This window comes from Streptosporangium sp. NPDC049248 (assembly GCF_040678965.1).
GTDB classification, from domain to species: Bacteria; Actinomycetota; Actinomycetes; order Streptosporangiales; family Streptosporangiaceae; genus Streptosporangium; species Streptosporangium fukuiense.
Genome location: NZ_JBFAQY010000019.1, coordinates 12,560 through 127,902, shown reverse-complemented (window position 1 = coordinate 127,902; position 115,343 = coordinate 12,560). Strand labels below are relative to the sequence as shown.

General features: G+C 70.9%; 102 protein-coding genes, 1 tRNA gene and 3 pseudogenes (1 of these 106 cut by a window edge). 49 read left to right on the top strand and 57 right to left on the bottom strand.

The features are described 5' to 3' along the window. Positions 1-119: the 5' end (the start) of a hypothetical protein gene (locus AB0K21_RS29550; protein WP_364154970.1), read on the bottom strand. It extends 664 nt beyond the left edge of the window; only the first 119 of its 783 coding nucleotides appear in the window; its start codon is at positions 117-119; its stop codon lies off the left edge, out of view. 320 nt (positions 120-439) lie between these two features. Here AB0K21_RS29550 and AB0K21_RS29545 point away from each other — a divergent pair, with 320 nt between their 5' ends. The 3 genes from AB0K21_RS29545 to AB0K21_RS29535 all read left to right on the top strand — a co-directional run bounded on the left by AB0K21_RS29545 (position 440) and on the right by AB0K21_RS29535 (position 2,173). Next, complete coding sequence (locus AB0K21_RS29545) at positions 440-778, top strand: hypothetical protein (protein ID WP_364154968.1); 339 nt, start codon at positions 440-442, stop codon at positions 776-778. Between the two features lie 541 nt (positions 779-1,319). Further along, positions 1,320-1,646 (top strand): helix-turn-helix transcriptional regulator, encoded by a 327-nt coding sequence (locus tag AB0K21_RS29540; RefSeq protein ID WP_364154966.1) that lies wholly within the window; start codon positions 1,320-1,322, stop codon positions 1,644-1,646. Then, entirely contained in the window at positions 1,646-2,173 is a 528-nt protein-coding gene (locus AB0K21_RS29535) for a hypothetical protein (RefSeq protein ID WP_364154964.1), read from the top strand. Before AB0K21_RS29540 ends, AB0K21_RS29535 begins: the two co-directional genes overlap by 1 nt. 495 nt (positions 2,174-2,668) lie before the next feature. On the opposite strand, the gene AB0K21_RS29530 is transcribed toward AB0K21_RS29535, so the two are convergent. Continuing rightward, positions 2,669-3,511, bottom strand: coding sequence for a GntR family transcriptional regulator (locus tag AB0K21_RS29530; RefSeq protein ID WP_364154962.1), 843 nt, complete (start codon positions 3,509-3,511; stop codon positions 2,669-2,671). Positions 3,512-3,636: 125 nt separating this feature from the next. Between AB0K21_RS29530 and AB0K21_RS29525 the strand changes: the two genes are divergently transcribed. From AB0K21_RS29525 to AB0K21_RS29515, 3 genes are read left to right on the top strand one after another with little or no spacing between them, the layout of a single operon-like run. After that, a complete protein-coding gene (locus AB0K21_RS29525; protein ID WP_364154960.1) occupies positions 3,637-5,136 on the top strand; it encodes a replication initiator in 1,500 nt (499 codons plus the stop codon). Then, positions 5,133-5,339: a helix-turn-helix domain-containing protein gene (locus tag AB0K21_RS29520; RefSeq protein WP_364154958.1), complete on the top strand. Its 207-nt coding sequence runs from the start codon at positions 5,133-5,135 to the stop codon at positions 5,337-5,339. Before AB0K21_RS29525 ends, AB0K21_RS29520 begins: the two co-directional genes overlap by 4 nt. Continuing rightward, complete coding sequence (locus tag AB0K21_RS29515) at positions 5,336-6,499, top strand: site-specific integrase (RefSeq protein WP_364154956.1); 1,164 nt, start codon at positions 5,336-5,338, stop codon at positions 6,497-6,499. Before AB0K21_RS29520 ends, AB0K21_RS29515 begins: the two co-directional genes overlap by 4 nt. Positions 6,500-6,555: 56 nt before the next feature. On the opposite strand, the gene AB0K21_RS29510 is transcribed toward AB0K21_RS29515, so the two are convergent. From AB0K21_RS29510 to AB0K21_RS29485, 6 genes are all read right to left on the bottom strand, one after another. Beyond that, a tRNA-Val gene (locus tag AB0K21_RS29510) sits at positions 6,556-6,630 on the bottom strand. Positions 6,631-6,663: 33 nt separating this feature from the next. After that, a complete protein-coding gene (locus AB0K21_RS29505) occupies positions 6,664-7,620 on the bottom strand; it encodes an ROK family protein (RefSeq protein ID WP_364154954.1) in 957 nt (318 codons plus the stop codon). A gap of 206 nt (positions 7,621-7,826) precedes the next feature. Further along, on the bottom strand, positions 7,827-8,138 hold the full coding sequence (locus tag AB0K21_RS29500; protein WP_343967726.1) for a hypothetical protein: 312 nt from the start codon (positions 8,136-8,138) through the stop codon (positions 7,827-7,829). 62 nt (positions 8,139-8,200) lie between these two features. Continuing rightward, positions 8,201-8,659 (bottom strand): peroxiredoxin, encoded by a 459-nt coding sequence (locus tag AB0K21_RS29495; RefSeq protein WP_343967724.1) that lies wholly within the window; start codon positions 8,657-8,659, stop codon positions 8,201-8,203. An 82-nt stretch (positions 8,660-8,741) separates the two neighbouring features. Next, the gene (locus tag AB0K21_RS29490; RefSeq protein WP_030920118.1) at positions 8,742-9,170 is read right to left on the bottom strand and encodes a DUF3052 domain-containing protein; all 429 of its coding nucleotides are present in this window, start codon (positions 9,168-9,170) and stop codon (positions 8,742-8,744) included. Positions 9,171-9,293: 123 nt separating this feature from the next. Beyond that, positions 9,294-9,701: a secondary thiamine-phosphate synthase enzyme YjbQ gene (locus AB0K21_RS29485; protein ID WP_343967721.1), complete on the bottom strand. Its 408-nt coding sequence runs from the start codon at positions 9,699-9,701 to the stop codon at positions 9,294-9,296. Between the two features lie 479 nt (positions 9,702-10,180). Between AB0K21_RS29485 and aceE the strand changes: the two genes are divergently transcribed. Beyond that, positions 10,181-12,928 carry a pyruvate dehydrogenase (acetyl-transferring), homodimeric type gene (aceE, locus tag AB0K21_RS29480; RefSeq protein WP_364154951.1) on the top strand — a complete coding sequence of 916 codons (2,748 nt, stop codon included), beginning with the start codon at positions 10,181-10,183 and terminating at the stop codon, positions 12,926-12,928. Between the two features lie 94 nt (positions 12,929-13,022). Then, the gene (locus AB0K21_RS29475; protein WP_364154949.1) at positions 13,023-14,579 is read left to right on the top strand and encodes an alpha/beta hydrolase; all 1,557 of its coding nucleotides are present in this window, start codon (positions 13,023-13,025) and stop codon (positions 14,577-14,579) included. A 94-nt stretch (positions 14,580-14,673) separates the two neighbouring features. Here the strand turns inward: AB0K21_RS29475 and AB0K21_RS29470 are convergent, their stop codons facing one another. Beyond that, entirely contained in the window at positions 14,674-15,375 is a 702-nt protein-coding gene (locus AB0K21_RS29470) for a transporter substrate-binding domain-containing protein (protein WP_364154947.1), read from the bottom strand. A 323-nt stretch (positions 15,376-15,698) separates the two neighbouring features. Next, positions 15,699-16,514 (bottom strand): annotated as a pseudogene (locus AB0K21_RS29465) (serine/threonine-protein kinase); the annotation flags it as partial. A gap of 158 nt (positions 16,515-16,672) precedes the next feature. On the opposite strand from AB0K21_RS29465, the gene AB0K21_RS29460 reads away from it, so the two are divergent. The 9 genes from AB0K21_RS29460 (at position 16,673) to AB0K21_RS29420 (ending at position 25,153) form a co-directional block, all read left to right on the top strand. Next, a complete protein-coding gene (locus tag AB0K21_RS29460) occupies positions 16,673-17,110 on the top strand; it encodes a hypothetical protein (RefSeq protein WP_343967713.1) in 438 nt (145 codons plus the stop codon). Between the two features lie 10 nt (positions 17,111-17,120). Then, the gene (locus tag AB0K21_RS29455) at positions 17,121-18,281 is read left to right on the top strand and encodes a glutathionylspermidine synthase family protein (protein WP_343967711.1); all 1,161 of its coding nucleotides are present in this window, start codon (positions 17,121-17,123) and stop codon (positions 18,279-18,281) included. A gap of 22 nt (positions 18,282-18,303) precedes the next feature. Next, on the top strand, positions 18,304-18,795 hold the full coding sequence (locus tag AB0K21_RS29450; RefSeq protein ID WP_343967709.1) for a DUF350 domain-containing protein: 492 nt from the start codon (positions 18,304-18,306) through the stop codon (positions 18,793-18,795). A 232-nt stretch (positions 18,796-19,027) separates the two neighbouring features. Then, positions 19,028-20,137, top strand: a complete 1,110-nt coding sequence (locus AB0K21_RS29445) for a helix-turn-helix domain-containing protein (RefSeq protein ID WP_051753216.1) — start codon at positions 19,028-19,030, stop codon at positions 20,135-20,137. 117 nt (positions 20,138-20,254) lie between these two features. Beyond that, positions 20,255-21,166 (top strand): ACP S-malonyltransferase, encoded by a 912-nt coding sequence (locus tag AB0K21_RS29440; protein WP_364154944.1) that lies wholly within the window; start codon positions 20,255-20,257, stop codon positions 21,164-21,166. A gap of 7 nt (positions 21,167-21,173) precedes the next feature. Continuing rightward, positions 21,174-22,130 (top strand): beta-ketoacyl-ACP synthase III, encoded by a 957-nt coding sequence (locus tag AB0K21_RS29435; RefSeq protein WP_343967705.1) that lies wholly within the window; start codon positions 21,174-21,176, stop codon positions 22,128-22,130. Positions 22,131-22,195: 65 nt separating this feature from the next. Then, on the top strand, positions 22,196-22,435 hold the full coding sequence (locus AB0K21_RS29430; RefSeq protein ID WP_030920149.1) for an acyl carrier protein: 240 nt from the start codon (positions 22,196-22,198) through the stop codon (positions 22,433-22,435). A gap of 51 nt (positions 22,436-22,486) precedes the next feature. After that, a complete protein-coding gene (gene fabF, locus AB0K21_RS29425) occupies positions 22,487-23,719 on the top strand; it encodes a beta-ketoacyl-ACP synthase II (RefSeq protein WP_343967701.1) in 1,233 nt (410 codons plus the stop codon). A gap of 12 nt (positions 23,720-23,731) precedes the next feature. Further along, entirely contained in the window at positions 23,732-25,153 is a 1,422-nt protein-coding gene (locus AB0K21_RS29420; protein ID WP_364154941.1) for a carboxyl transferase domain-containing protein, read from the top strand. A 245-nt stretch (positions 25,154-25,398) separates the two neighbouring features. On the opposite strand, the gene AB0K21_RS29415 is transcribed toward AB0K21_RS29420, so the two are convergent. Continuing rightward, the gene (locus tag AB0K21_RS29415) at positions 25,399-25,893 is read right to left on the bottom strand and encodes a DUF3145 domain-containing protein (RefSeq protein ID WP_030920167.1); all 495 of its coding nucleotides are present in this window, start codon (positions 25,891-25,893) and stop codon (positions 25,399-25,401) included. Between the two features lie 206 nt (positions 25,894-26,099). Here AB0K21_RS29415 and AB0K21_RS29410 point away from each other — a divergent pair, with 206 nt between their 5' ends. Genes AB0K21_RS29410 through AB0K21_RS29395 form a run of 4 tightly spaced genes read left to right on the top strand, consistent with a single transcriptional unit; the run spans position 26,100 to position 30,745 of the window. Continuing rightward, on the top strand, positions 26,100-27,167 hold the full coding sequence (locus AB0K21_RS29410; protein WP_343967696.1) for a S8/S53 family peptidase: 1,068 nt from the start codon (positions 26,100-26,102) through the stop codon (positions 27,165-27,167). A 60-nt stretch (positions 27,168-27,227) separates the two neighbouring features. Beyond that, positions 27,228-27,806 carry a sigma-70 family RNA polymerase sigma factor gene (locus AB0K21_RS29405; protein WP_343967694.1) on the top strand — a complete coding sequence of 193 codons (579 nt, stop codon included), beginning with the start codon at positions 27,228-27,230 and terminating at the stop codon, positions 27,804-27,806. Continuing rightward, a complete protein-coding gene (locus tag AB0K21_RS29400) occupies positions 27,803-28,267 on the top strand; it encodes a hypothetical protein (protein ID WP_364154938.1) in 465 nt (154 codons plus the stop codon). Before AB0K21_RS29405 ends, AB0K21_RS29400 begins: the two co-directional genes overlap by 4 nt. After that, positions 28,268-30,745, top strand: coding sequence for a CHAT domain-containing tetratricopeptide repeat protein (locus AB0K21_RS29395; RefSeq protein ID WP_364154936.1), 2,478 nt, complete (start codon positions 28,268-28,270; stop codon positions 30,743-30,745). A 21-nt stretch (positions 30,746-30,766) separates the two neighbouring features. On the opposite strand, the gene AB0K21_RS29390 is transcribed toward AB0K21_RS29395, so the two are convergent. Together AB0K21_RS29390 and AB0K21_RS29385 are read right to left on the bottom strand one after the other, a co-directional pair. Then, complete coding sequence (locus tag AB0K21_RS29390; RefSeq protein WP_364154934.1) at positions 30,767-31,882, bottom strand: nucleotide pyrophosphatase/phosphodiesterase family protein; 1,116 nt, start codon at positions 31,880-31,882, stop codon at positions 30,767-30,769. Then, a complete protein-coding gene (locus AB0K21_RS29385) occupies positions 31,879-32,472 on the bottom strand; it encodes a DUF5998 family protein (RefSeq protein WP_030920184.1) in 594 nt (197 codons plus the stop codon). Before AB0K21_RS29385 ends, AB0K21_RS29390 begins: the two co-directional genes overlap by 4 nt. A gap of 323 nt (positions 32,473-32,795) precedes the next feature. Between AB0K21_RS29385 and AB0K21_RS29380 the strand changes: the two genes are divergently transcribed. After that, positions 32,796-33,314 (top strand): hypothetical protein, encoded by a 519-nt coding sequence (locus AB0K21_RS29380; protein ID WP_343982797.1) that lies wholly within the window; start codon positions 32,796-32,798, stop codon positions 33,312-33,314. A gap of 51 nt (positions 33,315-33,365) precedes the next feature. Here AB0K21_RS29380 and AB0K21_RS29375 read toward each other — a convergent pair whose 3' ends face one another. Further along, entirely contained in the window at positions 33,366-35,984 is a 2,619-nt protein-coding gene (locus AB0K21_RS29375; RefSeq protein WP_364154931.1) for a bifunctional GNAT family N-acetyltransferase/acetate--CoA ligase family protein, read from the bottom strand. Between the two features lie 187 nt (positions 35,985-36,171). On the opposite strand from AB0K21_RS29375, the gene AB0K21_RS29370 reads away from it, so the two are divergent. Further along, positions 36,172-37,065 (top strand): sugar kinase, encoded by an 894-nt coding sequence (locus tag AB0K21_RS29370; protein ID WP_343982790.1) that lies wholly within the window; start codon positions 36,172-36,174, stop codon positions 37,063-37,065. A gap of 423 nt (positions 37,066-37,488) precedes the next feature. Next, positions 37,489-40,848, top strand: a complete 3,360-nt coding sequence (locus AB0K21_RS29365) for a BTAD domain-containing putative transcriptional regulator (protein ID WP_364154929.1) — start codon at positions 37,489-37,491, stop codon at positions 40,846-40,848. A gap of 99 nt (positions 40,849-40,947) precedes the next feature. Here the strand turns inward: AB0K21_RS29365 and AB0K21_RS29360 are convergent, their stop codons facing one another. The 6 genes from AB0K21_RS29360 to lanL all read right to left on the bottom strand — a co-directional run bounded on the left by AB0K21_RS29360 (position 40,948) and on the right by lanL (position 50,484). Next, the gene (locus tag AB0K21_RS29360) at positions 40,948-41,994 is read right to left on the bottom strand and encodes a radical SAM protein (RefSeq protein ID WP_343967049.1); all 1,047 of its coding nucleotides are present in this window, start codon (positions 41,992-41,994) and stop codon (positions 40,948-40,950) included. Continuing rightward, positions 41,991-43,895, bottom strand: a complete 1,905-nt coding sequence (locus AB0K21_RS29355; RefSeq protein WP_343967047.1) for an ABC transporter ATP-binding protein — start codon at positions 43,893-43,895, stop codon at positions 41,991-41,993. Before AB0K21_RS29355 ends, AB0K21_RS29360 begins: the two co-directional genes overlap by 4 nt. After that, complete coding sequence (locus AB0K21_RS29350) at positions 43,877-45,613, bottom strand: ABC transporter ATP-binding protein (protein WP_364154926.1); 1,737 nt, start codon at positions 45,611-45,613, stop codon at positions 43,877-43,879. Before AB0K21_RS29350 ends, AB0K21_RS29355 begins: the two co-directional genes overlap by 19 nt. Positions 45,614-45,648: 35 nt before the next feature. Next, entirely contained in the window at positions 45,649-45,765 is a 117-nt protein-coding gene (locus AB0K21_RS29345) for an ALQxL family class IV lanthipeptide (RefSeq protein WP_343967042.1), read from the bottom strand. 115 nt (positions 45,766-45,880) lie between these two features. Continuing rightward, positions 45,881-47,701 (bottom strand): prolyl oligopeptidase family serine peptidase, encoded by a 1,821-nt coding sequence (locus AB0K21_RS29340; protein WP_364154924.1) that lies wholly within the window; start codon positions 47,699-47,701, stop codon positions 45,881-45,883. Next, entirely contained in the window at positions 47,701-50,484 is a 2,784-nt protein-coding gene (gene lanL / locus AB0K21_RS29335) for a class IV lanthionine synthetase LanL (protein ID WP_343967038.1), read from the bottom strand. The genes AB0K21_RS29340 and lanL overlap by 1 nt, the downstream gene beginning before the upstream one ends. 254 nt (positions 50,485-50,738) lie before the next feature. Between lanL and AB0K21_RS29330 the strand changes: the two genes are divergently transcribed. The 7 genes from AB0K21_RS29330 to AB0K21_RS29300 all read left to right on the top strand — a co-directional run bounded on the left by AB0K21_RS29330 (position 50,739) and on the right by AB0K21_RS29300 (position 55,330). After that, positions 50,739-51,467, top strand: coding sequence for an iron-containing redox enzyme family protein (locus AB0K21_RS29330; protein ID WP_364154921.1), 729 nt, complete (start codon positions 50,739-50,741; stop codon positions 51,465-51,467). Beyond that, positions 51,464-52,201 carry a GNAT family N-acetyltransferase gene (locus tag AB0K21_RS29325; protein WP_343967034.1) on the top strand — a complete coding sequence of 246 codons (738 nt, stop codon included), beginning with the start codon at positions 51,464-51,466 and terminating at the stop codon, positions 52,199-52,201. Before AB0K21_RS29330 ends, AB0K21_RS29325 begins: the two co-directional genes overlap by 4 nt. Positions 52,202-52,527: 326 nt before the next feature. Continuing rightward, the gene (locus tag AB0K21_RS29320; protein ID WP_343967032.1) at positions 52,528-53,475 is read left to right on the top strand and encodes a cytochrome P450; all 948 of its coding nucleotides are present in this window, start codon (positions 52,528-52,530) and stop codon (positions 53,473-53,475) included. 90 nt (positions 53,476-53,565) lie between these two features. Further along, positions 53,566-53,697: an ALQxL family class IV lanthipeptide gene (locus AB0K21_RS29315; RefSeq protein WP_343967030.1), complete on the top strand. Its 132-nt coding sequence runs from the start codon at positions 53,566-53,568 to the stop codon at positions 53,695-53,697. A gap of 67 nt (positions 53,698-53,764) precedes the next feature. Further along, entirely contained in the window at positions 53,765-53,893 is a 129-nt protein-coding gene (locus AB0K21_RS29310) for an ALQxL family class IV lanthipeptide (protein ID WP_343967028.1), read from the top strand. A 64-nt stretch (positions 53,894-53,957) separates the two neighbouring features. Continuing rightward, positions 53,958-54,086, top strand: a complete 129-nt coding sequence (locus tag AB0K21_RS29305; protein WP_343967026.1) for a hypothetical protein — start codon at positions 53,958-53,960, stop codon at positions 54,084-54,086. A gap of 224 nt (positions 54,087-54,310) precedes the next feature. After that, the gene (locus tag AB0K21_RS29300) at positions 54,311-55,330 is read left to right on the top strand and encodes a phenylacetaldoxime dehydratase family protein (protein ID WP_343967024.1); all 1,020 of its coding nucleotides are present in this window, start codon (positions 54,311-54,313) and stop codon (positions 55,328-55,330) included. 152 nt (positions 55,331-55,482) lie between these two features. On the opposite strand, the gene AB0K21_RS29295 is transcribed toward AB0K21_RS29300, so the two are convergent. The 12 genes from AB0K21_RS29295 to AB0K21_RS29240 form a co-directional block, all read right to left on the bottom strand. Then, complete coding sequence (locus tag AB0K21_RS29295) at positions 55,483-55,698, bottom strand: hypothetical protein (protein ID WP_343967022.1); 216 nt, start codon at positions 55,696-55,698, stop codon at positions 55,483-55,485. Then, entirely contained in the window at positions 55,695-56,639 is a 945-nt protein-coding gene (locus tag AB0K21_RS29290) for a hypothetical protein (protein WP_343967020.1), read from the bottom strand. The genes AB0K21_RS29295 and AB0K21_RS29290 overlap by 4 nt, the downstream gene beginning before the upstream one ends. Continuing rightward, positions 56,636-57,244: a flavoprotein gene (locus AB0K21_RS29285; protein ID WP_343967017.1), complete on the bottom strand. Its 609-nt coding sequence runs from the start codon at positions 57,242-57,244 to the stop codon at positions 56,636-56,638. The genes AB0K21_RS29290 and AB0K21_RS29285 overlap by 4 nt, the downstream gene beginning before the upstream one ends. Further along, on the bottom strand, positions 57,237-58,202 hold the full coding sequence (locus AB0K21_RS29280) for an LLM class flavin-dependent oxidoreductase (protein ID WP_364154916.1): 966 nt from the start codon (positions 58,200-58,202) through the stop codon (positions 57,237-57,239). The genes AB0K21_RS29285 and AB0K21_RS29280 overlap by 8 nt, the downstream gene beginning before the upstream one ends. 83 nt (positions 58,203-58,285) lie before the next feature. Next, positions 58,286-58,444, bottom strand: a complete 159-nt coding sequence (locus AB0K21_RS29275; RefSeq protein ID WP_343979118.1) for a hypothetical protein — start codon at positions 58,442-58,444, stop codon at positions 58,286-58,288. A 5-nt stretch (positions 58,445-58,449) separates the two neighbouring features. Continuing rightward, entirely contained in the window at positions 58,450-59,421 is a 972-nt protein-coding gene (locus AB0K21_RS29270) for a T3SS effector HopA1 family protein (RefSeq protein ID WP_343979121.1), read from the bottom strand. Next, the gene (gene lxmK / locus AB0K21_RS29265) at positions 59,418-60,500 is read right to left on the bottom strand and encodes a class V lanthionine synthetase subunit LxmK (RefSeq protein WP_343979124.1); all 1,083 of its coding nucleotides are present in this window, start codon (positions 60,498-60,500) and stop codon (positions 59,418-59,420) included. The genes AB0K21_RS29270 and lxmK overlap by 4 nt, the downstream gene beginning before the upstream one ends. 313 nt (positions 60,501-60,813) lie before the next feature. Beyond that, the gene (locus tag AB0K21_RS29260; RefSeq protein WP_343979127.1) at positions 60,814-60,939 is read right to left on the bottom strand and encodes an ALQxL family class IV lanthipeptide; all 126 of its coding nucleotides are present in this window, start codon (positions 60,937-60,939) and stop codon (positions 60,814-60,816) included. A 128-nt stretch (positions 60,940-61,067) separates the two neighbouring features. After that, positions 61,068-61,208 (bottom strand): hypothetical protein, encoded by a 141-nt coding sequence (locus tag AB0K21_RS29255; RefSeq protein WP_343979130.1) that lies wholly within the window; start codon positions 61,206-61,208, stop codon positions 61,068-61,070. After that, positions 61,209-61,334: an ALQxL family class IV lanthipeptide gene (locus tag AB0K21_RS29250; RefSeq protein WP_343979132.1), complete on the bottom strand. Its 126-nt coding sequence runs from the start codon at positions 61,332-61,334 to the stop codon at positions 61,209-61,211. Positions 61,335-61,384: 50 nt separating this feature from the next. Next, a complete protein-coding gene (locus AB0K21_RS29245; protein ID WP_343979135.1) occupies positions 61,385-61,510 on the bottom strand; it encodes an ALQxL family class IV lanthipeptide in 126 nt (41 codons plus the stop codon). Between the two features lie 801 nt (positions 61,511-62,311). Next, positions 62,312-64,381, bottom strand: a complete 2,070-nt coding sequence (locus AB0K21_RS29240; RefSeq protein WP_343979247.1) for a RecQ family ATP-dependent DNA helicase — start codon at positions 64,379-64,381, stop codon at positions 62,312-62,314. 108 nt (positions 64,382-64,489) lie between these two features. On the opposite strand from AB0K21_RS29240, the pseudogene AB0K21_RS29235 reads away from it, so the two are divergent. Continuing rightward, positions 64,490-64,822: pseudogene (locus AB0K21_RS29235) on the top strand (SulP family inorganic anion transporter); the annotation flags it as partial. Positions 64,823-64,836: 14 nt separating this feature from the next. Next, positions 64,837-65,040 carry a hypothetical protein gene (locus AB0K21_RS29230; RefSeq protein ID WP_364154912.1) on the top strand — a complete coding sequence of 68 codons (204 nt, stop codon included), beginning with the start codon at positions 64,837-64,839 and terminating at the stop codon, positions 65,038-65,040. A gap of 91 nt (positions 65,041-65,131) precedes the next feature. On the opposite strand, the gene AB0K21_RS29225 is transcribed toward AB0K21_RS29230, so the two are convergent. Beyond that, the gene (locus AB0K21_RS29225; protein ID WP_343979141.1) at positions 65,132-65,953 is read right to left on the bottom strand and encodes a TauD/TfdA family dioxygenase; all 822 of its coding nucleotides are present in this window, start codon (positions 65,951-65,953) and stop codon (positions 65,132-65,134) included. 246 nt (positions 65,954-66,199) lie between these two features. On the opposite strand from AB0K21_RS29225, the gene AB0K21_RS29220 reads away from it, so the two are divergent. Both AB0K21_RS29220 and AB0K21_RS29215 read left to right on the top strand, forming a co-directional pair. Beyond that, the gene (locus AB0K21_RS29220; RefSeq protein WP_343979143.1) at positions 66,200-66,784 is read left to right on the top strand and encodes a GNAT family N-acetyltransferase; all 585 of its coding nucleotides are present in this window, start codon (positions 66,200-66,202) and stop codon (positions 66,782-66,784) included. A gap of 227 nt (positions 66,785-67,011) precedes the next feature. Beyond that, positions 67,012-69,504 carry a DNA topoisomerase IV subunit A gene (locus AB0K21_RS29215; protein ID WP_343979147.1) on the top strand — a complete coding sequence of 831 codons (2,493 nt, stop codon included), beginning with the start codon at positions 67,012-67,014 and terminating at the stop codon, positions 69,502-69,504. A 183-nt stretch (positions 69,505-69,687) separates the two neighbouring features. On the opposite strand, the gene AB0K21_RS29210 is transcribed toward AB0K21_RS29215, so the two are convergent. Next, the gene (locus AB0K21_RS29210; protein WP_343979150.1) at positions 69,688-70,005 is read right to left on the bottom strand and encodes a hypothetical protein; all 318 of its coding nucleotides are present in this window, start codon (positions 70,003-70,005) and stop codon (positions 69,688-69,690) included. 165 nt (positions 70,006-70,170) lie between these two features. Between AB0K21_RS29210 and AB0K21_RS29205 the strand changes: the two genes are divergently transcribed. Further along, a complete protein-coding gene (locus tag AB0K21_RS29205; protein WP_343979153.1) occupies positions 70,171-70,665 on the top strand; it encodes a carbonic anhydrase in 495 nt (164 codons plus the stop codon). 58 nt (positions 70,666-70,723) lie between these two features. Here the strand turns inward: AB0K21_RS29205 and AB0K21_RS29200 are convergent, their stop codons facing one another. Further along, positions 70,724-72,796 (bottom strand): DNA topoisomerase IV subunit B, encoded by a 2,073-nt coding sequence (locus AB0K21_RS29200; RefSeq protein WP_343979156.1) that lies wholly within the window; start codon positions 72,794-72,796, stop codon positions 70,724-70,726. Positions 72,797-73,037: 241 nt separating this feature from the next. On the opposite strand from AB0K21_RS29200, the gene AB0K21_RS29195 reads away from it, so the two are divergent. Then, positions 73,038-73,268: a hypothetical protein gene (locus tag AB0K21_RS29195; protein ID WP_030920243.1), complete on the top strand. Its 231-nt coding sequence runs from the start codon at positions 73,038-73,040 to the stop codon at positions 73,266-73,268. Between the two features lie 17 nt (positions 73,269-73,285). Here AB0K21_RS29195 and AB0K21_RS29190 read toward each other — a convergent pair whose 3' ends face one another. Continuing rightward, positions 73,286-74,014, bottom strand: a complete 729-nt coding sequence (locus AB0K21_RS29190; RefSeq protein ID WP_343979160.1) for a GNAT family N-acetyltransferase — start codon at positions 74,012-74,014, stop codon at positions 73,286-73,288. A 46-nt stretch (positions 74,015-74,060) separates the two neighbouring features. Here AB0K21_RS29190 and AB0K21_RS29185 point away from each other — a divergent pair, with 46 nt between their 5' ends. Beyond that, a complete protein-coding gene (locus AB0K21_RS29185) occupies positions 74,061-74,801 on the top strand; it encodes a peroxide stress protein YaaA (protein ID WP_343979251.1) in 741 nt (246 codons plus the stop codon). Between the two features lie 68 nt (positions 74,802-74,869). Here the strand turns inward: AB0K21_RS29185 and AB0K21_RS29180 are convergent, their stop codons facing one another. From AB0K21_RS29180 to AB0K21_RS29170, 3 genes are all read right to left on the bottom strand, one after another. Continuing rightward, positions 74,870-75,790 (bottom strand): hypothetical protein, encoded by a 921-nt coding sequence (locus AB0K21_RS29180; protein WP_343979163.1) that lies wholly within the window; start codon positions 75,788-75,790, stop codon positions 74,870-74,872. A 154-nt stretch (positions 75,791-75,944) separates the two neighbouring features. Then, a complete protein-coding gene (locus AB0K21_RS29175) occupies positions 75,945-77,588 on the bottom strand; it encodes an RNA polymerase sigma factor (RefSeq protein WP_343979255.1) in 1,644 nt (547 codons plus the stop codon). A 244-nt stretch (positions 77,589-77,832) separates the two neighbouring features. After that, complete coding sequence (locus tag AB0K21_RS29170) at positions 77,833-79,926, bottom strand: SpoIIE family protein phosphatase (RefSeq protein ID WP_343979166.1); 2,094 nt, start codon at positions 79,924-79,926, stop codon at positions 77,833-77,835. A 545-nt stretch (positions 79,927-80,471) separates the two neighbouring features. Between AB0K21_RS29170 and AB0K21_RS29165 the strand changes: the two genes are divergently transcribed. The 5 genes from AB0K21_RS29165 to AB0K21_RS29145 all read left to right on the top strand — a co-directional run bounded on the left by AB0K21_RS29165 (position 80,472) and on the right by AB0K21_RS29145 (position 84,714). Further along, the gene (locus AB0K21_RS29165; protein ID WP_343979168.1) at positions 80,472-80,714 is read left to right on the top strand and encodes a hypothetical protein; all 243 of its coding nucleotides are present in this window, start codon (positions 80,472-80,474) and stop codon (positions 80,712-80,714) included. A gap of 207 nt (positions 80,715-80,921) precedes the next feature. After that, complete coding sequence (locus AB0K21_RS29160; protein WP_343979258.1) at positions 80,922-82,433, top strand: hypothetical protein; 1,512 nt, start codon at positions 80,922-80,924, stop codon at positions 82,431-82,433. A 7-nt stretch (positions 82,434-82,440) separates the two neighbouring features. Then, on the top strand, positions 82,441-83,193 hold the full coding sequence (locus AB0K21_RS29155) for a 5-oxoprolinase subunit PxpA (protein ID WP_343979171.1): 753 nt from the start codon (positions 82,441-82,443) through the stop codon (positions 83,191-83,193). Positions 83,194-83,203: 10 nt separating this feature from the next. Further along, positions 83,204-83,827 carry an allophanate hydrolase subunit 1 gene (locus AB0K21_RS29150; protein WP_343979174.1) on the top strand — a complete coding sequence of 208 codons (624 nt, stop codon included), beginning with the start codon at positions 83,204-83,206 and terminating at the stop codon, positions 83,825-83,827. Continuing rightward, positions 83,824-84,714 carry a biotin-dependent carboxyltransferase family protein gene (locus AB0K21_RS29145; RefSeq protein ID WP_343979177.1) on the top strand — a complete coding sequence of 297 codons (891 nt, stop codon included), beginning with the start codon at positions 83,824-83,826 and terminating at the stop codon, positions 84,712-84,714. Before AB0K21_RS29150 ends, AB0K21_RS29145 begins: the two co-directional genes overlap by 4 nt. A gap of 61 nt (positions 84,715-84,775) precedes the next feature. Here the strand turns inward: AB0K21_RS29145 and AB0K21_RS29140 are convergent, their stop codons facing one another. The 7 genes from AB0K21_RS29140 to AB0K21_RS29110 form a co-directional block, all read right to left on the bottom strand. Next, positions 84,776-85,864 carry a winged helix DNA-binding domain-containing protein gene (locus AB0K21_RS29140; RefSeq protein WP_343979182.1) on the bottom strand — a complete coding sequence of 363 codons (1,089 nt, stop codon included), beginning with the start codon at positions 85,862-85,864 and terminating at the stop codon, positions 84,776-84,778. 134 nt (positions 85,865-85,998) lie between these two features. Next, positions 85,999-87,705, bottom strand: coding sequence for an ABC transporter family substrate-binding protein (locus AB0K21_RS29135; RefSeq protein ID WP_343979185.1), 1,707 nt, complete (start codon positions 87,703-87,705; stop codon positions 85,999-86,001). Positions 87,706-87,757: 52 nt separating this feature from the next. Next, positions 87,758-89,944 carry an ABC transporter ATP-binding protein gene (locus AB0K21_RS29130; protein WP_343979188.1) on the bottom strand — a complete coding sequence of 729 codons (2,187 nt, stop codon included), beginning with the start codon at positions 89,942-89,944 and terminating at the stop codon, positions 87,758-87,760. 4 nt (positions 89,945-89,948) lie between these two features. Next, positions 89,949-90,857, bottom strand: a complete 909-nt coding sequence (locus AB0K21_RS29125) for an ABC transporter permease (RefSeq protein ID WP_343979192.1) — start codon at positions 90,855-90,857, stop codon at positions 89,949-89,951. A gap of 7 nt (positions 90,858-90,864) precedes the next feature. Then, complete coding sequence (locus AB0K21_RS29120; RefSeq protein WP_343979195.1) at positions 90,865-91,848, bottom strand: ABC transporter permease; 984 nt, start codon at positions 91,846-91,848, stop codon at positions 90,865-90,867. Positions 91,849-91,971: 123 nt separating this feature from the next. After that, complete coding sequence (locus AB0K21_RS29115) at positions 91,972-94,335, bottom strand: AAA family ATPase (protein ID WP_343979200.1); 2,364 nt, start codon at positions 94,333-94,335, stop codon at positions 91,972-91,974. 348 nt (positions 94,336-94,683) lie between these two features. Further along, a complete protein-coding gene (locus tag AB0K21_RS29110) occupies positions 94,684-95,355 on the bottom strand; it encodes a hypothetical protein (protein WP_364154902.1) in 672 nt (223 codons plus the stop codon). A 113-nt stretch (positions 95,356-95,468) separates the two neighbouring features. Between AB0K21_RS29110 and AB0K21_RS29105 the strand changes: the two genes are divergently transcribed. Next, positions 95,469-96,095 carry a hypothetical protein gene (locus tag AB0K21_RS29105; protein WP_364154900.1) on the top strand — a complete coding sequence of 209 codons (627 nt, stop codon included), beginning with the start codon at positions 95,469-95,471 and terminating at the stop codon, positions 96,093-96,095. Positions 96,096-96,118: 23 nt separating this feature from the next. Here the strand turns inward: AB0K21_RS29105 and AB0K21_RS29100 are convergent. Continuing rightward, a pseudogene (locus AB0K21_RS29100) lies at positions 96,119-96,466 on the bottom strand (tetratricopeptide repeat protein); the annotation flags it as partial. A 343-nt stretch (positions 96,467-96,809) separates the two neighbouring features. Between AB0K21_RS29100 and AB0K21_RS29095 the strand changes: the two are divergent. Together AB0K21_RS29095 and AB0K21_RS29090 are read left to right on the top strand one after the other, a co-directional pair. Continuing rightward, on the top strand, positions 96,810-98,366 hold the full coding sequence (locus AB0K21_RS29095; RefSeq protein WP_343979206.1) for an MFS transporter: 1,557 nt from the start codon (positions 96,810-96,812) through the stop codon (positions 98,364-98,366). 79 nt (positions 98,367-98,445) lie between these two features. Beyond that, positions 98,446-99,168, top strand: coding sequence for a DoxX family protein (locus tag AB0K21_RS29090; RefSeq protein ID WP_343979209.1), 723 nt, complete (start codon positions 98,446-98,448; stop codon positions 99,166-99,168). 125 nt (positions 99,169-99,293) lie between these two features. Here the strand turns inward: AB0K21_RS29090 and AB0K21_RS29085 are convergent, their stop codons facing one another. The 5 genes from AB0K21_RS29085 to AB0K21_RS29065 all read right to left on the bottom strand — a co-directional run bounded on the left by AB0K21_RS29085 (position 99,294) and on the right by AB0K21_RS29065 (position 106,928). Continuing rightward, on the bottom strand, positions 99,294-100,004 hold the full coding sequence (locus AB0K21_RS29085) for a VOC family protein (protein WP_343979212.1): 711 nt from the start codon (positions 100,002-100,004) through the stop codon (positions 99,294-99,296). Between the two features lie 49 nt (positions 100,005-100,053). After that, positions 100,054-101,457 carry a Si-specific NAD(P)(+) transhydrogenase gene (sthA, locus tag AB0K21_RS29080; RefSeq protein ID WP_343979215.1) on the bottom strand — a complete coding sequence of 468 codons (1,404 nt, stop codon included), beginning with the start codon at positions 101,455-101,457 and terminating at the stop codon, positions 100,054-100,056. Between the two features lie 305 nt (positions 101,458-101,762). Continuing rightward, complete coding sequence (locus tag AB0K21_RS29075; protein WP_343979219.1) at positions 101,763-102,008, bottom strand: hypothetical protein; 246 nt, start codon at positions 102,006-102,008, stop codon at positions 101,763-101,765. A gap of 56 nt (positions 102,009-102,064) precedes the next feature. Next, positions 102,065-103,351, bottom strand: coding sequence for a serine/threonine-protein kinase (locus AB0K21_RS29070; protein WP_343979223.1), 1,287 nt, complete (start codon positions 103,349-103,351; stop codon positions 102,065-102,067). A gap of 37 nt (positions 103,352-103,388) precedes the next feature. After that, complete coding sequence (locus AB0K21_RS29065; RefSeq protein ID WP_364154895.1) at positions 103,389-106,928, bottom strand: WD40 repeat domain-containing serine/threonine protein kinase; 3,540 nt, start codon at positions 106,926-106,928, stop codon at positions 103,389-103,391. A gap of 92 nt (positions 106,929-107,020) precedes the next feature. Between AB0K21_RS29065 and AB0K21_RS29060 the strand changes: the two genes are divergently transcribed. Further along, positions 107,021-107,356 (top strand): hypothetical protein, encoded by a 336-nt coding sequence (locus AB0K21_RS29060; RefSeq protein ID WP_343979229.1) that lies wholly within the window; start codon positions 107,021-107,023, stop codon positions 107,354-107,356. 320 nt (positions 107,357-107,676) lie between these two features. After that, on the top strand, positions 107,677-107,832 hold the full coding sequence (locus AB0K21_RS29055) for a hypothetical protein (RefSeq protein ID WP_364154892.1): 156 nt from the start codon (positions 107,677-107,679) through the stop codon (positions 107,830-107,832). Between the two features lie 139 nt (positions 107,833-107,971). Here the strand turns inward: AB0K21_RS29055 and AB0K21_RS29050 are convergent, their stop codons facing one another. The 5 genes from AB0K21_RS29050 to AB0K21_RS29030 all read right to left on the bottom strand — a co-directional run bounded on the left by AB0K21_RS29050 (position 107,972) and on the right by AB0K21_RS29030 (position 113,854). Then, the gene (locus AB0K21_RS29050; RefSeq protein ID WP_343979235.1) at positions 107,972-108,745 is read right to left on the bottom strand and encodes an SDR family oxidoreductase; all 774 of its coding nucleotides are present in this window, start codon (positions 108,743-108,745) and stop codon (positions 107,972-107,974) included. 4 nt (positions 108,746-108,749) lie between these two features. After that, positions 108,750-109,610 carry an RNA polymerase sigma-70 factor gene (locus tag AB0K21_RS29045; RefSeq protein ID WP_343979238.1) on the bottom strand — a complete coding sequence of 287 codons (861 nt, stop codon included), beginning with the start codon at positions 109,608-109,610 and terminating at the stop codon, positions 108,750-108,752. Between the two features lie 200 nt (positions 109,611-109,810). Further along, positions 109,811-112,633 carry a vitamin B12-dependent ribonucleotide reductase gene (locus AB0K21_RS29040; RefSeq protein WP_343979241.1) on the bottom strand — a complete coding sequence of 941 codons (2,823 nt, stop codon included), beginning with the start codon at positions 112,631-112,633 and terminating at the stop codon, positions 109,811-109,813. Positions 112,634-112,715: 82 nt separating this feature from the next. Continuing rightward, complete coding sequence (gene nrdR / locus AB0K21_RS29035) at positions 112,716-113,177, bottom strand: transcriptional regulator NrdR (RefSeq protein WP_343979261.1); 462 nt, start codon at positions 113,175-113,177, stop codon at positions 112,716-112,718. A gap of 410 nt (positions 113,178-113,587) precedes the next feature. Next, positions 113,588-113,854, bottom strand: coding sequence for a LysM peptidoglycan-binding domain-containing protein (locus AB0K21_RS29030; protein ID WP_364154889.1), 267 nt, complete (start codon positions 113,852-113,854; stop codon positions 113,588-113,590). A 655-nt stretch (positions 113,855-114,509) separates the two neighbouring features. Here AB0K21_RS29030 and lexA point away from each other — a divergent pair. Further along, positions 114,510-115,220: a transcriptional repressor LexA gene (gene lexA / locus AB0K21_RS29025; protein ID WP_343972512.1), complete on the top strand. Its 711-nt coding sequence runs from the start codon at positions 114,510-114,512 to the stop codon at positions 115,218-115,220. Positions 115,221-115,343 lie beyond the last annotated feature (123 nt).

The following is a 115,343-nucleotide window of genomic DNA, read 5'->3' as shown; positions in this document are numbered from 1 at the left end:
CGTGCCTCATCCTGTAACCAGCGTTCCACCGTCTTAACGTCCACCTCGCAGCGATCCGCCAGGTTCTGGTTGCTCAGCTTCGCATCGAGCATGGCGCGGCGTAGGGGGACGTTGGCCACGGTGCACCTCGGGGAGTGAGGACGTCAAGGACGTTTTCGACTCTAACTTTGAAACGTCCTGGACGTCTCTGGAACGCGGTGGGTTCGTCACCCAAATGGAATGACGCTTACTCCATGTCAACACCCGTGATTCTGGAAGACCTCCAGGCAGCATTTCCCGGATGGTGTATTTGGCGTAGTTCTGCGGGTCGTTTGTGGGCAACCCGGAACGGCCGACACCTCACCAACGAAGAGATAAATAAGGGCCTCTATCGGACAATCGACGCCGACAACGTCACCGAACTCGCCCAGCAACTCCGCGACCAGGAGGAGCTGGAGGCATGAGCACTTTCAACCGGAAAAGGCCCGCTCAACGATGCCCGGCGGCCCTGGCTGCTGAGCGCCTGCGCATCGGCCTCGAACACTGCGGCGTCTCGGCCGACGTCCACGAGGGCCACGGCGTCGCCCTGGTCTCCGTCTGGACCGACCTCCTGGTCTGGACGGACGGACGTGCCTACCGCTGGTGGACGGGGAAGACCTCGGCGAAAACGGGCCGCCGTCTGTATCGGGTCTACAGCGCGGACAACCCGATCACCGTCGCCCACTGCGTCGCCCAGCGGTATAAAGAGCTCCTCAAAGCGTCCTACCGGTACGGAGGCGTTGCGGAGCGCACGTCGTGATCCTGCTCGATGAGTGCCTGAGCCCGCACGTCGTGATGCCGCAGCGAGACCACATCCGCCTGGATTGGCGAGAGCCGTACCCGACGCTTGAACGGACACGCTCGGTGGCCTGGACCTGTTGGTGCCGCGCCACGGTCTACGAACTATGCGAGGGCGGCGGTCGAGCGTTCGTCCGGCGAACCATTCAGCTCGACAGCGGCCATCAGGTCCAAGAGACGCTTCTCCGACCAATCAATGAGGCTCGGGTGATCTGGACGGCTCTGCTGTCCGGAAGAGCCCGGTAGAACGGGCGTGGCGGCGTGGGATCTTGAGGGACCAATGTCGCCACGCCTCCAGTAGACAGGAATACGACCGTCCGCGAACCTACTGCCCTGTTCAGCTCGACTGGCGTGAGGTCAAAGGGTGGTGTATGGCTGCCGCCGCGTGCCTGTGGTGGCCGATGTTGTCGTCACCGTTGTCGTCAACCGTCGCCGCCTACCGGTGCCCACCACCGAAGCAGGCCAATCTTGATCAATAGTACGTTTCACGATATATATCAGGCATGGCGCTACGCGAGCAGAGCTACCTGATCCTTCTGGCCCTGTCCCAAGACCCACTGCACGGATACGGCGTGATCAAAGCAGTACGCGAACTGTCCGAAGACCGCGTCCGGCTCGGCGCCGGCACCCTCTACGGTGCCCTGGACCGACTGGCCGGCGACGGACTGGTCAGCGTGGTCAAGGAGGAGGTCGTCGACGGCCGCCACCGCCGCTACTACGACCTCACCGGCCATGGCCGACAGATACTCACCGAGGAGACGACGCGGCTGAGCCGCCTGGCCGCGACGGCCTCACGACGGCTCAACCTTCAGCCAGGCATGGGAGCGTGATGGACCACCCCTACGAGCGCCGGTGCCGCCTCCTGATGCGCGCCTACCCCCCGCGCTTCCGCCAATCCCGTGGCGACGAACTCCTGTCCACCCTCCTTGACCTGCAAGAGCCCAGCCAGACAACACCGAGTCTGCGCGAATCCCTCGACGTCATCCGCGGCGGCCTCGCCGTACGCCTACAGGATCGGCCGCCCTTCTGGCGCTGGCTTCTCTACCGGACTCTCTTCCTTCGACTGCCGCTGAAGTACCGCATGTGGGCTCGCGACGACATTCAAGGACGCTTCTACATCTTTCGCCGCTACTACGGCCCCCTGGGGACAATCGCCTATGCCGCAGGGCTGTTCATCGTCGTCTTCTTCGACGAAGAACCCTTTCGAGCCTTGGGAATAACGCTGGGCCTCGGCCTCGGATACCTAATCCGGAGCCTTGGTGCCCAGAGAATCCGGAGGAGGGAACTCGCGAGATACGACCTCGACTCCAACGGTTCTCTCCTCAGTCCTCGATCAGGTGAGGACCGCTCTCGGTAATGGCGTTCGCAACCGACGTCAACCTTCTGTTGGCCAGGATCACCCAGCGCAATCCCCCAGTCAGGTTGCACGAACCTATGACACCTGCGTGCAAACGGGAGCCAGCTACGATGTAAAAGACTCCTTGTCCTGCTCAAGTAGTAGATGCAAAGTGGGGGCCTGTGATCACGTAAGGCGATGTTGCTGTATCCCGCTGCTGTACACAGCGACCCGACCGGCGCTCCGCCATCCGATGGCAAGCGGACCCGGAGCACAGGGCCACCAGGCCCGAGCACCGGAAGCCGCGCGGCAGCCGATCGCCCCGACCGCGTATGACGAGAACCGAAGTGAGCGATCGTCACGGTCTTAACTGATAACTTCTGTTGGCCTTCGGGCGCGCGGGCGGTGCGTGCCCGGACCGGCCGAAGAGCCGCAGCCGGGCACGCTTGCCGACCGGCGCGCCCGGCGGGCCGCGCAGCGGACCGCCTTTAAACCAGTAAAGAAAGTCTGAGCCCACTACACCCTGAGTGAGACCTGTCCGTCTGATCCGGCCTGGTCATGTTCGCTGGCTGCTGCGGCTTCGAAGCGATCGCCGGGGGCTTCGACCTCGGTGAACTCCAGCGGGCGGCCATCCTTGCTGAGCATCAGCCGACGGACCAGCAACAAGGGTGTGCCGATGGGCTCCATGTTGAGGTCCTCGTAGGTCTCGCCGTAGGGCATCTGAGTGTGAACCGAGGTGATCCAGCGCAGCGGCCCATGGGTGCGTTCCAGGTGGGCGTAGTAGTCCTGAGGCTCGATCTCAGAGTCGATCTCCATGCCTCTGCCTTCGCCGGTGATGGTGGCGACCTGATCGGCCAGGAGGTAGGAGCACAGGTGGATGCGGGCGCGAGTCTTGGTGTGCTGCCAGTAGGCGTAGCGATAGACGCCCATGCGGCCCCGGCGCACACCTAGGACGTCGGCTTTGCTGCCCTCGATGGTCATGAACAGTGCCGAGTTGGGAGTGACACCGCCTGCGGTGCGTTCGGCCTCGCTGGCGACGGTGACGTGTTCCCATCCCTGCTTGGCAGGGTCGTACGTGGGGCTGAGCAGGTCTTCGCGCTCTGAACCGCCCATGAGAATAAGGCGACGGTCAGGAGTAGGGCGAACGAACGTCCCTCGGCCGTGGGCGACGGTGAGCAGCCCTTCACCAACGAGCTGGGCGATGGCCTTGCGGATCGTCGGGCGCGAGGTGGCGTACTCGGAAGCGAGGAACGCTTCGCCGGGGAGTGCCTGTCCTGGCTGGTAGTGGTCTTGGACCACGTCGGAACGCAAGAGGTCGGCGATGATTCGCCACCGGGCGGCGCCCTTCTCGTCGGTCATGCCGAGTTCTCCTTCTTCCACGTTTGCTCTTTACAAGAGGTAGCACGTGTTGTTTACCATGTCCACATGGGCCAAGACGTAGCACGTGTTGGAGTACCTGTCGGGAGCGAGCGAAGGAGAACGTCATGAACAGCAAGGAGGAACCGCAGCACCGCACCGCCAACCAGCAGCCGGAATGGCTGATCGATCTCGCACGGGTGATCAACGATCCGGGCTACGACCGGTGGCGCTCGATGGTCGCCGCGACCGGAGGGTGTGCCCACCCGGTACACCTGGCGGGCGAGTCGTTGATCGTCAACGCGACCAGCGGTGAGGTGCTGCACAGCTACCGCACGACGGACGAGCCGTCCGGACATCTGCTGGTGGCCTGTGGCAACCGGCGGGCCTCGGTGTGTCCGTCCTGCTCGGAGGTCTACCGGGCCGATACCTTCCAACTCATCCGGGCGGGCCTGTCCGGCGGCAAGGGTGTCCCGCAGGAGGTGAGCGAGCATCCTCGGGCGTTCGTCACGCTCACCGCTCCCTCGTTCGGACCGGTGCACACTCGGCGAGAGAAGAGTGGGACGGTACGGGCCTGCCGTCCCCGTGAGCGCGACAAGGTCTGTGAGCACGGGCATCCGGTCGGCTGTCATGCTCACCATGAACCGGGAGATGAACGGCGCGGGCAACCCATATGCGACCGGTGTTACGACTACGTGGGCGCGGTGCTCTGGCAGGCTCACGCGGGCGCGCTGTGGCACCGCTTCACCCTGGAAGTACGGCGCACCCTCGCCAGCGAGGCGGGGTTGAGCCGCCGGGAGTTCGCCAAGCGGGTCCGGGTGTCGTTCGCCAAGGTCGCCGAGTACCAGCGGCGCGGCCTGGTGCACTTCCACGCCATCGTCAGGCTCGACGGTCCGGGCGGCGGGAGTGAGGTCCCTCCGGACTGGGCTGATCACGGCCTGCTCACGCGGGCGATCCCTCCGGCGGTCCAGCGGGTCACGGTCGCCTCTCCCCCGAGTGATCTCGGCCGGTGGGATCTGGTCTGGGGCGATCAGCTCGACATCCGGCCCATCCTGCTCGACCAGGCGGCGGATGGGCTGAGCGAGCGGGCGGTGGCGGGTTACATCGCTAAGTACGCCACCAAGGGTGCCGAAGCTTCCGGCACCGTCGATCACCGGCTGTCGTGTCCGGCCTGTGGCGGTCGGGGGCGGTTGAGCCTGATGGCGTCCTGTGGTCGCTGTCAGGGGACGGGCTTGAAGCCGGGGCTGCACCTGGACGCGCTTCCGGTCAGCGAGCATGCCCGGCGGATGATCCGCACCTGCTGGGAGCTGGGCGCACGTCCCGAGTACAAGGCGCTCCGGCTGCGACCTTGGGCGCACATGCTGGGATTTCGTGGCCACTTCTCATCCAAGTCGCGCCGCTACTCCACCACCCTCGGCGATCTTCGGCAGGTACGCACCGCACATCGGGCCACCGAAGCACGCGAGCGGCACGGACTCCCGGCCCTCGGTGACGAGACAACCCTCGTTCTCGGTCACTGGCGGTTCGCCGGATCGGGCTACTCCCCCGGTGAGGCGATCATGGCCGAGCACATCCGCCAGAAGGTCGCCACCGCTCGGAAGATCGCCACCGAGCGGGAGGACGGGTGACAGCACCCGGACCGCCCGGCGAACGGCGGCTCTACCGCATATGCGACGCCATGCACCTGCTCAGCATGAGTCGCAGCGTGATCTACGAGCAGATCAGGGCGGGCCGTCTGCGCTCCATCACCCAGGGCCGTACCCGGCTCATCCCGGCCTCGGCCATCTCCGACTACATCGCTCTACTCGAACGGGAAGCGAGGGCATCATGACCGCACGACGCAGCCGGGGAGACGGCGGCCTGCACTGGGACGAGCAGCGGGAACGCTGGATCGCCTCGGTGACGGTCGGCTACACCCCCGCCGGAAAGCGCATCGTCAAGAAGGCCAGCGGCAGGAGCAAGACAGAGGCGAAGGACAAGCTCAAAGAGATCATTCGCGACTATGACGACGGCCTGGCCATCGCACCGGCGAACTACACGGTGGCCGACGCCGTGAAGTACTGGTTGCAGCACGGCCTGGGCGGGCGCTCGGCGACCACGGTGAAGATGTACACCACCTACGCCGACAAGCACGTGATCCCCGCAGTGGGAGCGCGCAAGCTGCGTGACCTGTCGGTGGAGGACGTCGACCGGTGGCTTGCGAGCAAGACGGACAAGCTGAGCACCCGGTCGCTCAAGCTGATCCACGGCATCCTCAACCGGTCGGTGAAGAGCGCCATGCGCCGCGACAAGGTGAAGCGGAACGTGGTCGATCTCTGCGAGATCCCGGAGGGACGCGAGGGCCGTACCTCCAAGGCGCTCACGCTCGCGCAGGCCAGCTCCATCATCGCCCTGGCGGAGCAGGCCAACCCGCGCATGCGGGCGTACGTGGTGCTCTCGCTGCTGATCGGTGCCCGTACGGAGGAGTTGCGTGCGCTTCTCTGGTCGCACGTGGTCGCCTTCGACGAGAACCGCAACCTGTGGTCCCCGATCACCGAGACCGGCTGGGAGCACGAGCAGTTCGCGATCTACGTGTGGCGGTCCGTGCGACAGAAGGGAGACACCAAGACCGTCAAGTCGCGCCGTTCTCTCAAGCTCCCCCGGCGGTGTGTGGAGGCGCTGCGGACACTCCGGGAAGAGCAGGAGAAGGCGGGTACAGAAGCGGGCCTCGTCTTCTCTACCTCGAAAGGAACCGCCATGAGCGCGGGCAACGTACGTCGCGACGTACGGAAGATCATTGAGAAGACGGGACTCCGTGGCACCGACTGGACCCCTCGCGAGATGCGGCACAGCTTCGTCTCGCTGCTCTCGGACTCCGGCGTCCCGATCGAGGACATCTCACGCCTGGTCGGCCACCGGAACACAGTGGTCACCGAGACCGTCTACAGGAAGCAGATCCGGCCCGTGCTCATGCAGGGAGCGGAAGCCATGGATGACATCTTCGGGAGTTAGTCACCCAGTTAGTCACTCACGCCCCGTTCCGAAGATCGGATACGGGGCGTTTTGGCTGGTGGGCACTACTGGGTTCGAACCAGTGACATCTCGCTTGTAAGGCGAGCGCTCTACCGCTGAGCTAAGCGCCCGGGGTAATCCCGTTGGACAGACGGGACAACACCTTACGCCACCCGGGGGGTTTTCAGCACATCGGGAGACCAGGTGACCCCCGCGTCGGCGAAACCGGCGGCGCGCCAGCCGAGGAGGGCGGCGCCGAGCATGCCGGCCGACACGCCGAGAGCGGCCTGACGCAGAGGTGGTGCGTCGCGGAAGGCGAGGCGTTTCTGAAGGCGCTCGGCCAGCGGGACGGAGAGGAGGGAACCCGCCTCGGCGAGGCCGCCGCCGAGGACGATGGCCGAGGGGTCCAGCAAGAGCGTGTAGCTGGCCAGGGCCAGGGACAGCGCCTCGACCGCCTCGTCCCAGATCTCCATGGCGAGAGGATCTCCGGAGGCGGTCAGGGCTGCGACCTGCTCGGCGGTGACGGGAGAGGCGGACGAGGTGGCGCGGGTGGAGTAGCGACGGGCTACCGCGGAGGCGGAGGCGTAGGTCTCCAGGCAGCCGATCTGACCGCAGGCACACGGCTCGCCCTCCGGGAAGACCGGGATGTGGCCGATCTCGCCGCCCCAGCCGGCGGTCCCGCCGTACGGCTCGCCGTGCAGGATCACAGCGCCCGCGATGCCGGTGCCGATGGGCAGGAACAGGAAGTCGGAGAACTCGCGACCGGCACCGAGGACGCTCTCCGCGAGGCCTCCGGTGCGGACGTCGTGGCCGAGCATGACGGGGACGTCGAGCGGGACGAAATCCGTCGCGGGGACATCCCTCCAGCCGATGTTCGCGGAGTAGAGGGCCGCATCCGCGGTGACCAGGCCGGGTACCGCGAGTCCGACACCCGCGGGGGCGCCGCCGCCCGCGGTGGCGAGGTCGTCGATGAACGATCGGATCGTCGCGACGACGACGGCGGGGCCCCGATCCCGCGGGGTCGCGCGGCGGTCGGTGCGGATGATCTCGCCGGAACTGGTGACGAGGCCGCCCTTCATCGACGTTCCACCGACGTCAAGGGCAACAACGAAGGAGTTCATGCACCCATCCAGCGGCTCGAAGGAGCGGGACCGAGCCCGACCCTAGCGCACGGCGTACGCGCGCGGATGAGGGAGATCCACCACTGTGGCGAGGAGCCGACAGGAAACCCGGCCACGGCCTCGTACGCGACTCACGGGTACCTGAGGTGTTCATCGTTCCGGTCTCGAACACCACGTACGCGTAGTCCCCGGGCGAAAACGGCCCCTCAGGGGACCCGGCGCAGCACCCTGGCCAGGGCGGCCTCCACCTCGTCGGCCAGGCCCGGGGCGCAGGCGACGGCCGGCCGGCCGTCGGCACGGGCGAGCCGCACCGAGCCGCAGGACCGGCACTCCACCTCGCCGAGCCGGCAGATGAGCGCGACGGAGCCGCATGAGGAGCACGTGTCGAGCTCGACTTCATGGGTGCGCCGGCAGTCCGGGCAGATCAGCACCTGCGTCTCGTCGCACACCCCGCGCGTCCACGGGCTGGCACCACGGATCGGGTCGGTCTGCCTGGCCCCGCAGGAGAAGCAGGGCATGATCGCCTCCGAGAGGTCGGACCGGCGGGCGCCGCGCGAACGGGCGGTCGCCGGATCACCGCTTAGGGAAGTTCGGCGAGCACCTTGCGGTACTCGGCGATGTCGCGGGCCTGTGAAATCGGATTCACGACACGCCAGCGGACCACGCCCTCGCCGTCGATGACGAAGGTTCCGCGCTCAGCGATGCCCTTCTCCTCATCGAACACACCGTACGCCCGCGCGACCTGTCCGTGCGGCCAGAAGTCGGAGAGCAGCGGGAAGGTGTAGCCCTTCTGATCCGCCCACGCGCGGTGAGCGAAGATGGAGTCAACCGAGATGGTGAGAACTTCAACGTCCTCGGGCATGTCGGCCATGAACTCGTCGCGGAGGGCGTCGAGTTCGCCGCCGCAGACGCCGGTGAACGCGAGAGGATAGAAGATCAGCACGATCTTTTTGCCCCGGTGGTCGGAAAGCTTGACCGGGGTGCCGTGCTGGTCGCTCAGCTCGAAGCCCGGAGCCCGGGTACCCACCTCGATCGCCATGGCCGGGGTTCCTTTCGTCGCATGAGGCATGCGTCATCATCCTGCCGTACGGCTCACGCGAGCCGTACGGCAGGGCGGACCCTTAGCGGCGCGCCTTGGGCGTCGCCAGACGCGTCCCCGACCAGTCGGGGGCCGCACTGATGCTGCTGGTCTGCGAGAGACCCGCAGTGGTGGCGTCTTCCCCGATGTCGCTCGGCTCCACGTGCCCGTCCCGGCCGGCTTTGGGAGTGAGCAGCCAGATCTGGCCACCATCGGTGAGGTTGGTCACCACGCTGCTCAGGGCGTCGAACAGATCACCGTCACCGTCACGCCACCAGAGCAGCACGACGTCGACGACGTCCTCGAAGTCTTCATCGACCAGCTCGTTACCGGTCAGCTCCTCGACGGAGTCGCGCAGATCGTCGTCAGCGTCCTCGTCCCATCCGACTTCCTGCACCACCTGACCCTGCTTGAGGCCGAGTCGTTCGGCCAGGCCGCGTTCGCCCTGGGCCTGACCCGCGGTCGCGCTCACGTTTGTCCCTCCTGCTTGGATGGCCCCGCAATCACACGGTGCTCAAAGTGCTTCGGCACAGTCCACACGCTGTGACCCTTAGTCGTCAACGGTCGCCACGGCAACGACTGGGCTACGTATGAATTAGTCCGACAAAAATGACAAACGGACCTGGCGTTCCAGATTGTCGACGTTGAGATCCACCACGGCGATGGACTGCCAGGTTCCCAGCGCGAGCCGTCCCGACAGGACCGGGACGGTGGCGTACGGCGGAATGAGGGCGGGCATGACATGCGACCGTCCATGCCCTCTTGAGCCGTGCGCATGCCTCCATCTGTCATCGGCGGGAAGCAGGGCCTCCAGCGCCGCGAGCAGATCGTCGTCACTGCCTGAGCCCAGCTCCAGCAGCGCGACCCCGGCGGTCGCGTGGGGCACGAAGACGTTCAACAGACCGTCGCCCCCGCATGACCGGACGAAGCTCTCGCACTCGGAGGTGATGTCGTGCACCCGTTCCCGGGAACCCGTTACCACCTCGATCGTCTGAGATCTCACATACCGATCCTACGATCCATCGTGAGCTGCGATGACGACCGCACCCGGCGCGGAGCGCATCAGGTGCCCCATCCGTCACGCACCCGTGCCGGGTAGATCACCTTATACGGGACGCTCCAGCGCTCCATGGGCGTATGAAAGGGGCGCGGAGGGCACTATGAGGGAGGGCCACTCGTTACACATATGCAAGGTTTCAGTCGCTCCTCCCCGCCCTGGGAGCCCTCCTCTCGTGAGGGCTCCGGATCCGGCCAGACGACGGGATCCGGATTCACAGGGAGGGGACCTGTAAAAAAGAGGGAACCTCGATGTAACCTTTGACGGCAATTCGTCCTACCATCGGTGGTCTAGGCCACTTATGCACCCCTGCCAGCAGGGATCTCCTGGTTACCGGTAAGTAGAGATGCACTTTCCGGGGTAAGCGACCAGGATGGAAGACGACCTACACCAGACAAAAGTCCATCCTCGGAAGGCGAGACCCAGTGGCTTCCGGACGCCAGCGTTTCTCGATCATCAGCGACGGCCTACCCAGCCAGCTTCCTGATGTCGACCCCAGTGAGACCCAGGAGTGGCTCGAGTCGCTCGACAACGTCATCAAGACGGAAGGTCGCACTCGTGCTCGTTACCTGATGCTTCGGCTGTTGGAACGGGCCCGCGAGCACCAGGTCGGTGTGCCCGGCCTGCGTAGTACCGACTACATCAACACCATCCCGCCGGAGCGTGAGCCCTGGTTCCCGGGCGACGAGTACGTCGAGCGCCGGATTCGCGCCTACACGCGCTGGAACGCGGCGGTCATGGTGACCCGGGCCAACGCCCGCACCAACGTCGGCGGGCACATCGCCACCTACGCCTCGGCCGCGTCGCTCTACGAGGTGGGTTTCAACCACTTCTTCCGCGGCAAGGACCACGGCGAGTCCGGAGACCAGGTCTTCTTCCAGGGCCACGCCGCGCCCGGCATCTACGCCCGCGCCTTCCTTGAGGGCCGCCTCAACGAGGGCCAGCTCGACGCCTTCCGCCAGGAGCTCTCGCACGGTTTCAAGGGCCTGCCCTCCTATCCGCACCCCCGCCTGATGCCCGACTTCTGGGAGTTCCCCACTGTCTCCATGGGTCTCGGGCCGATCGGGGCGATCTACCAGGCCCGGTTCAACCGCTACCTGCTGAACCGGAAGATCAAGGACACCAGCCGGAGCCACGTCTGGTGCTACCTCGGTGACGGCGAGATGGACGAGCCCGAGTCGCTCGGCGCGATCGGCCTGGCGGCCCGTGAGGAGCTCGACAACCTCACCTTCGTCATCAACTGCAACCTGCAGCGTCTCGACGGCCCGGTACGCGGCAACGGAAAGATCATCCAGGAGCTGGAGTCCTACTTCCGCGGCGCCGGCTGGAACGTCATCAAGGTCGTCTGGGGCCGCGACTGGGATCCGCTGCTGGCGGCCGACGTCGACGGCGTGCTGGTCAACAAGATGAACACCGTCCCCGACGGCCAGTTCCAGACCTACTCCGTCGAGACCGGCGAGTACATCCGCGAGAACTTCTTCGGTGACGACCCGCGCCTGCGCAAGATGGTCGAGCACCTGTCGGACGAGGACATCCGCAAGCTGTCGCGCGGCGGCCACGACTACCGCAAGGTGTACGCGGCCTACAAGTCGGCCCGCGAGCACGTCGGCCAGCCGACCGTCATCCTCGCCCAGACCATCAAGGGCTGGACCCTCGGCAAGGACTTCGAGGCGCGCAACGCGACGCACCAGATGAAGAAGCTGTCCAAGGCCGACCTGAAGGAGTTCCGCGACCGGCTCTACCTGCCGATCCCCGACTCCGCTCTCGAGGCCGACCTCCCCCCGTACTTCCACCCGGGCGAGAACGACCCCGAGATCCAGTACATGAAGGAGCGGCGCGCGGCCCTGGGCGGTTTCCTGCCCAAGCGCGTGATGCGGGCCAAGCCGGTCAAGCTTCCCGGCGACGCCGCGTACGCGCAGCTGAAGAAGGGCTCCGGCAAGCAGAACGTCGCCACCACCATGGCGTTCGTCCGCCTGCTCAAGGACCTCATGCGCGACAAGGAGATCGGCCACCGGTTCGTACCGATCATCCCTGACGAGGCGCGCACCTTCGGCCTCGACGCGATCTTCCCGACGGCGAAGATCTACTCGCCGCACGGTCAGACCTACGAGGCGGTCGACCGCGAGCTGCTGCTGTCGTACAAGGAGTCGACCGAGGGCCAGATCCTGCACGAGGGCATCAGCGAGTCGGGCTCGATGGCCTCCACGATCGCGGTCGGCTCGTCGTACGCCACGCACGGCGAGCACATGATCCCGATCTACATCTTCTACTCGATGTTCGGCTGGCAGCGCACCGCCGACCAGATGTGGCAGTTCGCCGACCAGATGGGCCGTGGCTTCCTGCTCGGCGCCACCGCCGGCCGCACCACGCTGAACGGCGAGGGCCTGCAGCACGAGGACGGCCACACCCCGCTGATCGCCTCGACGAACCCGGCGGCGGTCTCGTACGACCCGTCGTGGGGGTTCGAGGTGGCCCACATCGTCAAGGACGGCCTGCGGAGGATGTACGGCGAGCAGCCGGAGAACATCTTCTACTACCTGACCGTCTACAACGAGCCCTACCTCCAGCCCGCCGAGCCCGCGGACCTGGACGTGGCGGGCCTGCTCAAGGGCCTGTACAGGTTCGCCCCTGCTCCGGCCGTCTCGGGCCCGAAGGCCAACATCCTGGCGTCCGGCGTGGCCGGGCCGTGGGCCGTGGAGGCCCAGCGGATGCTGGCCGAGGACTGGGGCGTGGCGGCCGAGGTCTGGTCGGCCACCTCCTGGACGGAGCTGCGCCGCGAGGCGCTCGCCGCCGAGGAGCACAACCTGCTCAACCCCGAGGCGGACAAGCGCGTGCCGTACGTCACGCAGGCGCTGTCGAAGGCCCAGGGGCCGTTCGTGGGCGTGAGCGACTACATGCGGGCGGTACAGGACCAGATCGCCCAGTGGGTTCCCGGTGACTGGAGCTCGCTCGGCACCGACGGCTTCGGCCTGTCGGACACCCGGTCGGCGCTGCGCCGCCACTTCCACGTGGACGCGGCCTCGATCACCCTGGCCGTGCTCACCCGGCTGGTCGAGCGCGGTGAGCTCGACCCCGAGGTACTGGGCGACGCCATCTCCATGTACCACCTGAAGAACGGCGTGACCGAGGCCGGGGGCGCCGAGAGCAACGACACCCAGTCCATGGGCGTGTGATCCTTTCCGGGCGGGTTCTCCTTTTCCATGGGGGCCCGCCCGGTTAGGGTGGAATCGCTTCCCCCGGCGAACGATTCCCAGGGGGAGCTTTTCCATGGCAAGAATCCTTAGGGCGGCCGCGACGGTCACCGCCCTGTCAACCGCGCTGGCCGCCTGCGGCAGCGGCGACGGCGGAAAGCATGTCGCCGCGGGCGCCTCCGCGACGGTCGCGCCCTCGGGGACGCCCTCGGCCGCGCCTTCAGGGACGATCGTCTGGGGTCCGTGCACCGACATCAAGCGACCCGGCGGCCAGCCCCCCGCGCAGTCCGAACGCGCGCAGCAGTGCGGGAAGCTCAAGGTCCCGCTCGACTACACCAGGCCGGACGGCGAGTCCATCGACATCGCCGTCATCCGCGTCAGGGCCTCGGGTCCCGGTAAGCGGATCGGCTCGCTGGTCTTCAACTTCGGCGGCCCCGGCGCCTCGGGGGTCGACACCCTCGCCCAGGCCGCCAAGGCCTTCACCAATCTGAACCGCCGCTACGACCTGGTCAGCTTCGACCCCCGCGGGGTCGGCCGCAGTTCGGGCGTCCGGTGCGGCGGCAACGCGATGATGGACAAGTTCACCTCGATGAACACCCTGCCCACCAACGACGCCGATCGCGCCGAGATCCGGCAGACCACCAGGGAGTTCACGACGGCCTGCGGGCAGACCTCGGGCAGGCTGCTGCCCTATGTCGGCACGGTGAACGCCGCCGCGGACATGGACCGCCTCCGCGCGGCCCTGGGCGAGAGGAAACTGAACTACTTCGGCATCTCGTACGGGACGCAACTCGGCGCGGTCTACGCGACCAGGTTCCCGAAGAACGTGGGCCGGTTCGTGCTGGACGCCCCGCTGGACCCGAGCGTGTCCCTGGCCGATCGCACGATAGTCCAGACGAAGGGCTTCCAGCAGGCCTACGACGCCTTCCTGAAGGACTGCGTGCAGGAACCCGGTCAGTGCGAGATCGGCACCGACGTGACCCTCGCGAACAAGAACGTCGAGAAACTCATGGACGACCTGAGGGACGAGCCGCTCAAGGTCGGTGGCCGCACCCTGACGCAGGGGCTGGCGGGCACCGGCATCGCCGCCGCGCTGTACTCGGAGATGACCTGGCCGCTGCTCGACCAGGCGCTGGGTCAGGCGATCAAGGGTGACGGACGGATCCTGCTGGCGATGGCCGACAGCTACAACGGCCGCCTGCCCGACGGCAGCTACACGACGCTCATGAGCAGTTTCCCGGCTATCAGTTGTGTCGACACCGCGGAACGGCCCACCCCCGAGCAGCTGGCCACGGTCGAGGCCGAGACGATGAAGGTCTCCCCGCTGTTCGGCGGCAGCGGAATGGGCCTGATCTGCTCGATGTGGCCGGTCCCCGGCAGTGACGAGGCCAGGCGGGTCAACGCCACGGGCTCGGCTCCGATCATGGTGATCGGCGGCACCGGTGACCCCGCCACCCCGTACGAGTGGGCTCCGAAACTGACCTCGGAACTCAGGACGGGCGTGCTGGTGACCTACAAGGGCGAGGGGCACGGCGCCTACCTGTCCGGTGACGCCTGCATCGGCAAGGTGACCGACGCCTACCTGATCGACGGGAAGGTTCCCGCGAAGGGGGTCACCTGCTCGAACTCCTGAGGTGACCCTCCCCTGAATCCTCTGCCCGCCGCGATCGCCCTGGTGACGCCTCCCCGCGCCGCCGGGGGTCACCCCACCGTTCGCGGGAGAGGGCCTAGCAGGTCTCCAGGCGGGGCAGCGCGGTTTCGAAGCGGAAGTCGACTCTGCCCAGGTGACTTTCGAGCAGGCTCGCCAGGGTTCCGTCCGCGTACATGGACGTGATCACTTCGTTGATCCTCCGGCAGGCCACCGGATCGCCGGTTCGAAGTGCCACACCGTACCGTTCCGTGGTGAGCCTGACTCCGACGATCTTGACCTTGATGCCGCGCAGGCGGGCGCCGAAGCCGGCGATCAGCAGGTCGTCGCCGACCATGGCGTCGGCGCGGCCGTCGGCCACCTGCACCGCGCACTGGGCGGGATCGTCGGCCCGCACCGCGACGAAGTCGACGCCCCTGTCCCGGATCATCGTGCCCGTGGTCTGGCCGTTCGACAGGCAGATCCTCCTGCCCCGCAGGTCCTCCAAGTCGTCGATCTTCGCACTGGCGCGGACCAGCACGTCACGGTGGGCGACGTAGTACGGCCCGGCGAAGGCGGCCCGGCCGCGGTCGGCGTCGTCGATCGAAAGGTTGGAGATCACCAGGTCGACCTTGCCCCTCTCGACCGCCTCCTCCCTGGCCGCGTAGCCCACGGGCACGAAGGTGAGACCGCCGGCGCGCACCGACAGGGCCTTAGCCAGGTGGGCGGCCACGTCGGCCTCGAATCCGCGGGGTGGGTCGTCGCCCAGCGAGATCCCCGGCAGCCCGCCGCGGTAACCCACCCGGAGCCTGCCGGTGGCCTTGATCCGATCGAGCAGCGGCGAGCCCGTGGAGACCTTCGTGACCTCGGCCGTGGCCGAGGGGGACGATGACGGCGGACGGGTGGGCTCGGCCCGCCGGGCGGGAAACCGAACTGGACGGCCAGGAAGGCGCCGACCCCGCCGAGGACGGCGAGCCCGCCGGCGATCGCGACCCGCCTCCGGCCGCGCCTGACCGGCTCCTGTGGCCGCGTCAGATCCACTGTGGCGGCCTGCACGCCCTCGGCCAGCACCTCCTCGGACGCCTCCGCCTCGTCCACCGGGTGGCCGAGCAGGCGTTTCAACAGCACGTCCGAGGTGGGCCTGAGCTTCTGCTCCTTGCTCAGGCAGGCGGCGACGAGCTCGCGCAGCCCGTCGGGCAGGGCGCTCAGGTCGGCCTCGTGGTTGATGACACGGTTGAGCGTCGCCACGATCGTGTCGCTCCCGAAAGGCGCCTTTCCGGTGGCGGTGAAGACGATGGTCGAGCCCCAGGCGAACACGTCGGCGGGAAACCCGACCCGCTCTCCGGCGATCTGCTCCGGCGCCATGTAGGCGGGGGTGCCGACCGCGCGAGTGGTGATCGTCCCGCTCTCATCGATGATCTTCGCGATGCCGAAGTCGACCACCCGGGGGCCGTCCGCGGCGAGCATGACGTTGTCGGGCTTGAAATCCCGGTGCGCGATGCCCGCGTGGTGGATCGCGGTCAGCGCGGTGGCGGTGCCGATGGCCAGGCGTTCCAGTGCCTCACCGGACAGCGGTCCGTCGCGTTCGACGACCCGGCGCAGCGACGGGCCCTCGATCAGTTCGCTCGCGATGTAGGGCGTCTCGCCGTCGAGGTCGGCGGCGAGCACCCGGGCGGTGCAGAAGGGGGCCACCCGGCGAGCCGCCGCCAGCTCGCGGGCGAAGCGGGCGCGCGCGTGGACCTCCTCGGTGAAGCGCACGTGTAGCAGCTTGATGGCGGCGCGCTCGCCGCCCTCGGACTCCCCGAGGTAGACGACTCCCTGACCACCCTCCCCCAGCCTGCCCCTGAGCGAGTACTCCCCCAGTCGCGGCGGATCCCCCGGCCGCAACGGTCTGATCTCCGGCACCGCGGACCCCTCGTTCCCTGTGCTTTGCCAGAACATTACACATCGGACGGGGGAACGATCACCCTTCCTCGCCGGGACGGTCGGACGAGATCTCCCATGGATGCGCAACGGTGATCCCCGCCCTGACTCCATCCGGCGGTTGAACCGACAAAACAGCATCGATAGCCTAGGCCGACGCATCTCATTGGAGTTCAATGGCCCAACCACCAAAACACCCGCTAGCCGCACCGCAGAACCTTCCCGGCAAACCGCCGGCCAAGCCCTCCGGGATCAAGGCTTCCACGGTGGTCACCATCACCGGGATCGGCGTCGTCTCTCTGCTTCTGGTCGGCTACTGCTCCGCGCAGCAGGACTACGAGGAGGTGGGCGCCGAGTGCGTCGACCTCAACAGCCGCCAGCCGGACGGCACCTACGAGGTGGTGGACGAGGACCTCTGCGACGACGACGGCGGTAGCGGTTACCACGGGTCACACGGTGCCTACGGCTGGTACTACGGCGGCGCCAGGAACGGCGTGTACATCCGGCAGGGGACCACCGTGCGCCCCTCGGACGTCAGAATCACCAGCGGCAAGGGCACCGTGATCCAGCGGGGCGGCTTCGGCGGGCGCAGCGGGTCGGGTAGCGGGAGCTGATCCGGCACAGATGAGACGCGAGACCTCACTCCCCCGCGACAACTGGGAGAGCATCATCGAGGGCCACGGCCTGGCCTACCATCGCTCGGCGCACCCCGAAGGCCTCACCCGCCCGTACTGGGACGAGAGCGCGCAGTACGTCTTCTCCATGGACGAGGTCCTGGATCTGGAGAACCAGGTCGAGGAACTGCACCGAATGTGCCTGCACGCCGTGGAACACGTCATCGCGAAGAACCGCTACGCCGACTTCGCGATCCCGGAGTGGGTGGCCCCGGAGATCGCCGCCTCCTGGAGGCGGAACGACCCGCACCTGTTCGGCCGGTTCGACCTGCGCTACGACGGGACCGGTCCGGCCAAGATGCTGGAGTACAACGCCGACACCCCCACCAGCCTGCTGGAGAGCTCGGTGGTGCAGTGGTTCTGGCTGCGCGACCGCTATCCCGACGACGACCAGTGGAACTCCATCCACGAACGACTGATCGCCAGGTGGCAGCAGATCTCGACCGGCCTGCCCACCGGACCCACGCACTTCGCCTGGACCAACATGGACACCTCAGGCGAGGAGGCGATGACCCTCGCCTACCTGCAGGAGACCGCCGACCAGGCCGGCCTCAAGACCGTCGCGCTGGCCATGGAGGACATCGGCTGGGACGACCTCAACCTGCGCTTCGTCGACATGGAGCGCCGGGTGATCCGCTCGCTCTGCAAGCTGTACCCGTGGGAGTGGGCGGTCGCCGATCCGTTCGGAACACGGGCGGTGCGCCAGCAGGTCTCGATGACCTGGATCGAGCCGCTGTGGAAGATGCTGCTGTCCAACAAGGCGCTGCTCGCGGTGCTCTGGGAGCTGTATCCGGGCCACCCGAACCTGCTGCCCGCCTATCTCGACGGCCCCCGCGACATGTCCTCGTACATCGCCAAGCCGTTGCTCGGCCGCGAGGGCGCGAACATGCGGATCGTCGCCCCCGGCGAGCGCGTCGAGACCTCGGGCGGCTACGGCGCCGAGGGGCACGTCTACCAGGAGTTCCAGGCACTGCCTGTCTTCGACGGCTGGCGTCCCGTGCTCGGCGCCTGGGTGGTCCACGACGAGGCGGCGGGTGTCGGCATCCGCGAGACCTCAGGGTTCATCACCGACGACACGTCGTCATTCGTTCCGCACCGCATCGAGCTCTGAGTCCTGGAAAGAGAATGAAGCCATGAGTCCCACCCCCATCCCGGCCGTGACGCTCCTGCCCTCCGCGCCCGGCGGCGAGACGCTGTCGATCGCCGAAATCCTCGGACGCGGCGCGCTCGCGATCGCCTCCTACGCCGCCCTCGGCGTGATCCTGCTGATCATCGGCTTCTATGTGATCGACATGGCCATCCCCGGCAAGCTCAGCCGGCTGATCAAGGAGGACCGCAACCCCAACGCCACACTGCTCGCCTGTTCGGGGCTGGCCGCCCTCGGATTGATCGTCGCGGCCTCCATCTGGTCCTCCGGCGGTGCCCTGCACGAGGGCCTGCTCGCGACACTGGTCTTCGGCCTGGTCGGCATCGCCGTACAGACCGTGGCGATGATCGCCTTCGACAAGGTGGCGGGGGTCTCGGTGCGCGAACTGGTCAAGGAGCCCGACCTCCAGCCGGGTGCCCGGCTGCTGGCGGTCACCCACCTGGCCATCGGACTGATCACCGCCGTCGCTGTCGTCTGAGCGCGGTCGCGTCCGCCGCGGGGGACCCGATCGTGCCGGATGTACAAGATCGAGGGTCTTGCGCTGTCGGGAACCATGGCTGGTGCATCTCCGACGACCTGGCACTCTTAGTGGCGTGAGGGAACGGAGCGAGCGAGCGGTCAGGCACAGCGACGTCGTGACCGGGTCGGATGAGAGGGATCTCGACTCCGACCGGGTCAGGGAGGACACCACGCGCCGGCTGGAACGGGCCATGGGCACGCTGAGCACGGCCGCCATGTCCCGGATGGACGACCGGCTGATGTGGTTTCGCGCGCTCTCCGCGGAGGACAGATCCTGGGTCGGGCTGGTCGCGCAGGCCGGGATCGCCGCCTTCGTGGAGTGGTTCCAGCACGCCGGCGAGGGCCGCCCGACGCCCAGCATCGAGTTCTTCGGCACCGCGCCCAGGGAGCTGAAGCGGTCCATCTCGCTGCAGCAGACGGTCGACATCGTGCGGGTCGTGGTCGAGGTGGTCGAGGCACAGACCGAGGAGCTGGCGGCGCCCGGCGGCGATGACCAGCTCCAGCAGGCGATGCTCCGCTACACCCGCGACGTCGCGTTCGCCGCCGCGCAGGTGTACGCGCGGGAGGCCGAGGCGCGCGGCGCCTGGGACGCGCGGCTGGAGGCGCTGATCGTGGACGCCCTGGTCAGGGGGGAGGTCGACGACGGCCTGCACTCCTGGGCCGCCGCGCTCGGCTGGACCTCCACGCCCGTCGTGGTGCTGGCGGGACAGACGCCCGACGACGACCCGCAGGCGGTGATAGACGCGCTGCGCGACCGGGGCCGCAGGTCCGGTCTGGACATGCTGGCCGGTGTGCAGGGCGACCGGCTGATCGTGATCGTGGGCGGTGCAGACAGCGTCGCCGCCGCGGCCAGGCACGTGGTGCCGCGTTTCGGAAACGGGCCGATCGTGATCGGGCCCGAGGTGGCGGACCTGCACTCGGCCGCCAGATCGGCGCGGGCGGCGATGGCCGGGCTGCGGGCGGCCGCGGGGTGGCCGGACGCGCCCAGGCCGGTCCACGCCGAGGACCTGCTGGCCGAACGGGCCCTGGACGGTGACGCCGACGCCAGGGCACAGCTGATCGAGAACGTCTACCAGCCGCTGATCGGCACGCCGCTGCTCGACACCCTGGCGACCTACCTGGAACAGGGCACCTCCCTGGAGGCGACGGCACGGCTGCTGTTCGTCCATCCGAACACGGTGCGCTACCGTCTGCGTAAGATCACCGAGTTGACCGGTTACCAGCCGACCGAGGGGCGATCCGCCTTCACTCTGCAGGTGGGACTGATCCTCGGACGCCTATCGGAAACGCCGGTGACGTAGCAGGCTTTACTTAACTTCCACGAAACCCCCACTGTAGGTTCCCTACAAAAAACTGGGGACAAACTTCGTCTGGATCTCTATCCGAGTATTGAACCTCTACAGGGCAGGCTGGATTTCGTGCTCGTCATCGTCGCTCCGGGCCAGGGTGCCCAGACTCCAGGCTTCCTCAGTCCATGGCTCGAACTACCGGGCCTGGCCGACCGGCTGACCGCTTGGTCGGAGCTGGCCGGACTCGATCTGATCGCCTACGGGACCACCGCCGACGCGGACGAGATCCGTGACACCGCCGTCGCGCAGCCCCTGCTCGTGGCCGCCGGACTGGCCGTCGCCGAGGTCCTGGGAGCCTCTCCCGACATCGTCGCCGGACACAGCGTGGGTGAGTTCACCGCCGCGGCCCTGGCCGGGGTGCTCACGCCCGAACAGGCCCTCGGCCTCGTCCGCGAGCGCGGCCAGGCCATGGCCAAGGCCGCGGCCATCGCCGAGACCGGCATGTCCGCCGTCCTCGGCGGGGTCGAGGAGGAGGTCCTCGCGGCCATCGCCGCCAACGGGCTCACTCCCGCCAACGTCAACGGCGCCGGGCAGATCGTCGTTGGCGGCACGCTGGAGCAACTGGCGGCCTTCAAGGCGGAGCCGCCCGCCCGCGCCCGGGTGATCCCGCTGTCGGTCGCCGGCGCGTTCCACACCGTGCACATGGCCTCCGCCGTCGACAGCCTGCGCGAGGCCACCTCGGACCTCACCCCGGCCGACCCCGCCGTCACCCTGCTGTCCAACAGCGACGGCGCGGCGGTCACGAGCGGTGCCGACTTCCTGGAGCGCCTGGTCACCCAGGTCGCCAACCCGGTGCGCTGGGACGCCTGCATGGCCACGATGGCCGAGCGCGGCGTCACCACCATGATCGAACTTGTCCCCGGCGGCACGCTCACCGGCCTGGCCAAGCGTGCTCTGCGCGGGGTGACGACCGTCGCCCTGAAGACCCCCGACGATCTGGGAGCCGCACGAGCCGCTCTCCAGTCGAATGAGGAGCGGTGACAGACGAATGAAGATCCCTCAGGGTTCTCCGGGCGCGAAGATCCTGGCCTTCGGCCACTACCAGCCTTCCCAGGTGGTCACCAACGACGACCTGTCCGCGACCATGGAGACCGACGACGCCTGGATCCAGAGCCGGGTCGGCATCAAGGAGCGCCGGATCGCCCCGGACAGCGAGTCGGAGATCGACCTGGCCGTGCAGGCGGGTGGCAAGGCGCTCGCCGCGAGCGGCCTGTCGGTCTCCGACATCGACCTGGTGATCGTCGCCACCTGCACGCTGGAGACCCAGATCCCCAACGCCGCGGGCCGGGTGGCCACCCGGCTGGGCATCGACGCTCCCGGCGCGTTCGACGTCAACACCGCCTGCTCCGGTTTCTGCTACGCGCTCGCGGTCGCCAACGACGCGATCCGCGCGGGCTCGGCCACCAACGTGCTCGTCGTCGGCACCGAGAAGCTCTCCCAGTGGATCGACTGGACCGACCGCGCCACCGCGGTGATCTTCGCCGACGGCGCGGGCGCGGCGGTCGTCGGCCCCTCCGACACCCCGGGGATCGGTCCCGTGGTCTGGGGCAGCGCCGGTGACAAGTTCGACGCGATCATCATCAAGGACCGCGACTCCTTCCTGCACCAGGAGGGCCAGACCGTGTTCCGCTGGGCGACCACCGCGCTGCATCCCGTCGCCAAGGAGATCTGCGAGCGCGCCGGGGTGGATCCCGCCGACCTCGCGGCCTTCGTGCCCCACCAGGCCAATCTCCGCATCATCGAGACGATCGCCCGCAAGCTCGGCGCCGAGAACGCCGTCATCGCCAAGGACATCGTCCTGGCGGGCAACACCTCGGCCGCCTCGATCCCCCTCGCCCTGTCCCGGATGATCGAACGCGGCGAGGTCCAGTCCGGCGGGCTCGCCCTGCTGCTGGGCTTCGGCGCGGGCCTGACCTACGCCGGTCAGGTCATCGAGATCCCCTAGAACTTCCGCGCGGCCCCGCCGCACGGAAAGCCAGAAGAAAACCCATTTCAAGGAGAACACGCGACATGGCTCTGACCGAGCAGGAGATCCTCGCCGGCATTGGCAAGATCGTCAACGAGATCACCGGAATCCCGGCCTCCGAGGTCACCCCGGAGAAGAGCTTCGTCGACGACCTCGACATCGACTCGCTGTCCATGGTCGAGATCGCCGTCGCCGCCCAGGACGAGTTCGGCGTGGAGATTCCGGACGACCAGCTCAAGCACCTCAAGAACGTCAAGGACGTCATCAACTTCATCCAGAACTGAGACGTCTCGATCCTTACCCCTAAGACCAGCGATTCATAAGGAGCGCAGAACGTGAGTACAGGCCAGGTACGTGTCGTCGTCACCGGGCTCGGCGCGACAACGCCTCTCGGTGGAGACGTCGCCTCGACCTGGTCGGCGCTCCTCGCCGGTCAGTCCGGGGTCCGCGACATCACCGAGGACTGGGTCGACTCCGTCCCGGTGAAGTTCGCCGCCTTCGCCGCGGTGGACCCGACCGAGGTCCTGCCCCGGCCGGAGGCCCGGCGGCTGGACCGGGCCGAGCAGTTCGCACTGGTCGCGGCCCGCGAGGCGTGGGCGCACGCCGCGATCGACAAGGTCGACCCCGAGCGGCTCGGTGTCGTCGTGGGCAGCGGTATCGGAGGCATCACCACGATCCTCGCCGCCTACGACACCTTCAAGGAGAAGGGCTGGCAACGGCTCTCACCGTTCACCGTGCCCATGCTGATGCCGAACGGCGCGGCGGGCTGGATCGGCATCGAGGTCGGCGCCCGCGCCGGCGTCCATGCCACCGTGAGCGCCTGCGCCACCGGCGCCGAGTCGATCGGGTACGCCATCGAGATGATCCGCTCCGGCCGGGCCGACGTGGTCGTGGCGGGCGGCACCGAGGCCGCCATCCACCCGCTGAACATCGGCTCCTTCGCCGCCATGCGCGCCATGTCGACCCGTAACGACGAACCCCAGCGCGCCTCCAGGCCCTGGGACAAGGGCCGGGACGGGTTCGTCCTCGGCGAGGGGGCCGGCATCCTGGTGCTGGAGTCGGAGGAGCACGCCCGTACCCGTGGCGCCACGATCTACGCGGTGGCCGCCGGAGTCGGGTACTCGGCCGACGCCCACCACATCGCCCAGCCCGAGCCGACCGGTGCCGGGGTCATGCTCGCCATGCGCCGCGCCCTGGAGAACTCCGGCCTCACCGGCGGCGACATCAAGCACGTGAACGCGCACTCCACCTCCACCCCCGCCGGCGACGTGGTGGAGACGGTCGCGATCAAGGAGGTCATCGGTGACCACCCGCTGGTCAGCGGCACCAAGTCGATGACCGGTCACCTGCTCGGCGGCGCCGGCGGCATCGAGTCCGTCTTCACGGTTCTCGCCCTTCACGAGCGCCGCGCACCTGGAACGATCAACCTGGACGACCTCGACGACGGCGTCGAGGTGGACATCGTGCGCGATGGGCCACGTGCTCTGCCCGGTGGCCAGATCGCCGCGATCAACAACTCCTTCGGGTTCGGCGGACACGACGTCGCCGTGGCCTTCACCAGCGTCTGACAGGAGCTCGCGATGACCGTGCTCGACAACGGGGTGGTGAGCGAGGCCTCCGAACAGGAGCCCCTTGATCCCCGTGACCCCCAGGTGCGCCTCTCCGCTCTGCTCGACGAGGGCTCGCTCCGGCTGATCTCACCGGTCGACCGCAGCGGCATGCTCGCCGCGACGGGCCGGGTGGAGGGTGTGCCGGTCGTCGCGTTCGTCAGCGACGCCCGCGTGCAGGGCGGTGCGATGGGCAGCGAGGGGTGCGAGCACATCGTGCACGCCTACGACGTCGCGGTCCGCGAGCGGGTCCCGGTCATCGGCGTCTGGCACTCCGGCGGCGCCCGCCTCGCCGAGGGGGTCGAGTCACTGCACGCGGTCGGCCGCGTCTTCGCCGCGATGACCCGCGCCTCAGGGGTGATCCCGCAGTTGTCCGTCGTCGTGGGTCCCGCCGCCGGCGGCGCCGCGTACGGCCCGGCGCTGACCGACATCGTGATCCTGGCCGACGAGGGCCGTATCTTCGTCACCGGTCCCGACGTGGTCCGCAGCGTCACCGGCGAGCAGATCGACATGGCAGGCCTGGGGGGTCCCGAGCCGCACAGCAAGCGCAGCGGCGTCGTCCACGTGGTCACCAGGACCGAGACGGAGGCCTACCTGCAGGCCCGCCGCCTCGCGGTGCTCCTCGGCCACCAGGGCCGGGTGCGCACCGAGGTCGAGGAGGTCGACTTCTCCGGCCTGCTGCCCGAGAACGTGCGCCGCGCCTACGACGTGAAGCCGCTCGTCAAGGGCCTGCTCGACGAGCCGGGCGTGGAGCTGCACGCCAAGTGGGCGCCCAACATCGTCACCACCCTGGGCCGTCTCGGGGGCCGGACCGTGGGCGTGGTGGCCAACAACCCGATGCGCCTGGGCGGCTGCCTCGACTCCGCCTCCGCGGAGAAGGCCGCACGGTTCGTCCGGATGTGCGATGCCTTCGGGGTGCCGCTGGTCGTCCTGGTCGACGTCCCCGGCTACCTGCCGGGCGTCGGGCAGGAGCACGACGGTGTGGTCCGCCGCGGCGCCAAGCTCCTGCACGCCTTCGCCGAGGCCTCCGTGCCGCGGATCACCCTGGTCACCAGGAAGGCGTACGGCGGCGCCTACATCGCCATGAACTCCCGCTCGCTGGGCGCGACCAAGGTGTTCGGCTGGCCGACGACCCAGATCGCGGTCATGGGCGCGGTCGCCGCGGTCCGCATCCTCAAGCGCCGCGAGCTCGCCGCCGCCCCCGAGGAGGAGCGCGCCGCTCTGGAGACCAGGCTCGCCGAGGAGCACGAGATCCTCGCCGGCGGCCTCGACCGGGCCATCGAGCTCGGCGTGATCGACGAGGTCATCAAGCCCGGGGAGACCCGGGGCGCCATCGCCAGGGTCCTGGCCAAGGCGACCCCCGCACGGGGCGCGCACGGCAACATCCCACTCTGAACATCACTCGCCGAGCCCCCGTCCCGATCCCCGGGGCGGGGGCTCACCCGTTGTGGCGGGGTTCGAAGCGCCGACGGCGCCACCGGTACCGCTGAGCGGCGGATGAGCGTGGGAGCCCGGTCTCCGAGCGGGTTCTCAGGGCCGAAGGGGGACCTCACACCCCCCGTGCGAGGACTCCACAACCCGGTCGCCGGGGCCCGCGGGGCCGACGCCACCTGGCGGGACACCCGGTACGGGGACCGGGGTCAGACGGCGGCGTGCAGCCAGCGGACCGGTGCGCCCTCCCCCGCGTAACGGAACGACTCAAGCTCGGCATCCCACTGCTTGCCCAGCAGGCGATCGATCTCCTCCTCCAGCACCACGCGGCCCTGGCGTGCCATCAGCATGGCGGAACGCAGCCGGTCTTCCGGGATCAGGATGTCGCCCGTGGCCCCGACGACGGCCGTGAAGGCGCCGAGAGACGGGGTGTAGGCGTGCCGGGACCCGTCGACACCCGGTGAGGCGTCCTCGGTGATCTCGAAGCGGATCCGCTGCCAGCCCATCAGGGATGAGGTGATGGCCGCCGCGGTACCCACACGGGCCTCCCACTCGGCCTGTGCGCGCACGTGACCGGGCGCGGCGGGCTGTGGAGTCCAGGTCAGGTCTACGGGGACGCCAAGAACACCTGCGACCGCCCATTCAATATGAGGGCACAGCGCAGGCTGCGCTGAGTGGACGTAAAGCACGCCACGAGCAGACACCGGACCTCCCGTTTCGGTACGAGGTGCGCCTTCCCCAACGGCCTCGTCCCAGGATGATCACAAGTGACTGAAGGAGAGACTACCGTCGGTTGTGACATCGCACCAGAGGGGGGTCATACCAAGATGTTGCGACGCGGACGCTTGGCCAGGGCATCCTCGGAGCGACGAGAACCCCCACAAGCCGGTGAGCACCCCCGGAGGACCAGATGGACACCGATATGGAACGGGTCGAACCCATCCCTGGATCGCCCGCCCTGATCAGAAAAGGTCAGCTGCTGACCGACGCCTCGGGCATGGCCGCCACCGCCCGCTGGGCCGACGCCGTCACCGAGGCTCAAGGGATCTACCGGGTGCGGCTCTCATCGGGCGTGGACGTCTGCGACCTGGTGGCGTCGTTGCGGGAACGGGGGTTTCCCGCCTCTCCCAACCATGTGCTGACAGGCCAGCCGCTCTATTTCGGAGGTCCGGCCTCCCGCCCCTTTCCCAGCCGCGCCCTCCCGATGCCCGAGCCCGCCGCGGACAGGGCCGCCGCGGCCGCCGTGACGGTGGCACTGGCCGACACGGGCCTGGTGTCGCACCCGTGGTGGCGGACGAGCCCGTGGTTCCTGGAACGGGGACAGGAGGCCGCGGAGGTGCCCGACTCGGACGGTGACGGCGAACTGGACCCCCAGGCGGGGCACGGCACGTTCATCACCGGGTTGGTCCTACGGTCGGCCCCGGCGGCGAGGCCGCGGCCGATCCGGATGCTGAACAGCCACGGCATCGGGGACGAGGCCGGGCTGCTGCGCGTCCTGGGCCGGCTCAGGGCCGAACCGCCCCGGGTGCTCAACCTGTCCTTCGGCGGGCACACCTTCGACGACGGCCCCTCCCCGCTGGTCGAGGCCGCCCTGGCGGAACTGGCCGGCACGGTCACGGTGGCCTGCGCGGGCAACACCGCCTCGGACCGCCCCTTCTGGCCCGCCGCCTCGCCCGGGGTGATCGCCGTCGGAGCACTGGACGCGGCGGAGCGGGCCAGGGCCCCGTTCTCGGCGTACGGCCCGTGGGTCGACGCGTGCGCCCGCGGCGAGTGGCTGTCCAGCACCTTCCTCGAACGCGGCGCGTTCCGCGGCTACGCCTGCTGGAGCGGGACCTCCTTCGCCGCCGCCCTGGTGAGCGGGGCGATCGCCGCGGCGTCGGCGGACCGGCCCTCGCGGGAGGCCGCGGAACACGTCCTCGATCCGGCGAGGGCCGGGCGGATCCCCGATTTGGGAGTCGTCGTGCCCACGCCCGGCTAAAGTCTCACCCAGAGTATTTCCTCGAATACCCACAGTGCTCCATGTGGTCCGGAGGTGCCGGTGAGCGATCAGCCCACGATCGAGGCCGTCCTGGCCGGCGACCAAGCGGCCTGGGACGCGCTGGTCACCCGCTTCACCGGCGCGCTGTGGTCGGCGGTGCGCGCCTACGACCTGAACCCGGCGGACGCCGCCGACGCGGTGCAGGGCACGTGGCTACGGCTGCTCGAAAGCCTGCACACCATCCGTGACCCGGACCGGATCGGCCCCTGGCTGTTCACCACGGCCAAGCGCGAGGCGTCCCTGCTCCGCCGGCGGCACCGGGGCGAGCGGCTGGTCGCCGACCCGGTGGACGCGGAACGCGCGTGCGTGGACACCGAGCCGGCCGACGCCGGGCACGTCCACGCCGATCCGGCGCTGGCCGTGCTGACCGCCGACGAGAGCCGTCGCCTGTGGCAGGCCGTCGACCGGATGCCCGAGCCGTGCCGCTCGCTGTTCCGGCTGATGGCCACGGCCCCCGACGCGGGCGTCCGCCAGCTGGCCGGGCGTCTGGGCATGCCCAGCGGCAGTTACGGCCCCACCCGGGGGCGCTGCCTGAACCGACTACGCACCATGCTCACCACTCGGGAGGCGACATTGTGACGCGGCATCCGACGACGATCGACGACGAGTCCCTGATAGCCGCGCTGCGCCTGGCCTCCGGGAACGACCCGGTACCGGCCCAGGTGACGGCCGCCGCCCGCGCGGTCTTCGGACTGCGGCTGCCCGGCGCCGACACGGCCCGCCCCGTGGTCACCTCCGCGCCACAGGGCGTCCGGTCCACCGAGGAGCCCCGGCTGCTGAGGTTCGTCGCGGCCGGGCTCACGGTGGAGTTGGAGGTCACCTCCCTGGACGGTCTGGTCGATCTGGCGGGCCAGATCTCCCCCTGTCCCGGGGCGGGCACGCTGGTCGAGATCCGCACGCCACACCTCACCGAGTCGCGCCCCCTGTCCCCGACGGGCCAGTTCGCCGTCACCGGCCTGCCGCCGGGCTGGTTCAGCGTGGTGTGTCACCGGTCGGAGAGCCTCCCGGTGGTCACCAGCTGGACCCGGATCCGCCCGTAGTTGGCCTTCGACGAGGCGCTCGCCGCCGCCGAGCGCGCGGTCGACCTCTCGGGCGGCGACCCGGCCCGAGCCCTCGCTCTCGCCCGTACCGTGCTCGCCTCGCTCCCCGCGTCCTGCCGGGGAACGACCGGTCAGACGGGTGATCCGGACGGCGGCGCGGTGCCGGAGCGGGCCTCGGGCTGCCGGCACTGCGAGGCGGAGGCGGTGGCGCACCGGGCGCTGGCGGTGGCGGCGCGTGAGCTCGGTGACCTGCCGTTCGCCGAGGAGCGGCTGCACCGGGCGGTGGAGATCTCGCTGCGGGCCGGGCTGCCGCACCGGGCGGCCCAGGCGCGCCTGTCGCTGGTCCACATCCGCACCGAGCTGGGGCACCCGGAGCAGGCGCTGGCCATCGCCGCGGACGCCGAACCCGGTCTGACCCCGGCCGAACTGGGCAAGCTCGGCGTGCATCGCGCGATGGCGCTGGCGAGGCTCGGCCGCTACCGCGAGGCCGTCGAGCACTGCGACCGGGCCATGACCGTCCTCGGCGACGACGTCAGGTTCGTGGCCGGGGCGATGCTGAACCGCGGGCTCGCCCGGGTGTTCCTCGGGGAGTTCGAGGCGGCGGAGGCCGATCTGGGCCGGTGCGCGGAGCTGGCGAGGGACGCGGGCCTCGCGCACGTGCTCGCGCTCGCCGAGGGCAACCTGCCGTTCCTGGCCGCGCGGCGCGGCGACCTGCCCGCCGCCTTCACCGCCTACCGGCGTGTCCAGGACATCCTGCTCGACTACCCGGAGCGGCTGGCGACGGTCCGTTGCGACCTGGCCGAGGCACTGGTCGCCGCCCATCTGCCCGGCGAGGCCCGGGTGCTGCTGGACATGGCGGTTCCCGAGCTGGCGGCGGCGGGCGCCGGAGTGGCCCTGGCCGAGGCCCGCCTGCTGCTCGCCAGGGTCGAGCTGCGCACCGGAGATCCGCGCCGTGCCCGGGAGAGCGCGGAGCTGGCCGCTCGTGAGCTGGCCGCGCAGGGGCGGACGGTCCTGACGCCGCTCGCCGAGGAGATCCTGCTGCGGGCCAGACTCGCGCTGGACCCGTCCTCCGCCGGGCTACCGGCGATGGTGCCGGAGATGCTCTCGTGCGCCGAGGCCCTCGACTCCGCCGGACACCGGGATGCCTCCGCGGCGCTCAGGCTCAGCGCCGCCGAGCTCGCGCTCCGGTTGGGTGACCGGCCGTCCGCCGAGGGGCAGCTGGCCTTTCTCGCCCGCTCGGGTCGCGGAGTGGTCGCCCGCCAGGCGGCGGCGCTGCGGCGGTCCCTGGCCGGCGACCGGCGGGGGGCGTTCGCGGCGGTGCTGGCGGGCCTCGCGGAGGTGGGGTCCGGAACGAAGGCGTTAGCGGACCCGGTGGTGCGCGCGCACGCCGCCAGGGAGGGTGAGCCGCTGGCCGAGTTCGGGCTGGCCCTCGCCATGCGGACCGGGCGAGGCCGCACGGTCCTGGCGTGGGCCGAGCGGTGGCGGGCGGTCACCGGGGGTGCGGGCCGGCCGCTCGCGCCCGGCCTGGCCGCGCTGCGGGCGGCGCTCGGCGAGTCGGTCCTGGTGGAGTTCGTCCGCCACGAGGCGGAACTGGCCGCCGTCGTGGTCACCGGGGAGCGCGTGACGCTGCGCCGCCTCGGCCCGTTCGCGACCGTCGCCGAGGCCGCCGTCCGCCTCCGGTACGGGCTGCGCAGGACACATCTGCTCGATGGCCGGGCTCCGGAATCCGGCGCGGAGGCCGCGGAGCTGGAACGGCTGCTCTTCCGCCCGCTGCGTGACCGGCTGGGCGACCGGCCGCTGGTGATCGTACCGACGGGGACGCTGCACATCCTGCCCTGGCCACTGCTGCCGATGAACGCCGACCGGCCGGTGAGCGTGGTGGCCAGCGCCGCCGCCTGGCTGGCCGGCGGGCAGGTGCCGGCCGTGCGGGACGGGCGTGTCGTCGCGGTGGCGGGGCCGGGGCTGCGGTACTCGGAGGCCGAGGCCCGCATGGTCGGCGAGTGCCACCCGGGGACCGAGCGGGTGGCGGCTCGGCGGGCGGAGGTGATGACGGCGCTGGAGCGGGCGGACGTGGCGCACCTGGCCGCGCACGGAATGTTCTCCCCGCGCAGCCCGCTGCTGTCGAGCATCGATCTCGACGACGGCCCGCTGATGGCGTACGACCTGCTCCGGCTGCGCACCCCGCCGGGCCTGGTGGTGCTGTCGGCGTGCGACGCGGGGATGGCGCACGCCCCGGCCGACGGGGCGCCGCTGGGGCTGGCGGGCACGTTCCTGTCGCTGGGGACGCGCTGCGTGGTGGCCAGCCTGGTGCCGGTGCGCGACGAGGAGACGCTGGCTCTGATGACCGCCTTCCACGGGGCGCTGGCCGCCGGTGCCCCGCCCGCACGGGCACTGGCCACCGCGAGCGGGAAGACCGGGGTGGCGGGCTTCGTCTGCTTCGGGTGCGGGGATCAGCCGGTGGCGACCGGCCCCGGGTGATCGGCCGTTCGGCCGGCGGGCCTACCTGCTGCTCACCTCCAGGAGGGGGACGTGCTGCTCGGCGGGTGTCAGCGAGCCGTGGAAGCCGACGAGTCCCGCCTCGTGCGGCTGGGCGGCCGAGGCGATGATGACGCAGTCGGTGTACGGGACGGCGAGGACATCCCCGATTCTGGGCAGCCACTCGGAGCGGATCCGCGGCCCGAACCAGCCGGATTCCACCGCCTCCTCCCGGGACGTCACCCATGCCTTTCCGGCGAGAACCTCACGCCAGGTGTCGAGAACCGCCTCTGCGGCGCCGGGGTCGGTGTAGATGTGGCGGGCCCTGGCCTCCCCACCGAGCAGGGCGACGCCCTGGCGAAGCTCGGGAACGGCGTCGACGTCGACGTACTCGGCGGCGTTGACCATGCCGTGGTCGGCGGTGACGTACATCGCGGAACCGGGTGGGAGCGTGTCGGCCAGTCGCTCGGCCATCCGGTCGACCAGGGCGAGCTGGTGGAGCCAGGCCGGGGTGCCCCAGCCGCTCACGTGGCCGGTGAGGTCGAGGTCGCCGTAGTAGACCGTGACGTGGGCCCGGGGCTCGGCCAGCGCGTGACGAACCCCGGCGATCCGGTCGTCGACCTCGTCGGCTCCGATGAAGCGCACACCACGCTGGACCGCCATGTTGAAACCGGTGGCCTCGAATTTGGAGGGGCCGACGTAGCTGACGGGGATTCCGGCCGCCGCCACGCGCTCGTAGACGGTCGGGTTCGGCTGCCACTCGTTGGGCGGGACCACGGGGCCGGAGGCGGTCCAGCGCAGGCAGTTGAGCAGGTAGCCTGCGCCGGGCACGGCGAGCTGGCAGCTGAGCATGCCGTGCTCGCCCGGCGGCAGGCCGGTGCCGAGCGTGGCCAGGCTGGTCGCGGTCGTGGCGGGGAAGCCCGCGGCGAGCACCCTGTCGAGCATGGCGGACATGAACGGCGCGGTCTCCGGGTGGGCGCGGAGCAGTTCGGCGCCCATGCCGTCGACGAGGAACAGCAGAACCCGCTCGGCCGGGGCGAGGCCCAGGGGGTTGTCGCCGTCCATCCCGACCGCGGCCAGCAGTGAGGAGGAGAGGTCCGCGAGAGTGGCCGTGCCGTACGCGGGGACCTTTGCCCTCACGAGGCGGCCGTGCGGGCCGTCGCCTCTGACAGCGCCTTGGCGAAGGCCAGTACGTGGGAGACGGCCTCCGGTCCGTCGGCCGCCTCGCTCACCCGCAGGGAGAGGTCGTCGGCCGTGATGGCGCCGGTGTATCCGTGGTCGGCCTCGCAGTTCTCGTCGCCGCAGGTGGCCGGCTCCAGGTCGACGTGGGAGATGGCGCCCCAGCCGATGGTGAGCGTGACCTCCGTGGGCGGCACGCCCGGCACGTAGGAGGCGGGGTCGGGGACGACCCTGGTGACCGCGACCGACTGGATCCGGCTGAGCCGCACGGCCTCGGTGGTCGTGGAGGCGTGTGACGCCGACACCCCCTCCACGGGCGGGTGCTCGTCGGTGTGGCAGACGAGTAGCCGGGTGGGTGAGAGCACCAGCACCGTGACGTGCCTGCGCACCTCCATGGCCGGGTCGAAGGTGGCCTCGTGATGCACGACGTAGGCGCCCACCTGCTCCTTGCCGAGCGCGGACTCGACCGCGTCGGCGACCAGATCGGGATAGTAGCCACTGCGGTCGATGGCGTCGCGCAGGCCGGCGGACGAGAGTCGGGTTTCCCTCATGGGTCCATCCTGCCCTGTCCGGGGCAGCGCTTTCACCGGGAGCGCGCGACCTTTGGCAGGCGATGCAAATCGTGATCCGGCCCACCGGGGCCCCTTCCCGGCCGCGAGGACGTCCGCACCGGCCCTCGTCTTTCCCCTTCGATCGGTTTGGCGTGATCCTTTCGGGGCTACCGGGAGCAGTGGCGGTGGCGCGTCTGCCGTCCCAAGCCGCGACGGCGGGCGGTTCACCGCGTTCGGCGCCTGTTTCGCATATCCAAGAATGTTTTTCACCGCATCGAAATTGGAAGCGGTGGATTTCCGGTGGAATCGGGGGATGAGGAAATATGACCGACGAACGTCAAGATCCGACGCGACGAACCGGTCTCGTGCTGACCGTCACGGCGGCCGTCGTGGCGGCCGTCATGGGCGCGTCGCCCGCCCCGGGAGCGAGGTTCCCCGGCGACCTGATCCTCACCACGGTCCATGACGGCCCGTTCGAGGCGGGGGGCACCGGCACGTTCTCCATGGACGTCACCGCCGACCCCGCCTCCGCCGGGATCGGGTATCCGACCGAGGTCACCTACCGCTTCCCCGCGGGCCTGACCCCGGTGCGGGCCTCCGGCGCGGGCTGGAGATGCCGGATCACGGCCGGCGACATCGGCTGCGAAACGCGTGAGCTGGCCTCCCCCGGCTTCCAGCTTCCCCGGATCACGGTCGGCGTGGCCGTGGCGGGGGACGCCACCGGCACGCTGACCGCCTCCGGCAGGGCGGTCCAGGCCGTGGCCGTCCCCACCGGGACCCGCCCTGCGGCCGCCACCGTCGCCAGCACGGTCCAGATCGTCCCCGCGACGCCCGCGACCTGACCGAGGCCGGGGTACGCTGTGCTCTCCTGTCGTGGACCGCGGGAGAGCACGCTAGCCGAGGCGCCGGGGGCCGCCGTCGGGACGCGGTCCCTCGTGGCTGCGGAGCACGACCCGGGCGCCCAGCACGGTCACCCCCGACTCCCCCACCAGCACCGGGTCGAGGGTGAGCCGCGCCACCTCGGGGAGATCGTCCGCCAGCCGCCCGAGCCGGATCAACAGGTCCTCCAGCGCCTCGACCGCGACCGGCGGGTAGCCGTACTCGCCGAGGAGCAGGGGGGCGGCGCGCGGCGACCTGACCAGTGCCGCCGCGTCCTCGCGGGTCAGCGGGGCCAGCCGGTACGCCTCGTCGCGCAGCAGCCGCGCGGTGATCTCGCCGAGCCCGAAGGAGACGACCGCGCCGAAGGCGAGGTCCTCCATCACACCGGCCACGGTCGGCACCGCGGGCTGCGGAGCCATCCGCTGCACCGTGAGCACGGCCTCGGGTTCGAGTTGGCGCGTCAGGTCGGCGTAGGCGTCACGTACCCCGTCGGGTCCCGACAGTCCCAGGCGCACGGTCCCGGCGCGCTTGGCCGCCTCGGACCCCGCCGCCTTCAGCACCACCGGCCAGCCGAGCCCGGTCGCGGCGTCGACCGCCTCCTGGGGCGAGGTCACCGTCTCCGACGGCCAGACCTCCACCCCGTAGCAGGCGAGCAGCCGCGAGGCGTCCATCTCGGCCGGGGCGTCGCCGAGAGCGGCGAGCACGAGGCTCCGCGCCGCGCCGGTGTCCACTCCCTCGATCTCCTCGGGCACCCCCGCGGGCTGCTCCAGCCAGCGCGCGTGCCGCACGACGTGGGCGAGCGCGCGGACCGCCTCCTCCGGCGCCGTGTACGAGGGGATGGAGCCCCGCTCGGGGGTGGCGCCGACCCGGAGTTCCCCGAGCATGCCGATCTTGCCCTCGAAGATGGCCAGCACCGGTTTGCCGCAGCCGCGAGAGACGCGCAGCAGTTCGGCGCCGACCTCTTCGGCGTTGCCCGGGATGGGCGGCATGTAGATCGCGACCACCGCGTCCACGTCCGGGAGCACCGAGGCCAGGGCCGCGCCGAACTCGGCGGCGCCCGCCCGGGCGCCCAGGTTGACCGGCGGGCGGGGCTCCAGGCCGACCCGCACGCAGGCGTCGGCCGCCAGCAGCGCCATCGCGTCGGAGTTGCCGACCAGGCCGACCCTGGGCCCGGCGGGCAGCGGCTGGTAGGCCAGCAGCTGCGCCACGTCGAACTGCTGGATCAGGTCGTCCACCCTGATCACCCCCGCCTGCTCGAACAGCGCGCTGAGCGCGGTGTCCGGCAGGCCGAGCACGGGCGCGGCGTGACCGGTGGGCACACCCTGGGTGGTGCCGCCGCTCTTGACGACCACGATCGGCTTGCGGCGCGAGATGCGCCGCGCGAGGCGGGCGAACTTGCGGGGGTTTCCCAGCGACTCCAGGTAGAGCAGGATCACGTCGGTCCGCGGATCCTCCTCCCAGTACTGGAGCAGGTCGTTGCCCGACACGTCGGCACGGTTACCCGCGGAGACGAACGAGGAGATGCCCATGCCCCGCTGGGCCACCCGCTGCAGCAGTGCGGTGCCCAGGGCTCCGGACTGGCTGAAGAAGCCGACCCTGCCGCGCTCGGGGAGGGTGGCGGCGAGCGTGGCGTTCAGCCGTACCGATGGGTCGGTATTGGCGACGCCGAGGCAGTTGGGGCCGACGACCCGCAGGCCGTACGCGCGGGCGATGCGCACCATCTCGTCCTGCCTGGCCCGCCCCTCGGGGCCGGTCTCACCGAACCCGGAGGAGACCACGATCAGCCCGCGCACCCCCTTCTCCGCGCACTCCTTGACCACGTCGATCACCCCGTCGGCGGGTACGGCGAGAACGGCGAGGTCCACCTCCCCGTCGATGTCCGTCACACTCGGGTAGGCCCGCACCCCCGCCACGGCCCGCACCTCGCGGTGCACGGGGTAGACCGGACCGGTGAAATCGGCGCCGAGCAGGTTGCGCAGCACGGTCTGGCCGACGCCGCCCGGCTCGCGGCCCGCTCCGACGACCGCCACCGAGCCCGGCGAGAGCAGGCGCTCGATCGAACGGGACTCGGCGCGGTGCTCACGGGAGGCGGTCACCTCCTGGGCGGTCTCGGTCGGGGTGAGGTCGAGGGTCATCCGGACCACGCCGTCGGCGAAACTGCTCTGCGCGGTGTAGCCGACCTGTTTGAGGACCGCCATCATCTTCTGGTTGGCGGGCAGCACATCGGCGACGAAGCGGGCGATCCCCCGCTCCCTGGCGGTGGCGGCCAGGTGTTCGAGGAGCACCGAGGCGACCCCCCGGCCCTGGTGGGCGTCCTCGACGAGGAAGGCGACCTCCGCCTCACCGGGTTCGATCCGGTCATAGCGGATGACCCCCACCATCTCAGTGCCGATCGTGGCGATCAACGCCACGCGGTCCACGTAGTCGACGTTGGTGAACCAGGTGATCTCCCGATCCGACAGCCGCGGCCGGGGGCCGAAGAAGCGGAAGTAGATCGACTCGGCGGACAGCCGGCTGTAGAAGGAACGCAACCGGTCGGCGTCGGCGGGCCGAATCGGGCGTACGTGGGCGGTTCCGCCATCCGACAGGACGACGTCCGCCTCCCAGTGAGCAGGGTACTGAGCAGCCTCCACAGCCCCGAGAGTAGACGCGAATCTCACAAGACGGACCAGCGGCACGAATTCACGCAACGCTTGTGCATCGACTATGGTCCGGTGTCTGGTCAAGACCCCACACCCTGGCCGGAAGCTGTTAAGTTTTTCGCGACTAGAGGTACGGCTAGAGGCACGTCGGCATCGAAGGCAGCAAGGTGGTGACATCATGACGCGGGTGGTCGTGGTGGGCGATCTCATGACCGACGCGGTCGCGAGAGCTCGCTACCCGTTGGCGAGGGCCAGCGACACACCGGCGGTCGTCACCATGCACGGCGGTGGTTCAGGGGCCAATATCGCCTCCTGGCTCGCGGTCGAGGGCACGGAGGTCGCCTTCATCGGGCGGCGCGGCGCCGACATCACCGGTCGTAACCGCGACATGGAGCTGATGGGCTACGGCGTCGACGCCCGCCTCGTCATGGATCCCGAGCGACCGACCGGCACCTGCGTGGTGCTCGTCACCCACAAGGGCGAGCGCACCATGCTGTCCGACCCCGGCGCGAACGCGGCCCTGTCCCCCGAGGATCTGCCCCGCGACCTGTTCTCCCAGGGCGGGCACCTGCACCTGTCCGGCTACACGCTGATCAACGAGGGTTCCCGCGACGCCGGCATGGCGGCGCTGGAGATGGCTCGCCGCTCCGGGATGTCCGTCTCGGTCGACTGCTCCTCCTCCGCTCCCCTGGAGCGCACCGGCGCCGAACCCTTCCTGGAGTGGACGCAGAGCGCCAAGCTGCTGTTCGCCAACGCCGACCAGGCGAAGGTCCTCACCGGCCGCGACGATCCCGCCGCCGCCGCCAAGGTCCTCACCGCCTGGTTCCCGCAGGTGGTCGTCAAGCTCCGCGACGAGGGAGCGCTCTGGTACGGCAACAACCGCCCCGACCCGATCAAGGTTCCCGCCGGGAGCGTGGAACGCGTGGTCGACGGCACCGGTGCCGGTGACGCCTTCACCGCGGGCTTCCTGCCGGCCTGGCTCGGCGGCAAGCCCCCGGCCGAGGCCCTGGCCTCCGGCTGCCACCTGGCCTCCCGGGCCATCTCGCACCTGGGCGCCCGCCCCCGCCTCTGACCGGGTCCGCCTGGCCGAACAGGCCCGATTCGGCGGTCTTCTCCCCTGGCCCCGGCCGCCGAGCGAGTAGCCCCGCGACAGAGTACGGCCGTGCGGTTCGTGATCGTCACCGGTCGGGCACGCCGACCGGTGGCGGGAACCGGAAGAGCCGATCGCGGCGTGCACGCCGCCGGAAGACGACCGCGTGCCGGTGTCGAACAAGACCGGCGCGACCCGATGCGGCCTCAACCTGTTTTCGGCTCCGGCGGCAGGCAGGCTCCGGACAGCTCTTTCCCTGCACCGGTCGCAGGGGAAACACAATACGGGGACGGAGAGCGTCCCACTTTCGACTGAGCCGAAATCCGCCGCACGAGTGACGAGGCGGAGACGGGTTTCCGGCGACCATGGGACAAGGTGGTGAACCACTCTTCGCCAGGAGGCAGTGTGCGGGGCAGCGAAGCGGAGCACTCGGAAAGCGGGATCGAGAGGTACGGGCGACCAGACGACGAGCGGAGCGTCGAGTTCCGGGTTCTGGGCCCCTTCGAGGTCTATGCCGCCGAGGACTCCGTCAGCCTCGGCGGTCCGCGGCAGCGAGCCGTCCTGGCCCGGCTGGTGGCCGCGGCGGGTACGGTCGTCTCCACGGACACCCTGATCGAGGATCTGTATCACGGCGCGCCGCCGGTGAACGCGCTGGCCTCGATCCATGTCCACGTGTCGAACCTGCGCCGGGCGATCGAACCGGACCGGGCCCCGCGCACCCCGCCGCGGCTGCTGGTCGCCCGGCGGCCCGGCTACATGCTCGCCACCGCGAACATCGACGCGCTGCGCTTCGGCAGGCTCGTCTCCGACGCGGAACAGCGCCCGCCCGCGGAGTCGCTCACCCTCCTGGAGGAGGCGCTGCGGTTGTGGCGCGGCCTGCCCTACGGCGAGTTCGCCGGCGAGCTGTGGGCGATCGCCGAGGTGAACCGCCTGTACGAGGTGCGCCTGACCGCGGTCGAGCGCCGGGCCCGGGCGTTGCTGGATCTCGGCCGCCCGCAGGCGGTGATCCACGAGCTGGAGTCCGAGATCGGGGAACATCCGCTTCGCGAGCGGCTGTGGTGGTTGCTCGCCCTGGCCCGCTACCGCAGCGGCCGGCAGGCCGACGCGCTGGCCACGCTGCGCCGGGCGCGGAAGGTCATCGCCGAACAACTCGGCCTCGATCCGGGCCCCGAACTGCAGGCGCTGGAGAAGGACATCCTCCAGCAGTCGCGGTCGCTCACCTTTCCGCCCGAGCCCGCCTCGCTGCCGCGTCCCCCCTGGCCTCCCGTGTCCGCCGAGGTCTCCCCGCCGGGGCCGGCCCACGTGCATCTGATCGGGCGGGATCGGCAGCTCGCGACGTTGACGACCCTCCCCATCCGGATGGACCGGAACGGCATGGTGACCGCCGCGATCAGCGGTGAGCCCGGCATCGGCAAGACCCGGCTGCTGCAGGCGTTCCGCGACGACTGCGCCGATCTCGGCTACCTGGTGCTGTGGGGGCGCTGCCACGAGGGAGAAGGGGTGCCGCCGCTGTGGCCGTGGCTGCAGGTGCTGCGCGCGCTGGCCGAGTCCGTCCCGCCCCCGGATCGCCAGGCGCTGGGGGGACTGCTGAGCGACGATCGGCTCACCGGCGCACCCGGGACGGCGTCGCGCCACAGCAACCAGCTCATCGCGCAGTGGCTCATCGAGGCCGCGCGGCTTCGGCCTCTGGTGATCATCCTGGACGACCTGCACTGGGCCGACTCCGCCACGCTCGAACTGCTCCGGAACGTCGTCCTGCTGTCCGGGGCGCAGGCCAGGGACGTCTCGCTGACCCTGGTCACCGCGTTCCGCGAGGCGGCGTACCGCGACCTGACGGGGCACCCCGGCGCCTCCCCGAACGATGCCTTCAAGCTCTCGGTGGACGAGGTCCTCTACCATCTCGCTCGTTACGATCTGGTGCGCATCCGGCTGAGCGGCCTGACCACCAGCGAGGTTCGGACCCTCGCCGAGGAGCTGGGCGGCAAGGTGGACGGCCCCGCGGCCGAGAGGCTGGCCGAGCGGACCGGCGGCAACCCGTTCTTCGTCTGTGAGAGCGCCCGCCTGCTGGCCCAGGGCCAGGACCTGGACATCGTGCCGGACGCGGTGGCCGATCTGATCAGGCAACGGCTGGCCATGCTCGGGCCGCAGACCACCGAGGTGCTCGGCATCGCCGCGGTGATCGGCAGGAGCTTCGATCCCGGCCTGGTCGCGGAGGTGTGCCAGGCTTCGGAGCCGGGCGCGACGTACGCCTACGGTCTGCTGGATCGGGCCGCGCAGGCCGAGCTGATCGTCACCGGCGACGGGTGCATGACATTCGTCCATGATCTGGTCAGGGAGACCCTGATCCGCGACGTCCCGCCGCTGCGGAAGGCGATGATCCACCGGGAGGTGATGGCCGCGCTGTCGGCCAAGCCGAGCGCCGATGTGACGACCATCGCCCACCACTCGGTGGAGGCGGGCCCGGCGGCGTACCGGGAGACGGCGCACTGGGCCCGCGCGATGGCCCGGCAGGCGAGTTCCTGCGCGGCCTACGAGGAGGCCGCCACCTGGTGGGGCCGGGCCGTCACCGCGCACGGCGCCTGTGGCGGCGATCCCGCCGAACACGTGGAGCTCCTGCTCCAGCAGGTGCGCGCCCTGCTGGAGGCGGGAGACGCGATGGGCGCCCGCCAGGCCCGCGCGCAGGCCCTGCGGGTCGCCGGCCGCGCCGGAGCGGGCCCCGAGCTGACCGCCCGTGCCCTCACCGCACTGGACGCCCCGGCCATCTGGACGCTGCGCAACCCGTACGAGCCGGTGGAACTGCGGCTGGTGGAGCAGTTCGAGCAGACCCTGCGACAGCTGCCCGAGACCGACAGCGCCGAGCGGGCGTTGCTGCTGGGCGGCCTGGCCCAGGAACTGTACGACGGCGGCGCCGGAAACCCTCGCTGCCTCTCCCTGTCCGCCGAGGCGGTCGCGATGGCGCGCCGGATCGGTGACGCGCACCTGCTCATGCGAGCGCTCAACGCCCGCGCGCTGTCCGTGCCGCAGGCGACCCGCATCGGCGAGCTCATGGAGATCACCGACGAGCTGCACGGGCTCGCGCTGAGCACCGGGGCGCCGGGATTCGAACTGCTCGCCCACATGATGGACACCCACTACAAGCTGGAGATGTCCGATCTGGAGGGGGCGGACCGGGCCGCCGCACGCTGCGATGTCATGTTGGACCAGCTGCAACTCCCGTGGCCGCGGTTCCAGCACACCATGTGGCGGGCCAACCGGCTCGCCCTGGCCGGCCGGTTCGACGAGGCCGACACCCTGTACGACGATGCCGAACACCAGGCCCAGCGGCTCGGCATGTGGTACGCGGGCGCGGTCGTGGCGAACGGCCGCCTCATGCTGTGCTACCAGCGCGGCGCCATCGCCGACGCCGGACCGTTGATCGACCAGATCGCCGGCATCCACCCCAGCGTGGACCACGACGCCCGGGTGCTGGAACTGTGCGCCCAGGGCCGCCTGGACGAGGCCCGGGCCCTGGCCCGGAAAGGATGGCCGGCCCCGCCGATGGACTGGTCGTGGCTGACCATGACCTGTCTGCAGGGCGCGGCCCAGGCCGCCGTCGGCGACCTGCCGGCATGCCGGGCGACCTGGAGAAAGCTGCTGCCCTACGCCGGGCGGATCTCGGGCGGATCCGCGGTGGCCTGCATCGGTCCCGTCGACCACTTCCTGGGCCTGCTCGCCGCCGCCCTCGGCGAGACCGTCCCGGCCCCCGGACGCCCGACGCCACCGTAGCCGCCGCGGTGGCCACCGCGGCGGCCATCGTCGGGGTCGCCGCGGCGACCACCGCCGGGGCCACGCCCACGGACAGCGGGGCCGGGTGCGGCCCCGGGCTCACACGGGCTGCGCGGCCGGCCACAGCGGGCGGCGGTCGATGCGCGCGAGCACCTCCGGGGATCCGAACCGGCGGTCGATACGCCGGACCGCCTCGGCCCAGTCGGTCATGGAGCGCACCTGGGACAGCGTCTCGACCACGAAGGGATCGCTCCACCGCTCGACGGCACGCCGCCAGAGCACCTCCGGCGCCTCGGTCAGCAGGTTTCCCACACACCCCTCGTAGATCGGCATGGCGCGCACCTCGCCGTCGGGCTCGATCTGCATCAGCGGGAAACCATGGCTCGCGACGAAGCCGGGGTGCATCATCAGGATGAAGTTGTCGGAGGTGGTCACCGTCAGCGACGCCGGTGCCAGTGACCGCAGCCGCTCGGTGTACTCCTCGCCGGTCAGGGTGCCGAGCTCCTCGTTGTCGAGCAGTTCGGTCTCGGCGAAGCCGGGCCGACCGGCCAGCCCGGCCGGCACCGCGGCGGCCAGGTTGAGGAAGCGCATTCGCGGGAACCGGGGGGCGATGTCGGTGCAGAACTCCGCCAGCTGGTGGAAATTGCTCCGCAACACCGAGCAGTCGATTCCGAAGATCAGCGGAGTGCCGCCCTCTGCCGCGCGCCGGGCGGCGATGGCGTCCAGCAGGGCCAGGGCGTTCATCGTGCGATCGAAGGAGCCGGCCCTGCCCCGTACCCGGTCGTGCACCTCCGCGTCGGCCCCGTCGATGCTGACGGTGATCCGCTGGAACACCTGGGCCGCCTCCTCGGCGGTCTCGGGGGTGAGTGTCCATCCGCCGGTGTAGAGGTTGACGGCGATCCCCGCCCGGCCGATGTGTCCGGCGACCTCGTGGATCCCCTTGACCACCAGGGGTTCGCCGCCCGCGAACTCCACCGAGTCCGGGCGCATGGCGATGATCGCGTCGGCGAGCCGCAGCATGTCGCCGTGGCTCAGCTGCCGGGCCGGGCGCCTGCCCGACTCGGAGTAGCAGTGGATGCAGCGCAGGGGGCAGGCGTAGGTGACGTCCCAGATGATGTCGGTGGGCTTGTTCACAGGGGCGCTCATGAGAACCTCCTCGTCGAGAGCGGATGCCCGGGATGGGCACCGGGCGCTCGGTCGTTCGTCCAGTGCCCGACCAGGTCGGCGTACAGGGGGGAGCGGGTCAGCAGGTCCGCGTGGGTCCCGGTGTGGGCGGCGGTGCCGTCCATCAGCAGGATGCGCCGGGCTCGGATCGCGGAGCTGATGCGGTGCGCGATGACGATGAGGGTGCCGGGCCGGGCGGCGAACGCGTTCTCGGCCTTCGCCTCGGCGGCGGGATCGAGATGACAGGTCGCCTCGTCCAGGACGACCAGGCGGGCCGGGGAGGCGTAGGTCCGTGCCAGGGCGATCAGTTGCCGCTCTCCGGCCGACAGCGCGCCGGGTTCGTCGATCTCGGCGTTGAGGCCGCCGAGCCGTTCGACGAGCGCCCACGCGCCCACCCGGTCCGCGGCTTCGCGCAGCCAGGCGTCCACGGTGCCGGCCGGGCACAGGTAACCGAGATTCTCCCGGACCGTGCCGGCGAAGACGTACGCCTCCTGGGGCACGAGCGCCATCATGGAGCGCAGGCCGCGTTCCGCTATCGCCTCCAGCGGGAGCCCGCCGAGCAGGATCTCCCCGCCGGTCGGCCGCCGCAGCCCGGTGAGCAGCAGGGACAGGGTGGACTTGCCGATGCCGCTGGGGCCGACCACGGTCAGGTGGTCCCCCTCTGGTACCACCAGGTCGAGGTCGTGCACCACGGGCGTGGCCTGGGGGGCGTAGGCGAAGCCCAGCCCTTTGGCCCGCAGTTCGCAACCGGCGGGCGAGCCGGTGCCGAACGGCGGAGCGGGCACGTCGGCCGGGTGGGTGGTGCCGAACGGTGCGACGCCGAACGGTGCGGCGGCGGCGGGCGCGTCGTCGGCGGGCACCGCGATGGTCTCGGCGATGCGGCGCAGGGTGACGGCGAGGGCCACGCCCCAGCTCGAGAGGATGCCGGTCAGCGACTGCAGGGCGGGCTGCAGGCCGGTCACCAGGTAGGTCACCGCGCCGACGACCTCGCCCACGCTCAGATGCCCCTGCCGCGTCAGCGGCTCAGCGGCGATGACCAGGCCGAGCAGCGGCAGGTGGGCGCCGATGGCGACGATCAGCCGCCGGAACACGCCGGCCCGGGCCAGGGCGTGCGTGGCCGCGGCATGGGCGTCCACCGCGGCCCGCACGGTGGCGTACGCCTGCTCGCGCGCCCCGCAGGCGGCGATGTCACGCGTGCCCTCCAGGATCGGGGTCGCCTCGGCGGTGAGCGTCTCGTCGGCGAGGATCAGCCGTCGCTGCCGGACCAGCAGCACCCGCAGCAGCCAGACGCACACCGCCACCGCCACCAGCACGGGCCCGGCGACGATGGCCGCGGCCAGGGGCGAGAGCACCAGCAGCCCGGCCAGCGCGGCGATCAGCGAGATGCCCAGCCCGTGCGTGGTGCGCAGCAGTGCGGACACCAGGTTCCGCAGCGTCTCCACCTGCCCGGTGAGACGGCTGACGGCGGCGGTGTCCGGCCTGTCCCCGCGGGCGGCGCGGGTCACCGTGGCCGTGACGACGGCGCGCACGAGGTCGTCGCGCAGCGGCTCCACCACCGCGGCCAGGTGGGGGAACATCAGTCGCGTGGCCGCTGTCTTGAGCAGCATCGCGATCGCGAGCAGGCCGAGCCAGGCCAGGCCGGTCTCCGGGCGTCCGGCGAGGAAGCCGTCGTCGATGGCACCGGCGACGAGCAGCCCGGACAGCAGTCCCGGGACGGCCTCCACCAGGGCCCAGGCCAGGGCGAAGGCCAGAGGCCGCCTGCGGGGGCGCAGCAACGTGAGCAGCAGCCGGAACCCGCCGGGGGGATGCCCGTCCTCTCCCAGGCGGAGGACGAGCGCCGCCGTGGGCGGGGCGGATGCGGGGGTCACAGCCGAGCCGGGCACGATTCCTCACTCCATGAGCTGTCGTCGCGGGGGTCTGGGCCGACGGCGAACAGGGCGCGGTACGCCGGGTCCTGCCACAGCGCCCGGTGCGTGCCCCGACCCCGGATCCGGCCGCCGTCCAGCCACACCACGTGGTCGGCGCGGGCGGCGGTGGCCGCGCGGTGGGCGATGACCAGGCGGGTGGTCCCGCGCATGCCCTCGACCAGCGTGCGGGTCACCTGGGCCTCGGTCGCGGTGTCCAGGCTGGACGTGGCGTCGTCCAGCACGGTCAGGCGGGCCCGCCGCACCATGGCGCGGGCCAGGCCCAGCCGCTGGAACTCCCCGCCGGACAGCGGGGCGGTGGCGGCGGGGGTGTCGTAGCCCTCGGGCAGGCGGCGGATGACATCGTCGACATGTGCGGCCCGCGCGGCCTCGCGGACGCTGTCTCGGCCGAGCGCGGGCCTGCCGTAGGCGATGGCCGAGGCGAGGTCGCCGCCCAGCAGGACGGGGCGTTCGAAGGCGTAGGCGACCGCGCCGTTCAACGCCTCCGGAGCCACATCGGCGAGGTCGCAGCCGTCCAGCAGCACCTGCCCGCGCTCGGGGTCCAGCAGCCGCCCGGCCAGCATGGCCAGGGTGCTCTTGCCCGCCCCGGACGGCCCGACCAGGGCGGTCAGCGCTCCCGGGGGAACGTCCAGATCGATGGCGTCGAGAAGATGGGAGCCCTCGCGGGTCACGGTGACGCCGCGGAACGACAGCGCACCGGGGCCGTCCGGCAGCGGGCGGGTGCCGGGCACGAGGGGCGGCAGCACGAGGACCTCCTGGATGCGGCGGGCCGCGGCGCGGGCCTCGGCGACCCCCAGGAGCGCGTCGACCTGTTCGATGAAGCCCACGCCCATCGCCGCGTAGCCGGCCACGGCGAGCAACTGCCCCGGCTGCAACCGGCCGTCGGTGACGCCGAGCCCGGCCACGGTGAGCACGAGCACCTCGATGACGGGCAGCAGCAGGGTGATCTGCCAGACGCCCCGCGCCTGGGCCCGCCACATGGCGTGACCGGCGTCCGACAGGTCGGTCAGCGGGCTCAGCACCCGGGTGATCTCGCGATCGGCGGTGCCGGACGCCCGCACCGTGCGGATGCCGGCCAGGGTGTCGGTCAGGCGCGCGGCCAGACGCCCGTGCGCGCTCTGATACCGCTCGTACACCCCGGACAGCCGGTTGACGAAGAGCCGCACGATCACCAGCGCGACGGGTACCCCGATCAGGAAGGCGACGCCCGAGCGCCAGTCGGTCACCAGCAGCATGACGATGCCGCCGCTCGTGCTGATGATCTCGGCGACCGTGTACAGCAGGGTGAGCGGTACGCGCCCGGCGCTCGCCGTGTTGCTCACCAGCCGGTTGGCCAGTTCCCCGGTCGGGAAACGGCGGGCGCCGGCGGCGTCGAGCCGGAGAAGGTGGGAGGTGAAGCGCAGGCGCAGGGACGCCGTCGCGGACGCGTTGGTCGCCGCGCCGGCGATGGCGCCGATGAGATCGGCGCAGGTGGCGACGGCCAAGACGAGCGCGAGGAACCCGGCGGCTCGCGCGCCCTCGCCGGACACCACGCCGTCCACGGCGGTGGCCAGCGCGGCCGGCAGGGCCAGGGCGGCGGCCGTCGACAGGGCGACGGCCGCCGCGGTCACCGCCAGGGGCGCCCAGAGGCCGCGCGCGGTGGCGGCGAGGAGGCGATCACCGTCCCGCCGTGTCACCTGCCCGGCGTGGGAATCCGAGGCTTGGTCCGGCATTAGAGGGCCGCGATACCGGTTATGAAGCTCGGCAACGTGCAGGTGCACCCGCAGGGATACAGCCTGGTCTCCTGGGCGGCCGGGAGCAGGTCAAGAGCGGTGATGTCGAGTTCCATCGGTTTTCCTTTCTTCTCTCACGCCGCCGGGTCGAGGCGGCTTGGGTACCGTCCGGCCGACGGAAGGGCACAACCGGAACGCGCGTCCCGGGGAACCGGTTCGGCGGCTCACGCCTCAGCCGGCGCGGTCCTGTCCGCCGCGCAGGAAGCCGAGCACACGCTCCCTGACGGCATGCCCGCCGATGTCGGACAGCGGGTCGTGGCCCGCGCCGGGAACCTCCAGGTAGGTCACCGGCTCGGCGTCGGCTCGGCGGGTTCGCCGCAACCGCTCGTGCAGGCGGCGGGAGTGGCCGACCGGGATGATCGGGTCGTGCTCGCCGTGCACGATGAGCAGCGGCAGCCGGATGCGGTCGGCCAGCCGGAGCAGGTCGCGCGGCCCGAGGTCGTCATCGTGGATCTCCTCGCACCCGCCCAGCCGGTCGATCAGGTTGCGGACCGAGGCCGGCCCGTCCTCGTAGAGCAGCCGGCCGGACAGGAACGGCGCGACGGCCACGGCTCGCTCCCACAGGTCCGGCTCCGCCGCCGCGGCCAGCAGTGCCAGGTATCCGCCGTAGCTCGCGCCGTAGAGCATGGGCCGCGGCCGGCCCGGGCCGCGCCCGGCCGCCAGGTGGCGGCCCAGCCGCAGGATGTCGGCGAGGTCGGGACCGCCCCAGACACCCTGGATGCCCTCGCGGTGTGCCGCGCCGTAGCCGGTGCTGCCCCGCTGGTTGGGCGCCACCACCGCGATCTCCTCGGCGGCCAGGCGCTGGAACAGCGGGTCGAAGCTGAGCTGCCACGCGGCCTCGGGGCCGCCGTGCAGCGCCACCACCAGGCGCGGGTCGTCGGCCGGATCGCCGTACACGACGGCCTCCGTGCTGCCCGCCGGCGCCGGATACTCCCTCGCCCGCGGCGAGGCCCACCCGGACCAGTGCTCGCCGGTCGCGGCGAGGACGCGCGGCCGGGACGGGTCCGGGATCGTGATGACGCCCGTCGGGCGGTCGGCGGCGCTGTGCACCAGATGCAGGCCGGCGTCGGACCAGTGGGCCATCGGATGCAGGGCGCCGGGCGGCAGCTCGATCTCGCCGGGGGCGTCCGCCGTCAGATCATGGACCAGCAGGTGGGAGCGGGCACGGCGGGTGACCGACAGGGCCAGGAGCCGCCCGGTGGGGTCCAGCGCCAGCGGGGCCACGCTGCCCTCGACGGCGTTCAGCCGGTCCGGGAAGACCGTCGGCGCCGGGTCGCCGAGGCGGCGCACGCCGAGCCGGTAGCCGCCACCGCTCGGCGCGGCGGTCAGCAGCACCCCGCCGCGGGGCGCGGCCAGCAGCAGGTGCTCGCCGTCGGGCAGGCCGAGGGACGTGATGGTGCCGCGCGCCAGATCCAGGACCACGGTGCCCGCACCCGGATCGGCGGCGGCCAGCGCCAGGGTGTGCCCGCGCTCGTCGAGCCAGACCGCTCCGCCGATCGGGTGCGGCACCCGGGTGATCTGTTCCGGCGGCACGGCCCCGCCGGGCAGGCGCCACACCGCGGTGCCCCCCTCCCCGTCCATCTCCAGCACCAGGGTGGAAGTCCGTGCCGTGCCGGGGAGGAGCCGCAGACCGCCTCTTCGGACGGCGATCAGCTCGGTCTCCTCGACCGGCCGCCCGCCCTCGGCACGGGACTCGGCGAAGGTGAGCCGCGAGCCGTAGGCGCCGGACCGGCACAGCAGCAGGCCGCCGTCGTCCGTGGGCAGCGGCACGCTCGCCGCGGTCTCGCCGTCCCGGGTGCGCACCGCCCGAGGCCGGGGCTCGGGACCGGTGAGGTCCCACAGCTCCGGATACATCGCGGGGTCGCGGTCGTCGGCGGCCAGGCAGGCGGCATACCTCCCTCCGGGGGAGAAACGGAAGTTCAGCCGGTGGACGAACGACCGCTGCCGCCCGTCGGCCGCCGCGGCGGCCGGGCTCACCGTCTCGGAGGTCATCACGCCTCGCCGCCGCGCGTCCACACCTCGGCGCCCGTCTCGGCCATCCACCGGCGCGGACCGCCGTGCCGCAGCCGGTGCAGGAAGTCCAGTACCCCGGCCAGCCCGGTGTTCCAGGCGACGGAGATGTCCTCGCCGGAGAGCTCGTCGGGCACCACCATGAGCCCGTCGCGCAGGACGGCGCGTGCCCACAGGGACGCCGCCAGTTCCTCCGCCTGGTCGTGGTAGGCGCGCTCGCCGAGCAGGTCGGCCATGTCCAGCAGGAACTGTCCGTCGCCGGCGATCCCGTGACACGCGGCCGTCCCCGAGGCCAGCCGGCTGCCGTGGACGGCCAGCGCGGCCGCGTGGGCGGCGTCCCGGAAGCGCTGGTCCCCGGTCGCCGCGTACAGACGCACCAGGTAGGTACCGACGCCGGAGGAGCCGTTGCACCAGTGCGGCAGCTTCGCCCCGCCGCCCGGGCCCTCGGCCCACCAGGCGCTCTCCCCGTGGTAGTCGGCCACGCCGAGCAGGGTCTCCCCGGCGAGCAGGGCGGTCTCCAGGCAGTCGTCCCGGTCGAGCGCGACCCCGGCGGCCAGCAGGTACGCGCCGACCCCGGCGACGCCGTGCGCGAAGCCGTAGTGCTCCGCACCCGCCAGCGCGGAGGCGAAGTCCGCGGGGATGGGCCACAGTATGCCGTCCGGGGTCCGCCGCGCCGCCTTGAGCAGGCCATCGGCGCAAGCGTCCGCCTGGTCCCGGAAGCGTGTGTCGCCGGTGGCGCGCCACAGGTGCAGCAGGGCCGTCCCCGTCCCGGCCGCGCCATGGCAGATGTCCGGGTTGGGCCAGGCGACCGGCAGGTCCAGCCCCAGCTCCACACCGGCGGTGCGCAGGCTCTCCTTGTCGAGCGCGCGGCCGGCGTCGTGCAGGGCCACGGCGATGCCCGCCCGGCCGAAGTACAGCCCCGGGGAGGGGCGCTGCTCGCGCGCCAGCCGCCGCACCGTCCAGTCCGCCGCGTCCAGCAGGGCAGCGGTCAGGCTGGCCCGGGTGTCCGGCGGCAGCGCGCCGTCCGCCCGGGCGGGGTCCAGCACGGCGGCCCACAGCGCCATCACCCCGGCGGAGCCGTACTGGACGGCGCACGGGTCGGAGGTCAGGCCGAAGCCCCAGTTGGGCCACAGGCGGGCGACCGGCTGCTCACCGCTGCCGGGTGACATGGTGCGTAACGTGTAGGTGAGCCCGTCGTGGAGCAGACGGTCCTGCTCGGCCGCGCCCAGGCGGAAGCCGGCGGTCCGGGTAGCGGGCCCCAGGGCGGCGACGTCCACGTTCTCCAGGAACTCCCGCACCCGCGGCAGGTCCCAGCGCTGCGCGGGATCCTCGCGCATCAGGCCCAGGATCAGCGGGGACAGCGCGGTGGCCAGCGGGTCACCCGCGGCCGCCACCCGCACCACCGTCTCCACCCGCTCGTCCCAGGACCGCGCGTCGGCGGGCCGGTCCCGCAGGTGGGGCGGCTGGCAGGAGGTGGCCGTGAACAACGTCGTCGCCCCGAGCGCGTACAGGTCGGCCTCCACGCCGAGTGCGGGAGCGTACAGGGCGGAGTTCACCTGCTCGGGCGGCGCGTAACCGGGAGTGAACGCGCGCCCGGCCACCGTGCCGGGCACGGCGGCCATCTCCAGGTCGATCAGGCGGCAGTCGCCGTCCTCCGTCACCATGATGTTGTTGGGCGTCAGGTCACGCAGCACATGGCCCTGTTCGTGCACGACGGCGACCAGCGTGGCCATCCGGCGCAGGACGCCCAGCACGGCGCCGGGCCGGTCGTCCTTGGAGGCCTCCCAGCCGTTCAGCGGGGTGCCCGCGATGTGTTCCTGCGCCAGGAACAGGTTGTCGTTCTGTTCGAAGAGGAGCACCTTGCGCGCCGTGACGCCCAGCGGTCCGAAGATCTCCAGCATGCGCGCCTCGTGGCGCATCCGGTCCCGCTCGTCGGTGCCGTCGAGCCCGGCGCCCAGGTGTGGACGCGCCTGCTTGATCACCACCTGGCCGTCGTCCGCGCGGTCCTCCGCCAGGAACACCCCGCCCTTGGCGCCGTGCCGGATGGCCTCGCGCACCACGAACCGATCGGCCAGCAGCACCGCCTGCGGCGCCGTGGTCCGCACCGGAGCCTGACCCGACTCGAAGGGACACTCCGCCCAGGCCGGCGGGGAGTACCACGCGTTGCGCTCATCGAGCGCCTGGGTACCGTCGGGCGCGGTCAGCCGGGAGGCGTAGGAGCCGTCGTTGTCGAGCACGCTGGGCGCCGAGAACACCCCCAGGCGGTAGTAGACCAGGCTGCCCGGCCGGTAGATCCGGTCGGAGAGGATCGGCGCGCCCGGCAGGCCGTAGGTGGCCTCGTGCAGTTCCTCCGCGATCTCCACCGCGCTCGCGTCGTCGGGCGGGTAGACCGTGATGAACTTGCCCACCGACCCACGGTCCTGGTTGCGCGCCACGAGCCGGCCCAGTTCGTCGAGGTCGGTGGCGTACTTGAAGGGGCAACGGCGGCGCCCCAGCACCCGCACCGCGCGCGCCAGCACCACCGAAGCCGACAACGGCGTCGCCGCCACATGCAGCTTCCAACCCTGCGCCCGCGTGGTCGCGCCGGCCGGAGTCACGTACGTCCAGGGCGAATCAACGTGGAAATCCCAGTCCGGGACGCCATCGATCCCGGGCATCGAGTCCCTACCACCCGCTATGCGGCGCAATGTCGCACGGGCGATGTCCTCCAGGACGTAACGGTCTGCGCCGGAGACGCCGTCCCCCGCCGAGCCACGTTCACTCACGACGCCGAATCTCCATTCGTGTTCTCCGGCATGGGCCGGTGCCGAGCCATTGGTGTGATCCTCCGGACGCGGGCCAGCCTGTCAGCGGCGCCTAATGGTGGTCTTAAGGTCTCCACGCCCGTGGGCCGGCCAGTGCCGGGGTGCGCGTTAAGAGCGGCTAAGCGGCCGGTAAGAACCCCTCGATTGTCTTCGGCATCGTCAGGAACACACCAGCAACTCCCCGAACCCCAGAGGAGAGGTCGTTGAGCACCAAGTTGGACGAGTACGAGGCAGCGCTCGAGGAAAGCCGTCAGGGGCTCACGGTCGATCCGGCCATAGCCCCACTGTTCTCCGTCGGCTGCGAGGACCGGCTTTTCGCACGGTGGATGCTGCGGTACAACGCACACGGCGTTCACATGACGCATGACGTCGAGCGCTGGATCGCCGGTGCGGGCGAACGGTGCGCCGAGCTGGGCATGGACCGGCTCGGAAAGGCGCTCAAGGCGCATGCCCGCGCGGAGGCCGGTCACGACCGGATGATGGTCGACGACACGAAGGCCATCGCGAACTGGTGGGAGGAGCGCTTTGGCGGCCCTGTCGACGCCGACGCGCTCCTCGCCCAGCCTCCGCTGGCCAGCGCCGGCTTCTACGGCAAGCTCCACGAGCAGGTCATCGCCGGTCCCGTGCCGTTCGCCCAGCTCGCCATCGAATACGAGATCGAACGGCTCTCGATCACCATCGGACCCATCCTGCAGGCCAACTGCCGGCGGATCTTCGGCCCCGACACCTCCTGCTACAGCTTCCTGGCAGAGCACGTGGAACTTGACGTCGGCCACACCGCCTTCAACCAACGCCAGCTCGACGGCATCCTGACGGAATCCCCCGAGCATCTGGGCACGATGGTGGAGACCGGCAAGGCCGCGCTGGCGTCCTACGCCGCCTTCATGGCGGAATGCATGGGGCTGGCGCAGGGCGACCTGGAAGCCGAACGGGTCAGCGCGTGAACCTCGCGTTCACCGGCGCCGCGCCGCGCCGTGCCGCCGGTGAACGCAGCGGTGTGAGCACGCACGCTCACACCGCTGAGCTACGGGTTCGCAGGCAGTCCGCCGGCGAGCCGGCCGCGGACTGGCTCGCGGAGATCCGCCGCTTCCGCGCCGAGGTCTTCTACGACCGGGGCCGCAGGCCCGGTTTCCAGGTCGGAGACGCGGAGTTCGACGATCCGCAGGATCTCGATCTCGACGCGTTCCACCTGACCGCGTACGTGCCGGACCGGGAGGAACTCGCCGCCTGCGTCCGCCTGGCGCCCCCCGGCGCAGCCGCCCGGTTCCAGGTCCGGGAGCATCTCGGCGAGCAGGCGTACACCCGGCTGCTCGCCGAGATCGGTGCCGACCCCGCCTCGCTCTTCGAGGCCGGGCGGCTCGTCGTCGCACCGTGGACGCGGGGCCGGGGACTGGGGGCGCGGATGGTGGCCGCGGTGATGGCGGCCGGCCAGGCCCTCGGCGCCTCGATCATGCTCTGCACCTCCGGTACCGACGACGGGCAGGACACGCTGTTCGGCCGCCTTGGCTGGCTCCCCTGCCCCGGCACAGAACGGTACTCCGCGCACTACCGGGACACCGTGCGCGTGCTCGCGCATCGGGTGTCCGAAGGGGCCTACGAGTTCGAGGCCGTCGCGGCGCGACTGCGGCGCCACCTCGTCGACCTGCCACGCGCCGAAGCCACTCGCGTCCCGCTGTGACATATCCGACGCCGTGCCGGGCCGCACTGCGCGGCCCGGCATCCGCCGTAACCTGAGAAAGGGCTGGGAAGCTGAGCACGCTCCCCGTTTTCAGTCCGGAATTCTTTCGAAATCCGTATCCCACCTACAAACTGCTGCGCGAAAACCACCCCGTCTGCCGCACGACCATTCCGTTCACCGATGTCGACGTCTGGCTGGTCAGCCGGTACGAGGACGTCAAGGAGTGCTTCGCCGACCCCCGCCTCAGCAGCGACTACGCGAAGGCGCCAGTCAATTTCCACAAGGCCGGACTGGCGTTCGGCGGCGACACGGTCGGGTCGCGCACCATGCTGAATCTGGATCCCCCGGACCACACCCGGATTCGGAAACTGGCGGCCGCGACCTTCACCGAACGGCGCATCGCGCAGTGGCAGACGGCCATGCGGTCGATAACGGATTCCCTCCTCGACGCCGTACCGGCGAAGGAGCCGGTGGACCTGCTGGACGCGATCGCCGCCCCGCTCGCGGTGCAGGTGATCTGCGCCGTGCTGGGGGCTCCCCCCGGTGACAGCGTCTCGCTCCGCGAGTGGGGGGACCTGATATTCACCGCCGACCCGGCCCATCGCCATCTGGCGGCCGAGGCCATGGAATCACTGATCGCGTACTCGGGCGACCTCATCGCCCACAAGAAGAAGGATCCGGGCTCCGACCTGCTGACGGAGTTGATCGAGGCGAGCCGCGGGCCTGGCCTGCTCGGCGAAGACGAACTGCTCGCCACGGTGCTCGGGCTCGTCGTGGCGGGGTACGAGTCGACCATCGCCATGGTCGGCGACATCTTCCTGGCCTTGCTGGATCACCCGGACCAGCTCGCGCTGCTCCGCCGGGACCTCGGGCTCGCCGATGCCGCGATCGAGGAGGTGCTCAGATACGACGGCCCCCAGGCGTCGTCCTTCTGGCGCTTCCCCACCGAGGACGTGAAGATCGGCGGAGTGCCGGTGGCGGCACAGGAGACGGTCCTGCTTCTCGTCGGATCCGCGCACCGCGACCCCGCTCGCTATCCGGATCCCGACAGATTCGACATCCTCCGGGAGGACAAGCGCCATCTGGCGTTCGGGCACGGCATTCACCGCTGCCTCGGCGCGCAACTGGCCCGCCGGAACACCAGGACACTCCTCACCAAGACGCTGGAACGGTTCCCGGCGATGTCGCTGGCCGTCGACCGCGCCGACATCGAGTACAAGCCGAACCTGATCGTGCGCGGGCCCGCCTTCCTGCCTCTGATTCTTGATCGCTGACCGCGCTCACGGACTCCGCCGGCCTCACCGGCGGACATCGAGACCCCGCATCACCGGCGGAGGTCTTTCCCCAACGGAAGGAAGATCACGATGGAACTCGACATCCAGGCTCTGGACATGCTCCCCGCCCAGGCGGAGAGCTCCCTTATGCCGTGCCTCGGCGTCACCTGCCTCAAGTGGAGCTGTCTCACCGACATCACCACCATCACGACCGGCCTCTAGCCCACGGCGATCCGCGTCGGCGAATCGGCGCGGATTCCCGCGAAACGTTCTCCGAAGGAGATCGACGATGGAACTCGACGTCCAGGCCCTGGACATGCTCCCCGCCCAGGAGAGCCGGCTGTACCCATGCGAAATCACCTGCTTGAAGCGCAGCTGCATCACCCTCATCACCTGCCTGAACACCAACGGTTTCTAGCGATCCGCTTGCCCGGGTCACAGCGGATTTCCGTAAAGCCGTAGGCCACGAAAGGAAAATCACGATGGAGCTCGACGTCCAGGTTCTGGACATGCTCCCCGCCCAGGCGGAGAGCCACCTTTACCCATGCGACATCACCTGCCAGAGCTACCGTTCCTGCGCCACGTTCACCTGCGGGTCCACCAACTACTAGGCCCCGCGTGACCGGCCGGCCGAGTGGCGTGTTCCCGCCAGGCGGGCACCCGTGCACCGACAAGGAAGACGGCTCGGCCGACGCGGAACGAACGCTCCGCCTGCGGTGAGGTCCACGACTTCACCGCAGGCACCATCCCCACCTCGATCGGGCCGCCCGCGTGCGGCGCGCCCGTTCGCAGCCAACTTCGAAGACGGTCGACCCCGGCCTGAGAGGGCAACCTCATGACGAAAATCCGGCCTGACGGATTTCGCAACCCCTACCCGGCGTACAGCCTGCGCCTGCCCGAGGACCTGACCGGCGTCACCCTGCGCCAGCTGGCCGTTCAGCATCGGGCGGCGGAGGAGGAGGCGGCCGGCGTGATGTCGGGCATCGTCGCCGCACTGGACGGCGCGCACGCCCCCGTGACGTACGAGCGCGCCGTCCACGTCGACGCGCTCGGTCACGTCAACGACATCGTCCTGGCGTACTGGCTGGACGCCGAGGCCGAGAAGGCATGGTCCGCCGAGCACCCGCTCGATTCCTGGGCCGACCCGGACCTGACCGCGAAAGGCGGGCCGATCGGTCTGTGGACGGAGGTGCTGCGGGCACCGGTGGATCACTTCGAGACGTCGTACTCGTACGACTCCCCGTCATGGGGTCTCGCCTCGCGGTTTCCCACGGCGCTGAACATCTACCATTCCTACTCCGGAGCGATGCGGGACCGCATCGCCGCCGCCGAAGACGGAGGGCTGGCCGGCGAGGCCGAGCCGGTGGAGACGGAGCGGGTGGATTCGGCCGGTCGTCATCTGGTCGTGGCCACGCCGGCGAACCTGTGCTTCATTCGCAGCCCGCAGGGCTGGACGCACTGCCCTGACGAGGAACGCGCCTGGTTCGAACAGCGCGTCCTGCCCGTCTACCGGCAAGGCGTCGACTACCTCACCGCCAATCCCCGAGAGGCGGGCTGCCTGTCCGCCCGCCTCGCCGACCTGACCGTGTCGAACGACACCAAGGTGCAGACCGCCACTCTGGCCTGGTTCCTGAGCCTGTCCCACCTTGAGCGGTGGACGCACAGCCATCCGACGCACCTCGCGATCTACAAGAGCGCCGGTGAGCTGATCGCCCGGTTCGCCCCCGACATCCATGTGACGCTCGGCCACGAGGTCTACGTGGTGCCGGAGGGCGCCCTCATGGAGTACCTCAACTGCCACGAGCGGACCGGCCTGCTGCCCTACTTCCCGGCGTCGATCCGGGTGCCGAGCTGACGAGAGGCCCCCGGCCCCACCCGAGGGCCGGGGACCGGAGAGTTCCCGGGGGTCCACCGCGACCACCCGGGGTCACGGCGGCGCCCACCCCGGCGCCCACCCCGGCGCCCACCCCGGCGTACAACTCGGGCAGCCGCACGGCCAGGCCGGGGTCACCGAACAACAGCTCGAAGCGCCCGAGCGTGCGCACCCGGTCGGCGAGCCGGTCCATCGAACAGGTGGGCCGGGCCCGAGGCGTTTTCGGCCTCCGCGCGGAAGCCGATGTCGTAGTGCACCGCGACGCCCGCCACCGGGCCGGAGTACTCCTCCTCGATGACGATCCGCAGCCCGCTGTGCAGCGTCACGCGTGTGATCTCGGCGGCGTTCACGAACGGGCCACCTCGCCGGAGAGCAGCAGCTGCCCGGCGTCGGCCGCGTCGATCACGTCGGCGACGAGCTTGAGGTACTCGACGAGGACGTCGTGCCATTTCATGTAGGCGGCGAAGTCGTGCAGGTGGGTCAGGAAACGCAGCGCGGCCATCCTGCCCACGGCGGCGAGGTCCAGGGCGGCGGTGTAGCCCTCCAGGACGCGGCCGATGAACATGTCGAAGTCGAAGTCCCGGCGCCCGCCGAATCGGCTGATCGAGGCGCGAAGCTCCACCAGCTCGCCGATGATCCACCCCACGTCGGACTCCGGCGGACCGGCGGCCAGGTTCTCACCGGTCAGCAGGCCGCCGTCCATGTCGGAGGTCAGGGGCAGGAGAATGCCCAGGCTGGGACCGCCGTGCAGCAGGGCGTGCGGTGCCTCCGCCGCCGGGACGCACCACGCCGCCACCGTGGCCATCCGGTCCCGGCCCAGCATCTCGGTCGCGCGGCGGTGCAGATCGGGTGCGGCGCCGGGCCCCAGCCCGCCCCGCAGCCAGGAGAGCAGCCGCAGCAGGCCGTCGGGGAGCGGTAGATCGGCCTGCGGCAGGGGGACGGCGTGCAACCGGGCGAGGGCCGCGCCGGTCTCCGCGAAGGTGTCCGCCGCGATCCGCGCGATGTCGGTGTCGCTCCCGCCCGACCTCGGACCGAGGATCATGGCCGCGAGCGACCGGGCCTGGCCGGTCCGGTACGTCACGCCGGTGGCGTCCGCCCGCTCCGGAAGCGTGAACCCGACCCGCCCGCGGGCCGCGATCCGGACGGCGTCCAGGACGGCGGGATCCGGTGTGCGCAGCGCGCCGCCCCTGTGCGGCCCGGGACGCCGGGTCCACCGGTAGTCCCCCTCGGCCGACGGGGCGATCGTGGTCAGCACGTATCCCGTGCCGTAGGACTCGGCGGCTCGACTCATTGGTGCTCCTTCCCGCGCGTGGCGCGCAGCTCCGCCAGTCGTTCGATCAGGGTGGGAAGCGGGGCGGCCCCCAGGGCGTCCCGTCCTCGGGTGTGGGTGCTCAGGACCGGCAGGGGGTCGACGACCACGACGTTGGGCCGGCCCTCGATCGCCGTACGGTGCTGCCGGTAGGCGTACGAGTGGGTGGCTCCCGGCGGCAGGGCAGGCGCGATCCCGATCAGCGCGGAGGTGCACTGGAGCGCCAGCAGCATGGGGGTGTCGGCGAGACCGTTGGCGAACCTGCCCAGGAAGTGATAGGTCGCCGGGTAGACCATCACGGTGTCGGGCCAGCCGGCGTAGTCCACGTGCGGTGATTCCGGCTCCGGAGCATCCGGCCAGGCGTCGAGGGGCACGTCCTTGCCGATGAGGCCCGCGACGGCCTGCCTGCTGACGAACCGCTCCGCGTTTCTGGTGACCACCACCCGGACGTCCAGGCTTCGGTAGGAGTGCCGCAGCCAGTTGAGCCAGTACGGCAGGAAGGCGGCGCCGAGCGAGCCGGTGGCGAGGATGAGCAGGCGCTCGGCGTGGAACGGCGGCGGGCCCTGGGGCCGCCCGGGCTCACTCATCGGCGTCCGCCATGGCGTGGAGCAGGCACTCGGCGTCCGCGAGCGCCGCCCGGAACCCCTCGGTCCCCGCGACGCCGGCGAGATTGAGGATGATCTCGTCGACGCCCGCCTCGCGGTATCCGTGCAGCCGCTCGACGACCTCCTCCGGCGTGCCGTACACGTAGACACCCGCCTCGACCAGGGCCGCGGCGCCGGCACGCGGGTCGGCCGGGTCGGCGGGCACCCCGGCCCGGCGGAGCATGTCGGTGTAGTGCGGGGCCCGCAGATGGTCCGCGGCCGCGCTGTGCGCGAGTCTGCGGGGATCGCGACCGGGGCCGGCCAGTGCCACATGCACGACGGTCGCGACGCGGGGCGGCGTGCCGCGGCCCGCGGCTCCGGCGGCCAGGGCGGGAAGCAGCGTGTCCCGGACGTAGTGGGGCGGCGTCATCCAGGTGATGGCCACGTCGGCGACGGCGCCCGCCGCCCGCGCCATGCCCGGCCGGATGACGCCCAGACCCACCTCGACGGGCGGGTGGTGCATCGGGGGCAGCCCGGTGGTGGCGACGCAGGCCTCGCAGGCGTGCTCGACGGTGCCGCCGTCGAGGAAGGCGCGCACCGCTCGGGCGTACCCGGCCGCAGCCGCGGCCGGCCTGTGGTAGGGCGCGCCGCGCAGCGCCCGGACCAGGTCCGGGGTCGCGGCGCCGTATCCGGCGACCACCGGCCGGCCGGTGAGCGCCGCCAGGCTGCGCGCCTGCACGGCCGCCTCCATCGGGTGTCGCAGCGGCATCAGCGTCACGCTCAGCCCGCACGGCACCCTGATCCCCCGGCCCGCCAGGTAGGCGATCGTCTGATGCGTCTCGGTCAGCACGGATTGTCCCAGCCAGAGTCGGCCGGCCAGCCCGCTCATCACCAGCTCTCCGAACGGCACGACCGTGTCGGGGCTCGTGTGCTGGAGCGGGAACAGCAGCCCGGGCGCCATGGACCCCCTCGTTTCCTGAAGCCTTGGCGGTGCCGCGGGTCACCGTCGGGTGCCCGCGACACCGACACCGTCACCTGAATCCGTCAGCAGCTGGACTCAATGGTGTACGCGATGTAGCAGATGTGTGCGGTGAGGTAGCTCGTCCGCGGCCAGGCGCCGGGAGCGTCGCTCCCGGGGACCGCGGCGACCTCGGCGAGCGAGGTGTACGCCTCGGCACCTTCCATCAGCAGCTCAGTGGACATGTATGTCACCTCCTTTCCTGGTTCTCGTAGGGTCCGGGCCCGGGTTCGGGCCCGGAGGTCTCGAAGGGCAGCGTCGGCGAGCCGAGGTTGCGGTACACAGCGCCGGGTTCGACCCCGGCGGCCCGCAGCGCCTCGCGCACCGCGTCGTCCCGGTCTCCGCCATGCTCGGCGTGGACCAGCAGCCCGGCCGCGATGGCGTGCGAGCGGTGCTCGCCGAAGCTGAGCCTGCGGGTCCCGGGCCGCGGATCCTGAGGCTCCCACGCCCAGCCGATGCCGCCGCCGAGCGCGGCGACATAGGCGGACAGATCCTGGCGCAGCCCGCCGGTCGCGGTGGCCGCCGCGCCGATCTCCGGCACCGCGTGCCAGGCACGGCGTCCCAGGTAGACCACGATGCTGTCGCGGCGCGGATACAGATCGCGGGCGGAGAGCACCTTGGCCCGGTAGGGGAGTCGCAGCTTCTCCAGCCGTTCGAGCACCGCACCCCACAGGGCGGGGGCGGCGTCGGCCGTCTCGGCGCCCAGGTACAGCCGCAGACACGCGTCCTCCTCCAGGCCATGCCCCGCCGAGCCGCTCACCAGCAGGAACCCGGGCGAGACCGTCGGCTGGACGGCCGGCAGGCCGACCCGGCGAGCCGGCCCAGCGGGGGTGGCGACCTCGTCGCCGAGCCGGGACTCGGGGATTCGCACGCGCACCCCGTTCAGCCGGACCACGCCGGGCGCTCCGGGCTCCACCATGGCCAGGGCCGGGGAGTCGTGGTGCGGGACCACGGCGCGCAGCCGGTGCTCGAAGTCCGGGTCGCGCAGCGACTTGTGCCGCGGTCCTTCCGTGGGCTCGCGGCCGGTGTGGAAGGCGTCGTACAGCGCGTCGGCCAGCGCGCTGCGCAGCACCTTGGGGCCCTCGGCGGTGATCTCGCGGCCGTCGACGGTGGCCGAGGTGAGATCCGCGTCGATACGCACCCGGTCCAGCGATTGCTTCATCGTTCCTCTCCCAGGCCCAGCGTGGTGGTGAGCTCGGCGGGGCGGAGCAGGGCGGTGCGGCCGACGCCGGCCACCGCGCGTTCCAGGGCGCTCAGCCGACCGCGCTGGTGGGCCGCGACGATGATCCGGTCGATCAGGTGCCATCCGGCGAAGGCCGTCGCCCGAGCCGCCAGCTCGTGGTCGTCGCGGGCCGCGGGCCGGGCCTCGAGGTAGCCGGTCCAGAACGCCTCGACGTAGGGGCGCAGGGCCTCGAAGCGGCGGGCGCCGTTGGCGATGACCTCGCGTTCGCTCATGCCGTCCTCCGGGCCGGCCATGCCGAGCACGCCGCGGTAGAGCCATTCGCCGGCGAAGGCGCCCACGTCCCGTGCGGCATCGGCGAGCCGGGCCTCTTCCCAGTCGGTCAGGTACAGCGTGCCGTCGTGGTGGAGGAACTGGTCGAGCCGCAGGTCGCCGTGGACCAGGACGTGCGGGCCGTGGCTTTCCCGGTCGCACAGGTCGCCGATCGCCTTGGTGATCACAGGATCGCTGTGCAGGATCGCCCACGCCTCCAGCTCCGCGCCACTGGCGGCGGTATAGACCTCAAGCGGCAGGGCCACCAGGCGGTCGCGCGGCGGCAGCGGCGGCTCGGAGGTGTCCGCCTCGATGGGCCGCGGCGCGCTGAGGGTGTGGAGCGTTCCGACCTGGATCCCCGCGGCGTGGGCGAGGTCCCAGGTGAAAGCGTCCTCCCCGGCGAGGTCGGCTCCGCTGTCCGCGTCTTGCAGCAGCGTGAAGGCCAGCAGTCCGGAGGCGTCGTCACCGCCCAGGAAACGGGGCGCGTTGATCACCGGGTGCGCGTCGAGCGCCATGCCCATCGCCCTCGTGCGGTCCACCCTCCGGCGGACCTGCTCCGCCTCCCCGATGGTCCGCTTGACGAAGACGGGGACGCCGGCGTCGGTCACGCCCGCCCAGGTGTCGTTGCGGCCGAAGAACGCGGTGACCATGTCCTCGCGCAGAACTCCGAGTTGGAGCGCCGTGAGGAACTCCGCGACCTCCGGGACCTGGTCGAGCGGAACCGGGATCGGCTTCGGCCCCTCACTCACGGCCATCACCGGCCCCCAGGTGGGAAACGCGGCACGACCGGACGCCGGTGGCCTCGCCGGTGCGCGAGCACCGGCATTCCGTAAGCATGACTGTGTCTCTTTCGAAGCCCGATGAATGACGATCGACGGCAGTGCCGCGCGGGGATGACGGGGACGAGCCCGAGGTGGGACCTGCGGCCTCGCCGCGGACTCGTCGTCGCACGCACTGCGGGGTCCGCGGCCGACGCCGTGGTGACCTCGCGTACGCGGCCGGGGGAGCACTGGCGGCGGCGGACCGCCGTCATGAACGTCCTCCCCTGCCGTTCGGCGTTCGTCAGCGGACGGTTTCGGCGCAGGTGTTGTTCGTCCTGCAGGTGTGGCCGCAGGTGATCTCGCAGGCGGCCAGGTGACTCTCCGCCTGGGCGGGGAGCAGGTCGAGGGCGTTGATGTCGAGTTCCATCGGGTTCGTCCTTTCTTCGGTGGGAGATCTCCGCCTGCGCCGCGGCGGCCCTCATGGCCGCCCATCGGCCGACGGAGTTCGCGGGGACGCACGGGCGTGATGGTCGCCAGGCGCGCCCTACGACGGAGTCAGTTGATGATGGAGTGCATGGAGGTGACGCCGCCGCAGGTCGCCAGGCAGGTGATCTCGCAGGCGGCCAGGTGACTCTCCGCCTGGGCGGGGAGCAGGTCGAGGGCGTTGATGTCGAGTCCCATTACCTGCCCCGTCACCTACTGGCTCGTGACCTTGCAGGTGACGGTGCAGGTGCCCTTCGGCGGGCAGGTGATCTCGCACGGGTACAGTGCGCTCACCGTCTGGGCGGGGAGCAGGTCGAGGGCGTTGATGTCGAGTTCCATCGGGTTCGTCCTTTCGTGGGAAGAGATCTCCGCTGATACCGCAGTGATCACTAGGAGAGCTGGGTGACCCCGCAGGTGAACTGCTTGCAGGTCACGTCGCAGGTGATGGTGCAGTCCCGCAGGTGCTGCTCGGCCCGACCGGGGAGCAGGTCCAGGGCGTTGATGTCGACTTCCATCTCGTTCTCCTTCCGTACGCGACCGCTCCGCCTGCGCGGCGGCCGACGCGGCGAGCTCGTCGTGAGTGAAAAGCATGGCGATAAGCGCTTAGGAATCGCTTTCGAGTGGAATGACGGTATGGTCCGGACTCTTGTCTCCGGCCCTTGTCAAAGGCGGAGATGAGCCTCACGAGAAGCGCTCCTGCTCGCCTTTTTCCTGGTCACGGCGGTGTCTGACCTGCTTACGAAGGCTAAAGGGGTTCTCACATCGTGAGATTGGGAGCGATCGGCGGACCGCCCGTCACCGCCTTCCGGTCCGCGCCGGGCAGCGGCCCGGCCGCCACATGGCGTGCTGGACCTGCAGGGCGTGTCGTGCGCTCCTTCGGAACGCCGGGGCGATGACGCCCGGGAGACCGCAGAGGGCACGTCCCAGGTGAAAATCGACGCGATCATCGGCGTTCCGCGTTCGGAGACGTATCGGTGGACACCGGTCAGGCGGGTCTACGTCGACAAGAAGGGAGGCGCCAAGAAACGCCCGCTGGGACTGACCGCGTGGTCGGACAAACTGATCGAGGAGGGAAATAAAGGGAAGGTGCAAAAAATGAGCCTGGCGAGGACGGCGCCGAGGCACCGGCCGGACGCCGGCGACTGTGGCGACGGCGCCGGGCACGACCGAAGGCGGCCGGGCTGGGGGACTTCTCCCGATCGGCAGGCCGGGACGGGCGGTGACCACCCTTCGGACCGCCGAGCCCCGGCCCCAGCCCGTATCCCCGGCCGGGAGAGCTGATCTCCAAACCGCGAGCCGCACCGTCCGACGCTCTCCTAGCTGGTGACCGCCAGGGCGAGGGGCAGCACGGCGGGGGCTCCGGCGTGGCGGAGCATGGCGGCTCCCAGGGTCATCGTCCAGCCCGTGTCGATCCGGTCGTCGACCAGCAGGAGTGGTCCCTGGGCCGAGGCGATGGCCGCGCCCAGGGCGGAGGGCATGGCGAGAGTGCCTCGGATCGCCTGGACCCGCTGCGCGCTGTTGAACTGCCGTCCCGGCGGGCCCGACCGGTAGCCGAGATCGCCCAGATAGGACAGGCGCCCCACCTGGGCCAGCCGCTCGGCCAGGCTGCGGACGAGCTGCGGGCGGCTGCTCGAGGGCACCGCGACCACGCCCACCGGGCGCTGCGCCCACTCCCAGGACGACAGCACCTTGACCATGGCGGCGAAGACGTCGTCGGGGATCGGCCCGTCGGAGGCGCCATCGGCCAGCAGGCCGCGCAGGCGGTTGCCCCAGCCGATGTCGGTGAGCCTGCCCAGCACCCGCCCCGGCTCGGCGCCCAGTTCCGGCCTGATCCGGCCCTTGAGATCGGTCAGCCCCGTCGGCCACTGCCTGCGCGCCTCGACCTCCACCCCGGGCCTGCGGAGCCGGTCGGCCGCCGAACGCACGGCCTGGGAGTCCACCTCGGGCGAGCGGTGCGCGCCGGTGCAGTTGTCGCAGCGCCCGCACGGGGCAGCGGTGTCGTCGTCCAGGCGGCGGCGGAGGAACTCCTCGCGGCAGCCGGTGGTGTCGAGGTAGTCGAGCATGGCCCGCTGCTCGGCCTCCCGCTCGGCGGCGACCCTGGCGTAGCGCGGGGCGTCGTACTCCCAGGGCTCGCCGGTGGACTCCCAGCCGCCCCTGACCCGGCGCACGGCGCCGTCGACGTCGAGGACCTTCAGCATGGTCTCCAGGCGGCTCCGGCTGAGATCCACCCGGTTCTCCAGGGCGGCCGTGGACATCACCCCGCCCTCCTCCAGCGCGGCCAGCACGGCCCGCACGACAGGCTCCGGCGGGAAGGCCAGCGAGGCGAAGTACGCCCAGATGTCGCGGTCCTCGGCGCCGGGCAGCAGGATCACCTCTGCCCGCTCGACCCCGCGGCCCGCCCTGCCGACCTGCTGGTAGTAGGCCACCGGGGACTGCGGGGCCCCGACGTGGATGACGAAGCCCAGGTCGGGTTTGTCGTAGCCCATGCCGAGCGCGGAGGTCGCGACCAGCGCCTTGATCTTGTTGTCCAGCAGCGCCTGCTCGGCGGCGAGCCGCTCGGTCTGCTCGGTCTGCCCGGAATAGGCGACCACCTCGTGGCCCTGTTCACGCAGGTAGGCGGCGATCTCCTGGGCGGCGGCCACGGTGAGCGTGTAGACGATGCCGGAACCTGGGAGCTCGTGCAGCGTGCTCGCGAGCCAGGCCAGGCGCTGCTCGGCGCCGCCCAGGCGCACGACCCCGAGATGGAGGCTGTCGCGCTCCAGCGCGCCGCGCAGCACCAGCGTCTCCTCGCCCATCTGCTCGGCGACGTCGCGGGTGACCCTGGCGTTGGCCGTGGCGGTGGTCGCGAGGATCGGCACGCCCTCGGTGAGTTCCCCGAACAGCGTGCGCAGCCGCCGGTAGTCGGGACGGAAGTCGTGGCCCCAGTCAGAGATGCAGTGCGCCTCGTCGACCACGATCAGGCCCGCGCTCTCGGCCAGCTCGGGCAGCACGTGGTCTCGGAAGTCGGGGTTGTTGAGCCGCTCGGGGCTGACCAGCAGCACGTCGACCTCACCCTCGGCGACCTGGTTGTAGACCTGCTCCCACTCCTCGGGGTTGGCCGAGTTGATCGTGACCGCGTTGATCCCGGCACGCTCGGCGGCGGCGATCTGGTTGCGCATCAGGGCCAGCAGCGGGGACACGATGACGGTGGGCCCCTCACCCAGCTCGCGCAGGAGCGCGGTGGCGATGAAGTAGACAGCCGACTTGCCCCAGCCGGTGCGCTGCACCACGAGCACCCGACGCCGGTCCATGACCAGTGCCCTGATGGCCGACCACTGGTCCTCGCGCAGCCGGGCGTGCTCCCCGGCGAGCGCCCGCAGCCGCCCCTCGGCCTCTTCGCGCAGCATCTGCTCTTCGCTCACCGGTCATTGGTACCAGGTCCGGCCGACTGTTTCACTACGGACTCCGGTGGCGTCCTCCGCCCGGCGGACGTCGCGCGCTGATGGCCGAACCTTGACCGACTGGCGCCGATGGCCCTCGACATGGCGCTGTTCTCCTTCGTGGAGTCGATCAGCGCGGCGAGGATCTTCCGGCACCGGGACGACCCGCCGCTCGACGCCGACCGGGAACTGCTCGCACTCGGACTGGGCGGGATCTTCCGCGCCTACCCGGAGTCGGGGGCCCATCGCGACCTCAGGTGTCACCCGTCGGACGAGACCGAGCCGGGGCCGCTGATCGTGCGTATCGAGAGCCGCCTGTACTTCGCCAACGCCCGGCGGGTGGCGGACCGGGTGAGGTCGCTCATCGAGGCCACCACCCCCGGCCCCGGGCGGCACTCCTCGACCTGACCGGCGTGCCCGGCATGGATCTCACCGCGGTGTCGGCGGCCAGGGAGTTCTACGGCCTGGTGCGACAGCACGGCATCGACCTGTGGATCGCCCTCGACAGCCTCCAGCCCCTCGAACTCCTCGGGCGTACGGGCATCGGAGGGTGGCTGTCCGGCCGGGGACGGCTGCACCCTGACGTGGAGGCCGCCGTCGCGGCCTACCGCGCCCGCGGCTCCTAGGCGCCGCCCCTTGGATCTGCCGCCCACCGCGGTCAGGCGGTGCCTCGCCGCGCTGTCGCCGGTCACCACGGCGAGACCCGCCAGGCGGGGCCTAGGCGTCCAGGTGTTCGGGGAAGGCGTTGATCGTCACCCGGTGCATGCGGCGGCGCTCGGTGTAGTCGGCGACCGCGTAGTGCTGGGTGCTCCGGTTGTCCCAGAAGGCCAGCGTGCCCGGCCGCCAGTTGAGCCGGACCTGGTACTCGGGAGAGCGGATGTGGTCGATCAGGTAGGGCAGCAACGCCTCGTTCTCCCGGTCGGACAACCCCACCAGCCGCGTGGTGGAGGAGCGGTTGACGAACAGCGCCTTGCGTCCGGTCTCGGCGTGCGTGCGCACCACGGGACGCTCGATCGGCGGCCACTTGGCCTGGACCTGCTCCAGGTCGAAGTCGTGCCCCTTGGAAATGGCCTTCTTCATCGAGGCCGTGATGTCGTGGATCGCGGTGAGCTCGTCGCAGAGCCGCTGGATGGGCGGCGAGAGCGTCTCGTAGGCCAGCTGGGCGTTGGCCCAGAGGGTGTCACCGCCGACGGAGGGCAGTTGCACGCAGCGCAGCAGCGAGCCCATCGGCGGGACCGGCTCGAAGGTGTTGTCGCTGTGCCACTCGTCGCCGCCCTCGCCCTTGGGGTCGGTCTGGTCGAGGACGTGGATGGCGGTGCCGCCGTCCTTCTTGAAGGCGGGGTGGTTGATCGAGCCGAAGTTCTCCGCGAAGTGGATGTGCTCTTCGTCACTGATGTGCTGGTCACGGAAGAAGAGGACCTTGTACTCCAGCCAGCCTCGCCGGATCTCCTGGACCTCTCCCTCCGACAGCGGCTTGCGCAGGTCGACACCGCTCACCTCGGCGCCGATGTGCCTGGTCACGGGCTTGAACTCGATCATCTTCGGACGCCCTCCATCGTGGCCGCACGGCATTCGTGAAGGTTAGGTCATCCTTACCCAGCCCTCTTTCCGAGCCTAGCCCGATCCATCAAAACAAGCAATTGCTTGGTAAGGCACACGTGCCGGACCGGTGCCGGTCGAGGATGCTCCCCCGCCCGCCGCGGACACCCTCGCGGGCAGGTCGCGCCGGGTCGGCGGGGAGCGGGGGAACCGGCAGGCTCCGCGCCATGGTTTGATGCATCCACTATGGACGTCACCACCTGGTATCTCGAACAGACCTCACGCTCGGACCTGCTGCCCGCCAAGCCGCCGTCGATCGAGGTCGACGTCGTACACGCCGAGGTGCCCTCGCCCGAGTTCAGCCGGTTCCTCAGCACGGCCGTCGGCGGAGAATGGCACTGGACCAACCGGCTGCCGTGGACCTGGCGGGAGTGGAGCGACTGGCTGGAGAGCGGCGTGGAGACGTGGGTGGCCTATCACCGCGGCACCCCCGCGGGCTACGTCGAGCTCGCCCCCCAGGACGACGCGGCGGTCGAGATCACCTGCTTCGGCCTCCTGCCGTGGGCGATCGGCAGAGGCGTCGGCGGCCGTTTGCTGGAGGTCGGCACCGCCAGGGCCTGGGACCTGGCCGACCGGCAGCCCGGCCGGGAGCCGACCCGGCGGGTGTGGCTGCACACCTGCTCCCTCGACAGCCCGGTGGCGCTCGCCAACTATCAGGCCCGCGGCTTCAGGATCTACGACACCAGGCTGAACGTGCCCGGCGACGAGTACGAGGGGGAGACCCCCGGCCCCTGGCCCGGGGCGGGCCCCAGGACCCGCGACACCGCCTGACACCCCGCCCGGAACGGCGGCAGCCCTCGGCGGCGGGCCGGGGAAGGCCCGAAGGTGTCGGATGAGCTGGGTATGGTATCGAGTCTCGGTACCATACCCGGCCTCCCGCCGGACGCCCCGGCCCGAGGCTTCCCGGGGAGCCGGTGCAGACGGTTCGACCACGAAGACAGAAGGAGGATGCGCCTCCCCCTCGGCCTGACGGCCGGGGCCCGCGCGCAGGAAATCAGATGGCTCGACGGACGACCACACCCCCGACCGACGAGGGCTTCGAGGAGCGGATCGTCGACATCGACGTTTCCACCGAGATGCGCACCAGCTTCCTCGAATACGCATATTCGGTCATCTACCAGCGTGCACTGCCGGACGCCAGAGACGGCCTCAAGCCGGTCCAGCGCCGCATCCTCTACTCGATGAGCGAGATGGGCCTCCGGCCCGACCGGGGCCACGTCAAGTCCTCACGCGTCGTCGGCGACGTGATGGGCAAGCTCCACCCGCACGGCGACACCGCCATCTACGACGCGCTGGTCCGGATGGCCCAGCCGTTCTCGATGCGCCTGCCGCTCATCGACGGGCACGGCAACTTCGGCTCCCCCGACGACATGCCCGCCGCGATGCGCTACACCGAGGCCCGGCTGGCCTCGGCCGCCATGGCCGTGGTCCAGTCGATCGACGAGGACACCGTCGATTTCAAACCCAACTACGACGGCCAGGAGACCGAGCCCACGGTCATGCCGTCGGCCTTCCCCAACCTGCTGGTCAACGGGGCCACCGGCATCGCGGTCGGAATGGCCACCAACATGGCGCCGCACAACCTCGTCGAGGTCGTCGCCGCCGCCCGCCACCTGATCAAGAAGCCGGAGGCGACACTAGACGACCTGATGCGGTTCGTCCCCGGCCCCGATCTGCCCACCGGTGGCACGATCATCGGCCTCGACGGCATCCGCGACGCGTACGCCAAGGGCCGTGGCACCTTCCGGATGCGGGCCAAGTGCGCCGTCGAGCAGGTCAGCCCCCGTCGCAAGGGCATCGTCGTCACCGAACTGCCCTTCAACGTCGGCCCCGAGCGCGTGGTCACCAAGATCAGGGAGCTGGTCACCGCCAAGAAGCTCCAGGGCATCTCCGACCTCAAGGACCTCAGCGACCGACACAAGGGCCTCCGCCTGGTCATCGAGATCAAGAACGGCTTCATCCCCGAGGCCGTGCTGGAGGAGCTCTATCGGCTCACCCCGATGGAGGAGACCTTCGGCATCAACAACGTCGCGCTGGTCGACGGCGAGCCGCGCACGCTGGGCCTGCGCGAGCTGCTCCAGGTCTACGTGGACCACCGTATCGACGTGGTCCGCCGGCGTTCGCTGTACCGCAGGCGCAAGCGCGAGGAGCGACTGCACCTCGTCGAGGGCCTCATCGTCGCCCTGCTCAACATCGACGAGGTGATCCGGGTCATCCGTTCCTCCGATGACTCCGCCCAGGCCCGCGAGCGCCTGACGCAGACATTCCAGCTGTCGGAGATCCAGGCCAACTACATCCTCGACACCCCGCTGCGTCGCCTGACCCGCTACGACAAGCTGGAGCTCGACCGCGAGAGCCAGACGCTGCGCGACGAGATCGCCGAGCTGACCGCGATCCTGTCCTCCGACGACAGACTCCGCAAGGTCGTCTCCGACGAGCTCGCCCAGATCTCCAAGACCTTCGGCACCCCGCGCCGCACGGTGCTGCTGGAGTCCTCGGGGGTGGCGAGGAACGTCTCGGTCCCCCTGGAGGTCGCCGACGACCCCTGCCTGGTGCTGTTCTCGTCCACCGGACTGCTGGCCCGCACGGCCGACGCCTCGCCACTGGCCGGCGACGGTGACCGCTCGGCCCACGACGTGCTGGTCTCCGCGGTGCGGAGCACGGTCAGGGGCGAGGTGGGCGTGGTCACCAACCAGGGGCGGATGATCCGGGTCCAGGTGGTCGACCTGCCCACGCTGCCCCGCTCGGCCAACCCGCCGTCGCTGTCCGGAGGCCACCCGGTCACCGAGTACGTCACCTTCAACCCGGGTGAGACCGTCGTCGGCATCGGCTCGCTCGACCCCGACGGACCCGGCCTGGCCCTGGGCACCGCGCAGGGCGTGGTCAAACGGGTCGTCCCCGACTACCCGGCCAACCGCGACGACTTCGAGGTCATCGGCCTCAAGGACGGCGACACCGTGGTGGGCGCGGTGGAGCTGACGAGCGAGGAGCACGACCTGGTCTTCATCACCTCCGAGGCCCAGCTGCTGCGCTACCCCGCCTCCGTGGTCCGCCCCCAGGGCCGCCCGGCGGGAGGCATGGCCGGCGTGCGGCTGGACGGAGACGCCGTGGTGATCTGGTTCGGCGTGGTAGACCCCTCCCGCGAGTCTCGGGTCGTGACGATCGCCGGCTCCTCGACCGCACTGCCAGGCACCCAGATCGGTGGCGCCAAGGTCTCCGACTTCGCCGAGTACCCGCCGAAGGGTCGCGGCACCGGCGGTGTCCGCGTCCAGCGGTTCCTCAAGGGCGAGGACGTCCTGCTGCTCGCCTGGGCGGGCCCCGGCCCGGCCCGTGCGGTCTCGGCCGTCGGCAAGCCCGTGCCGCTCCCCGAGGAACTGGGCCGCCGCGACGGCTCCGGGGTCCGGCTCACCCACACGGTGTCGGCCGTGGGCGGCTCCCTGTGCGCCGAGGACGACCGGCAGGACCAGGGGGAGGCCACCTCCCCGGAATGATCCTCATCCCCCGCGCAGGACACCGAGGAGCCCCCGTCAGGACGACGGGGGCTCCTCGGCGATGACGGGTCCCGCGCACCGGGCGCCGGCGTCGCGTTCTCCGACCCCCGCGACGCCACCCGGCAGGTCTCGGCTTTCGGTGCGTGCCCCCTCCCGCACGGGGCTCGGGACGCACCCGGTATCTCAGGTGAGCGCCCCCTGAAGTGCGAACCTGATGGCCATCAGCAACTGCCAGGGCTCACCCGACTCCCAGAAGCGGATGACCCGGGCGACTCGATCCGGCGGATCGAACCCGCCGGCCCCGTACGGCCCGAAACACCCCGCCTCCACGAGGACGGCCACGAACGGGTCGTCCTCCTTCAGGGACCGGGTGTAGGCCGCCGCGTCGAGCAGGGCCAGCGCCGAGCGCGCGTTGCGCCCCCCGTCCCTGGACTCCACCCGGTCCAGCCTCCGCCTGCCCTGGTCACGGAGATAGTCGGCCAGCGATTCCGTCCTGCTCATTACCCACTCCACCTCCCGGACTTCGAGTGACGACATCATCACTCAATGTGAGTCCAGACGGTGGGATCTTGGTGAAGTCGTCACCTGAGGCGCCCCCGACAACCCTCGCCGAATGGGTATGACGCATCATTGGTTCGTTAGCCCCATCGACCGAGGGATACGTACGTGAGTGCCTTTGACGACCTGCTGGCCGCCAACGAGGAGTTCTCCGCCACGTTCACCAACGCGGAACTGACCGGCAAGGCGGCTCGTGGCCTCGCGGTGGTCACCTGCATGGACTCCCGGATCGATCCGCTGGGTCTCTTCGGCCTGAAACCGGGCGACGCCAAGATCCTCCGCAACGCCGGAGCCAGGGTGACCGACGACGTGCTGCGCACGCTCGTCCTGGCGGTCAACCTGCTGGCGGTGGAACGGGTGCTGGTCATGCCGCACACCGACTGCGGCATGACCAAGGTCACCGACGACGAGGTGCATGCGATCGCCGCCCGCCGCGGTGTCGACACCCGGAGCCTGGACTTCCACACCGTCCCCGACCAGGACGCGGCGCTGCGCCACGACCTCACCCGGATCAGGACCAGCCCGTTCCTCCCGGCGGGCATGCCGGTCGGCGGCGCCGTCTATGACGTGCGCACCGGCAAGCTGATGCCGGTCGACATCTGAGCCTCGGGGTTCCGGCCCCGCCGCGGCCCATGGCCCGGCGGGCCGCCCCGCGGGCCCGCTACGCGTCGATGTGGTCGCGGTCGATCTCGGCCGAGCTGCTCACGATGAACTCCCGGCGCGGGGCCACGTCGCTGCCCATCAGGAGGGCGAAGATGCGCTCGGCCTCCTCGATGTCCTGGATGCGGACCCTGCGCAGGGTGCGGTGGCGGGGCTCCATGGTCGTCTCGGCCAGCTGGTCGGCGTCCATCTCGCCCAGGCCCTTGTACCGCTGGACCGGGTCCTTCCAGCGCTTACCCCTGCGCTCCAGATCACGCAGCACCTTGTGCAGCTCGGCGTCGGAGTAGCAGTAGACGTATTTGCCGTGACCTCGGCTGGGGTTGATGACCTCGATCCGATGCAGCGGCGGCACGGCGGCGAAAACGCGCCCGGCCTCGACCATCGGCTTCATGTAGCGGTGGAAGAGGGTCAGCAGGAGACAGCGGATGTGCGCCCCGTCGACGTCGGCGTCGGCCATCAGGATGACCTTGCCGTAGCGAGCCGCCTCGATGTCGAAGGATCGGCCGGAACCCGCCCCGATGACCTGGATGATCGCGGCACACTCGGCGTTCTTGAGCATGTCCGCGACGGACGCCTTCTGCACGTTCAGGATCTTGCCCCGGATCGGCAGCAGGGCCTGGAACTCCGAGTCGCGGGCCGCGCGGGCGGTACCCAGCGCCGAGTCACCCTCGACGATGAACAGCTCGCTGCGGTCGACCTCGTCGCTGCGGCAGTCGACCAGCTTGGCGGGGAGCGCCGAATTCTCCAGGGCGGTCTTGCGGCGCTGGTTGTCACGGTGCTCCCGGGCGGCGATACGGGCCTTGGCCGCCGCGACGATCTTCTCAAGGACCGCGCGGAGCTGCGGCTTCACCGTGCGCGACGGGTTGGCGAGCAGTTCCTTGAGCTCACGCGAGACGACGTGGGCGACGATCCGGGAGGCCGCCGAGGTGCCCAGGACCTCCTTGGTCTGGCCCTCGAACTGCGGCTCGGGCACCCGGACGGTCACCACCGCGGTGAGCCCCTCCATGATGTCCTCGCGGGTGACCGGGGCGTCGCCGTTCTTGAGCAGGCGGGTCTCACGCAGCTGCTCGTTCAGGGTGCGGACGAGGGCGCGTTCGAAGCCGTTGACGTGGGTGCCGCCCTTGGGGGTGGCGATCACGTTGACGAAGGACCTGACCGTGCTGTCGTATCCCTTGCCCCAGCGCACCGCCACGTCCACGGTGAGCTCGCGCTGGACCTCGGTCGGGGTCATGTGCCCCAGGTCGTCGAGGACGGGGACCGTCTCGTGGAAGTGGCCCACGCCCCGCAGGCGCAGCACCTCGCAGACCGCCTCGTCCCGGGCGAGGAACTCGGTGAACTCCGAGATGCCGCCGTCGAAGTGGAACTCCTCCTCGGCCGCCTCCTCGCCGCGGCTGTCACGCACGGCCAGGGTCAGTCCAGGGACCAGGAACGCGGTCTGGCGCAGGCGGACATGGATCTCGTCGAGGGAGACCTCGGCCTCGGGGAGGAAGATCTGGTGGTCGACCCAGAAGCGCACGCGGGTGCCGGTGACCTTCTTCGCGGCGGCGCCTCCGTCACGCAGCCCCGACCTCTTCTTGAACTTGGCCTTGGGCCCGTCGCCGTCGAAGACGCCGGGAACGCCCCTGCGGAAGCTGATCTCGTGGATCCTGCCGTCACGGTCGACCTCGACGTCCAGCCGCGAGGAGAGGGCGTTGACCACGGAGGCGCCGACGCCGTGCAGGCCACCGGAGGCGCCGTAGGAACCGCCGCCGAACTTCCCGCCGGCGTGCAGCTTGGTGTAGACGAGCTCGACGCCCGCCAGGCCGCTCTTGGGCTCGACGTCGACGGGGATGCCCCGGCCGTTGTCACGGACCTCGATGGAGCCGTCGGCGTGGAGTTCGACCTCGATGCGGGTGCAGTAGCCGGCCAGGGCCTCGTCGACCCCGTTGTCCACGATCTCCCACAGGCAGTGCATGAGACCGCGGCTGTCGGTCGACCCGATGTACATACCGGGGCGCTTGCGGACGGCTTCGAGCCCCTCCAGCACCGACAGGTGGCGGGCCGTATAACCCGTCTCCGCGCTAACTGCGGTCACACCCACTCCCAGCTCTGTCGAACACGTGTGCGCAGCTTACCGTTCTTCCCGCCACGACGCGTACAAGCTTGCCATCCGGTGGACAACGGCGTTACATCCAGCGTGATCATCGTTACTTTCGGCCGCTTTCCGCTCTGGGCGTAGCAGGGGGTCGATTGGGAACGTTCGTATCGGGTTAGATGTTCTCTCAAGTGACTGACGCCAGATCCTCCACCTCAGGGGATGACCTGAAAGGCGATACGTGACTGGAACCCTCGCCCCCGCCAAGCAGCTGACCGCTGCGGACCGCTGTGACCGGTGCGGCGCCCAGGCCTACATCCGCGCGACCCTGCCCGTAGGTGGGGAGCTGCTGTTCTGCGCCCACCACGGGCGTCAGCACGTAGCCGTGCTGAGAGACAAGGGTGCCAACATCCAGGACGAGTCTGCGCGTCTCAGCGACGCTCCGGCAACGGCAGGCAACGACGAACGATGACCAGACGGATGGAGCCGTCATCGGACCCGATAGTGATATCGGCCCGCCACTGTGAAGCCATGGCGCTCGTAGAGCGTCCTGGCCGCCGTGTTCGACTCCACCACTACTAAATATGCCCGCTGCGTGCCCTGCTCCCGCGCATGTGTGAGCAGGGCGCGCAACACCTTCCGTCCATGGCCCTTGCGCCGCGCGTGCGGCACCACGGCCATGGAGTAGATCCCGAACCACTCCCCCTGGACCACACCCCGCCCCACGGCCTCCTCGCCGAGCGAGGCGTATGTGGCGGGCACACCGGTGAGGATCCGCGCGGCCGTCGGCAGACCGTCGCCGCCGAACCTCCCGTCCACGCTCCACCAGGTGTCCAGCCATGCCCGCGAGGGCGCTTCGGCGAGATCGACCTCTTCTCGCGACGCGCCGACGCCGTTCCCGGACGCCTCGGGCACCAGGCTCGCCGTCATGACCAGCGTCGGATCCACCACCCGATAGCCGCGCGCGTGCAGCAACGCGTCCAGGCCGGGCGTGGCGCCACCCCCCACCGAGAAGACGCAGGGCAGGCCCCGGTCGGCGTAGAACTTCTCCGCCACCTCGACGCCCGCTTCCAGATCCTCCGGCTCGCCCAGCGGCAGCACGGAGTTGGCCCGCTTGGTCACCCCGTCCGCCGCACGCAGGATCCAGCCACCCGCGTCCACCCGGTGAGTCGCCGGCCAGGCCTGGTCGACCAGCCGGTCAAAAACCTCAACGATCATGCTGCAGGATCCTAACCCCTCGGTCGCCGCACTACGCTCGGTGAATGTGCTGATTCTGCTACCCCCGTCCGAGGGAAAGGCCGCACTGGGTGACGGCCCCGCCCTCGACCTGCCCCGGTTGAGTTTCCCCGCCCTCGCCCCGTCCAGGCGACGCGTCCTGGACGCGCTCATCGCCCTGTGCGAGGGTCCCGCCGCACGGGAGGTGCTCGGACTGTCACCGGGACAGGCAGGTGAGATCGGCAAGAACCTGCTTCTGCGCACCGCGCCCACGCTGGCCGCGGCCGACCTGTACACCGGCGTGCTCTACGACAATCTTCACCTGGCCTCGCTCTCCCCCGAGGCCGCGGCGCGGGCCTCGGAAAGTCTGCTGATCTTCTCCGGCCTGTGGGGGCTCCTCCGGATCGACGACCGTGTACCCCCGTACCGGCTGTCGATGGGGGTGCGACTGCCGCCGCTGGGCGGTCTTGGCGCCTTCTGGCGCCGATCGGTCACCCCGCTGCTCGACGCCGAGCCCGGCCTGGTGGTGGATCTGCGCTCGGGCACCTACGCGGCGGCGTGGCAGCCGGGCGGCAGGGCGGTGGCGGTGCGGGTGCTCAAGGAGGGGAAGGTCGTCAGCCACATGGCGAAGGCCACTCGCGGCGTCATAGCCCGCTCACTGCTGGAGGGGGACATCGATCCACAGAGCCCCGAGGAGCTCACGAAGATCCTGGACCACCTTGGGCACTCCGTCACTCTCTGTCCGCCTCCCAGGGGGAGGCAGTCATGGATACTCAACGTAACCGTGTGATATTCGCCACATTCCCCTTACGGGCCCACATCAAGACCTGGCGCCGGTGTGCGCGTCTCGCGCCCGGTTCACGCCGGGACAAGGCGGAGCCGCCCGCAGGCCCGCTCGAACTGCTGAGCGGGATCACCCAGATAGGACCACGGCAGCCTGCTGACCCTGCCCCCCGTACGTGTCAGGTGCCCACGCGCGGGCCTGCGCAGGTCGGCCAGGTAGAAGGCAGCCCCGAACAGGTTGTGCGCCTCTATCGACCGTGGATGGCTGTCGCCGCCCAGCCAGCGGCCCGCGTGCGAGACGATCTCGCGCAGCGCCCCGTCCGAGAACCAGCCTCCGCGTGACATCGGTGACCGCTCGGCGGCCACCTGCTCGAAGTGCGCCAGCGGCAGCAGGGCCGCCATCGGGTCCCCGTCGGGCGCCCGCGACACGGCCTGCCTGGCGAACTCCAGCATCTCCTGGGCGCTGCCGCCCCAGGCCGGGGACAACGTCATGAGCCTGGCCACATTGGCCGGGAACAGCGTCGGATAACGGCGAACGGCTTCGAACCAGACCGCGTCCCTCTCCTGGCGCGGCCGGTCGAGGCCGAGGTAGAGCCACATGATCGACTCCCAGGGCACCGGATCCGACGGCACGAGCGCCGCCGCGGTGAAGAGCGGCTGCCTGGCTCTCTCCATCGCCGCCTGGAACGCCTGCAGACGCTGCGCCTGCACGGCCCGGGCCTTGACATCCGGCTTGATCGTCCAGGCTTCCTCGATGCGGGTACGCCCGAGCCAGAGCCACAGGTCGGGGTTGGCCCGGTCATGGAGCGCCAGCGCCTCGATGGCGCCACTGTGACCGACGGCCGCCCTGGCCAGTGCCTCGACCCTGAGCGCGCGCCTCTCCGGATCACCGCGGGCCGCGCCGAGCGTGAACGTACCGCTCTCGAACACCCTCCGGCGCACCGCGGCGACCGCGTCGTCGAGCACCACGTCCGCCCACGGACGATCGACGATCACCCGCAGCCTCCGGGCGCGAATCCTGTCAACTTCGGCCACACCCATGAGGCGGGAGCCTAGAAGTTCGTTTCACACCCCGTGCTACCGACCTGTTACACCGGCGTTAATGACGTGGGGCCCGCACCGGACAGTGCGGGCCCTCTGTCAGAGAATCTCAGTCAAGGTAGTCACGCAGGACCTGCGACCGAGACGGGTGACGGAGCTTGGACATGGTCTTGGACTCGATCTGCCGGATACGCTCACGGGTCACCCCGTAAACCTTGCCGATCTCGTCCAGCGTCTTCGGCTGACCGTCGGTCAGGCCGAATCGCATCGAGACCACGCCCGCCTCGCGCTCGGACAGCGTGTCCAGGACGGAGTGGAGCTGCTCCTGCAGGAGCGTGAAGCTGACCGCGTCGGCGGGGACGATGGCCTCGGAGTCCTCGATGAGGTCACCGAACTCGCTGTCCCCCTCCTCACCCAGCGGGGTGTGCAGGGAGATCGGCTCGCGACCGTACTTCTGGACCTCGACGACCTTCTCGGGGGTCATGTCGAGCTCGCGGGCCAACTCCTCGGGAGTGGGCTCGCGCCCCAGGTCCTGAAGCATCTGCCGCTGGACACGGGCCAGCTTGTTGATCACTTCGACCATGTGGACCGGAATGCGGATGGTCCGCGCCTGGTCGGCCATGGCTCGGGTGATCGCCTGCCGGATCCACCACGTGGCGTAGGTGGAGAACTTGTAGCCCTTGGTGTAGTCGAACTTCTCCACCGCGCGGATCAGGCCCAGGTTGCCCTCCTGGATCAGGTCCAGGAAGAGCATGCCGCGGCCGGTGTAGCGCTTGGCCAGCGAGACCACGAGACGGAGGTTGGCCTCCAACAGGTGGTTCTTGGCCCGGCGGCCGTCCTCGGCGATCCACTCCAGCTCGGCGCGGACGTCGACCGGGAGCCTCTCGCCGTCGGTTCCCAGCTGCTCCTCGGCGAACAGACCGGCCTCGATCCGCTTGGCGAGCTCGACCTCCTGCTCCGCGTTGAGCAGGGGGACCTTGCCGATCTGCTTGAGGTAGTCCTTGACCGGGTCGGCGGTGGCGCCGGCGGCGGCGACCTGCGGCACCGGGGCGTCATCGTCGTCATCGGAGAGGATGAGGACCTCGTCCTCGTTGACCTCGATGGCCTCGGCCTTGGGCTCCTCCTCGGCCTCGGCCTCGGCTTCCACCTCGACCTCGACCTCGACCTCGGCGACGGCCTCCAGGTCGAAGTCCTCGAGCTCGACGTCCTCAAGCTCGATGACCTCGTCGTCATCGCCGGCGAGCGACTTCGACTCGGACACGGGGGCCGGAGCGGCCGCCTCGGGGCCGGCCTTCTTCGGCGGGGCCGGAACCGGCTTCTTGGCGGCCGGGGCGATCTTCTTGGCCGGCGCCGCGGGCCTCTTGGCCGCGGGGGCGGGCTTCTTGGCCGCTGCCGCGGGCTCGGAACCGCCGACGACCGCGGTGACGGTCTCCGGCTGCTCCTTGGCCGCCGCGGCGGTCTTGGTCTTCTTGACGGCGGCGGGCGCGGCCGGGGCAGTACGACGCTTGGCCGGAGTGCGGGACTTCTTGGGAGCCGCGGAGTCCTCGGCAGTCAGCCGTACGGTGATGCCCTCTTTGCTGAGGCTTCGCAGGATTCCAGCGACCTGCGCCATCGGAATGTCCGCTTCCTCGACGGCCTTGCGGACATCCTCGGACTCGAGGAACCCCTGCGAGCGCCCCCGCTCCATCAGCTGCTGAATGACGGGCTCGTTCAGCTCGGATGGCTTCGAGCGAGTCGAACTTGCAGGCGACACGAACACCTCTCGAAGGAAAGCGAGACGAGAATGGACCCAGATGCCCAACTAGGGGCACTTCTACCTCTAGTTGTGGTTAGCGAGGCCGCGCGAACCGCGACGCACCTGTCCAGCATTGTGGCATGACACCGTGATCCATACGGCCGCCTCCTGGCGGTTGCCCTCCACCCTAGGCCGACCAAGAGAGTAGTGCGTACGGAAGCGAGGCACCGATACCCGAAAGCAACCGTTATGACTGTTTCATTCAGTCACTCTTCGTGGCGGCGGGAACGTGAATCGCGAGCACCGTGACGTCGTCATCCTGCTCATATCCAGACAACATCCGGTCGACAAGGAAATCTAGCAACATGTGGGGGCTTCCGACCACTTCGGCCGGCGCTTCGGTCACAACAGAGCAAAGATCAGCGAGTCCGGCATCAAGACCACGTTTCCGGTTCTCCACCAGACCGTCCGAATACAGGACGGCGGTGTGGCCCGGCGGGACGCAGAACCTGAACTGCCTGCGACTCGTGGGCCAGCCCAGCGGGGTGCCCGGCTCGCCGTCGCACAGTATCGGCACGCCCTCGGGGGAGACCAGCAGGGGCGGCGGGTGACCGGCCAGCGCCAGCGTGCCCTCTCCGGTGCCGGGCTCGACGACCATGTAGGCGAGCGTCGTGACCTGCTCCTCCTCCTCGGTCGCCTCGAAGACCCGGTCGAGGCCGGTGAGGACCGCCGCGGGCGGCGGGTTGGTCAACGCCAGGGCCCGCATGGCGTTGCGGATGCGGCCCATCCCCGCCGCGGCCTTGACGCCCTTGCCCATGACGTCGCCGACCACCGCCGCGACCCGGCCGTCCTGGAGCACGAACGCGTCGTACCAGTCACCGCCGACCTGCACATGGCGGCTCCCCGAGCGGAACCGCTGGGCGAGTACCAGCCCCCTGACCACCGGCAGGCGATCGGGCAGCAGGCTGCGCTGGAGCGTTTCGGCGGTGCGGTGCTCGCGCTCGAACAGGGTGGCCCGCTCCACGGCGAGGGCGCACTGCCCCGCGAGCGCCTCCAGGAACACCCCGTCCTCCTGGGAGATCTTCTGCGGGCGGGTGAAGGAGAATCTCAGTGCCCCGAGCGCGCGACCCGCGGCCAGCAGCGGCAGGCCCACCCAGGCCCGCTCGTCACTGTGGGCGATGAAACCGGTGACGCTGTCGTCGTCGCCGCCCGCGTCGACCAGTTGGGCCCGCAGGCTGTCCGGCGACTCGGCGAAGACCGGGCGCCGGCTGTTGACCGCCATGGTCATCACGCTGGAGTGCGACAGCGGGATCTCCTCGCCGGGCGCGCCCGGAACGTCGGGGATGCCGCCGCTGTTGACCAGCTTCAGCGCGGCCCGGTCGACGTCGAGCAGCGCCACGGCCGACCGGTCGGCGGCCAGCGCCGTACGACCCACGTCGATGATGACCTGGACCACCTGCTCGACGGTGAGCGCCTCGGCGAGCAGCGCCGTGGCGCCCTGCAGGCGCGCGGTGCGCAGGGCCGCGGCGCCGAGCTGGTCGGTCAGGCGGCCCCGCATCTCCTCGGCCTCGCGCTGCGGGGTGACGTCGGTGTTGGCTCCCACCCATTCGACGACCCGGTTGTGCCGGATGATCGGGACGGCGCGCACCTCGAAGTGCCGGTAGCCGCTGGCCCGGGTGCGGACCCGGTAGCTCCACTCGAACATGATCCGGCCACGCAGCGCCTCACGCCAGGCCTCCTCGGTGTGCGGGCGGTCGTCCGGGTGGACGGCCTCCAGCCAGCCGTGGGTCAGGTACTCCTCCAGCCCCTGGCCGGTGATGGCCCGCCACTGCGGCGCGTCCTCCTCCACGACGCCGTTGGGCGCGGTGATCCAGACCAGCTGGGACTGGGCCTCGACCAGCGAGCGGTATCGCTCCTCGCTGCGCCTGAGATCCTCCTCGACCTGCCTGCTGTCGGTGATGTCGACGCCGACCAGGCAGATCGCGCGCAATGCGCCCTTGTCATCATGGATCGGAGAGAAGGTCAGCGACCAGTGGTGGGTCTCGCCACCGGCGGTGCGCACCCGGATCCGCTGGTCGCCGTCGACCGAGGCTCCCCCGACCATGCTCCGCACCGAGCCCTCGATCAGGGCGGTCAGATCGGCGGAGAGCAACTCACCGGGGACCCGGCCGACCAGGCGCTCGGCGGGCAGGCCGACCACGTTGGCGAAGACCTCGTCGACACGCTCGAAGCGACCTTGGGGGTCGAAGAACGCGAAGGCGAACGGCGACTGCGACAGCAGGCCCTGCAGCAGGCCGGAGTCTGAGATGTCCACACCCGACTCCCGGGGACGGGGCACGGAGGTTTCGGCGCTCATGGTCGGCACCTCCGTCGCGTGCCAGGGTCTCCCACGAGGCACATCTCCAAACTTGCGAATTGGCGTAGCGCGGCTCCGGGGGACCGGATCCTGGAGTACATCATCGGCGATGGGCAGGTGCGGACGGAAGCCCTGCCCAAGATGCGGTCAGCACACCCCGGAAACGCCACCGCTCCGATGGCCGGGATCCCCGGGCCGACACGCCGGGGCTCCCGTACGGGCGGCGACCAGTCGGCGTTGCGCCTTCGAACGTTTGCGGCCAGGACCCTAGCAGGATCGCGCCGGACCGTCCCGGCAACTGCCCACCTCATCTCCGTCGGGCTTGCAGGCGAGATCAGGCTACTGACTCGCCGTCAATTCGGCTCCCTCTTCGGGGACACTCACTTACTCCACTGTTGCAGGATTCAGTCAAGATACGGGGCCAGCTTCCCATATCAGGGCGCCGAGGGTTGACACTCCCGAGATAAGTTGTGGAATGAGAACGCACGTCCTCGCCGACACATCCGGGGGATGCCCCCGGGAAACTCCGGAGGAATGCGACATCCATGCCCGTTCTTGCCACCCGCTCCACCGGGCCTTCAACGACTTGTCACGAGCCGGTGACATCTCACCTGGCCGCCGAGTTCCTGACCGTTCCCGTCGAGACCGTCGGCAGGTGCGTGGCAGAGGTCTGTGCCTGCGCGGAGCACCTCGGCATCGAGGCGACTCCCGAGGTCGTCGAGCGTGTCGCCCGCGAGCATCTGCTCGCCCTTGTCAACTCCGCGCCGCCGCCCCGCGGTCCCCGGTAGCATCGGGGAACCCGGCCGTCTCTACGCACCGTTTGGACCGGGATTGCGAGAAGGTTGGGACGTGAGCGAGCGAAGCGAGCGGGCCGATCCGCACGGCGACGACCGCGATGGGCTCACGCGGCCGACGGGGGAGGCTGAGACTGCTTGAGTCGGCGACACCGTCGAGACCCCAGGGAGAGCCAGTCCCCTGAGGCGGTCTTCTCCGAGATGTTGCTCGCCGCTCGCGAGCTGCTGGCCGTACGCAGCCCGCTGGACGCCGAACTCATGGTCTCCGACATGGTCGGAGCCTGGTGGGGGCGCCGGCTGAAAGGCGGGGACGCCGAGCAGGTCCTCGGCGAGGGCCTGGTCGACTACGCGGCCAAGGCAGGCTCGCCCGCCGCGCTCACCCTGCTGATCGCGCTGGCCTACCTCGGCACGGCCCGCCAGGCCGCCAAGGCGGAGGGCGCCGCGCTGGCGCTCATGGAGCGCGGTGTGGCCAGGCCCCGCTGGGCCGACCGGCTGGGCGCGGTCAAGACGACCGGCTGCTTCGTCTCCCGCGACGCCTACGGCGACCAGGACACGGTGGTGTGCACCTTCGGCTACCGGGGCGCCGACAGCGGCGAGGACCGGCACGCGCTGGTCGTGATCGTCGACTACAACATGCGCGGCATCGCCCGTGACGCCTGGGTCTCGTCGCACGTCGACAAGCTGCTGGAACAGGCCAGGGCCGAGGCCGAGGACAACCCGATGCTCAGGTTCGGCCAGATCGAGCCGCAGCAGGCCAGGGCCCTGCTCGAATCGGCGATGAAGGCCACCGCGGAGTACGGCCACCGCAGGACGGCCGCGCCGGTCAGTGACAGCTACAGTGCCTACCACGCCTTCGCCAGGTCCCGGATCAAGGCGCTGCCGCCCGGCCGGAAGCGGCCGGCCCCGCTGCACAGCGAGGCCCCCTACAGCCGCGACCGCCGGGCGATGCTGGCCGCCGAGTTCCTCTCCTCGGACGCGGCCGAGCACCTGTCCGACCCCTCCGCGGCCTCCCGATGCGCCGATCACATCATCGACTACGGCTGCGACCAGGATTTCGGCCGTCCACTACGGGTCAGCCCGACCAAGTGCGAGACCTTCCTGCTCGACTGGCTGCCGCGCAAGGTGATGCTCAACACCGCCGAGCAGGAGGCGGTGCCGCACGTGCTGGGCGCCTGGGCGCGCTTCGCCGCCGACCGGACCGGGCTGCCGGACGAGGGGCTGCGAGCCACCCTCGACGCGGTCTGGGAGGCGACGGGCAAGTTCGCCGAGTCCTACCGCGATCCGACGACCTTCGGGCTCGACCGCGACCTGCTCGACCGGCTGCTGCCGGACGGCGACCTGTCGGCACTGGCCAGGCGGGTGTTCGCGTTCCCTTTCCTGCAGGGCACGCACGGCGAGATCCAGCTCGGCCTGCTCAACCCCGCGGACGACACCGATCGGCGGATCCTGCTGGGCATCGACCACGCGGGCGAGCTCACCCGGCCCGGCCACGACGAGCATCTCGCCTGGCACGAGGAGATCGCCGCCCGGCTGTGGGAGGGCGATCCGCCGCAGCTCTGGGAGGCCGCGCAGCGGCTGCTGGACCTGGGCCACGACCGGCACGACGTGCTGCACGTGCTGATCGAGATCGCCGAGCGCATCGGCGACGACCCCGAGGAGCTGGCCATCGCCCTCGACGACATCGCGGATATTCCCGACGAGCCCCCGGTGTAGGTGAGCCATGATGATCGATCTCAACGCCGATCTGGGCGAGGGCTTCGGGATCTGGCGGCTGGGCGAGGACGAGGCCCTGCTCGAACTGGTGACCAGCGCCAACATCGCCTGTGGGTTCCACGCGGGTGATCCGCTGACCATTCGCCGCACGTGCGCGGCGGCGATCGACCGCGGGGTCGCGATCGGTGCCCAGGTGTCCTACCGGGACCTGGCCGGGTTCGGCCGCCGCGAGATGGACGTCGACCCGGAGGAGCTCTGCGCCGAGGTGCTCTACCAGCTGGGGGCGGTGGACGGCATCGCCAGGGCGATGGGCGGCCGGGTCTCCTACGTCAAGCCGCACGGCGCGCTGTACAACCGGATCTGCCGCGACCCCGAGCAGGCCGGGGCCGTCGTGGCGGCGGTGGCCGACTACGGGGACCTGCCGCTGTTGACCCTGCCCGGCTCCGCCGTCCACGAGATCGCCGCCGGGGAGGGGGTCACCACGGTCGTCGAGGCCTTCGCGGACCGCGCCTACACCGCTGCCGGAACGCTGCTCTCCCGCCGCTCCCCCGGTGCCGTGCTGCACGACCCCGGTACGGTCGCCGCCCGTGCGGTGCGGATGGTGACCGAGGGCGTGGTCGAGGCGGTGGACGGCTCGCTGGTCCCCGTCGAGGCGCGCTCGATCTGCGTCCACGGCGACACCCCCGGCGCGGTGCTGATGGCCCGGGCCGTCCGCGACGGCCTGGTGGACGCCGGGGTGCCGCTGAGGTCCTTCACGTGAGGGGCCGGCGGTGATCCGGCGGGCCGGGGAGTGGTCGCTGCTGGTGGAGACCGGCTCGCTGGAGATCTCCCACCGGCTGGACGCCCTGCTGCGGGCCGCTCGGCCGACCGGGGTGGTGGAGATCGTGCCCGGCCCCACCACGGTTCTCGTCACCGCGCCGGGGGCCGACCTGACGCGCCTGCGGGACCGGCTCCTGCGCCTGCTGGAGACGGGGTCCACGATCGGCGCGGGTAGCGCCGCGCCGGCGCCGGCCGTGACCGTCCCCGTCGTGTACGACGGCGCGGATCTCGACGAGGTGGCCGTGCTGAGCGGTCTCTCCCCCGGGGAGGTGGTCGAGCGGCACACCGGGCGGGAGCTGGTGGTGGGCTGGCTGGGCTTCGCCCCCGGGTTCGCCTACCTCACCGGGCTGGATCCCGCACTGCGCGTCCCGCGGCTGGACACCCCGCGAACCTCGGTGCCCGCCGGATCCGTGGCGGTCGCCGGCCCCTACTCGGCGGTCTACCCCTCGGCCTCCCCCGGCGGGTGGCGGCTGCTCGGCCGCTCCACGACGGCGGTCTGGGACGTGACCGCCGACCCGCCTGCCCTGCTCACCCCGGGGACGCGGGTGCGTTTCCTGGCGGTCGGCGAGCCATGATCGAGGTGATCGCGTCGGGGCCGTACGCCACGGTGCAGGATCTTGGCCGGCCCGGGTACGCCCACCTCGGAGTGCCCCGCTCGGGTGCCGCGGACGAGCCGAGCCTGCGGCTGGCCAACCGCCTGATCGGCAACCCGGAGAGCGCCGCGGGGATCGAGCTGACCTTCGGCGGCGCCCGGCTGCGCTTCACCACCGGGGCCTGGGTCGCCGTCACCGGGGCCGCCTGCCCTCTGGAGGTGCTGCGAGCGCGCGGAACCGCCCCGGACGACACGGCCCCCGGCGGGCCGGTCCCACACGGGATGTGCGCGCCTTTCTGGGTGCCCGCGGGCGGCGAGCTGCGCACCGGGACGCCGGAAACCGGCCTGCGCACCTACATCGCCGTCCGTGGGGGCCTCGACACGCCCGTCACGATGGGGAGCCGGTCGGCCGACTCGCTGTCCGGGCTCGGCCCTCCCCCGCTTCGTAGCGGAACGGTCCTGCCCGTGGGACCGGCGGACGGCCTGCCGCCGATCACCGTGGACGCGGCGCCCTCGCCGGAGCTCGGAACGGGCATCCTGCTTGTCCTGCCTGGTCCCCGGGAGGACTGGTTCGTCCCCGGAGCCCTGGCCACCCTCTGCGCGGAGCCGTACGAGGTCGGCCAGGACAGCAACCGGGTGGGCGTGCGAATCCGCGGCGCCCGCCTGGAACGGGCCCGGGACGAGGAGCTGCCCAGCGAGGGCATGGTGGCCGGGGCCGTCCAGGTGCCGCCCAGCGGCCAGCCGATCGTGTTCCTCGCCGACCACCCGCCGACCGGCGGCTACCCGGTCATCGCCGTGCTGACCTCGGCGAGCCTCGCCAGGGCCGCCCAGCTCCGCCCCGGCGACCGGGTACGCTTCCGCCGCGGTTGAACCGCTCCTCGGCGAAGCCGGCGGGAGGGCGTCGCAAACCCGGAGGCTTCGGTTGTGACGGCTAGGGCAGCAGCCCGGACACCCGCTCGGTCTCGGCTGCGAGGGCCGCGGCGGGCACCTCCTCAAGGAGATCGACCACGATCTCCTTGTCCTCGGTCTTCCAGATCCCGACCACCCGGCCTTCGTGGATCACGACCGGGGAGATCCAGCCGGCGGCCCGGCTGACCCTCGCCTTCGCCGCGGCGGGCAGAAGGGGCTCCAGGTCACGAGGGGCGGCGAGGATGTACTGGTCGAAGCCCGGCAGGAGGTGGACCCCGGTGGCGGGCCGGGTGCCGGCCAGGTCGTCGAGGTGCTCGGCGAGCATGACCATCGGCCTGCCGCCGACCTCGATCTCGGCCAGCTCGGGGGTGAGGTCCCGGAACCAGCCGCGCAGGGTCGCCTTGCGGGCCGCCCCGCGGTAGAGCCAGCCGTCGAACGTCTCGGGGGTGCCCGGACCGTGGGCACCGAGGAAGGAGCGGAGCAGGCGCACGCCGCCCTCCTCTGCCGAGGGGGGTTCCGCCGGCCAGCCGGGCACCCAGTCGCGGGGGCTGACGAAGGTCACCCTCCCCTCACGGGGCGGGCCGTAGCAGAGCTCACCGAGAAAGCTCAGCGGCTTGAGCAGGGCGCCCCAGCCGGAGGTGAGCGCCTCCTTCAGGTGGGCGTCGCCGGTGATCTCGATGACCCTGTCGACCAGCTCCTCGCGGGTGAGGGCGCGGCCGGCGAGCGCCTTGGGCACGGCGTCGAGGATGGCGGCGACCTCGGCGGCGGTGACCCCGTGGCCCCGCTGCCAGGAGCCCCTGTCCCAGTTGCGGAACGAGCCGAGGACGGCGGCGTGGCAGGCCAGCTCGTCGGCGGGGACGAGGTGCAGGGTGCCGCGCGCCGTCCAGGTCTTCACCAGGCTGCGGTCTCGCCACAGGGCATCGTCGATCTCGTCGGGTCTCGGCCGCGCGCTCCGCACGGCCACCGCCAGGCCTGCGGCGGAGGCCACCTGTGCCTGCACCCCGGTGAGCCTGCGCACGACGGAGACCGCGTCCGGCCCGTCTGCCGGGTCCACGAACTGCCGCTTCAACCTCCACGCGAGTACCTGGGGCCAGGTGACCGAGACAACCATGGCCCACTTCTACACTCCGCCCCCGACAGAAAGCACACCCGTCCCGCCGCCGGGTGCCTCCCCCAGGGTGTTCGGCCGCCCGAGGACCGTGAGACGCCCCGCCCAACCGGGCGCGGGCCACCGGCACGGCCGGGTCACCGGGTGAAGCCGATGTCCTGGTACCTCAGGTCGTAGAAGCCTCGGGCGCCGAAGTTGGCGACCGTGCTCTTGACCGCGACGTTCTGCGGTCGCTGGTAGAGCGTCACCACGTTGACCGCCTGCCAGATGAGCTTGTCGGCGGCGTTGGTATCGGCGATGGCCCGGCCGGGGGCGAGGGCGGCGGTCGCCTTGTTCATGGCGGCGTCGATCTGCGGGGAGCCGATGCGGCCGAGGTTGGCGTTCCACTGCCCGGTGTCGTCCGGGCGCCTGGTGGCGTCGGCGTACTGACCGTAGGCGCTGGAGACGGGAAACGGCGTGCCCATGTACGCGAAGGCCGTTATATCGTAATTGCCGGGAATTATGTATTTGGTGAAGTAGTCATCGGTGGGTACCGACTGGAGAGTGACCCCGACACCGATCTGGGCGAGCATGTCCTGGACGAGCTCGGCCTCGGACTTGGTGAGCTGCAGGCTGGATGGCAGGACGAAGCGCAGGTTCAGCTCCCTGCCGTCCTTCCTTCTGATCCGCCCCTCCAGCTTCCAGCCCGCGGCGTCCAGCTCCCGCCCAGCTTGAACCGGGTTGTAAGTACCGATCTCACCGGCGTTGTCCTGGTAGCCCTCCTGGGTGTTCATGAAGAAGTGGTTGTTCAGCAGGACGATCGGCCAGTCGAGGCCCTGAAGGTCGGACTGGGCGATGGCCTGGCGGTTGATACCCATCGCCACGGCCCTGCGCACCCTCTGGTCGGACAGCAGGGCGCTCTCGCCGTTCATCGTGATGTGCCGGAAGTCGGGTCCGGCCGCCTGCCGCACGATCGCGCCCGGGGTGGCCTTGACGCGCGCGTAGTCGGGCGCGGACGGACCGATGTCGAAGGTGTCGAGCTCACCGTTGCTGAAGGCCCCGACCAGCGCGTCGCTCTCCAGGGAACGGTAGATGATCTGGTCCAGCTTGGCCCGCTCTCCCCACCAGCGGTCGTCCCTGGCGATGGTGACGGTCTTGGCGGTCGGATCGAACGCGACGAACCTGAACGGGCCGGCGGTCACCGGGATGCGGTTCAACCAGGCGTTGTTGAACGCCTCGGGGGTGGCGTTGGTACTCCGGGGGTACAGCGGCGCGAACAGCGACTGCCAGTCGCCGAAGGGTTTGGCGAAGGTCACCACGACCTGGTGGTCGTCCTTGCCCCTGGTCACCTTCTCGATGTCCTGGTAGCCGGTGGTGCCGGCCACCCGGTAGTCGCCGTTGCGACCGTTCATCGCCTGCCACTGGGCCCGGTAGTCCTCCCAGGTGATCGGGGTGCCGTCGGACCACCTGGCACGCGGGTCGAGGGTCAGGGTGACGACCTGCTTGGGGCCGTCCGAGGTGACCCTGCCAGCCGACAGGTAGTCGGTGTTCGGGGAGATCTGCCCTTTGGCGTCGGAGCGGAACGGCGAGGGCATGAGGGCGTCCATGACCTTCTTGACCGTCGCCAGGTTGCCGTCGACATGGTTGAGGTTCCAGTTGGACGGATACTCGCCGAGCCCCCAGCGGAGCACCCCCCCGTCCACGACCCGGTCGCGGGCGACGGGGTTGACGTCGTAGGCCTTGATCGCCGAGATGGGCCCGCTCCCCGTCCCGCCCCCGCCACCGCAGCCGGTCAGAACCGGCGGGACCGCCAGGACCACGGCCAGCACGGTGGCGAGCGCGCCCACGCACCGGATCGATGTCACTGTTTTCCTCCCGGAGGATACGACTGGGCGAACAGAAGGGCACTCGGCTGGATCATCCGGCGCCGGACCTCTCGGCGAAGTGGCATGAGGCTCCGTGGTCGTCTCCGAGCCGGCGCACCTGGGGTTCCTCCTCCACGCAACGCCTTCTGACGGTCTCGTCGAGGGACCTGAACAGGGGACAGCGGGTGCGGAAGCGGCAGCCGGAGGGGGGATCGGCCGGGTTGGGCAGGTCTCCCTCCAACAGGATCCGCCTTCTGGACCGTTCCATGGCCGGATCCGGCAGCGGGACGGCCGACAGCAGTGCCCGCGTGTAGGGATGCATCGGAGCGTCGTACACCCGGCCGGCCTGCCCGATCTCGGCGATCCTGCCGAGGTACATGACCGCGACCCGGTCCGCGATGTGCCGGACCACGGCCAGGTCGTGCGCCACGAGCAGGTACGACAGGCCCAGGCGGGTCCTCAGCTCCTCCAGCAGGTTGAGCACCCCGGCCTGGATGGACACGTCGAGCGCCGAGACCGGCTCGTCCAGCACGACCAGCCGGGGCTCCAGGGCGAGGGCGCGGGCGATGCCGATGCGCTGACGCTGCCCCCCGGAGAAGTCCTGCGGATAGCGGGCGGCGTGGCCGGCCTCCAGGCCGACCATGCCGAGCAGCTCGCGGACCCTCGGCCCCACCTCGCGGCTGCCGTGCGTGCGCAGCGGCTCGGCGAGAATGTCGTAGACGGTCATCCTCGGGTCGAGCGAGGCCAGCGGGTCCTGAAAGACGACCTGCATGTCGCGCCGGACGGCCATCCGGTCACGGGCGCTCATCTGTGAGGTGTCGCGGCCCAGCACCGTGATTCCGCCGCTCTGCGGTGCGGCCAGTTCGAGGATCTCCATCAGGGTGGTCGTCTTGCCGCAGCCCGACTCCCCGACCAGGCCGAGCGTCTCCCCCTCGCGGATGTCGAAGCTGACACCGTCCACCGCGCGGACCGTGCCGACCCGCCGCCTCAGGAACCTCCCCCTCACCAGGGGATAGTGCTTGACCAGGCCCTCGACCGCGAGGACCACCTCACGCCCGCCATCCGGCCGTGGCGACTCTCCGACGACGGGACCGGGGCCGGGTACCTCCCCCGCGATGGCGCGCACACCGTAGATCTGGGCGGGCGACCACCCCTCCGCCTCGATCTCGCCGGAGCGGATGCACGCCGCGAGGTGGCCGGGTGAGCCCACGCGTACCGGCTCGGGTTCGGACTCGGCGCACGCCGGGACGGCGATCGGGCAGCGCGGCTCGAACGGGCAGCCCGGCGGCAGCGCCGCCGGTGACGGCGGGCTGCCCTCGATGGGCACCAGCGGCTGCTCCCGGCCGCGGTCAAGGCGCGGGATCGAGCCGAGCAGTCCCATGGTGTACGGCATGCGGGTGCGGTAGTAGACCTCGTCCACCGGGCCGACCTCGACGGGGCGCCCGGCGTACATGACGAGGACCCGGTCGGCGAACCCGGCCACCACCCCCAGATCATGGGTGATGACGACGATCGCCGCGCCCGTCTCCCGCTGCGCCGTCTTCAGCACCTCCAGCACCTGAGCCTGGACGGTCACGTCGAGCGCGGTGGTCGGTTCGTCGCAGAGGATCACGTCGGGGTCGTTGGCGATCGCCATCGCGATCACCGCGCGCTGGCGCATGCCGCCGGAGAACTCGTGCGGGAACGCCCTGGCGCGCTGCGCCGCGTTGGGGATGCCGACCAGGTCGAGCAGTTCGACGGCGCGTCTGGCGGCCTGCGCGGGGCCGATCCGCTGGTGGACGCGGACCGCCTCGGCGATCTGGTCGCCGACCCGGTAGACGGGGGTGAGCGCGGAGAGCGGGTCCTGGAAGACCATCGAGACGGTCTTGCCGCGGAACGCGGTGAGCGTCCTGTCCGGGGCGCCCAGGATCTCCTGTCCGCGCAGCCGCACCGACCCGGTGACGTGGGCGTGCGGCGGGAGCAGGCCCATCACGGCCAGCGAGGTGACCGACTTGCCGGAGCCCGACTCACCGACGATCCCGAGCACCTCGCCCGGACGGACCGCGTAACCCATCCCCCTGACCGCGCGGACCGCACCGGGGCCCAGGCCGAAGGTGACGTCGAGGTCGCGCACCTCGAGCACCGGGTCGGCGGGCACGGGGTCGCTCCCGGCCCTCAGCGGCAGGGGGTCGCCCCCGGCCCCGCGCCCGCCGGTCCGGCCGCTCCGGGATCTCGCGTCCGCGGTTCGCTCGCTTGTCATCCGCTCACCCACTCCTGCGGGCCGTGGGGTCGAAGGCGTCGCGCAGGGAGTCGCCGACCAGGTTCACCGCGAGCACGGTGACGATCAGCAGGCCCGCGCAGAACCAGAACGTCCAGGGGGCGTAGAGCGCCGTCTGGGCGCCGTCCGCGATGAGGCTGCCCAGCGAGACGTCCGGCGGCTGGATGCCGAAGCCGAAGTAGGAGAGGGACGTCTCGGTGAGGATCGCGGCGCTGACGTTCAACGTGGCGTCGACGACCAGCAGCGAGGACATGTTGGGGATGATGTGCCGGAAGATGATCCTTGTCGGCGGCACGCCCATGAACCTGGCCGCCTGGATGAACTCCCGCTCCCTGAGCGAGATGGTCATGCTCCGGACGATCTTCGAGGTCACCATCCAGAGGAAGAGCGCCAGCACCAGCACGAACATCGGCCACTGTCCCCCGGCGAAGAGCGGGGACATGATCGCCAGGATCAGGAAGGCGGGGAGCACGAGCAGCAGGTCGGTCGCCCAGGTCAGCGAACGGTCGGTCCAGCTTCCGAAGTATCCGGCGAAGGCACCCACCACGGCCGCGAGCGCGGTGCCGACCACCGCGGCGAGCAGGCCGACGACCAGGGACCTGCGCATGCCGCGCAGCGTGACCGCGTACACATCGGCGCCGGTCTGCAGGGTCCCCCACCAGTGCTCGGTCGACGGCGGCGCGAGAAAGGCCGTGAAGTCCTTGGCGGTGTAGCTCCAGCGGGTGAGGTAGGGGCCGGCGAAGGCCAGCAGGAAGATCAGCGCGAGGAGCGCGGAACCGGTCCGGCCCCGGCCGGAGCGCAGCAGGCGGCCCATGACCACCCGCAGCCGTGAGGGCGCCTTGATCCTGTCCAGGGACGCCCGCTGCTCGGTGAGCTCCTCCTCGGCGATGGTCATCTTCGGCTCACCCCACCCGGACGCGCGGGTCGAGGACGGCGTGCAGCACGTCGGAGGCCAACGCGGCCAGCAGCACCGCCAGCGCGGCGAAGCAGCTGATCGCGGCGACGGTGTTGATGTCGTTGGTGGAGATCGAGTCGACCAGCTGCTCTCCCACGCCGTGCCAGCCGAAGATCTTCTCGGTGAAGGTGGTGCCGACCAGCAGTGCCCCGAAGGTGAAGGCGAAGTAGGTGACCACCGGGATCAGCGCGGTGCGCAGCGCGTGCCGGGTCAGCGCGGCGCGGCGGCTCAGCCCCTTGGCCATGGCCGTGCGGACGAAGTCGGCGCCGAGCACATCGAGCATCATGTTGCGCTGGTAGCGGCTGTAGACGGCGGCCAGACCGAGCGAGAGCGACAGCGTGGGCAGCAGCAGATGCTGGATCCGGTCGATCCCGGCGGCGGCGGGCCCGCCCTGGAGCCCGGGGGTCGCCTCTCCGCTGACGAGGAGGATCTGGGCGCCGACGGCCTCGTTGAACCGGACCGCGGCGATGATCAGGATGTTGGCCAGCACCACCGTGGGGACCGCGAGGACGACGAAGGAGAGGGCTGTCGAGAGCCGATCGAAGGCGCCGTACTGCTTGACCGCGGCGTAGGCGCCGACCAGCACGCCGGTGACGCTGCCGACGAGAAGCCCGACCGTGATCAGGCGCAGCGTGACGCCGATCCGGCGCCCGAGGTCGTCACCGACCGAGCCGCCGGCCACCGTCCTGCCGAAGTCGCCATGTGCCAGGGCGCCCGCCCAGGTCAGGTAGCGCTCGAAGAGCGGGGTGCGGTCGTTGAGGTTGAGGTCGGTGAGGCGGGCGTCGACGACCGCGGGGGGGATCGGCGGGTTGCGGCCCTCGTAGTTGGATCGCGGGTCGAGCGCGGAGGCGGCCAGCATGTAGGCGAGGCTGGTGGCCACGACGATCAGCACCAGGTAGTTGAGCAGCCTGCGGGCAAGGAATCCCGCCATCTTTCCTCCTCCGGAGCCCCGCCGCTGTCGGTGACCATCTTGCTACACTCAGCGACCGATGGGCTGCATAGCGTACCGAATCGGAGGGATCTCGGTGGACGGTGACACCGGTCGGGCCCGGAATCACTTTCCGGAGAGTTCGTCCACGGCCGCGCGCAGGTCAACACTGGTGATGGTGGTCAGGTCGGCGGCGGTGGCGGTGGTGCCGCCCAGGGCGGCCAGGCGGACGTCCCTGCGCATCGCCGCGCGCTCGAAGAGCGAGCGCGCGAACCTGCCGTTGCCAAGGCCGTCTATCAGCCCCTCGTCGCAGACCCAGGCGAAGACCTCGGCCAGGTCACGCCGGGCCGCGTCGTCGAACCTGTCGCCCGAGGAGTCGGCGAGCAGCACCGCGATCTCGGTGAGCTCCTCGGCGGAGTACGAGGGAAACCGCACCCGCTGGCTGAACCTGCTGCCCAGACCGGGATTTGACGACAGGAAGGTGTTCATCTCCCGCTCGTATCCGGCCAGGATGATCACCAGCCGGTCGCGGTCGTCCTCGGCCCGCTTGAGCAGCGTCTGCACGGCCTCGGTGCCGAAGGCGTCGCCCCCGCTGTAGCCGGAGTTGACCAGGCCGTAGGCCTCGTCGACGAAGAGCACCCCGCCGAGCGCCCGATCGACCAGCTCGTTCGTCTTGATCGCGGTGGCGCCGAGGTGCTGGCCGACCAGGTCGGCCCGCTGGGCCTCCACCACGTCTGGCTGGGAGAGCAGGCCGAGCGCGGCGAAGATGCGGCCCAGGATGCGGGCCACCGTGGTCTTTCCGGTGCCCGGCGGCCCGGCGAAGACGAAGTGCCGCATCTGCGGCGGGGTGGGCAGCCCCCGCTCCTGACGCATCTTGGCCACTCTGAGCTGCGCGGCGATCGCGTGTACCTGCCGTTTGACCGGTTCGAGACCCGCCATGCGGTCGAGGTCGGCCAGCGCCTCCTCAAGGGAGGGCGCGGCCTGGTAGCCCCGGTAGCGGGCGGTGAGCTCGTCAAATGCCTTGACGACGTCCTCCAGGACCGTGGTGACCAGCTCCTCGGTGCTGGGCGCGCCGCCCGCCCCCACCACGCGCACGTCCCTGGCCTGCGCGGCGGCCTCCACGAGGCTGCGGACGAACCGGGCGTTGCCCAGGTCGTCGACCATCAGACGCCGGTGGATGTCCTCGAATCGGGCGAGCAGCGCGGGCGCGGCCTCCGGTGACATCCGGTCGCCCCGGCGCCTCTGCAGCAGCTCGGTGATCTGGAGCAGCTCATCGGGAGCGTAGCTGGGGAAGCGGACCCGGCTTGCGAACCGGCTGGACAGGCCGGGATTGGACGACAGGAAGGTGGCCATCTCCTTCTCGTATCCGGCCAGGATGACGACCAGCCGATCGCGGTCGTCCTCGGCCCGCTTGAGCAGCGTCTGCACGGCCTCCGCGCCGAACCTGTCCGGCTGGCCGTCACCGGAGTTGATCAGGCTGTACGCCTCGTCGATGAAGAGCACCCCGCCGAGCGCCCGGTCGACCAGCTCGTTCGTCTTGATCGCGGTGGCGCCGAGGAACTCCCCCACCAGGTCGGCCCGCTGGGCCTCGACCACGTAGGGGGTCTCCAGCAGGCCGAAGGCGTAGAAGATCTTCGCGACGGTCCTGGCCACGCTGGTCTTGCCGGTGCCCGGGGGACCGACGAACACGAAGTGCCGCATCGGCGGCTCGGTGGAGTATCCGGCCTCCCTGCGTAACCTGGCCGCCTCGATCGAGGCGGCGATCGAGCGCACCTGCTCCTTCACCGGGGCCAAGCCGATCATGGCGTCCAGTTCTCCGAGCGCCTCCTCCACCGAGATGGGCGGTGGCGCCTCCCGCTCGCCGGTCACCGCGGCGGGTGCGGGGGTACCGCCTCCGCGGGCCCTGAGCCCGGCCTGGCTCCGCTCCCCCGCCGTCAGCGCCGCCCGCGCCCGGCGGGCCTGGAGGAAGCGCTGGACGAGCACCCCGGCCGCCACCGCGTACGCGGCCCAGATGGCGGTGACCGGCGCGAGCCCGGGGATGACCGCGCCGAGCAGGACGGCCACCAGTCCGGCGGGCACCAGTGCCATGGCCGTGCTCACCCACGGGGTGACCCAGCGGATGAGGTGGGCCGCGCCGGCCACCAGGGGGGCGAGGATCACCAGCGCGGTCGGGACCGGCGAGTTCCAGCCGGACGCGCCCTGGAAGATCATCAGCACCGACAGCCAGGCGAGCACCACGAGCAGGGTGGCCGCGGCGCGGGGAAAGCTCAGGGTCAGCGCCGCGAAGCCGAGCAGCGTCAGGGTGACGAAGAGCGTGTTGAGCACCGACCAGCCGAGGCCGAACGCCAGCCCGACCGCTCCGACCAGCACCGCGATGTAGATCAGCCTGCGCAGAGGTGGCGAGAGCCGGAAGTAGCCCAGCCGCACCCGCTCGAACAGATCCCGTGCGGCCGCGCGCCCCGCCGGCTGGGCCCTGCTGGATTCCCGCATCACGCCTCCCCGGTCCGCCCCCGGTTATACCGCACCGGGGGGACGTTTGCGCGTGCCTGAGCGTCGCGCCACGCCGCCGCGCGGGCACGATCAGATATGTGGATGAGAACGGATGAAATCCACGCCCGAGGCGGCAAGCCCCGACCGGTGCCGCACCGGTGGCCACACCCTTCCCTGTGCCGTCTCCGCGCCCCGCGCGCGGTGGTTCGCGCCCGGGTGCCCGCCGGGTGGGAGTGCCAGGTCCCCGCACCCGTCCTGCCCGGGGAACCGGCCAGGTGACGGGCATGGGAATGTCACCGCCGGGCAAGGCGGTCCGCGCTCCCGACGGCCGCTCTTCCTGGGTGCGGCTCAGCCTCGGCGGGCACGGCCCTGGTGCCGGCCGGGATACTCGCCGACCACGACCTGCTTGGGGGTGATCCTCAGCAGGTCGGACTCGGTGTCGCCGATCGCGATGCCACGCACCTCGGCCCAGAGGCCGCGGCCCTGCGGGTCCGCGACGAAGACCGCCACCCTGGGGTCGCGCTCGGCGGCCTCCCACGCGTCGGAGGCGGCGATCAGGCGTAACTCGCCGCTCGGGCCGACCGAACTGACCGCGCCGACGGCCAGCGCGCGCGGGCCGCCGGGGTCGACGTAGGCGAGCACCACCCCCCGCGCGTAGGTGAAGGCCGCGCGCACCTCCCCGCTGAGCCCCACCGGCGGTGAGGCGTCGCCGGGCAGGCGGCCGCCACAGCCGTCGCACATGACCAGCGAGGCGCGCCAGGGACCGGGCGCACCCCGCCACCACGCCCGCACCGACCTCGTGGCGAACACCACCGACGAGACGGCCGGCAGCGCGGTTCCGGCCCGCCAGGCCCACTCGCCCGCCTGGCCGAGCCCGAGCATCATGGCCGTGGCCGCCGTGCCGAGCAGGAGCGCCGCCGCGGCGGACAGGGCCAGCGCCACCGCCAGCCCGCGGTCCGCCGCCAGCACCCTGCCGAGGCCCAGGGCGGGACCGGCCCCGCGGTACGCCCAGCCGAGCACGAGCGACGGCGAGCGCGGCGAGCGCCCAACGCCGTTCGTCCAGGACCGCCGTCACCAGCACCACCGCCACCGGCACCGACCAGGCCCGGCCCGCCACCAGCCAGAGGGTCACGTTGACGTCCCGCCGGGCCGTACGGTCGTCACCGGCCGCGGCGAACTCGGTCAGCGCCCTGACCGGCCGCCCGCGCCAGGCCTCGACGAGCACGCGCAGGACGAGCAGTACGGCGCCGTTGAGGAGCACCAGCCCGGCGAGGCCCGCCCAGAGCACTCCCGTGGCGTCCGGCGGCGGTCCGGCCAGGAGCGGTGGGGCCTCCGGCGGGAGCGTGGCGACGACCGCGACGTACGCGGCCACGACGACCAGGGTGATCAGGATCGACGTGCCGAGCCAGAGGTCGCGGGCGAGCATGCCGGGCACGTACGACCAGAGCCCGACCCGGTGCGCCTGCCTGAGGGTGATCACCAGGACGGCGAGCGGCACCAGACCGCCACCGATCCTCGCCACGCCTGCCAGGCCGAACCCGAACTCCGCCGCGCAGACCGCGACGAGGGCGACGGCCAGCAGGACGCGGATCTGCCGTGACCATGTCTCCAGGGCGCGCCTGGCCCGGCCCGTCTCGCGGGGGTCGACCGGCCAGGCGGGGTCGTGGTGGGCGCGTGGGCGCTCCCAGCGCAGCCAGGTCAGGCCGAGGTTGATCCTGGCGCCGGGATGGTCGGGCAGGCGGCGCAGCGCGTCGCGGTAGGCGGCCCGCGCGCGGGAGTACTCACCGCGCAGCAGCGCGAGGTCACCGGTGAGGACATGCGGGTCCGGCTCCTCCGGCGCATAGCGGACGGCCCTGGCCGCCTGTGCCCGCGACTCGCGCCAGCGGCCGGGCACCCTGCGCAGCGCCGCCCCCAGGCGCATCCGCGCGGCCCAGGAGCCCGGCGCGAGGCGTACCGCCTCCTCGGCGGCGGCCACGGCCTCCGCGTCGCGGCCGAGCCGCTCGAACGCGAGGCTGGCGAGGCGGTATCCCCAGTCGGCTCCCGACTCGGATCGGGGGTCGAGGTCCAGCGCCCTGCGGGCGGCCTCCAGCGCGGCCTCGGGATGGTCACGGCCCAGCAACGCGGCGGCCACGGCACACCACTGCCGGGGGTCGCCGGGATCCCGGGGCGGCGACACCGGGGCCGAGTCGCGCCCGCCGGACCCGCTCACCACGGCGGCTCACGGGCCTCACGCTGACTCCCCACGATCGCCATGGTCCGTGGGAGATCACCATTTGCCTAGATAACGGTATATGCCTGTATCTCTCTAGAGAGGTCACTCAAAGCGTCACCGCGAACACGGAATGTCGATCGATCGTGAGCGACAAGGTACACATATCCATGGAAATCCATCATCGAATGCCACCCCGCGCACTGCCGCACTTCGCCTAGGCTGCGACGTATGTTCGTCCAGGCTGACAACTCCTGAGCGGCCCATGACCACCATCATGGCCAAATCCAGGGGTGGGGACGGCGGCTCACCGGCACCCGGAGCCAGCCGGTGGTCGATCCTCGCCCTGCTCTGCTTCAGCCTGCTGCTGATCGCGGTGGACGCCACGGTGCTGCACATCGCGGTGCCCACGCTGACGGCGGCCCTGGAGCCGACCTCCGTGGAACTGCTGTGGATCATCGACGTCTACTCGCTGGTGGTCGCGCCGCTGCTGCTGACCTTCGGCACGCTCGGTGACCGCTACGGCCGCAAACGGCTGGTGCTGGCCGGATACGTGGTCTTCGGCGTCGCCTCGGCGGCGGCCGCGTTCGCCCCGACCCCGCTCGCACTGATCTCGGCCCGAGCACTGCTCGGCGTCGGCGGTGCCATGATCATGCCCGCCACCCTCTCCATCATCCGGCAGGTCTTCACCGACCGGCACGAGCGGGCGATCGCGCTGGGGGTGTGGAGCGCGGTGGCGGCGGCCGGGGCCGCGGTCGGCCCGCTCATCGGCGGGCTGCTCGTCGAGAAGTTCTGGTGGGGCGCCGTCTTCCTGATCAACGTCCCCATCCTGATGGTCCTGCTGCCCGCCGCGGTCAGGCTTCTTCCCGAGATCCCAAGGCGCTCGGACCGGCCGTGGGACGCGCTCAGCGCGCTGCTGTCGGTATTGGGCATCCTCGGCGTGGCCTTCGGCCTGAAGGAGACGGGTGCCGGGCATCTCGGCGGGGTGGCGGTCCTGCTGTGCGGGGTCTGGCTGCTGACCTGGTTCGTCCGCAGGCAGCGGCGGCTGGCCTTCCCCCTGCTCGACCTGGAGCTGTTCCGGCGACGGGCGTTCTGCGCCGGGGTGGGCGGCGTGCTGCTGACCGTCTTCGCCCTGGTCGGACTGGAGCTCATGCTCGCCCAGTACCTCCAGCTGGTCCTCGGTGACAGCCCGCTCGGGGCGGCCGTGCGGATGCTCCCGCTCATGATCGCCGCGATCGCGGGCGGCCTGGCCGGGGCCCGGCTCCTTCGGCGGTTCGGAATGCGCGCCACGATGAGCGGCGGGCTGGCGCTGACCGCCCTGTCCCTCGCCCCCACCCTGGCCTGGGGTACCGAGGGGCATCCGGTGGCCCTGACGTTCTGCTTCGTCGGCATCGGCTTCGGCATCCAGGTCGCCCTGCTGGCCGCCTCCGACACGATCATGTCGGCCGCGCCCGAGTCGCGCGCGGGCGGCGCCGCCGCGATCGAGGAGACCGCCTACGAGCTGGGTGCCGGGCTCGGGGTGGCGGTGCTCGGCACGATCACCACGGTCGTGTACGCCCCCTCGCTGGGCCCGGTCCCCGGCGTCCCTCCCGAGATGATGCACCAGGCCCGCCAGTCGCTCGCCTCCGCCGCGCACATGGCGCGGGAGATCGGCGGCGGCGTGGGAGACGCGCTGCTCTCCGCGGCCCGCGTCGCGTTCGTCTCCGGCCTGCACACGACGATCATGGTGAGTGTGCTCCTGCTCGGCTGCACCGCACTGGCCGTGATGCTCCTGGTACCCCACCGCTCCAAGGGAGACGGAGAGGGGAGTGACTCCTCGTGAGGGGTTTGGAAGGTCCTCGCTCGGTCATCTATCGGTCAAGCCTGGGCAGGAACGGTGAATCTAACCAGAATGAGGAACCGTGCGACGAACCCTCCATGATCTTGCCTCCCTGGCCGCCAGGCTGGGCGTGGGCGGGATCTTCTTCGCCAACGGCTGGCACAAGCTCGAAGCGGGCCTGACCGCCACCGCCGGGCAGTTCACCACCCTGGGGGCCCCCGCGCCGGGCGTGTGGGCCGCCACCACCATGCTGACGGAGCTCATCGGCGGCGCGCTGCTGGTGGCCGGGCTCGCCGTGCCCGCGTGCGGGCTGCTGCTGTTCGCCGAGGCCCTCGCCGTGTTCGTACTGGCCAGTGGCGAGACGGGCCTGCCGCTCACCGGGGGCGACGCCAAGCTGATCGTGGCACTCGGGGCCGCCTCCATCCTGCTGGCGGTGGGCGGCGCGGGCCGCCTGTCGGTCGACCACATGGTGGTGATCAAGCGCCGTGAGGCCGAGGCCGCCGAGGACTTCGCCGCCGAGACCGAGGCCGACGACGTCATCGCCGCGCTGCGCGAGCCGGAGACCCCTCCGGCGCCCGCCCTGCCCGCCGCCGGGAAGAAGCCCGCCGACACCGGCAAGCCCGCTCCGGCCACCTCCGAGAGCACCGTCGACACCGCGGAGTTCCCGGCCGCCGCCCGTCCGCGTACGCGTACCCGCAAGCCCTCCTCCGGTACCGCACCCGCCGCACCACCAGCGCCGCCCACCTCCGGCAAGGCCGGTGACACCCTCGTGGCGGGCAAGAAGGACGAGCCTTCCGGAACCTGAGCGGACGAATCCCGGAGGCCCGGCCGCCGCACGACCCACCGCGGTCGCGCGGGTGCTGCCTCGACACCATCACCGCCGACGCCGGGAGGCGACCGCGGAACCGCCGGCCTGACACCGGCCGGCCGTCAGTCCCTGCCCTGCCAGGTCGTCACGCACGCCTCGTTGCCCTCCACGTCCGCCAGCACCCAGAAGGAGGGCGCCTCGGCGTCGGACAGCAGCACCCCGCCCGCGGCCAGGGCGGCCTCGATCCGGTGGGGCGCCTCGTCGTGGGGGACCGAGACGTCGAGATGGATCCGGTTGCGCTGCGCCCGGGGCGCGGTCATCCGCTGGAACCAGATCGCCGGCCCCTGCCCGACGGGATCCACGAGCGCGCCCTCGCCACCGGAGGCTCCGGGCTCGTCGTGATAACCCATCACCGCCTTCCAGAACGGGCGGACGGCGGCGATGTCGATCGCGTCGATCGCGATCTCAAGGACCTGGACCGACCGCACCTCCCGGCCGCCCACGTCGGTGCCGGTGTTCAGCCCGAGCTCGGCCACGACCGCGGAGATCCGACCGGCGAGCTCGACCTCGACCGGCGTCACCGCACCGGTGACCGGTGAGCGCAGGGTCAAGACCACCCGGCCGGGGCGGACGTCCATCTCCAGGCTTCGCTCCCCGTCCGCACCGGCCACCGCCACCGCGCGCGCGACGACCTCGACCGCCCGCGCGGGCGATGCCACGGCCACCGACGTGCGCACCACGTCCAGGACGTAGCGCCACCCGAGATCGCCGACGGCGTCGGAGATCTCCCGTCGGCTCAGCCTCTTGTCACCATCCGGAACCTGCTGCGTCATACCACCATGATCGCAGCGCCCCTCCCCTTACGGGACCCCGTCTGCGTGCTCAGAGCTCGAAGCGGGCCACCCGGCGGAGTTTGTTCATCGCGTCCAGGGCGGCGACCTTGTAGGACTCGGCCAGGGTGGGGTAGTTGAAGACGGCGTCGACCAGGTAGTCGATGGTGCCGCCGCAGCCCATGACCGCCTGACCGATGTGGAGCAGTTCGGTGGCGCCGGTGCCGAAGACGTGCACGCCGAGCAGGGCGCGGCTCTCCGGGGAGACCAGGAGCTTGAGCATGCCGTAGGTGTCACCGATGATCTGGCCTCTGGCCAGCTCCCGGTAGCGGGAGACGCCGACCTCGAAGGGGACGTGGGAGGCGGTCAGCTCGTCCTCGGTGTGGCCGATGAAGCTGATCTCGGGGATGGTGTAGATGCCGATCGGCTGCAGGTGGTGGATACCGCGCAGCGGTTCCCCGCAGGCGTGGTGGGCGGCGATGCGGCCCTGCTCCATGGAGGTGGCTGCCAGGGAGGGGAAGCCGATGACGTCGCCGACGGCGTAGATGTGCGGCGCAGTGGTGCGGTAGTGCTCGTCAACCTGGATCCGGCCCCGGGCGTCGGCGGCCAGCTCCGCGTTCTCCAGCGCGAGCTCGTCGGTCATGCCGTGGCGGCCGGCCGAGTACATCACCGTCTCGGCGGGGATCCTCTTGCCGCTCTCCAGCACGGTCAGCGCCCCCCGGGAGCGGCGCTCCACGGCGGCGACGGTCTCGCCGAAGCGGAAGGTCACCGCCAGGTCGCGCAGGTGGTACTTGAGCGCCTCGACGATCTCCAGGTCACAGAAGTCGAGCATCCGGTCGCGGCGCTCCACCACCGTCACCTTGGTGCCCAGCGCGGCGAACATCGAGGCGTACTCGATGCCGATCACCCCGGCCCCGACGACCACCATAGAGTCGGGGATGTCCTGCAGCTTCAGGATGCCGTCCGAGTCGATGATGGTGTGGTCGTCGAACTCCACGGTGTCGGGGCGGGCCGGCCGGGTGCCCGTGGCGACAATGATCTTGTCGGCGGTGACCTTGGTCTCCTGGCCGTGCTCGTCGACGACGCCGACCGTGTGCGGGTCGACGAAGTGGCCCATCCCGCTGAGCATCGCCACGTGGTTGCGCGACAGCTGGCTGCGGATCACGTCGATCTCCCGGCCGATCACATGCTGGGTACGGATGCCCAGGTCGGCCGCGGTGATCTCGTCCTTCACCCGGTAACTCTGGCCGTACATGCCGCGCTGGTTGAGGCCGGTCAGGTGCAGGACGGCCTCACGCAGCGTCTTGGAGGGGATGGTGCCGGTGTTGATGCACACTCCGCCGAGCATGTTGCGCCGCTCGACGAGCGCGACGCGCCGTTCGAGTTTCGCGGCGGCGATCGCAGCCTTCTGCCCACCCGGCCCGGAACCAAGAACGATGACATCAAAATCCCACATAGGGCTCAGTGTGAACGCACGGGGCGATCTCAGCCAGAGTCGCGACTCCCGTGCTCACCGGGGAGGGCACCCCTGACCGTTTCGGACACCGGCGCTGCGGCAGGGAAACGACTCACCTGCCGGATGAACCCGGCGGCCCCTCGCCGGACATGATGAGCGGTCCGGACCGTGGCGGCCTTGTCGACACCGCCGTGAGCCGCCCTCTCCTCCGGCTTCGGCGCACCGGCACCTCGCCCCGTACCGCGTCTTGGGCGAGCGTCTTACCTCGTGGCGGCCTCACGCCGCCACGCCGTTTCGCTACCGCCCTACACCGCCGCCCCCACATGGTCCACGATCGCGGTCGCCCCCTCCTGGCGTGCGCAGTTGGCGCAGCAGAACCAGCGCCGACCGGCCTCGACGCCGTGCCCGACGATGCGGACCCCGCAGTGCTCGCAGATCGGTGCCAGCCGCTGGATCGCGCACTCGAAGCTGTCGAAGACGTGCACCCCGCCCCGGGTGTGCACCTCGAAGCTCATGTCGTAGTCGTTCCCGCAGGTTTCACAGGTCGCCATGTTTCCCCCCGAAAAATCGTGGCTTTCCGGTGCAGTCCTACCCAGGTATCCGCGAGTCAGACAATCCTTCCCGCCGCGATCGCCGCCGCGACCAGCGCGAACACCGCCGAGACGGCCAGCAGCGGGGGGAGCAGCCGGGCGGACCTCTCACGCGCCACGAGACGGGCACGGTTGGCGTCGATCCACTCCTTCAGGCGGGGCCAGGCGTAGGGCAGCGCCTGGTGGACCAGGTACGCCCTGTCTCCCCGGTGCTCGACCAGCCCCGCGAAGCCGTGCAGGACGTCCTCGGACCCGGCGGGGATTCCGGCCTCGCGGGCGACCGCCTGCCCGTCGGCGTCGATGACGACGAGCCTCAGGAACACCGCCGGCACGCGCTCCCGGTCCGCCGGGTCCAGCGCGGCGAACGCCGACTCGGCAAGCGCGCCCAGCCCCGGATCGTCGCAGGCCGTGCGAACCCTGGCCGCCACCTCGGCACCGGCCCGCAGCAGCGGGACCGTCTCGGACCCCGGCGCGTCCGTCCGGGGAACGGCCTGGCCGGCGGCCTGGCCGGCGGCGATCAGGGCGATCAGCAGGTCGCGGGCGGTGGGTCTGGCGCGGGGATCCTTGGCGAGCGCGGCAGCGGCCAGGGGCCGCAGCGGGCGGGGCAGCGGGCTCAGGTCGGGGTCGAGCGAGAGGATCCGGTGCATCACCGCGCCCAGGCTGCCCGCCGCGAACGGATCCTCGCCACTCGCGGCGTACAGCACGATCCCGCCCCAGGCGAACACGTCGGCGGCGGTACCCGCCTCGCCGCCGGTGAACACCTCGGGCGCCGTGTACGACGGCGCGCGTGGCCTGAGCCCGGTGGCGGTCAGCGCGGTTCCCAGGCCTGGGCTCAGCCCGAATCCGAGGACCCCGGGCCCGTCCCTGCCGAGGAACACCTTGTCGGGGGTGAGACCGCGGTGGACGACCCCGGCGTCGTGGAGGGCGGTCAGCGCGACGGCGATCGCCGTCGCGAGGGCATGCAGGTCGTCACCACCGAAGATCTGTCCGGCCCCGCGCAGGCTGGGGCCCTCGACGTACTCGCTGACGATGTACGGCCTGGGCCCGTCCAGATCCGCGTCCAGCACCCCCGCCGTGCAGAACGAGGCCACCCGCCGAGCCGCGGCGGCCTCACGACCGAACCGCTCACGCAACTCCGGATCACTCCCGGCGTCACCGTGCAGCACCTTCACCGCCACACGCCTGCCCACGGCGTCGTACGCCTCGTAGACCACACCCTGACCACCCGCACCCAACCGCCCCGCCAACCGGTAGCCGCCCAACCGCTGCGGATCACCCACGATCAGTTCCCGCGCCACTCTCATGGGGTGTTTGATGCGATCCTCGGATGAAAAGTTTCTTCTAACCGGGGCAAACGTTGCGATAGGGCAGGTCACCCAGGTAGGTGCGCCACTCCTCGCGCGCGAGGGTGCGGCCCGCGCGCTCGCAGACCGCTCGCGCCACCGCCTCCGGCTCGACCGGATACTCGTCCAGGGTGCCGGCCGAGTCGACGACGACCAGCCGGGCCCCGTCGTAGCTGAACGCCAGGGACCGGAACTCACCGCTCTGCGCGGCGATCGGCGGGCCGAGACGGCGTCCGGTCACCACGTCCCACAGCCCCACCGAACGGTCGTTCACCGCGCCGGCGACGACGTCTCCGCGAGGCGAGAAGGCCAGGATCGCCTTCGGGGCCGGTTCGCTCCTGATCAGGTTTCCCACCCGGTTCCTGCTCCGGGTCTCGAACACCGAGATCCGCCCGACGTTGTCGACCGCGGCGAAGCGGGCGCCGTCCTTGTCGAAGGCCAGCGCGGTGGTCGGGATGGTGACGGTGGGCGCGCCGTACGTCTCGCCGAACGGCTCGCCCGTCGAGGCGTCCAGCAGCCGGTGCTCTCCCCCCGCGACCGCCAGTGTCCTGCCGTCGGGGGTGAAGACCAGCCCGTCGACCAACTGCTGAGGCCTTGACCAGCGGAGTCTGCCGCTGGGCAGGTCCCACACGGTGATCTCCCCAACCGAGGCACCCGTCGAATCGAAGTAGAGGGTGTAGGAGGCCACCGCGGTGCCGTCCGCGCTGATCGCCAGGGCGAACACCTGTCCCGCTCTGGTCGTCTCGACGGCGGCGATCCGCTTGGCGGTGGCGACGTCCCATACGGTCAGCCGGGAACTGTCACCACCGGTGTTGGCCACCAGCCGTCCGCCGTCCGCGCTGAAGGCCATCGCGAAGGCGCCGTCGGCGCCTTCGGGCCCGACGTTCAGCGCGCCGGTCCGGGTGCGCCGGCGCACGTCGCGGATGACGATCTCACTTGCCCCCTCGTCCCTGGACGCGAGCAGCCGGCCGTCGGGGCTGAGCGCCGCCCAGTTGGTCCCGGGCCCCTTCAGCGGGGTGGGCCTGGTCAGCGCGCCGACGTCGAGGGTCGTCACCGAGTCCTCGGTGAGGTAGCGCAGCGTCCGCCCGTCCGGATCGAAGGCCACGATGGGCATGAACCCGTCGAGCTTCTGGGTGAGCAGGAGCCTGCCGTCCCCTACCCGCCAGACCCGCAGGGCCGTGTCGGTCACCGCGGCCAGGAAGCGCCCGTCGGGGCTGAAGACCAGGTCTCCCCCGGCACTCCCCTCGAAGAAGCGGTCTAGATCGGCCCCGGTGGACGCGTCGCGCAGTTCGAGCTTCCTGCCCCGGGAGACCGCGACGGTCCCGCCGTCCGGGCTGTAGGCCACCCGCAGTCCGCACCCGTTGCAGCGGGTGCCCAGCGGGATCTTGCGCAGGTCGTCCAGGGTGAAGGCCGCCGGCTCCCCGTCCAGTCCGCCGACGGCGATCCCACGCCCGTCCGCGGTGATGTCGAAGTCGACGCCCGCGGCGGGCGGGTACAGCTTCCTGCCGTCCAGGTGGTTCCAGACCGTGAGTCCCTCCCCCTGGGTCACGATGAGCCAGTCGTCGGACCGGCCGAAGAACGCCCCGGTGTCGCCCCCCGCGTCGCGTCCCTGGACGGCGAGGACCGCGCCGGTCGGCTTGCCGGTCGCCACATCCCAGAGCTTCAGCTTCAGGCCGCTGATCACGGCGAGCAGCCTGCCGCTCGGGCTCAGCGCGATCACGCGCAGGTCGTCACCGATCCCGGTGAGACCGCCGATGCGCCTGCCGGTCCGCACGTCCCAGAGCCGTGCCTCGCCGTCGCTCGCGCTGACGAGCGTGCGCCCGTCGGCGCTCAGCGCCCTGAGGGTGTGTATTCCCGCGGCCGGGTCGTGGAAGGTCGCCGTCTCGCGCTGGGTCAGCGAACCGGTCAGGCTCGCCCTGGCCTCGGGCACCGGTGCCAGCTTCCAGGCCGCCACGCTGAGCAGCATGGCCCTGACCGGCTCGGCGATCCGCAGCGCGTCGGCCGTCGCGGCGAGCCGGGCGGCCGTCGCCTGGTCACGCTGGGAGGCGATGACGGCGCTGCGCGCGTCGGCCACCCTGCTCTGCTGCACGGCGAGCACCCCGGCGACCAGCGCGGCCGTCAGCAGCACGGCCAGCGTGCCGGACAGCACCCGGCTCCGGCGGGCGCGGCGCCGGGTGAGGGCGGCACCCGCCTCCAGGAAGTCCCGCTCGACCGGGCTGAGCGTGATGTTGCGGCGTCCGGTGGCCGCCCAGCGCATGGCGTTCTCCAGGCTGCTGCCCTGGAACAGGTCGCCGTCCCGGTGCCCCTGGGCCTGCCAGCGCCGCGCCGCGGTCAGGATGCCGCGGTGCACGGCCAGACCGTCCCGGTTGGCCTGGACCCACATGCGCAGCCTCGGCCAGGCCTGCGGCAGCGCGGGCCGCGACAGCCAGACCTCCTGGTCGTCGTGGGCGACCAGGTAGGAGAACACCTCCACCAGGCGCCGGACCGCGGCCACCTCGCCCTCCTCGCGCCCGTCGAGGAGCTCGGCCCACCGCGCCTGCCGTACGACCAGCTGGTCGTCGTCGGTCACGGTGACCAGTCGCAGGAAGACCTCGGGGGCGATCTCGCGCTCGGCCGGGCCGAGCGCGACGTAGGCGTCCTCGGCGAGGGTGCCGAGCGCGGGGTCGGCGGAGGCCGCGCGGATCTGGGCCCCGGCGTCGCTGCCCGCCGCCAGCAGCCTCGGTGTGTCGATGGCGCCGTCCCCGCTGACCAGGGCGAGCAGCAGGTCCCTCGCGGTGGGCCGCGCGGCGGGGTCCTTGGCGAGGGAGGCGGCGACGAACGGCCGCAGGTGCTCGGGGAGCATGTCCAGCTGGGGCTGTACCGACAGCACGCGGTGCATGATCCCGCCCAGGCTCTCCGCCCGGAACGGGTCGGCACCCGTCGCGGCGAAGACCATGATCCCGCCCCAGGCGAAGACGTCGACGGCGGCGCTCGCGCGCTGGCCCATGAAGATCTCGGGGGCCATGTAGGTCGGGGTGCCCGCCACCATGCCGGTCGCGGTCAGTGACATGTCCTCGGTGCGGGCGACGCCGAAGTCGATCACGCGGGGACCGTCGGGACCCAGCAGCACGTTGTCGGGCTTGAGGTCGCGGTGGATGACCCCGGCCTCGTGGACGGCGGTCAGCGCGGTGGCGATCGCCGTGGCGAGACGGTGCAGGTCTCCTCCGGTGAAGCGGCGCCCCTCGGCGACGGCCCTGCGCAGGCTGGGGCCCTCGACGTACTCGCTGACGATGTACGGCCTGGGCCCGTCCAGATCCGCGTCCAGCACCCCCGCCGTGCAGAACGAGGCCACCCGCCGAGCCGCGGCGGCCTCACGACCGAACCGCTCACGCAACTCCGGATCACTCCCGGCGTCACCGTGCAGCACCTTCACCGCCACACGCCTGCCCACGGCGTCGTACGCCTCGTAGACCACACCCTGACCACCCGCACCCAACCGCCCCGCCAGCCAGTAACCGCCCAGCCGCTGCGGATCACCGTCGATAAGTGTCGCGCTCAACTCACACTCCGTTCAACGGCAGATTGGACGCCCCCGAGGACGGCGAAGTTCGCGGAGTGCCGAACATTCCGAACATGTCTCGCCCTCCTCGCGTGCACGGTGACGAAACTCTCGCGGCCGGCGTGGCCCGTGGCCCGCTGGGCGGCCTCGACGAGGCCGGGAACACCGACCAGGATGCCTGCTTCCGGCCGGCCGGGGAGGACCGTTCGGAGATCGGAGACGTCACGGGCCGGCCGGTCGCCAGATTAGCCGGGCCCGCACCGGACGTGCCGCGTTCGGCGCGCGTCCGCCGCGAAAAACACGTCGTGCCGTGGCGGCCGGAGATGCCGGCGGCACGGGTCGTGACGATCCCGGCGATCAGCGTCCAACCTCAGGCCGCCGTCACGGTAAGCACATGCCTAGATTCCCTCCGTAGCCAAACCGGTTGATCCAGAGGGCGGGAGCGGACTAGGTTGGCTCGTACGGACTTTCGCGCGTGCCGGGCCCACCAGCCTCGGGCACGCCGGTGTCAGGCGACGCATAGCATGGCGAGCCCGAGGAGGGGAGGAAGATCATTCGACGCGTCAGGATCATCCGGCGGCGGCGCGCACATCGCCCCGCCCGCGCCTCCGGTCTGGATCTGAGATCTCCCTCGGGTCGCCCACTCCCCTATTGACCTGGTCTTTACGGCAGTCTTATGCGGCGATCTGTAGATATTTCATATAACGGAACCATCACGCCGGGGGGCTCAATGAAGAGACTTGTGGTCGTGCCACCATATGTCGCACGGCTCAAGATCAGGGATATTCGTTCCGCGACACGCCGTGGAGTGACCGGCGACGCCAAGGTGGTCGATCTCAGCGCCTACACGGGCCGCAACGTTCTGCGCTTTCCACAGACGAGCGGCCCCACCTCCGCCGCCTGACCACCATCGCGAAAGACCCGCCCGGGCGGGTCTTTCTCCGTTTCCGGCTCCTTTCCGTGCGCGGTCCGGCCGCCGGCCTATTCGCCGCCCGGTGCCTTCCGGGTGCGGAACGGCACGCGCGCGGTGGAGGCCGTCTCGTTCATCGTCCCTCCGATCCCGCCTCGTACCCGCTCCGGCCGGCGGCCGCGGAGACGAAGTCCGCGAAGGTCCCGCGCCCGTCGGGGTGGTCGGGCGCGAGGTGCACTCCGCGCCGGAAGGCGGCGGCGACCCTGCCGGGTACGGGCAGCGGCATGACGAGCCCGCGCCTGCCGGTGACCCGCAGATAGGTCCGCGCCGCTTCGGCCGCGCTCACGATCTCCGGGCCGCCCATGTCGGGCACCCGCCCGGCGGGTGCGCCCAGCGCCAGCTCCACCATCCGCTCGGCGACCTCGGTGACCTCCACCGGCTGGACGTCCGTCCCGGCCGGGACCGGCATGACCTTCGACTTCGCCAGTTTCACCAGCTTGAGCACCACCAGATTGTGGAACTGTGTCGTGCGCAGGATGGTGTACGGCAGTCCCGAGTCCTCGATCAGCTTCTCGACCTCGTGCTTGTGCCGGTAGTACGTGTACGGGTGCCGGTCGACGCCGACGATGGAGATGTAGACCAGATGGGCCTCGGGAGGCGTTGCGGCGATCAGCCGCCGGGCGGCCTCGACGTCCGCCGAGGAGTCGCGCGGGTCGCTCGCGAGGTGGATGACCGTATTGACCCCGCCGAGGGCGGGGCCGAGTCCCGCCCCCGTCGTCAGGTCTCCGATGTGGGGCCCGCGCGTACGGCTCAGCACCCGGGCCGGAAGACCGGCCCTGGCGAGGCGGTCCACAACATGGCGGCCAAGGACTCCCGTACCACCGGTTATCAGAATGTTTTCTGTCATACCCCTACGAACCGGCGACCTCTTTCAAATGTGACAGCTTTTCCGGATTGAGCACGACACGCAGGCCGACGACGGTCTCGGCGGAGACCTCGATCACGAAGATCGCGATGACCTCTCCCCCGTACCGGAAGAGAACCGCGTCCTGACCGTTGACATCGGCATGGGCGAACTCCGCCTGCCCGTACCTGCCGGCGATCCCGGCGAGGTAGCGGACGACCTTATCCCTGCCGGTGATCGGCCGCAGCGCGGCGCGCACCTTGCCGCCACCGTCGGCCCAGACGACCACGTCGTCGGCGAGCAGCCGCTCCAGCCCCGCCAGGTCGCCGCTCGTGGCGGCCGCCAGGAACCGTTCCACGATCCTGCGCCGCTGCTCACCCGGGGCGTCGAACCTCGGGCGCTCACCGACCCCGCGTCGGGCCCTGCCGTACAACTGGCGGCAGTTGGCCTCGGACAGATCGAGCACCTCGGCGATCTCGCGGTAGCCGTAGGAGAACGCCTCCCGCAGCACGAAGACGGCCCGCTCGGCCGGGGTGAGCCGCTCCAGCAGGAGCATGAAGGCGATGGACACCGCGTCGCGCTGCTCGGCGGTCTCCATCGGACCGAGCGCGCCGGTCGGCGCGGGCTCGGGGAGCCAGAAGCCGACGTAGCGCTCGCGGGTGGCGCAGGCGGCGGTCAGCCGGTTGAGGCAGAGGTTGGTGACCACCTTGGCCAGCCAGGCTCCCGGGGAGCCGATGTGCTCACGCTCGGCGCCGCTCCAGCGCAGGTAGGCATCCTGGACGACGTCCTCGGCCTCGGCCGCCGAGCCGAGCATCCGGTAGGCCAGGCCGAACATCCTCGGTCGCTCCGCCTCGAACTCCTCGATCACCCGACCAGGGTGCCAGACGGATCGGAGACCCCCGCCGCCGCCCTCGCACGACCTCGCGCGCGGTCACAGACGGCGGCGGGAGGACGCGGCGGCCATGCCCACCGGTGGCCGGCCCAGCCGTACCCGACGATCCGGGGAGCCGACCTGTCATCGTCGACTCCCCGCATCGATCCGCCATCTCACGTTGGATGGCGCTGGAATCAGCTGCAGCCGCTGGTGGAGCCGCAGCCCTCGCAGACGTAGCAGCTGCCCGCCGGGCGCATCTTGGTGCCGCAGGTCATGCAGAGCGGCGCGTCGGCGGTGCGGCCCTGGTGGGACTCCAGGGAGCCGGCCACCCGGGGGGTCTCCACCGGCACCGCTTCGGCTCGGCTCTGGAGCTCCTCGATGGGAGCCGAGGTGGCGAGCTCGGCGATGACCTCGTCGGCGTGGATCGGGGCCGGGTCCTCACCACGCTGCTGGGCGGCGCGCTCGGAGGCGGAGAAGATACCGAGGGCGGCGCGGTCCTCGTAGGGCAGGTGGTCCAGGGCCAGGCGGCGGAAGATGTAGTCCATCACCGAGGCCGCCATCCGGATGTCCGGGTCGTCGGTCATGCCGGCCGGGTCGAAGCGCATGTTGACGAACTTGCCGACGTAGGTCTCCAGCGGCACCCCGTACTGCAGGCCGATGGAGATGGCCACCGAGAAGGCGTCCATGACGCCCGCGAGGGTCGAGCCCTGCTTGGACATCTTCAGGAAGACCTCGCCGAGGCCGTCGTCGGGGTAGGAGGAGGCGGTCATGTAGCCCTTGGCGCCGCCCACGGTGAAGCGGGTGGTGGTGCTGGGACGCTGGTTCGGCATCCGGCGACGGGTCGGGCGGCTGATCTCCACGACCTGGATCTCCGGCTCGGCGACGGCCTCCTTCGCCTCGGTCTTCCTGCCGGCGGCCGAGAGGGGCTGGCCGACCTTGCAGTTGTCGCGATAGACCGCGAGGGCTTTCAGGCCGAGCTTCCAGCCCTCCATGTAGACCTGCTCGATGTCCTCGATGGTGGCGGACTCGGGGAGGTTGACGGTCTTGGAGATGGCGCCGGACAGGAACGGCTGGGCCGCGGCCATCATCCGGACGTGCCCCATGGGTGCGATCGCGCGCTCGCCCATGGCGCAGTCGAACACCTCGTAGTGCTCGCGACGCAGGCCGGGGGCGTCGACGACGTGGCCGTGCTCGGCGATGAACTCGACGATCGCCTCGATCTGCTCCTCCTGGTAGCCCAGTTGCCGGAGCGCGCGCGGGATCGTCTGGTTGACGATCTGCATGGAACCGCCGCCGACGAGCTTCTTGAACTTGACCAGGGCGAGGTCGGGCTCGATGCCGGTGGTGTCGCAGTCCATCATCAGGCCGATGGTCCCGGTGGGCGCGAGCAGCGAGGCCTGGGCGTTGCGGTAGCCGTTCTTCTCACCGAGCCTGAGGCACTCGGCCCACTGCTTGGAGGCCTCGTGGTGGATGTCGCCGTCCATCTTCTCGAACGTGCGCAGGGCCTCGTTGGCGTCGTTGTGCTTGCGCATGACCCGCTTGTGCGCGTCGGCGTTGCGGGCGTAGCCGTCGTACGGGCCCACGACCGCGGCCAGTTCCGCGCTGCGGCGGTAGGAGGCGCCGGTCATCAGCGAGGTGATGGCTCCGGCCAGGGCGCGGCCGCCCTCGGAGTCGTAGGCGTGGCCGGTGGCCATGAGCAGCGCGCCGAGGTTGGCGTAGCCGATGCCGAGCTGGCGGTAGGCACGGGTGGTCTCGCCGATCTTCTCGGTCGGGAAGTCGGCGAAGGTGATGGAGACGTCCATCGCGGTGATGATCAGCTCGGTGATCTTCACGAAGTTCGCGATGTCGAAGGTGTCGTCGTCCCTCAGGAACTTCAGCAGGTTGATGCTCGCCAGGTTGCACGAGGAGTTGTCCAGGTGCAGGTACTCCGAGCAGGGGTTGCTGGCGGTGATGCGGCCCGTCTCGGGGCTGGTGTGCCAGTCGTTGATCGTGTCGTCGTACTGGACGCCGGGGTCGGCGCACTCCCACGCGGCCTTGCCCATCTTGCGGAACAGGCTCCTGGCGTCGATCTTCTCGATGACCTCACCGGTGAGCCGGGCACGCAGGCCGAACTCCTCGCCCTTCTCCACCGCGCGCATGAACTCGTCGGAGACGCGCACGGAGTTGTTGGCGTTCTGGTACTGGACGGAGACGATGTCCTTGCCGCCCAGGTCCATGTCGAACCCGGCGTCACGGAGGGCGCGGATCTTGTCCTCCTCGCGCGCCTTGGTCTCGACGAACTCCTCGATGTCGGGGTGGTCGACGTCGAGGACCACCATCTTGGCGGCACGGCGGGTGGCGCCGCCGGACTTGATGGTGCCCGCGGAGGCGTCCGCTCCGCGCATGAAGGAGACCGGGCCGCTGGCGGTGCCGCCGCTGGAGAGAAGCTCCTTGGAGGAACGGATCCTGGAGAGGTTGACGCCGGAACCGGAACCGCCCTTGAAGATCACACCCTCTTCCTTGTACCAGTCGAGGATCGACTCCATCTGGTCGTCGACGGCCAGGATGAAGCAGGCGCTGACCTGCTGCGGCGACGCCGTGCCGACGTTGAACCAGACGGGGGAGTTGAAGCTGAAGACCTGGTTGACCAGAGCGTGCTTGAGCTCGTGGTCGAAGATCTCCACGTCCTCCTCGGCGGCGAAGTAGCCGTGCTCGACCGCCGTACGGGTGTAGACGCCCACCACCCGGTCGATCAGCTGCTTGAGGCTCCACTCCCGCTGCGGGGTGCCGACCGCGCCGCGGAAGTACTTGGTGGTCACGATGTTGGCGGCGTTGACCGACCACGACTCGGGGAACTCGACGCCACGCTGCTCGAAGTTGACCGAGCCGTCGCGCCAGTTGGTCATGACGACGTCGCGGCGCTCCCAGGACAGCTCGTCATAGGGGTGCACGCCTGGGGTGGTGAAGATGCGCTTCATCCTCAGGCCCTTGCGCGGCCGCTTGCTCCCACGTGCCACCGCGCCGGCGGTCTCCGTCATGACTTCCCCCTCCTGGGGCTCCGCGAGCCCTCATATCGGACCACACCAACACGCCGCTCACCCCCGGCGCCCGGGGTCTTTCTCAGTCTTGCTCGCTGGAGCGCCCCGCCCGGAGCTGCTCGATCTCCGCCTCGAAGTCGGCCAGGGTCTCGAATCCCCGGTAGACGGAGGCGAACCGCAGGTACGCCACCTCGTCCAGTTCGCGAAGTGGCCCCAGGATCGCCAGCCCGACCTCGTGGGCCGCGATCTCGGCGCATCCGGTGGCCCGGATGCTCTCCTCGACCCGCTGGCCCAACTGCGCCAGGGAGTCCTCTCCGACGGGGCGCCCCTGGCAGGCCCGCCGGACCCCGGCGATCACCTTGTCCCTGAAGAACGGCTCCGTCACGCCACTGCGCTTGCTCACCATGAGCAGGACCGTCTCCTGCGTGGTGAACCTGCGCCCGCACTCCGGACATGTGCGCCTGCGGCGGATGGCGCCGCCGTCCTCGGTCGCCCTGCTGTCGATGACTCGCGTGTCCGGATGACGACAGAACGGACAGTGCACGCGCGTCGCCTCCTTGAGCTGCGAGAGTGGCTCACCCACCTCACCTGCCCCATGGCGCGCATGACGAGACGCTCGCGCACGCCCCTCGAATAGTCGAGAGGCGGTAATGGAAACACAATCTGTGGTGAAGTGTTGCGGTGCAGCCACTAGATGTTGTGGTCTAACGGTAGAAGTGCGCGACCATGAACGCAAGTTGAAAGGCCCTCGCCACACGAAGTCGCTGATCAGCCGTCACGTCTCGGCGTGTCGCCCCTCGGGCGACGCCCTCCCGCCTCACGCGCCCCTTCCCTCACACGCGCCCCAGACGATATGTCAGGCAGGACCCCTGTCGAACCCTCCCGTACGGCTCGCCCACGCCTTCCCCGAACCCGGCCGGCCAATCCCACGCGCCCCACGGAGCACGCCCCTTCTCAGCGGATGAGGCCCTCGGGGAGGTAGAGCCGGGTTCCGGGCCGGACCTCGGAGCCGGCCAGCCCGTTGAGGTCCATGATGCGGCGGACCGTCCGACCGGCGTCGCCCTCCGGCGCCAGTGCGTCCGCGATCTCCCACAGCGTGTCGCCCGCGTGCACCGTGATCCGGGACAGGCCCTCATGACCTGTCCGCTCGCCCGCCAGGGCCGTGTCGATGCGCCCGCCGAGCCAGAGCGCCCCCAGGGTGAACAGCACGAGCACCGTCACCGCCACGATCCTCCCACGCCGGGTGAGCCGGAGCGGCCGCCCGGCGGTCCGGGGCCGGGCGGCACCCGGGCGGCGGACGCCCGCACGAACCGCTCCCGCCCCAGGCGCCCGCCCCTGCGCCCCCCGGCCAAGCCCCTGACGGGGTCCCTGCCGAGGCCCCTGCCCTCGCCTCCGCCTCACTTCACGCCCGAGTCCCGACGTCGGCTCGCACCCGGCCTCCGGCTCCCGCGGCCGCCCGGCCGCCCGCTCGCGTCCGGGCCGCCCCGGCCCCCTTCCGCCTTCCGGGCTCCGCCCCGCCCCGGCCCCCCTGCCGGATTCCGGCGCGGGAGCGGGCTCCGATCTCGGTGGCGGCACGAGGCGAAGCAGCGGTGCCCCCGGCGATCGCCGCGCGGTCCGGGATCTCGGCACGGTCATGGATCGTGGTGTCGTCGCGGTCGGTTTCACGGTGGCCCCCATCCCCTCGACCTGGCCGAACACATGTCGAAGAAAGATCGGCGAATCGAACACGATGTCGATCGAACTCCCGTACGATGTTGTACACCACGGCGTCGCCGATATCGAGGACATTCGAACAATTGTTTGAATATGATCTTCGGCCGTTGTATGGTCGCTGTGTGCGACACATCAGATACAGACCGGGAGGCGAGGAGTTCGTATGAGCCAGCACAACGAGAACGGTTCGGCCGCCAGCGACCTGGCGGTGCGAAGGCGTGACTCCCTTGGCCTCACCCCCAGGCAGCGGAAGATCCTTGAGGTGATCCGCGACTCCGTGCAGCAGCGCGGTTATCCGCCGTCCATGCGGGAGATCGGTGAGGCGGTGCAGCTCACCAGCACCTCCAGCGTGTCGCACCAGTTGACGGCTTTGCAGCGCAAGGGCTACCTGCGGCGTGACCCGCACCGCCCCCGTGCTCTGGAGGTGCGCCTGCCCGGGGAGCCCGTGCTGTGGGTGGATCCCGACTCCGGCGAGGACGAGACCCCGGTCAGCCGCCCGACCGCCGCCTACGTGCCACTTGTCGGCCGGATCGCCGCCGGTGGTCCGATCCTCGCCGAGGAGAGCATCGAGGACGTCTTCGCCCTGCCCAAGCAGCTCGTCGGCGAGGGCACGCTCTTCCTCCTCCAGGTGACCGGAGACTCGATGATCGAGGCCGCCATCGCCAACGGCGACTGGGTGGTCGTACGCCAGCAGCCGGTGGCCGACAACGGTGACGTGGTCGCGGCGATGATCGACGGCGAGGCCACGGTCAAGACCTTCAAGCGCAGGGACGGCCACGTCTGGCTGGTCCCGCACAACCCCAACTACGACCCGATCCCGGGTGACGAGGCCACCGTGCTCGGCAAGGTCGTGGCGGTCCTCCGCAAGCTCTGAGGCACGCGCCCAAGAACGCACGACACGCCGGGGGGGGGGGGGCCGCCCCGGGCGGGGGGGGGGGGGGGGGGGGGGGGGGTGGTGGTTGTGGGGGTGGGAGTAAAGTCGCCCCGCGGCGCGGCT

Coding starts and splice junctions, on each gene's coding strand:
- AB0K21_RS29545 (WP_364154968.1), top strand. CDS start 440: ATGAGCACTTTCAACCGGAAAAGGCCCGCTCAACGATGCCCGGCGGCC.
- AB0K21_RS29540 (WP_364154966.1), top strand. CDS start 1,320: ATGGCGCTACGCGAGCAGAGCTACCTGATCCTTCTGGCCCTGTCCCAA.
- AB0K21_RS29535 (WP_364154964.1), top strand. CDS start 1,646: ATGGACCACCCCTACGAGCGCCGGTGCCGCCTCCTGATGCGCGCCTAC.
- AB0K21_RS29530 (WP_364154962.1), bottom strand. CDS start 3,511: ATGACCGACGAGAAGGGCGCCGCCCGGTGGCGAATCATCGCCGACCTC.
- AB0K21_RS29525 (WP_364154960.1), top strand. CDS start 3,637: ATGAACAGCAAGGAGGAACCGCAGCACCGCACCGCCAACCAGCAGCCG.
- AB0K21_RS29515 (WP_364154956.1), top strand. CDS start 5,336: ATGACCGCACGACGCAGCCGGGGAGACGGCGGCCTGCACTGGGACGAG.
- AB0K21_RS29505 (WP_364154954.1), bottom strand. CDS start 7,620: ATGAACTCCTTCGTTGTTGCCCTTGACGTCGGTGGAACGTCGATGAAG.
- AB0K21_RS29500 (WP_343967726.1), bottom strand. CDS start 8,138: ATGCCCTGCTTCTCCTGCGGGGCCAGGCAGACCGACCCGATCCGTGGT.
- AB0K21_RS29495 (WP_343967724.1), bottom strand. CDS start 8,659: ATGGCGATCGAGGTGGGTACCCGGGCTCCGGGCTTCGAGCTGAGCGAC.
- AB0K21_RS29475 (WP_364154949.1), top strand. CDS start 13,023: ATGGCAAGAATCCTTAGGGCGGCCGCGACGGTCACCGCCCTGTCAACC.
- AB0K21_RS29460 (WP_343967713.1), top strand. CDS start 16,673: ATGGCCCAACCACCAAAACACCCGCTAGCCGCACCGCAGAACCTTCCC.
- AB0K21_RS29455 (WP_343967711.1), top strand. CDS start 17,121: ATGAGACGCGAGACCTCACTCCCCCGCGACAACTGGGAGAGCATCATC.
- AB0K21_RS29450 (WP_343967709.1), top strand. CDS start 18,304: ATGAGTCCCACCCCCATCCCGGCCGTGACGCTCCTGCCCTCCGCGCCC.
- AB0K21_RS29445 (WP_051753216.1), top strand. CDS start 19,028: ATGGGCACGCTGAGCACGGCCGCCATGTCCCGGATGGACGACCGGCTG.
- AB0K21_RS29435 (WP_343967705.1), top strand. CDS start 21,174: ATGAAGATCCCTCAGGGTTCTCCGGGCGCGAAGATCCTGGCCTTCGGC.
- AB0K21_RS29430 (WP_030920149.1), top strand. CDS start 22,196: ATGGCTCTGACCGAGCAGGAGATCCTCGCCGGCATTGGCAAGATCGTC.
- AB0K21_RS29420 (WP_364154941.1), top strand. CDS start 23,732: ATGACCGTGCTCGACAACGGGGTGGTGAGCGAGGCCTCCGAACAGGAG.
- AB0K21_RS29410 (WP_343967696.1), top strand. CDS start 26,100: ATGGACACCGATATGGAACGGGTCGAACCCATCCCTGGATCGCCCGCC.
- AB0K21_RS29385 (WP_030920184.1), bottom strand. CDS start 32,472: ATGAGGGAAACCCGACTCTCGTCCGCCGGCCTGCGCGACGCCATCGAC.
- AB0K21_RS29380 (WP_343982797.1), top strand. CDS start 32,796: ATGACCGACGAACGTCAAGATCCGACGCGACGAACCGGTCTCGTGCTG.
- AB0K21_RS29370 (WP_343982790.1), top strand. CDS start 36,172: ATGACGCGGGTGGTCGTGGTGGGCGATCTCATGACCGACGCGGTCGCG.
- AB0K21_RS29360 (WP_343967049.1), bottom strand. CDS start 41,994: ATGAGCGCCCCTGTGAACAAGCCCACCGACATCATCTGGGACGTCACC.
- AB0K21_RS29345 (WP_343967042.1), bottom strand. CDS start 45,765: ATGGAACTCGACATCACCGCTCTTGACCTGCTCCCGGCCGCCCAGGAG.
- AB0K21_RS29340 (WP_364154924.1), bottom strand. CDS start 47,701: ATGACCTCCGAGACGGTGAGCCCGGCCGCCGCGGCGGCCGACGGGCGG.
- AB0K21_RS29320 (WP_343967032.1), top strand. CDS start 52,528: ATGCTGAATCTGGATCCCCCGGACCACACCCGGATTCGGAAACTGGCG.
- AB0K21_RS29315 (WP_343967030.1), top strand. CDS start 53,566: ATGGAACTCGACATCCAGGCTCTGGACATGCTCCCCGCCCAGGCGGAG.
- AB0K21_RS29310 (WP_343967028.1), top strand. CDS start 53,765: ATGGAACTCGACGTCCAGGCCCTGGACATGCTCCCCGCCCAGGAGAGC.
- AB0K21_RS29305 (WP_343967026.1), top strand. CDS start 53,958: ATGGAGCTCGACGTCCAGGTTCTGGACATGCTCCCCGCCCAGGCGGAG.
- AB0K21_RS29300 (WP_343967024.1), top strand. CDS start 54,311: ATGACGAAAATCCGGCCTGACGGATTTCGCAACCCCTACCCGGCGTAC.
- AB0K21_RS29290 (WP_343967020.1), bottom strand. CDS start 56,639: ATGAGTCGAGCCGCCGAGTCCTACGGCACGGGATACGTGCTGACCACG.
- AB0K21_RS29285 (WP_343967017.1), bottom strand. CDS start 57,244: ATGAGTGAGCCCGGGCGGCCCCAGGGCCCGCCGCCGTTCCACGCCGAG.
- AB0K21_RS29280 (WP_364154916.1), bottom strand. CDS start 58,202: ATGGCGCCCGGGCTGCTGTTCCCGCTCCAGCACACGAGCCCCGACACG.
- AB0K21_RS29275 (WP_343979118.1), bottom strand. CDS start 58,444: ATGTCCACTGAGCTGCTGATGGAAGGTGCCGAGGCGTACACCTCGCTC.
- AB0K21_RS29270 (WP_343979121.1), bottom strand. CDS start 59,421: ATGAAGCAATCGCTGGACCGGGTGCGTATCGACGCGGATCTCACCTCG.
- AB0K21_RS29260 (WP_343979127.1), bottom strand. CDS start 60,939: ATGGAACTCGACATCAACGCCCTCGACCTGCTCCCCGCCCAGGCGGAG.
- AB0K21_RS29250 (WP_343979132.1), bottom strand. CDS start 61,334: ATGGAACTCGACATCAACGCCCTCGACCTGCTCCCCGCCCAGACGGTG.
- AB0K21_RS29245 (WP_343979135.1), bottom strand. CDS start 61,510: ATGGAAGTCGACATCAACGCCCTGGACCTGCTCCCCGGTCGGGCCGAG.
- AB0K21_RS29240 (WP_343979247.1), bottom strand. CDS start 64,381: ATGCTGCGCGAAGAGGCCGAGGGGCGGCTGCGGGCGCTCGCCGGGGAG.
- AB0K21_RS29230 (WP_364154912.1), top strand. CDS start 64,837: ATGGATCTCACCGCGGTGTCGGCGGCCAGGGAGTTCTACGGCCTGGTG.
- AB0K21_RS29225 (WP_343979141.1), bottom strand. CDS start 65,953: ATGATCGAGTTCAAGCCCGTGACCAGGCACATCGGCGCCGAGGTGAGC.
- AB0K21_RS29220 (WP_343979143.1), top strand. CDS start 66,200: ATGGACGTCACCACCTGGTATCTCGAACAGACCTCACGCTCGGACCTG.
- AB0K21_RS29215 (WP_343979147.1), top strand. CDS start 67,012: ATGGCTCGACGGACGACCACACCCCCGACCGACGAGGGCTTCGAGGAG.
- AB0K21_RS29210 (WP_343979150.1), bottom strand. CDS start 70,005: ATGAGCAGGACGGAATCGCTGGCCGACTATCTCCGTGACCAGGGCAGG.
- AB0K21_RS29190 (WP_343979160.1), bottom strand. CDS start 74,014: ATGATCGTTGAGGTTTTTGACCGGCTGGTCGACCAGGCCTGGCCGGCG.
- AB0K21_RS29170 (WP_343979166.1), bottom strand. CDS start 79,926: ATGAGCGCCGAAACCTCCGTGCCCCGTCCCCGGGAGTCGGGTGTGGAC.
- AB0K21_RS29165 (WP_343979168.1), top strand. CDS start 80,472: ATGCCCGTTCTTGCCACCCGCTCCACCGGGCCTTCAACGACTTGTCAC.
- AB0K21_RS29160 (WP_343979258.1), top strand. CDS start 80,922: ATGTTGCTCGCCGCTCGCGAGCTGCTGGCCGTACGCAGCCCGCTGGAC.
- AB0K21_RS29155 (WP_343979171.1), top strand. CDS start 82,441: ATGATGATCGATCTCAACGCCGATCTGGGCGAGGGCTTCGGGATCTGG.
- AB0K21_RS29145 (WP_343979177.1), top strand. CDS start 83,824: ATGATCGAGGTGATCGCGTCGGGGCCGTACGCCACGGTGCAGGATCTT.
- AB0K21_RS29140 (WP_343979182.1), bottom strand. CDS start 85,864: ATGGTTGTCTCGGTCACCTGGCCCCAGGTACTCGCGTGGAGGTTGAAG.
- AB0K21_RS29130 (WP_343979188.1), bottom strand. CDS start 89,944: ATGACAAGCGAGCGAACCGCGGACGCGAGATCCCGGAGCGGCCGGACC.
- AB0K21_RS29125 (WP_343979192.1), bottom strand. CDS start 90,857: ATGACCATCGCCGAGGAGGAGCTCACCGAGCAGCGGGCGTCCCTGGAC.
- AB0K21_RS29120 (WP_343979195.1), bottom strand. CDS start 91,848: ATGGCGGGATTCCTTGCCCGCAGGCTGCTCAACTACCTGGTGCTGATC.
- AB0K21_RS29115 (WP_343979200.1), bottom strand. CDS start 94,335: ATGCGGGAATCCAGCAGGGCCCAGCCGGCGGGGCGCGCGGCCGCACGG.
- AB0K21_RS29095 (WP_343979206.1), top strand. CDS start 96,810: ATGACCACCATCATGGCCAAATCCAGGGGTGGGGACGGCGGCTCACCG.
- AB0K21_RS29085 (WP_343979212.1), bottom strand. CDS start 100,004: ATGACGCAGCAGGTTCCGGATGGTGACAAGAGGCTGAGCCGACGGGAG.
- sthA (WP_343979215.1), bottom strand. CDS start 101,457: ATGTGGGATTTTGATGTCATCGTTCTTGGTTCCGGGCCGGGTGGGCAG.
- AB0K21_RS29075 (WP_343979219.1), bottom strand. CDS start 102,008: ATGGCGACCTGTGAAACCTGCGGGAACGACTACGACATGAGCTTCGAG.
- AB0K21_RS29070 (WP_343979223.1), bottom strand. CDS start 103,351: ATGAGAGTGGCGCGGGAACTGATCGTGGGTGATCCGCAGCGGTTGGGC.
- AB0K21_RS29050 (WP_343979235.1), bottom strand. CDS start 108,745: ATGACAGAAAACATTCTGATAACCGGTGGTACGGGAGTCCTTGGCCGC.
- AB0K21_RS29040 (WP_343979241.1), bottom strand. CDS start 112,633: ATGACGGAGACCGCCGGCGCGGTGGCACGTGGGAGCAAGCGGCCGCGC.
- lexA (WP_343972512.1), top strand. CDS start 114,510: ATGAGCCAGCACAACGAGAACGGTTCGGCCGCCAGCGACCTGGCGGTG.